This window comes from Rhodohalobacter sp. 8-1 (assembly GCF_038150125.1).
GTDB lineage: Bacteria > Bacteroidota > Rhodothermia > Balneolales > Balneolaceae > SW132.
Genome location: NZ_JBBVMF010000004.1, coordinates 230686 through 332559, shown reverse-complemented (window position 1 = coordinate 332559; position 101874 = coordinate 230686). Strand labels below are relative to the sequence as shown.

Sequence of the window (101874 nt, the reverse complement as noted above, 5' to 3'; positions counted from 1 at the left end):
CGAGTGGAGACGTTAGGCTCTCCCAAGTTCCCGTGGAAACCTCATGCATGTTTGCCCTGCTCTCAGACCCCGGTCGTTATGCAAGTAACTCACCTTATCGACGCCACTGCATTGCTGCTCCCACTTACCAAAACAGTGAAAGCTCCGACAACCATAAACATTTCGGGGCTCAATCACACAGCTTTCATACTCCCTGTCTACGCTTCGTGCCAGCCTCTCAGCTGACTACGCAAGACTCGGTTCCGGCTGCTGGTTAGGCTTTACCAGACAGGATTGGTTACCTGTAGGCTTCCTACGAAAGATTTCCTAGTTTCAAAGAACACTATTCCCACTTTCACGGGTTTAGCTTGGCGCAATTTGGTTCGTTTTGCATCAAGGCAAAATGAACAGGGAGTCCAATACGGATGATAAATCTATTTATTTATCCACATGATGTCAGGTCGGAATCAGAGAAATATTCTTTAAAGTTAGTGACATTATCTCGGATAGGGATTTTAGAGGCCTACAAAATCTATCATCTACAACTTAGAAATGAAGCCGGGCATCACTAAATCCCATCTCGAGAGGGGACAGACGCACAAAACGGCGCAAAGCGTCAGTTTCGGATGTCAGGGGGGCTGAACCTGACTTCGACGTCGACTCATGGCATATCTGCACGCTCATTGCTATATATAGCTAAAGCTAAAGTATCATACGAAAGTTTGTAATTCGTTCAGGTTTTGAAACCACGAGACATTCCATGTCTCTCTATCCCAATTTTTTCACTGAACTGACATTAAAGCGTATCCATTCTATTTTGTATATTCCATTGACCTTTTAAATTCTCGATAATCATACATTTACTTCATGAATCCAAAAGACATTTCCGAGCAGGCCAAAACCATCGAACATGAGCACCATCTGCCGATTTACCGGCGATATCCCATTACGCTTGAAAAAGGTAAAGGCGCCCTTGTCTGGGACTATGAAGGCAACGAATATCTCGACATGCTTGCAGGCATTGCCGTGAACAATACCGGCCATTGCCATCCAAATGTGGTGAAAGCGATTCAGGAACAGGCTGAAAAACTGATTCACCCCTCGAACTTTTTCTACACTAAACCACAAAGTGACCTGGCCAAACTACTAAGTGACTTATCAGGATTGGAACGTGTCTTTTTCTGCAACAGCGGCGTGGAGGCTCTGGAAGCCGCGCTGAAAATCGCGCGTAAATACGGAAACAATCATAACAAGAAAGGTGACATCATTGCAGTTGAGCGCGGATTTCACGGACGATCCCTGGCAGCTATAGCTCTTGGAAAACCTAAATATCAGAAAGGATTTGCACCTATTCCACCCGGTTTCAAAACAATTCCCTTCAACGACATTGAAGCGCTTGAAGCAGAAATAAATGATGAGACGATTGCATTTGCCTGCGAACCGATTCAGGGCGAAGGCGGCATTCATGAGGTTAGTGGTGACTATCTCCGACGAGCCCGCGAACTATGTGACAAACACAATGCACTTCTTTTCTTTGATGAAGTTCAGTGCGGAAACGGCAGGACCGGTAAATATTTCGGGTTTGAACATCACGGAGTCAAACCCGATATGATTGCCACGGCGAAAGGTCTTGGCGGCGGGTTTCCAATTGGTGCCGTGATGGCTAACGAAAAAGCCGCACAAGCGCTTGACTACGGTGATCATGGCACTACCTATGGCGGAAATCCACTGGCTTGTGCCGCCAGTTTAGCCGCGGTGAGAACCATCCTCGATGAGGATCTGATGACGCAGGCTACAGAGAAAGGTGCGTATCTCATCAAACAAGTGAAAGAGAAAACTAAAGGCACAGACTACATCAAAGAGATCCGGGGTAAAGGATTAATGATTGGCATTGAACTAAACTTTCCAGGAAAACCAGTAGTGATGGATATGCTTGATCTGTTTGTGATTGCAAATGTTACGATGGATACCACGATTCGCCTGGTGCCACCTCTGGTTATTACCTACAAGCAGATAGACAGGTTTGTAAATGTGTTTGTAGATGTGCTGGAGAAGCATGCTTAAAATGATTTCCTAACTTCAATCGAAAACTCACTCAATATTGTATATGAAACAAATTATACTCTTCCTGCTTCTAATGGTAACCATTATCAGCTGTAACTCTGGTACCGAAACAGATGACAGTTCGATGAACCAAAATACTGAATCAGAGATGGCGGAGCAACTTCGCCACATTGTCCTTTTCAAATTTACAGATTCGTCCACTTCTGAAGATATCCGGCAAATTGAAGAGGCGTTTGCGGCACTGCCCTCAAAAATTGATGTGATTAAAGATTTTGAGTGGGGAACCAACAACAGCCCGGAAGGTCTCGACAAAGGATTTACCCACTCTTTTCTCGTGACGTTTGATAGTGAAGAAGACCGGGATATATACCTTCCTCACCCTGCTCACCAAGAGTTTGTGGACCTTGTGGGGCCACATGTAAACGATGTACTGGTTATGGATTATTGGGCCAGGTGAGTTCATTAACGGCCTTATTTACAGTATTTTTGATAGTATAATGAGACTTGGAAGGACCTTCCTCGTCTGACGACTTTGGTAACAATCAAACCCAGGCCACACTACCCTCAGTCGTCTGACGAGTTTCGAGTTCTAAATCCTCAACTGGTTTCAAATCCTATCAACTCGACAGTCGAAAAATCCAATCAACAGTCGAGGGAATATCCTCGTCTGACGACTCCGGGAAAAACCGAATTCAGGCCACAAAACTCTCAGTCGTCTGACGAGTAGCCGGTTCCAATATCCAATCATTTTTGAGTCCCACAAACTCGACAGTCGAAAAAGGCAATCGACAGTCGAGGGATTATCGCTTCTTGCTCCCGGTCGCATTCATGGTGTACCGAAACACATGATCACTTCCGGTGATGTAGAGATCGCTTGCATCTTCTCCGCCCCATCCAACGTTTGTAATTTGCTCATCAAATTCTATCAAATGGAGCTGGTTGCCGTTTTCATCAAAAATAATTACACCTTGCGGACCAGTTGTATATACATTTCCAGCTTGATCGGTTTCCAAGCCGTCTGCAGCGCCCGCACCAGTGCCCATCGCACCTACATTGGCAAATTCCTGAGGTGAACTTGCGATACCACTCTCGTCAACATCAAATGCCATAATGGTTCCGGTACCTGAATCACTCACGTATAGTGTAGACTCATCAGCTGAAAAGTCAATTCCGTTAGGGTACTCAAACTCATCATATAAAACAGAGAGCTCACCATCGGGTGAAATCATATACACACCACTGAAATCGAGTTCGCGGTCCTCATCACTCACACCAAACGGCGGATCGGTAAAATAAATAGTTCCGTTGGAATGCACAGCCAGATCATTTGGGCTGTTGAGCCGCTGACCGTTATAGCTGTCCACGATAACTTCAAGGTCTCCGTCATTTGTCAACCGCGATACACGCCCAGCATGCTGAGCAAGCAGAATAGAACCGTCAACATCCGCCTCAATCCCATTTGAATTCCCACTAGGTTCAAGGTAAACATCTAAGCCTTCCATTTCCGACCACCGGTACACACGATTTGCGGGAATATCGCTGAAGAGCAAGTAGCCATCCGGGTGCCAGTATGGGCCTTCCGTAAATTCTAATGGCCCGGCTATTATTTCCGGTTCTTCACCTTCAATAAGAACGCTTCCTGAAGTTAAATCGGTTTGATCTTCTGTTTGTGTTTCAGAATCTGACTGGCATCCTGAAGAGAAAGAGATTACCATCAGTATGAGGATGGAGATATATAATAATCGCATAAGCTAAAAGGTTTGTTATCAATTATTTGGCTGATCCAATGTAGCGCGAAGAAAGGAGAGATGACAATGAAATTTAGATCGCACAATTGGCAAACAAAAAAAAGGTTCCCGGTTATAAACCGAAAACCTTATAAATGTTTTTACTGACTCTTTCCTCAGGCAAAGACATCCTTTATTTTAGAGAAAAATCCTTTCTCTCTATCCTGTGCACTCTCAGGATCAAAATGATCATTTCCCCTGAGGGCTTCAATATGACGGCGCTCACCATCAGACAGATCCTTAGGAACATACATATTTACTTTGATAAACTGATCGCCCCGGCCGCTGTTATTTAAGCCCTGGATGCCCCGGTCTTTCATGCGCAAAAGCTTTCCGGGCTGTGTACCGGGCTCAACTTTAACTTTGGCTTTACCCTTCAAAGTCGGAACCTCAACGTCAGTTCCCAGAACGGCATCCGGAATGCTTAGAAGCAGGTCGTAATATATATCGTTTCCGTCGCGATCGAAATGTTCGTGCTCTTTCTCTTCAATCAACACAATCAAATCGCCGGGTTCTCCGCCCCTGACTCCTGCATTTCCCTGTCGCCTGAGCGTGATGTAATTCCCGTTAGACACGCCGGAGGGAATATTCATTTTCACTTTCTCTTCACCCCGCTTACGGCCTTCGCCATGGCATGATGAACATTTGTTTTTAATGATGCGTCCTTCTCCCCTGCAGTTGGGACATGGCTGCACATTCACAAACTGACCAAACATGGTCTTGGATACCTGCCGTACTTCTCCCATGCCGTTACATGTGCTGCATGTTTCGAAATCCGATTCTGTTTCGGCGCCTGTACCATTACATTCGCCGCACTTACGATACTTCTTAACTTTAAGTGTTTTTTCAGTGCCTTCCGCAATCTCTTCAAGCGTAAGTTCCACGCTTAATTTCATGTCGGCGCCGGGCTGTCCGTTGCTGGAACGTCTGCGGCTGCGGCCGCGGCCACCTCCACCGAATGGATCACCGCCGCCAAAAATGTCGCCACCGAAGATGTCGCTGAACCGGCTGAAAATATCTTCGAAGTCGGCATTTCCGTAATCAGCACCGCCACCAAATCCGCCGCCATTCATTCCTGAGTGGCCAAATTGATCGTATCGCTGACGCTTCTGCGTATCCCTGAGTACTTCGTAAGCTTCTGAGGCTTCTTTAAACTTTTTTTCGGCTTCTTCATCCCCCTTATTTCTGTCGGGGTGGTACTTCATCGCCAGTTTTCGATAAGCTTTCTTTAGCTCATCATCTGAAGCACTTTTACTTACACCTAAAACTTCGTAATAATCGCGTTTTGACATGAATAAACTTTATTCGCTTACAATTACTTTTGCGTGACGGATTGTTTTGTCGCCTATTCTGTATCCGTTTTCCAGAATTTGAAGAACTGTTCCGCTTTCGATGGATTCATCCTCTGGTTTTTGACGCAGCATTGCATCATGCAAATCTACATCAAATGGAACTCCTTCTTCATCAATTCGCTCAACACCATATTTCTGGAGCACATCATCGAACTTCTTGGCGACCATCCTGATGCCATCAAGATATGTGGGCTCGGCATCAGCTTCTTCCATCGCTTTAAGCGTCCGAAGGAGATCATCATTCACCGGCAGGAACGATTCTACAGCAGCACGCCGGGCATTTTCAAATGTTTGTATACGTTCACGCTCAAGACGTTTTCGCATGTTTTCCATTTCTGCAGCCTTGCGGAGCTGAGCCTCTTTCACATTTTCAACTTCTTCTCGCAGGTTTTCTATCTCTTCTTCCTGCTTACGAATGAGCTGCATCTGTTCCTGGATGAGCTCGGTATCCTTTGTTTCATTTTTCTCTGCCGACAGTTCCTGTTCTTCTACTGTCTGGTTCTCATCATTCTTATTCATAAAAAAATCACGTTTAAAAATATTCTTCATTTATATAAGCTAGCAGGCAAATAACATGCCAGACACCAGTAAACGATCTAATGGTGACAATGTTTCTTTTGTGTCTGCTATTACTGATCGCCTTCAAAGAAAAATTCGATCATATTACCGTCAGGATCTGAAGCAAATACAAAGCGGCCTTTTTTGCGATTAGCCGGGCCACTCAAAATCGTTACTTCATTATCCCGCAGGTAACGGGCCATTTCATCCACTTTTTCTGGTGATTCCAGGTAAAACCCGATATGATCAACTCTGAAATCGCGTGAGTTTGGGTCGTAGCTTGTTTCCGCCTCTACAATGACAAGCGTATCTTCTTTTCCGATTTTATAGACTGCCATGCTTTGGCCCATTTTCCGAACTAGTTCAAATCCGAGAATGTCACCGTAAAATTCTTCAGACCGTTCTATTTCATTGACCCGGATGGTCATGTGGTTAATTCCTGAGGGATTGAAATCCATAGTAAAATTTATTTGTTGGTTTTCTGATTTTCAGATAATAAACTACGAGTTTTGAGATTATATTTTAGTAATTAATTTTTCAGCTCAAAAACACATGCAGTGTCCAAACTTTATATCGTAGCTACACCTATCGGTAACCTTGCTGATTTCTCTCCTCGTGCCGCCGAAACACTGAAATCAGTGGATCAAATCGGCTGCGAAGATACCCGAACCTCGACAGTTTTATTACAGAGATATGAAATAGATAAGCCGCTCTTTTCGTTTCATCAGCATAATGAGCATCACAAAGTAAAACATTTGATGAATCTACTTGATGGCGGATCTGATATTGCTCTTATCAGTGATGCCGGTATGCCTGGTATCTCTGATCCTGGATTTTTGGCTGTTAGGGCAGCGCATCAAAATGGCCATACCGTTTGCGCAATACCTGGCCCTGATGCCGCCACCACAGCGCTTGCTGCGAGCGGCCTGCCAAGTGACCGGTATGTTTACGAAGGATTTCTCCCGCCAAAAAAAGGCCGTGAAACACGAATCAAAGCTATCGCGGAGTCTGATACAACGTCTGTCATTTACGTAAGCCCTCATAAACTCGTGCGTTTTTTAAAGCGTCTGTCTTCATTTACAGAACCCGACCGGTGGATTTGCATAGCCCGTGAACTCACTAAAAAATTTGAAGAAGTACAACGCGGCCATATTTCCGATCTTCTCGACGACTGGCAAAACAGGCCGTCGGTGAAAGGAGAATTTGTCGTGATTGTTTCAGGCAAAACCTATTCAGAATAAATGAAACAGCCCGATTTCTGGAACTCCCCATGGTTACAATCTGTCATGGCGGCCAGTTTACTCTGGCTGTCGTTTCCGCCGTATAATCTCGGTATACTTCAAATACCGGCATTTATACTGCTGCTCAGACTTTCTGTCATTAGCGTGTCAGTTCGCCAGATGATTTATTACGCCTATCCTTCATTTGTTCTCTGGAACCTGCTAACCACCTACTGGCTGATGATGGCGAGCGTGTCGGCCGGAGCCGCCGCTATACTTGCCAATGCCGCACTCATGCTGATTCCTCTTGGGCTGATCCGGCGGCTTACCCTGAGTGAGATGAACCCAATTGGCTCATCATTTTTTGCGGCTAACGTATGGGTCAGCTACGAATTTCTGCATCATCAATGGGATCTCGCCTGGCCATGGCTTACACTGGGCAACGCATGGGCAAACCTGACAGGTGTGATTCAGTACATCTCGGTAACAGGTGTTTGGGGAGTAAGTTTCTGGATTGTATTTACAGCGGCGCTCTGCTACCACGCTATCGTAACTGCCTCGAAACCGGTTTTAAAAAGTGCCGCGCTTATATTTTTCGCTTTCCCGATATTCTCTGTTTTAGCAATGATTAACATTCACCAGCCAAGTGACCGGCCGTTTAATGTGACTGTTGTTCAGCCTAATTCAAACTCTTATGAAAACTATGGAGGCCACCCCTCGCTCGATCATCTGCTAACGCATCTGCTTGAGCTGTCCGATTCGGCCCGTACCGATTCCACACAGCTTCTTCTATGGCCCGAAAATGCTCTTGATGCGGCGCTCACGCTATCAAGCCCACAGGTCAGCCGGGTGCGCGACAGCCTCAGTGTATGGAATACAGAACTTATTACCGGCAGCGGCTATCTAAAATATTACAGCGACGAAGACGCCCCTGCCGTTACTCGTGGCATACATTCCGGACAAGCCTATAATTTTTTCAATGCAGCGTTTCATATACAACCCAACCAGCCCATTCAGATTTATGAAAAAGGGCGGCTTGTTCCAGTTGTAGAACGATTTCCATTTGTTGAATTTTTTAACAGGATTGATCTGTTCAACTTTGTTGACTGGGGTGCTATAAACAGTTACGGACTGGGACGAGAAGCAACCGTTTTCCAGGTTGATGGCAGCCATACCCCGGCACTAATCTGCTACGATTCCGTCTTTCCAGGATGGGTAAACCAGTTTGTAAATAACGATGCGGATTTTCTCACCATCATTACAAATGATGGTTGGTGGGGAGATTCTAACGGCCACGAGCAGCATTTCGCGTATGCCCGCCTCAGAGCTATCGAACAGCGTCGGTGGGTTGCCAGGTCTGCAAATAATGGAATTTCAGGTATTATTTCGCCCGATGGTAAGATTCAGCTTGAAACTGAATACTGGACAGAAGATGCGTTTCCTTACCAAATCTATCAAACGAATGAATTGACATTTTATGGGCGGTTTGGCGACTGGCTTCCGTGGTTATCCCTGATCTTTACCATCGGCGGAATTGGATTTACGATTGCCGGTAAACGAAGAAATTCAGGTGATTAACCGACGTTTTATTGCTCATCCGATTCTAAATCAGAATTTTCAGATTCCGGCAGCATAATTCCAAGCTTCTTCGCCCGTTCACGCCAGCGCTGGCGGGCTAGTTTTTGCATATCATCAATGGCATCAATTTCATCGACAATTTCCATTCCCAACAGAGTTTCAACCACATCTTCCATCGTAACCACACCTGAAAATCCGCCATATTCGTCAACCACAATTGCAATATGGTCCTGTGAATTCAGAAGCTTCTCAAAAAGATTTTTTATTGAACTCAATTCGGGAACGATCATTACATCCCGTTTAAGATCTTTAAGCTTCATGTCGCCATTGCCTTTAGACAGCTCAAGATACATATCGTTCTTCAGTACGTATCCGGTTATATCTTCCTCAGTTTTACCATAAACCGGTACCCTGGATACTCGAAGCTCGTCTTCCTTGTTTACAATGTCTTTAATGGTGACCTCTTCGGAGTACTTCACAACCACAATTCTGGGCGTCATAATATCTTCAACTTTCAGAGAACTGAACTGTATCAGGTTTCTCAGAATATTGGATTCCTCTTTTTCAAAAATTCCTTCTTCATGTCCCAGGTCTGCCATCGCGCCAATCTCTTCACGGCTGATAGACGGCTGCTTTTCTTCACTTGATATCAACTTTGTGATTCCTTTTGAAAGCAGGACAAAAGGATAGGTTACAACTATCAGTAATTTGGTGGTACGGGCTGCAAAGCCTGATAATCTTTTCCAATAGGTGGCCCCAAGCGTTTTTGGAATAATTTCAGAAAAAACGAGGATGAGCAGCGTCAGAATGATGGATGTAACTGTGACATACGCATTCCCAAATACGATTTGCGCCTGTGCCCCCACGCCGGCAGCACCGATTGTGTGCGCAATTGTATTCAGGCTCAGAATAGCTGCCAGTGGCTGGTCGATATCTTTTTTCAACGATTGCAGTAACTGTCCGGCTTTATCCCCATCGGACTCGAGCATGGCAATATAAGACGGTGTGATGGAAAGCAGGACCGCCTCAAGGATTGAACAGAGAAACGAAACTCCTATCGCGAGAATTAAATAAAGTATAAGTAAATTCATAAGCGCTAAAATACTATAATTTTGACAGGCGAATAAATCGAATCTTTCAAAATGCTTAAGATAACTGGTTTTGCGGACCAAACATCCTGATGCGGTTTAGTTCGACCGGATGTTTATCCTGATATTGAACCGGATATCGTGAGTGGTTCGCGAAAATGTCCGTGTTGATTTAGGATTTGTACTACTATAGGTATACTCAAAGTTGGACTGAAATGTATCAGAAAATCGATACCCTACTACAATGGACCCGTTAAAGCGGGATTGTCCTGAAATTCGCGGATCGGTAATTGTGTAAATCGACGGGTCTCGCACTATTTGGCCGCTGCCTGCCTGTAGTGCATTGGCAATATCTGTTTCAAGCAGAAACCGCTCTTCTTTATCATCTATAAAATTACCGTTCAGCGTAATATCAACATCATTGCTGAGCGTTCTGAAAAACGGCACTTTAAAATTCTGGATCGTGTAGGCAAACGAAAAGTTAATACCGCTTGAGCTGCGCTCTGTCACCTGCACATTCGACAGCGCCATACTGGTAATCAGGCTGGTCTCGTACCCGACTTGAGTCCGAAGGCCGTTCTCCCATGTAACGTTTAGCTGAAGCAGCGGGGCAAACCGTTTCTCAACGTTTAAGGCGTTCGGTTCGAACTCAGGCCTGAAACTGTTCACGCTGTAGCTGCCCACATTACGGGTAAGATCAGACCCCGGATCATTGTTCAGCTCCCACCCCATCCGGTAACGGCCGGTGTAGGAGTGCGTGATGGAGGCCCTCTGCATGTAATTTCCAATGAACGGGATAAACGATTCAAGTCCTGTCCAGTTCAGCCGCCAGTTAGGAAGCGGAAATGCCGTGAAATTTTTCTCTCCGGTTGAGCTGCTTCTTCCGAGATAGGCATCCCGAAAATCCTCTTGAAGGGTTACCCGGCTTAGAACCGTTCGACCGTCCCCGTTACCAATCGCATCACTAATCACATTTTCACCCGTCGCCATATCTTCAAAGGCCGTTTGCAGCTGCTTTTCAAAGAGTGTTCTATACCCGCTTCCAAACGCCCATACAGATGATGAAATGTTTCCGGATGAATTTCTCACCGATGATATATCGCTGTCCGGATCAAGCGCAATCGATTGCGAAAGTCTTTCATCCCACTGAGTTTGCCAGCTCAGATCAACCGACACATTATTGAATGGGTTGAAGCGTGTGTTTAAACTGATGTTATCATTATAAGTATTGTTGGCCGGCAGCTGGATTACAGACTGCCCCTCAACGTTATTAATGAGCTGGTTTGTGCTGATACGTTCATCAAATCCAAGACGGTACCTGAACCCGGGTGTGAGCTGATCATCGCCAAACACATCATAAAGCTGAGAGCCGCCATCATATCCGGCCTGTGATGAAGTTTTGGCATTGTTGTAACTCGCATCAATACTTTGAATACTAAAGACCGCCAGCAGAAGTTTCCGTCCGTAATATTTTACTTGTTCTCCCAGTCCGTACGGTTCTACATTCTCATCATCTCTGTTGCTTCTGGCTTCCCGTTCACGCCTTGCAACACGGTCATTCTCAAGTGCATCGGTATATAATGACGACCGTCTGAGCAAATTATTAATATCCAGCCGGAGTGTATGATCAAGCCGAAAGCTGTTGGAGACGGTTGCCCCGAGATTAGAGCCAAAAGCAGAATTTTGCCATCTGAATCCGCCACCATACCGAACATTGTAGGTCATCCACTGAAGCCCGCTTACCTGGTTCAGACGAGGCTGCCAGCTTGCAGTATAATCTTCATTATATGTGCTTCTGCGGGGGGAAAGAGTGTCCGATACAAGATCTTGAAACACCTCTAAAGTGGGGATAGGTTCAAAGGCCGTGCTGTCGGCTCCGGACAGACCGGCATCACGAATAGTAAACCGGCCCAGATCGTATGAATTTCTCGCTTGGAAGGTAGTGCTCACCGACCGGAGAATATTATAGCCAAGCCCAATATTGGTATCATAAGTAAAGTTATGATTCTGGCGAATTGGCACCTCATCCTGACCTTCTAATATTCGGCGCTTTCGTTCATCATACGTTCGGGAAGCACTGATTGATGTAGTTACATTATTTGGACTTTTACCAAAGCCAATGCCCGACATCAAGCCTACAATCGGTATGTTTTCGAGAATTGAGAACGGCCGCCAGAAGCCCACGTTTCTGAATTGATGTGAATATCGCAGAGAGGTATTGAAGCTCCAGTTGTTTTGAAAAATCTGCTGTGGATTGCGTCCGGAGCCTGTTGTGTAGTTATAGCTGAACGAAGTATTGTCTACCGTATAACGAACAAATGGATTTTGTGAATTCCGTTTCGAAACATTTGAAAGGTTCAGTGCATAGCTTTCAGTGAAGGTTTCTGCCTCGCGCCGCTGCTCGGTGATCAGGTTATCCTGCTGCTCTTCTGAAAGATTGTCGTTAGCCCTTACTGCGTTTTCAAAATCTTCAAGACGAATATCTCCCTGGTTTGGTAAAAACTTCGGTATAGACGACGATTGTCTCATCGACAGTCCAAGCGGTATGTTCCAGCCAAAACGCTCGGGAATAAACCGGTGGAGGTTAACGGTAGAGTTCAGATCATAGGATGTTTGATTGCTTATCCTGCGCTGACCAAGCCGTGAGTTTAGGGCACCGTACCCCTGTGTTTGCCGGGCAAGATTACCATTAAATGTAGCGAAATCAGCCATCTGGAACCGCATACTCGCATTTGCGGCCCACCCTTTCTCATTATCGTAGCCTGATACCCGAAGCTCGTTCAGCCACAGCTCGGCATTAATCGTTGGCGCCCCAGGACCATTGGGCTGATCCGGATTGTACGGATTACGAACGCCCATCCCGATTTCAGTGACCCTGCCAAGCGACGGATTCCCACGAATTGCGACAATTGCACCTGGTACCGCATTTTGCAAAATATCTCCCCGCTGATACAGTTCATCAATATTCTGACCCAAATCCTGATCCCGCAGCTGTTTTAGCTGGTTGAACGCCTCAAGAACGATATTCATACTGTTCTCATCATACAGCCAAATTTGATTGGCTTCCTCCTCTATCTGGCTGTTGTTTGATGGATCAAAATCCTGGAATGGAAAATTCTCATCAGATGGCGATACCGGCTGTCGATATTCATAGTAGTTGTTTTCAAGATCGTTACCCATCCGCATCACCAGTTCAACCTCATCCCGGTTATTGTAGCCCTCGCCGTGGACAAACATTCGCATATTGGAATAGTCAAGCAGGTTTAATCCGCCAGGATACACACGTTTCACCAGCTGAACAGATTGTGGGCCGAGACTTTCTGCCTGGAGTACAATCGACTGTTCATTTTGCAGGCTTTGAAGCTGACTGCTGCGATCCTGTGCACGAATAGCTCCCTCCGGCTGACGATACGGAAACGGACGGCGGTTCGAATTCTCTTCAATGTTGATGGTGCTGATTCGAATATTAGCGTTCGGATCACTTTCAGCGTTGATGTCTTCATCCTGGCGCCACTGGCTGCCCACAAATTCCATCGTTGCAAACCTCATGGTAAATGGTTTCTTGTAGCCCGACATCCAGAACCGCATATAGGTAATGTTTTGAAAGTCATTAATACTTCCAACCTGCCGCTCAAACTCTTCGATCGGTATTCTCACCTGGTACCATCGGTCTTGCTGCGGATCGCCGGGATTTCCCACCTGGTCAACGATGTACGTGCCGGGCTCCCCTATTTGAAGCCTGGATTCGTCAGCCGGGTTAAAATCTACCTCGTACTGAAAATAAGTATCTGTCAGATTTACGGCTGAGGCATTCACAAGTCCTTCAGAATCGGGACGATTGGTGATGGCCCGGTTATCACTTTGATCAATCGGTGTGTTCCCGTCAGGAAAACCGAGCAGGCGGTGGAAGCGCTCATGCAGGGGCAAACCGTCATTTTCTGATGCTCCATAAAACAGGTAATCATCGTTTGAAGGATCGTTCAGAATCTGCCGGTATTCTTCGCTATCTTCACCATACTGCAATGCCATCTCGGCGAGAAAATCACTGAATACTGTTTCTTCGTCAAAGTTGTTAAACCCGTCTCTGTTCGGGAATCCATCAAGCCCAACATCTTCAAGCTCCCTGTTTTCGTTTGAAAACTGACCTTCGGGCGGCGGCGGATTGGCGGGCAGTGCCGATCGGGGATTATCCAGATCATCCAGCACAAGGTTATCAGGATTGAGGGCGAGGCCATCTTCCGTATTGTTCTTTGAATTCGGCACTACATCTTCCGACACCAGGCCGATATCAATATAAATCTTCCCTTCGTAATCCATCGGCGTAGCATTGCCAGGAAGCTGGCCATTGGGCAGAACCGGCTGTACCCAAAATTCCAAAAACTCGATATTATTCTGGGTGAAATCTTCCTGGCCGGATGGAATTACGGCAGTCATTCCGCCCCATGTATTCTCCGGTGTTTCTTCCAGCAGATCTTTGATATTAAGGTTATAATTGTACTGGCCACGTTCACTGGGATTGTAGTGAATATCGAGCGTATTGATGATTTCATCCTGTGGATTACGTGTTTCGCGGCCCGGAAATACATCACGTACATTCACCGGGACCGATTCAGGCGTAAAATCAACCCCGCCTAAAATGGTTGATATGTTTCGTGGTATAGTGTAAAAACTGAACTTTGACCTCAAATCTGAGCGATCGCGCCGGGCCTGGCTGGTGGCTACAGGTGAGCCCGGAAAGTCATCTTCTACAAAAAATTGTTCATCTATGTCATAACCTGGAACAGCTGCGGGGGCTGCGGCAAGGCTCCACCGATTGGCATTGAGAAGACTCAGTTTAATGCTGGAGCCCTCAAAATCATCGATAAACGAGAGTCCCTCCTCTTCATCTGCAAACAGTTCATTATCCCGGATCGCACTTCGCACGGCACGAGTTTCCGCTACACCGGGCCGCAACTGTGCGAACTCACCGCTAAAGGAGATTTCCGAATCGGCCCGTGTCTGCAACAGAGGAATTGCATCCAGCGCCCGCGTGACAAATGGGGTGTCGAACCGGGCATTGGCATCAAAGCCAATAACAGAGTTGCTGATCGGCTCGTCACCTATTCTTATTTTGTCATCCAGCGGACGCTCATTAAACCGGAAGTAAGTACCGCCAAACAGAATATCGCTATTCACTTCATACTCCGCCCGAAACCCTGTAAAGGTTTTCTGCTCGATGGAGGTGAACGCCTGATTTTCATACTCAATGGTGATATCCTGCCCTGGAGCAGTGTAGCGATCATTCAGAATGGTGATGCTGCCAAAGGAATAATCCACTTGGTAATCCACATCTTCCTGGAGCTCAACGCCGTTTGCCCGAACTCTTACTGATCCTTCAACCAGCTCAAACCCAAGATTATAGTTGTCCTGAACGCCTCCTTTCGAGACGCCAGAAAACCGGTAAAACTCATTTTTCGAACTCTGCGCCGCATTTGTCTGTCGCTGCAGATAAAGCTCTCTGTAGGCCAGCTGCTGGATGTCTTCCGGAGTAGCGGGTGTATCTTCGAGCAGATCGATTACCCGGTTTCCAAACGGTTCGAGATACGGGAATATGATGCGCCCCTGCTGTGCATCTAATGTACCGGTGCCAAAGTCGATCTCGTTATCCGGATTGACGGCGCCCTGCGAGTCCACACGGTCGAGGCCCAGATCCTGCAATAAGGTGTTGGACCGGCCCGGCAGACGGTTTTGGGCAACGTTTCCTTCTGTAAATTCGAGCTCAATATCCAGGTTTTCACGGTTGATATTCGTCACGCCCAGCGAATACACATTCCGCATGGTCAAATCAAATAAATCGCTGTCGGTTGAGACGTTTTGAGGGCGAATCATCTTCAAATAAATCCTGTCACCGCCCCCCTGGTTTAATTCACCAACATCAACAATTTCACCGCCCTGGCCTCGGTAATTAAATGCAATGGCCAGCACTTCCCTAGATCCCAGTCCCTGTTGCAGTGAAATGTAGCCGGACACCTTATTAATTGTGTAATCCTGTCCTTCCCGGAGCGGCGTAAAGTATCCCTCTTCAAAATTTCTTGCATCATCTATTCCAAGATCACTGGCGGATACTCCCTCCTGCGGATCCCTAAATTGATCAAGCAAATCATCAGAAAAAATATCATTCCCGTTATTTGGGGGGAAATATCCTCCCTGTTGATTTTCGACCACCCCGAGATCGGCCAGCGCAACGGCCCGCCTTGCACCTTCATCAACCTGTGTTGTTTCCCTTAGTTTCCAGACTTCTACATCCGCAATCTGAAGTGTTTGTATGAGTTGCTGCGGATTCGACAGGCTGTTCTCAAACTCCTGTCGGGTGAAAAAATCCATGAAAAAATGCCGATCGTCGTCATAATCAGCCGGCCGTATGTTGATTTGCTGTTCCTGCGAGCCGCCACTGATTGTCTCAACATTGCTCTCCCCGTCCTGCTGCGAAAGAATGGACGTGATCCGAAGCGGGCCAAGTTCGGCAATGGACTTGATCCCAAACAGAGCCCCGCTGCCCTGGATCAGCGAATTACCTGTCTGCATCGACACGTTACCCATCTCGATGCGTTTTAATATTTCATTTTCATATCCCTCATAAACAATACTCAGCCGATTTTGAAACTCAAACTGACGTTCGGTATCCCAATCGGTTTGAATGGTAAGCTTGTCCCCAATGGTCCCTTGGATGTTCAGCTGAAGACTTTGGTCAAATGTTGGATCGATTCGGGTACGCTGATCTTCCGGCAAATTAATGTCATCTGGTGACTTCTGAACAGAAACTCCAATATTCATCGAAGCAACGCCATTAACCCTTAAATTAACCTCCGGCCGCCCAAAAATTGTGGTAAATGCTGACTGCTCCCCGCCGGGAATCTGCAGGCTAAAATCCAGGAGTCCTCGTCCCTGATCTTGTCGCTGGCGGGCTTCAAGCATAAGCTGAGCCCAGTTGTTAGTGAGTGCATTTTCAAAATTAAGATTGGAATACTGGTCGAATGTATAATAGCTCGCAGCCCCGCTGGGATAGCCCATGATAAACTTACGGGCAAAAAAGTTACCCTTCTCCGTTCGCTCAATTTGGACCTCTTCTGCGGGAAGTGTGATAAAGTAAAGTTTCGGAATCTGTTTAAAGAAAGGCCGGGTGACCTCACTCCCACTAATATCGCCAAACGATTTGCGCAATTGCTGCCGGATAGAATCCTGCCGGGCAGGCGACAGCGAGTCCGCCTCTGCAACATCCTGTGCATACACACTCGTCATTAATCCTGATACCAGAATGATAAGTGTGACTACTAACGCTAAAAATCGACGTATTTTACTCACAAGATTTATTTCAAATATCCAATATCTGACACACATTCCAATTCCACCAGGCCATACCTGTCAGATAACTTACTGCTTAATGGTTTACTTGTTTATTCACGTCGTAACGTTGGAGACTATAGGCGAATGGGTTTTTTAATCAGCAGAATTAGCAGCGATATTTTGGTTCTGATAATACTATTTCTTCAAATATGTTGAAAGTATGAATCATATAAAACAACTCACTTCGTTTTTAATATCTTTCAATTCAAGCAGTTGATCCCGTATATTTGCAATATGCTTAACAAAGTACAATTAAATCTACTAAAGCAGCACGTAGGCCCTTTTCTATTCTGCTTTTTCGTACTCATGTTTTTACTACTTATGCAGTTCTTAATGCTCCATGTTGATAAACTGGTGGGCAAAGGACTGCCCATACTCGTGGTCATCGAACTCATACTGAGCAACCTTGCCTATATGGTTGTCCTGGCCGTGCCAATGGCCATGCTCGTATCAACGCTTATTGCCTTCGGAAAATTTTCTGAATGGAATGAATTAAATGCCGTTCGTGCCGCTGGCATCAACCCGATCCGCCTTATTATGCCGGTGCTCACTATCTCAGCAATTCTATTTGTTGGAACCGCCTATTTTTCAAACTATATCCTCCCGGAGGCAAATCATAAAGCGCGCTCCCTCTTTATCGATATCAGAATGGCAAAACCCGGTTTCGACCTTGAGGAGAATACGTTTTACGAGGGTATTGATGGCTACACATTTTTAGTAAAAAATATTGATACCGATTCTGATACCCTGCGCGAAATCACAATTTTTCAGGAACCGGTGGAAGAACGCTACCGGGCTTTCATCCGGGCCGATAAAGGCGTGCTTCAAAGCGAAGGGGAACAGACGCTATCCCTTTATCTTAACAACGGGTCAATTTTGCGGTCTATTCCGGGAGAACGACGGTCGGAAGAAACTATGGAGCGAACCGACTTCACCCGGTACAGACTTAGCTTTGATCTGTCAGAACTGGCTTTTTCAAGAACCAACCCGGAAGATCGTAGCCGCACCGGGCGCACAATGACTGCGGAGGCGATGAAGGCGGTGACCGACTCGGTACGCCGGGAAGTTAATAATGAGTTTGAAAAATTTACTGAAAGGACAGAGCAACCTGAAACTATTCCATTTAAAGTAGACCGCTCATCGAGTGTGTATCGCCGCTCTGTTACATTTGAAAATGAAGAATTGCAGCCTTTTGACACGTCTTTCAAGGCAGCCAACCTGTTGGATCACCCACAAGAGCAAATTTCAGTCATAAACCTTGCCGTCAATAGTCTGAACCGGTATCGTGCCGATTATGAAAGTTACAAAACCAATATCAGCTGGAGAGAAACGAGGATCGACGAGTTTTGGGTAGAAATTCATAAGAAATTATCAATTCCTTTTGCCTGTATGCTATTTGTTTTAATTGGAGCTCCTATTGGTATACTAACCCGTAATGGAAACCTTGGGGTGGCGGCGCTCATCAGCGCGGTAATTCTTACCCTCTATTTTATGGCGATCATCCAGGGTGAAAAACTTGCTGACAAAGGCGTGATATCACCATTTGCCGGAATGTGGGCTATAAATTTTACTTACCTGGTAATAGGGTTCTTTCTTACCCTCCACGTATGTTCGTCTTTCCGAATTACCAACCTTTGGGGCAATAATGATTAAGTTTGACCGGCACATTTTTAAGCAGCTCCTGACCATTACAGCATTTGTCCTGTTTGTTCTAATATGCATTTTTATCCTCATCGATTTCTCCGAAAACAGTGATGAGTTTACCGAGAATGGTGCAAAAATGGCGGAAATATGGGATCAATACTATCTCAACTACGTGCCTGAAATGATTCGGCTTATGTCACCGCTGGCCATATTTGTTGCCTGCCTGATTGTAACCGGCCGGATGACTGAACGCCTTGAAATTATTGCACTGAAAGCCTCCGGCGTGAGTCTCTATCGTCTTGTAGCACCCTACCTTGTCTTTGGCTTGTTGCTCAGTATATCTGTCAGTTACCTGGATGCTTACATCATTCCAAATGCGAACGCAGAACGCATAGACTTTGAAAAACAATATCTGAGCAATTCAAACGAACGGATAGACCGTGGCAGAATATTCAGGCAAGAATCTGATAATACCATTATAAGCTTCAATTTTTTTGAAGCCAGTTCAGAAACAGGATATCAGGCATCCCTAGTTAAATTTGATGGGGACAGGATTGCACGTATTTCCAACATTAACCGCCTTCAGTGGATCGATTCTACCGAAACATGGAAGGCAGACCGACTGCGAGAGCGTATTTTTCACGGCGGAAGCTACGAAGAAACCGATACGATGGACGTTGCAATGGACCTGAACCTGTACCCGAGAGATTTAGCCAGGCATAGTTCCGATATTTACCAGTTAACATACCCGGATGCATTTCAATACATTAACTCCATCGAGCGTATTGGTGCCGGTGGAGTGGCCCGCCCACAAACACAGCTTTATAACCGTATTGCATATCCCGTATCTATTTTAGTTGTTTGCCTTATTGGATTTTCAATTGCATGTGTTCGCCGGAAAGGTGGCAGAGGATTTTACATCGCTGTTGGTCTGGCCATTAGTATTGTATACCAGGCGTTCATGAAAATCATCGAGCCATTTGGATACGTGGGTACGCTGTCACCCGAAACAGCAGCTTTTTTGCCTCACACCGTCTTTTTAGTGACCGGCATCATTATGCTCATTTTCACGAGGAAGTAGGCTTCTGGGTGCAGGGGGCAAGGTTCAGGGCGCAGGGTGTAAGGCTTCAGGATTCAAGGCTTCAAGCCCAGGACCTCCAAGCGTGCGAACGGAGAGAGCTCCTTGAAGCGTCCGGATTTAAGAGCAGGGTGCAGAATTTCTATTCATGAACCTGACTTGTATTTAAGGCCAAAGTAATGCTAAAAATCACGGACTTTATCCGCGATGATCAGAGAAAACTTTCTGCCCTTAACTAATTTAAAGATTAGAACTCAAGTTCTGATACAACCCTCTCTGACGCTCCGCCGGTTCGAGGGGAGACAGAGAGCGGCCGGGGTGAGTCGGGTTACGCTTCAGGCTTGGGCCCGCGGTAGTTAAACGGCATGTCAAATTTTTCCTTGGATTTAATCTGGCCGTGCTCACTCTCATATTTGCGCAAGTTTTCGTTAAGAGCATTAGCCAGCCGTTTTGCATGATCCGGCGTCAGGATCATCCGCTTTACCACCTTTGCTTTGGGCACGCCCGGCATCATGGAGATAAAATCGAAAATAAACTCCGACGGGGAATGTGTAATCATAACAAGATTTGAATAAGTGCCAGACGCCTCATCCTGGTTGAGTTCAATCTCTATCGGTTTGTTTTTTTTCTTATTCTTTGGTTTTTGTTCCATAATACATTTTTGATTTAAATATTAGTTTAAAAGGCTATGTAAAATCTGAATATGAAGCTAAATGAGTCCAGGAAGTGCGGTTGTAATGCAAATTCATTTCCAATATTGTCATACCGGACGTTGATCCGGCATCTCCTGCTTTTTTGGGGGACTGGAGATCCCGCGTCAGGAGCGGGATGACGCACGTTCCGCCTTTTTTACGTGCAATTCAGTAATGAGAACAATCGAACTCAGGTGATTAGCGCCATATGTTTCAGACCATCTGCCGATTTGATTAATCGACAAGCTTGTTCATCAGTGAGGTTCAGTCCAAAAATCCCTTCTCACGCATCCAGTCGTCATTATAAATCTTAGAGGTATAGCGTGTGCCGCTGTCGGGAAGTATCACAACCATCAGGTCGTCTTTGCCAAGCTGCTCCTCTTTAGCATATTCCAGTGCCCCGTAAACAGCCGCTCCGCATGATCCGCCAATAAACAAACCTTCTTTTTCGGCAAGATCCCGCGTCATAAGAAATGCATTTTTATCATTCACCTGTACGACGGCATCAATCACATCAAAATCAACATTTTCAGGGATAATGTCTTCCCCAATTCCTTCTGTGAGATACGGTTCAATTTCACTTTTGTCGAATTCGCCGGTCTCAAAATACTTTTTGTAGATCGACCCTACGCTGTCCACTCCCACTACCTTAATATCGGGATTTTTCTCTTTCAGAAAATGTCCCGTTCCGGTAATGGTTCCGCCCGTTCCCATCCCGGCAACGTAGTGAGTGATTTTCCCCTCAGTTTGCTCCCAGATTTCCGGACCGGTGGTTTTGTAATGGGCTTTGGTGTTGCTCAGGTTGTCGTACTGATTTGGATAGTAAGAGTTAGGAATTTCCCGGCTCAGACGTTTTGCCACAGAATAGTAGCTTTCCGGATCATCCGGCTCCACGTTTGTTGGGCATACCCGAACTTCAGCTCCAAGGGCCCGAAGTAGATCAATCTTTTCCTGGCTTTGTTTATCTGTTGTCGTGAATATGCATTTATACCCTTTTACTGCGGCGGTGAGAGCAAGCCCCATACCGGTATTTCCCGACGTGCCTTCAATTATAGTGCCGCCCGGCTTGATAAGACCCTCTTTTTCAGCATCCTCAATCATTTGAAGTGCAATACGGTCTTTAATACTTTGACCCGGATTTAGATATTCAACCTTTGCCGCTACAGTGAGTGGCAAATCACCAATGACTTTATGAAGTTTTACAAGGGGCGTATTTCCAATAGCCTCTAAAATTGAATTATGAATCATTGAATTGCTTCTGTCAGTTTTAATTTTCTTTGCTTAACTGCTTAAAGATATAAAAAATGCGGCGTCATATGGGTATACAATTCAGAGCAAAATGCGTACCTTTTTTCATGCTACAATTTTTGTCAACACAATACAGGCCCTCCGGCGTATTTCTGCCACTAATTACAGGTCTGATTTTCCTGCTACAGTTTTTCATTCAGAATGTCCCCTCCGGCGAAAGCCTTGACTTGAACAGAGCGGATTCTGTTCGCGTATCTCTTTACAATCTCAACCGCCCAGATTCGCTTCAACTACTAAACAATTCTGCCGGGCTTATACTCTATAAGGGCAGCATCAAAGACACATTGAACTCAAATTCAGTTAATGGCTCTCTGTATATTGAAGGAGGCCGGCTGACATTTCAGAACCAACAAACCGAAGTACGCGTTGATTCGCTAACCTTGATTTCGGACTCATCCTCTACTCGGCTGATAACGGACAACTTCGGTTATCGGCACTACAGTGGCCAGCTGCGGTTCAAGCCGGATGGAACTAACCGGGGCATTTTTATCGTCAATACTGTAGATCTCGAGACTTACATTGCCTCTGTGGTAGGAAGTGAAATGGATTTCGATGACCCGGAAGCATTGAAATCGCAGGCTGTGGTGTCGCGTACCTATGCACTTTGGTCCATCAAAAAGTCGCCATACAATGAATTTGATCTTTATGATCATGAATCGAGCCAGGTGTATGTGGGTGATATACCCGGCAAACCGCGATATTCTGAAGCGGCAGAATCTACCAGGAGCGAAGTTTTGACCTGGAGCAATCAGCTGATTCTTGCTGTTTTTTCAAGCACTTGTGGCGGTAGTACTGTCGATAATGCTGCCGTGTGGGGAGGCCAGAGTCATCCGTATTTGAGTAGTCAACAAGATGCTGACGCCTGCTCGCCTTCCCCTCATTTCAACTGGTCATACACAATGCTGGAATCTGACTTCCGGCAGCTTATCAAACAATATTATGGATTCGAGTTTGTTGACAAGCAAATTGAGAATGATCTATCAGGCAGAGTACAAAAAGTAATGCTAACCGGCCCGGCAGACGATACCCTCACTTTTACGGGCAACGAGTTCAGGCTTTTTATCAACCGGCAAGAAGATCCAATGGCTATTCGAAGCACCAAATACAGATGGACCAGGAGCAATGGTGCAATCATTTTTGAGGGCAAGGGTCTTGGTCACGGCGTTGGTCTTTGCCAGTGGGGATCGCTTGGGCTTGCAAAGGCCGGATGGAATTACAAAGATATCCTGACCTTTTACTTTAGTGGTACGAAAATCGTAAGTTTAGACAATATTGAATCAAACACCATCAGACTTTATAATTGACATATGTTTTTAGAACAGGGAAAACCCAAAGATTATGATTGCGGCTACAACATGGACCTGATGATTGCCGCCATCCCAAAAATTGATGACCACAGCGAGCGGCTCAAATATGCCAAACGGGTTGTGGGCCTCATCAAACAGAGCCACCCGAACTGGGTCGAAAAAAATGGCCAGAGCAAGCTTGCCTGGGACTATTTTTTCGAACTCGCGGAATATGATCCGACTGAATATGGAATTCAGAATCCGTTCGAGATCGGCCAGCCTGATGACGCAAAATAGTTGTTAGTCATCTCCATTACTCTCTTAAAGGGTTCCTTTTGCAGACTGCTATCCAATTGTTTATTCTGCGGGTAACTCATTATGAGGCATTAGATAAACGGTTCAATAATTGTATTAAATGTTTCGATTATTCTTTGGAATGATAAACTTTCAATTTATATTGAAAGTTATAAATATTTATGCAGTTAAAATTGAATGAATTCAGCAGACAGGTTCCCAGAAACTCCGACGAAATTTATCGAAACACTTGACAGTGAATCGTTTAAAGCATTTCTACATGCCCTGTCGCACAGCAGATACCAGGAGGGACAACTTCTATCGTTCACACTTCCTATCGCACCTATTGATCCTCTGGCGGCTCTTGAACTCCACGAGAAAAAAAGTGAGCGCTTTTTCTGGGATCACCCGGGAAATAACATCTCAATTTCAGCGGCGGGCAAGGTTAAGGAACTTAAAGCTACTGGTGCTGGCCGTTTTGATGAGATAAGCAAAAAAACACGCGAGCTAAAAAAGAAGATCTCTGCTTATACATCTATCACCCATTCCATGGCAGGGCCACTTTTTCTTGGTGGATATTCGTTCGGCGACCATAACATCAGCCCTATATGGAAAAAATTCGGGGCGGCACGTTTTATTCTCCCCGAATGGACACTCGTGAAAACAGGCAGCCGTTATCTGCTCACTCTCATTATTGAACGTGAAGAGAAAGCAATTCATGATATTTATACCGAAATAATTGAACGCGTAACGGACTTCCTCAATATTTCGGGAAAAGCAGGCAGCAGCTGTACCAGGCAAAATTCTGACGAGCAAAATATTCTTTGCAATTTTCAGCGTGTCAATGAAAAGAGCCGCTGGATCGATCGAGTTGAAAAAGCGAAGAAGCACATCTCAGAAAAGGATTTTGAAAAAATTGTGCTTGCACGAACGGTTGAGGTCAAGTCTAAGCATCCACTAAATCCTACTCTGCTAAGTTACCATTTGAGGCAAAGCTACCCGGAGTGTTACAATTTTATTGTTCAGATTGATGATGACACATCGTTTATTGGGGCGACACCGGAACGTCTCGCCTCATTTGAAAACGGCGTGTTTAAAACCGAAGGCCTTGCCGGAAGCGCATCACGCGGAAAAAGTGCCTCTGAAGATGCAGCCATTGCACAATCCTTGATGATGAGTGAGAAAGATCTTGAGGAGCACCAGTTTGTTGTTCGGGCCATTGACGACAGCCTGTCGCCCTACAGCTATAAGGTCGATCATCCAAACAGGCCGCAAATCAAAAAACTGAATAATGTTCAGCATCTTTTTACTCCCATTTCAGCTTCTATTAAAGAGGGTGTTCAGATTCATGATCTTCTGAAAAAACTTCATCCTACCCCTGCTGTCGGTGGATATCCAAAAACGGATTCTATTCCGCATATCCAGGAAATTGAACAAATTGAGCGAGGCTGGTATTCGGCACCGGTTGGCTGGTACAATCTCAATGGATGCGGTGAATTTGCCGTTGCCATCCGGAGTGCGCTTCTTCACAAAAATCACGCTCACCTTTATGCCGGGTGTGGTATTGTGAGTGATTCAGATCCTGAAAGTGAGTGGGACGAGACTCTTATGAAATTTGAGCCTATGACCAACGCTTTGAATGAACTCTGAGCCCCGGCTTCTTACACCTTTTTCAACGGCATCTCTTCTCGTTCGATCATTTTATAATATTGGACTACGTTATGTCATCCTCTCACCCGGCAGCCGGTCGACGCCGCTAACCATGGCATTTTCCTATCACAGTGGATTCAATAAACTGGTTGTTCTTGATGAGCGATCAGCCGCATTTATGGCACTTGGTATCGGTAAAGAATCAGGCAAACCGGCCATCCTGGTTTGCACCTCGGGCACGGCCGCTGCAAATTATCATCCTGCCATTGCGGAAGCACGGCAATCCGGCGTGCCCATGATTGTCTGCACCGCTGATCGCCCGCCATCACTACGGGGAGTTGGAAGTTCTCAGACACTGGATCAAATTAAACTCTATGGCGACAATGCGGCTTGGTTTCATGAGCTGGGAGAACCGGCCGACACAGAACATGACTGCCGAAGAATTGAGTACGCAGCTCGCCAGGCGATGGAAGAAGCGATTCAATCCGGGGGTGCATCACACCTAAATATTCCCTTTCGCAAACCGCTTGAACCGTCGAAAGAACAGATAACATCAGAGCAAAAGCTTTTTAAAGAACAACTCTCGGAAACCGACCCCTTTTCAAAAAACGCCTCTGTTTCCGAAGTTTCACTTTCAGATGAAATTATTGAACTCATCAACCGAAGCAAGCGGCCGCTTATCATTGCCGGGCCCGCCGATCCTTTCCGCCAGCAGCATCAATCCGTATTGTCAATTTCCAAACAGCTAAAAGCTCCGATACTCGCTGAACCCGGATCGGGAATTGCCGATCAAGGATCAAGGATCGACCGATTTGAACAGATTCTTCGATTGCCTGATAAAGCCGACGCTCTGGAACCCGATCTTATTTTAAGATTCGGAGATCAGCCATTCACAAAATCACTGCTCCAATCCATTCATCGGTGGCAGAATGTGCCGCTTATTCGGTTTGATGCACGACATTCATGGCAGGATCACGAGATGAACACCCGGCACACAATCAGCCTCGCGTCAGCTGACCGGCTAAACCTAAATGGCATCCATCAAAAAGATCAACCCAACTATATTGATGACTGGCGAATTGCTGAACAGCAGTCGCAATCCGAGCTAAAAAAATCTCTGGCTGCACAGAAAAACTTATGTGACGGCCATATTTTTCACCATCTCTCCGAGCATCTGCCAGACACCTGGAATACGGTATACTCGAATTCACTACCGGTCCGGGATGCGGCACTCTTTGGTTATCCGTCCGGACAACTATTTCTAAACCGTGGAGTTGCCGGTATTGATGGTATAACGTCAACGGCTATCGGCATCGCGCGATCATCCGGTTCCCCCACCTGCTGCGTGATTGGTGATCTCGCTTTTCTTCACGATTCAAATGCTCTGCTTTCACTTAAAAATCTCAGCGCGCCTTTTTTGATAGTGGTCATAAATAATAATGGGGGCAACATTTTTCGCATGCTGCCAATACATGATCACAAGGATGTTTACACAGATTATTTTGAGACGCCTCAAAATGCCAATATTCAGCATCTCACACTGGCTCATAACCTCGGGTACCGGCGAGTCGAGACGCTGGATGAGCTCAGGAATCTACGGTTTGATGACAGCGCCACGACTGAAAAACCAATCGTTATTGAGTGCATAACAAACCCGGATGAAAGCATGAAACTTAGACGCGGATTGTGGGGTGCATAAATGAAGCTCTATTGCCGCGACGCCGTTTACTATATGGAGATTCTTCAGCGGGATCCTTTTAAGCCTAACTTGTTACTTATGCATGGCTTTATGGGCTCATCAAAGGGATTTGCTCCACTGGCAGAACGTTTAAAATCAATCTGTAATCCCTGCACGATTGATCTTGCAGGCCATGGCCGTTCGAAAATGCCGGCCGATCCTGACCGCTTCTCAGCTGAATCTCAGGTAGCAGACTTTCAATCAATTCTCGACCGTCTTCAGCTGGACAATCTGTGGCTTTATGGCTACAGTATGGGCGGACGGCTGGCCCAAAATCTTTTCTCAGATTCCTCTGAACGCTTTACCGGTCTTATTCTCGAAAGTACGCATTGTGGGATCTCTGATGGAGTGAAGAGACAACAGCGACAGGCGATCGATGAAAAGCGGGCGAAAGCTATTGAATCAGATTTTGACAACTTTATTGAAAAATGGACAAAGCTGCCATTATTTGTGTCACCTGATAGTGCCCGTGAATTTGACTACGACTCTATTATCAAACAGCAAAATCCTGCATCTATGGCGGCATCGCTTCGGGGATTTGGAGCCGGAAGCACCCCGTATTTGTGCGATAAACTGGCGGCCTCTGATGTACCAATCGCTTTAATTGCAGGCGAATCAGACGAAAAATATGTTGATAAGATGCGTGAAATACATCACCTTTTCCCTGAATCTGAATTACTTGTTGCCAATAGTGCTGGTCACAGAGTTCATGCAGATCAACCCGAACAGATAATCACTTTTTTAACCAATTTTTTGAATCGATATGGCTGAGTGGAAAACCGTAAAAGAGTATAACGACATCACCTATAAAAAATCCGGCGGTGTGGCTCGAATTGCAATTAATCGTCCCAACGTCAGGAATGCATTTCGTCCCCAAACACTATATGAAATGGAAGAGGCCCTGATTGATTCACGGGAAGACACATCCATTGGTGTGATTTTACTTACAGGCGAAGGGCCTGCCGATGACGGTGTCTATTCATTTTGTTCAGGCGGTGATCAGAAAGTACGCGGCAAGCGCGGCTACGAGGGCGGTGACGGTGTCCAGCGGCTGAACGTACTCGATATTCAGCGTCTCATCCGCTTCATGAGTAAAGTAGTGATTTGCGTGGTGCCCGGCTGGGCGGTCGGTGGCGGACATAGTCTACATGTGGTGTGCGATCTGACCCTGGCCAGTAAAGAGCACGCTATTTTCAAGCAGACTGATGCCGATGTGGCCAGTTTTGATGGAGGGTTTGGATCTGCTCTTCTCGCTCGTCAGATAGGCCAGAAACGGGCTCGTGAAATCTTCTTCCTTGGCCGGAGCTACTCCGCACAGGAAGCGTATGAAGTGGGGATGGTCAATAAGGTGGTTCCTCACGACGAGCTGGAAGAGACGGCCTACCAGTGGGCACAGGAAATTTTGGAGAAAAGCCCAACGGCGATTCGCATGATCAAATTTGCCTTCAACATGGTGGATGACGGCATGGTGGGTCAGCAGGTATTTTCCGGCGAAGCCACCCGGCTTGCATACATGACGGATGAAGCTGAAGAAGGGCGAAATGCCTTTCTTGAAAAGCGAAAACCCGACTTTAGTAAATTTCCCTGGCTGTCGCTTTAAATTATTGTCATCCCGGCCCTGAGCCGGGGTCCCCCATCAAAATAAAGTATTAAACATTATCGGACTATAGAGACAGAGCATCGGAGCAATGCTCGATGATTTAAAAAGCAGACCAAAAATTTTTCCTAAAAACAGAAAATAGAAAAACAAATCTTATATTTTTGTTTCCAATTTAAACATCAATCTAATTCCAAAATCAATATGAGAGAACTAATCGCTTTTTTAATATTAATGATGTTATCACTGGCATTCGCAACCACAGCCGATGCGCAACTCTTTAACCGTCTTAAAGACCGGGCAAAAAAAGCAGCTGAAAACAAAGTGGAGGAAAAACTCAGCAACGAGGTTGAAAAAGCAGCCGAAAGAGCCGTTGAGAAAACATGGCAGTCGATATTTGGTGAGGAGTTCGGGGAGGAAGGCGATGGTATCAATGTCTCCTTTACAATGAACAGCGATGCTGTCACGGAAGAGTCCTACAGTTTTGATATGATAACCACCATGCAAGTCGAAACTGTTCGGGAGAACGGAAATTCCGATGGACCCATGATTATGAAAATGCATTTCAACAATACTGAATCTTATTCCGGCACTCAATTTTCCGGCGAGGAAATGGATGATTCTGAGGGTGAAATGTTCATGATCTACGACCTGAAAAATGAGTCGATGGTGATGCTGATGGAAAGTGATGATGGTAAATACTCATTCGCCTACGACTGGAAACAGGCGCAGCAGCTGGCAAAAGATTTTGATGAGATGGAGACGGATCAAGAGATGAATTCCGACACTGAAATGGAGACGAAAACTGATGCTGAATACACTGATAAGCCGCAGAATTTTGAAGAGATTGGAACCAAAACCATCGCCGGACTGGAATGCCGGGGATATAGATCTGAAACTGAAGAGAGCGTGATAGAATACTGGGTGACCGAAGATGAAGATGTAGGAATTTATAAAATGCTCCGTGTCAACGAACAAACGAAACATCTGAAAGGAAATGTCCCGAAAAACTATCCCACAGGAACGCTGATGGAGATGGTTCAGGAAGATCTGAATAGTGGAGAAAAAACCTCAATGAGGGTAACCGACATCAACAGAAATGCATCTGTTACTTATACGATGAGTGATTATCCGGCGATGTCTTTTGGTGGTGGCAGCCAGGATCAGCAGTAAATATTTAGGGATCTACAGTGGGAGCTGTGGATCCTTTAACTCTCAAATAAAAACCTACTTTTCCAACCTCGGAGTCCAAAAACTATAACCAGATGTGTCGAATTCATCTATTGAAGTGGCGGAAACAGAAAATATATAGATATGATGATTACCGACAGTCGGTTAGCCGGGGGTTCTCAGTAAGAAGTAAAGGGGTAATTTTTATCAACTTCATGTCTGCATGCTCAATGGAAGTTACCAAGAGATATTCGACTTCTGTGCGGCACCATAGAGATATCAGCACAGAGCCCAGAATATTTTGGATTGCCACATTCAAATATGATTTCTTCCTTTCTGCCCCGAATTGGGCTTAAAAATACCATCTTCTGATTAATATGATCTGAATTTTCCAATAAAATCCTTCCCCTTATACCGCAATTGGTTACAGACACAATGGAATGAATTTCGGCCAGATTAAATTGTTATAAGTGCAGTGAATCTACGTAAATCCAAAACCGGAGGTCAGCATGCCAGTAAGTAAATTGACAGAGTATCTTGATGAGAATAAAATTAAATATGTGACTGTACAGCACTCCAAGGCGTTTACAGCACAGGAAGTTGCCGCCTCGGCTCATATACCGGGCCGCCAAATGGCAAAGCCCGTTATGGTTAACATTGATGGGGATCTTAAAATGGTTGTCCTGCCTTCAACGCACGATATCGACTTTGATACTCTAAAAGATAAGCTAAATGCCTCTGAAGCTGCGCTGGCGTCTGAGGACGACTTCGAGGATCTATTCCCCGATTGCGAACTTGGCGCAATGCCACCTTTCGGTAACCTGTATGATATCGATACAATTGTATCCGAGTCACTAACCGGAGATACGGAGATTGCTTTTAATGCCGGTAGTCATAACGAAGTGATAAAAATGGATTACAGTGACTATGAAACACTCGTGGAGCCTGAGATTATGCCTGTAGGTGTAAAACAGGCCTGATCATCTGAATAGAAAAATAAGTCGCATAAAAAAAAGCCTGCCGGACCAACTCCGACAGGCTTACTTATTTATTGGAATTGGATAAATCTCAATCCAACTACCAACGCAACAAATTCACTTTTGTAATATCAACAGAGAGGTTATTACGGAATATTGCAATGATAATCGCAAGTCCCACAACGGCCTCGGCAGCTGCAACCGCAAGCGAGAAAAACACCAAAATCTGTCCTGAAATATCTCCGTGGTAGGCGCTAAACGTAAGCAGTGAAAGATTTACGGCGTTCAGCATCAGCTCCACACACATAAAAATTACAATTGCATTCCTCCGTATAAGTACGCCAATAATACCTATAGTAAACAGAATTGCACTTAATGCCAGATACCAGTCAATTCCTATCATTCGGTTCCCTCGCTGTTTTTAGCCTTATACTGAGCAACCATCAGCGCCCCGACAACCGCTGCGGTTAACAAAATGGCAGTTAGTTCAAATGCATATAAAAAGTCGGTATAAAGCACATCACCCACAGCTTCCACTGTTCCAACATAAAGCATTTCAGATGATATTTCCGGGAGCATGTCGGTAACTCCTCCAAGACTGTACAATATCTGCCCGAAAATAATTACGCCGAGCAGAAAGGCCAGCATATATTTTATTCTGAACGTATCCAGCAGACTCTCTTCTTCATCCACATTCAGCAGCATGATGACAAAGAGAAACAGTACCATGATGGCCCCCGCGTACACTAAAATCTGAATCAGAGCCAGAAATTGTGCCTGCAGAAGCAGGTAAATTCCTGCAATGGAGACCATGTTCACAACAAGTAAAAGTGCACTATTGATCGTATTCTTGTTAAGGATCATTCCCAGTGCACTTGCGATCGCTAAGACAGCAAGTAATACAAAAGCGTATATGTCCATTCAATTCTTTCTTTTTTGTTGAAGCCTTTAATGTAGACATATTTAAAAATGGCTTCAAGCAGATTGTATAGTTTTTGAGATTAGTAAAATGCGATTATTCCAATAATTCCTATAGTCCAACAGTAAAAAGCAAAATAATGGAATTTTTTGCGTTTCAGAAGCTTAATCAGGTATGTAAGTGCAAAGTAACCTGCAATAAATGATGTGAAATAACCGGCGACAAGACTGATTATAGGTATTTGGATTTCACCCAACCTGAGTAGATCAATTATTTCCAGAAGCATAGCCCCTGCGAGTACAGGCAGTACCATTAAAAATGAGAAGTTGGCGACTTTATCTCTGTCAATACCCATCAACAGACCGAGAGAAATTGTTGAGCCCGCCCGGCTGATGCCCGGCAAAATTGCAAATGCCTGGGCCACCCCCATCCAAAAGCCCCTGTTTGCATTGACATCTTTCTCAGGTGATTTTATAAATTTTGTTGAATAGAGTAGCGTGCCGGTCACAAGGAGCATTAATGATACAAAAAATGGATTCAAAAATGCTTCTTCGATCGGTTCTTTAAGAGTGAAACCAACAACCATAGCCGGAATCATACTCAAAACAATGATCATGCTGAGCTGGCTGTTTTCATCCGTGAAAAGCCTCCCTGACTTTAGTCCAGAAGGTGTGAGACTTTTAAACAGATCCGCTAATATCTCGCTAAGCAGCTTGCGATAGTAAACGACAATACTGCAAAACGATCCAAAATGGACGACGATTTCAAAGGTTATCCCTGTTTCAAGATCACGTGCAATAATGGCACGTGCAAGAGCTAAGTGACCTGAACTGCTGACCGGTAAAAACTCAGTAATTCCCTGTAAAAGGCCTAGCAGTATAGCTTCAATAATTCCCAAAAAGTTATTCCTCCAACATGAATGTAAAAATGCGCAACACTAAATTCCAAACACCAAAAATATACATTACCTTCCGTGTGATTTTTGTTGCGGAATAATTGGCTAGTTAGTTATCTATCCCGTTTATTTGCATACGAAAGTAATGAATTAAATTTAAAATCGACGAATAAAACTTTTACAGATGGAACAACCCGTTGATATGCAGGAGCTCAGTGAACGCATTGAGCAGAGCAGCGCCTTTATTGAAAAAATTTACAGCGAATTAAACAAAGTCATTGTCGGACAGCGCTATATGATCGACCGGCTGCTCATAGGCTTGCTGGCCGATGGCCACGTTCTGCTTGAAGGTGTTCCCGGCCTTGCAAAAACGCTGACTGTGTCGTCTTTATCTGCCGCCATTAATACAAAATTTCAGCGCATTCAGTTTACGCCTGATCTTTTACCGGCCGACCTTGTGGGAACGCTGATCTACAATCAGAAAGTGGGTGACTTTACGGTTAAGAAAGGCCCAATTTTTTCAAATATTGTTCTTGCTGATGAAATTAACCGATCGCCTGCCAAGGTTCAGAGTGCCCTGCTTGAAGCGATGCAGGAAAAGCAGGTAACTATCGGCGACACCACGTTCAAACTCGAGAAACCATTCCTTGTGCTTGCTACTCAAAATCCCGTGGAGCAGGAAGGAACCTATCCGCTTCCCGAAGCCCAGGTAGACCGGTTTATGCTGAAACTGAAGATCGGCTACCCATCTGAAACCGAAGAGCTGGAAATTATGCGCCGAATGGCCAAAACCGGCGATAAGCCTACCGTTGAACCCGTTATCGATTCCGATCTTATTTTGGAAGCACGCGCAGTTGTCAACGAAATTTATACCGATCAAAAAGTTGAGAAATATATCATCAGCCTTATTTTTGCCTCAAGAAACCCGGAGAACTACAACCTGGAAGATCTCAAAGACCTGATCAGTTTCGGGGCATCCCCCCGGGCCTCCATCAACCTGAATCTTGCCGCGCGTGCCCACGCATTTATGGAGCACCGCGCCTATGTTACACCCGAAGACGTGCGGTTTGTAGCGATGGATGTTTTACGACACCGTATAATTCCCACCTTTGAAGCCGAAGCGGAAGAAATCACCAGTGAAGACATCGTGCAAAAGATTCTGAACACAGTGCCTGTCCCGTAATTTTTAGTTTTGAGTTGTGAGTGCTTAGTTGCGAGATGTAGCAACCTTCAAGAGTGCGAACGCAGAAAGATCCTGAAAGAGTTGCGATTTTAAGTGATTAGTTTTGAGTGATGAGTTAACTCAAAACTAAAAACTAAACACTCATCATTCATCACTCCCCCTTATTTCCTCAAAAAGCTCGTCATAGGTCCGAATAACCCGGCTCCACTCCAGGTGTTTGTTGATGTTCTGAAGCGATGCTTTCGGCAAGGGCTTCATCTCTCCGGTCAGCAGTTTTTTTAAGATGTGGAAAAGGTCATCTTCCGTATCGTAAAGGACCGGAGCGTGCAGCAATGGTTCATGCAGGGTGTCCGGAATTAGCTCCGGGTAATGCAGCTTATTTGGTACCAGCGGATGACAGCCACAATAGATTGCCTCCATAATTGCAACGCAGAAAAATTCATGCGTTGCAGTTGAGACCACAATGTCTCCCGAGTGAAGCAGCCGACTGTAATTCTCTACATTTTCGACATACCCAAAATGTGTAATTTGATCCCCAAACCGTTTCCAGGCTCTCTCGAACTCCTCAGGCTTTTGATGCTTGGTATCACCGGCCAGGATCAGATCGAACTCGAGGTCGATATCATTTAGGCGGTTTAACACTTTAAAAAACATGCCGGGATTGCGATCAAACTGCCAGCGCTGATTCCACACAATCACCGGGCGTTGATTGTTCGACCGGGTGTCGGGCTGATCGTCAAACACGCTCAGATTCAGTCCCGGATACATCACCCTGCTTTTGCTCCGAATCTGATCGATAGTCTTGAAATGCTTATCATCTGGAAAATGATCCAGAAAATTGGGCAGCTCGGCCAGTAGATCATCCATATGAAACCGCGTGGTAAACAGAAGCTCATCGGCAGACAGCATGCTCAAGTAGTTGATGTAGCTATAGGTAATGTCTCTCTCTTCCCCTGCTGGAAGCGGCTGCGTAAGCTGATTTTCATGCATCATCATCACCTTCGGCGTATATGCAAACCGCGGATTAGTGAGTGCCAGGAATGCGGGCAGATTTGTCATGCTGCTCACAAGCAGCAGATCAATCTCCTCATCAACGTGGCTTGTCATCTCGGCAAGCTTCACCGAATCTCCGTGCATCCGCCATTTCCACCCCTTGTAGTTCAGCGTAATAGGGATAACATTATGGCTTGAATGCTCGCGCAGCCCGTTAAGAAAGGCTTTGTGCGATCCACTGAAAAATGGTTCAACCGCAAGTATATTCAAATGACCGCTGTTTATAGGTGAATAATATGAAGCCTGAATATAACGGTTGAATGCCAAGTGTAAAAGCGCGAGTTCATCCTCGTTTGACGACTTTAGGAAAGATTAAGTTCAGGCTCCGCAATCATCAGTCGTCTGAGGAGTTTCTTTCTTTCTAAGCAACCAAAAAACCAAAAGATCGTGACCCCAGAATCCCCGCTCGAGCGGGGACAGACACCTAAGCGTTCAGCGTCGTGGCAGGGGCGTGTTTTATAAGTTGCGAATACGGAAACGATTCAATCCACGCCTGTGAGCCTTCGGGACACACCCCTGCTTTCAGAAAGCATCGCATCGCGATCTCTCTGTTAGCTGTCCCCTCTCGGAGAGGGGATTCTTCCTCGTCTGACGACTTTGGGAAAGATAGAATTCTGGCTCCGTACCCACCAGTCGTCTGACGAGTTTCACTGGTTCGGGGCCACATAAACTCGACAGTCGAAAAATGCCACCAAGTAATTCCTTCGGGACAATTAAAAGTCGAGGAACGGGTTACCGAAACCGGTTCTGAATCTCGTCCATCGGCATATAGACGAGCGTCGGTTTTTGGAGCGGATCGTGGTAGGGTTCCTCGCAGGCAAACAGCTGATCAATCAGCATCTCCATCTCAACTTCGGAAAGAACTTTTCCGCGGGGGATCGCCGTGCGGGCAGCAAATGCGATTGCAATCTTCTTTCTCGCATCAAGCGACAGTTTTTGATCGAGGCTTCGGTATTTCTGGAGCATCGACCGCAACACTTCCTGCTCATCCCCGATATCAATATCGGCCGGTACGCCATTGATGATGGCCGTGTTTCCGCTAAGCAGTTCAATACTAAACCCCATACGCTGAATGATTTTATGGAGCTCTTTAAGAAGAGAATATTCCGTTGCCGACAGCTCAACCGCCTGGGCAAATAGCAGCTGCTGGGTGCCCGGCAATGATTCTTCGGTTGTGCTGAGTGTTTTTTCGTAAATGATGCGCTTATGGGCTGCATGCTGATCAATAACACACAATCCGGTGCGAGTTTGCGTAAGAATATACCGGTTGTGAAGCTGCCAGAACCCGCGATCTTTTTTCTGGGGAGATCCCTGATTCCCGGCACTCTGCCCGGATCTTTTTCCATTCTGATCATCGTCTGAATCTCCGGGCTGACCGTAAAGCTGATTGGCGCTGTCGGAGCCATCAGGCATCCCCTCTTTCCTGTTGATTCGTGACGGATAGCTGTGCTGCTCACCGCCGGTGCGTCCGCGGGCGTTAAACCCTTTTGGAAACGATTGGCCAGAACCTTCCCTGTTTTTAAAATGATCAAAGCTAACATCAAATCCCCCATCGGATGAGCTGCCTGACTCTCTATCCACATCAGGTACAACAAAATATTCGTTGATCGCTTTCTTGAGCACCGAGCGCGTCAGCTGAACGACGCTGCGATCATCCTCAAACTTCACCTCCATTTTTGCAGGGTGAACGTTTACATCCACCATGGATGGATCAATCTCTAAAAACACTGCATAGAACGGGTATTCGTTTTTCCGGGTCCAGGCATCAAATAGGCTCAAAATCACGTAGCTGAGGTAGCGGTGCTGAAACGGGCGTCCGTTCACGAAAAGAAACTGCTCACCCCGGCTTTTCTTGGCCAGCTTGGGGTCAGCAAGCACGCCGTGAATTTTCACATAGCTTGTTTCTTCTTCAAACGGAATCAGGCTTGCACGGTATCGCTTTCCAAATAGTTCAGCAATTCGCTGTTCTAAAGGCTGCGCCGGGAGCTGGTATATACGGTCGCCATCGGCATGCATCTCGAATGAAATGTCGGTATTTGCAAGTGCTGCATGATGAAATGCCCGAATGATGTGGCGAAGCTCCGTGGCGTCTGTTTTCAGGAATTGCCGCCGGGCCGGAACATTGTAGAAAAGATTTCTGACCGCAATAGACGTGCCGTTATCAGTAGCCACCGGTTCAAACTTTTTTTCTTCACCGCCCCAAATTTCCAGCAGTGTTCCGGCATCATCCCCGATGCGCTTTGTTTTCATCTCAACCTGGGAGACCGACGCAATAGAGGCCATCGCTTCTCCCCTGAAACCCATCGTTCGAATTTTGTAGAGATCGTCGATGGATTCAATCTTAGATGTGGCATGCCGCTCAAAACAGAGTTTTGCATCTTCCGGGCTCATACCACAGCCGTCGTCGACAACCTGAATGAGTGTCCGGCCGGCCTGCATTACAATAAGTTTGATGGAATCAGCACCTGCATCAATAGCATTATCCAGCAATTCTTTGGCAACAGATGCGGGGCGCTGAATGACCTCTCCGGCGGCGATTTTATTGGATAACTCGGGCGGCATCGACCGGATGATCGATTCGCTGGTTTCGTTGGAAGTACTCTTCAAATGATGATTCTTTGAGAATTTGACGTTATTTAAGCTACACTATTAGAGGCTTTTGTGCCAAGACGTTCCTTTAGAACAAGCCCCTCTACAGCATCGACATTACAAGAAGGACAAGAGTTAGCCCGGCCACGTAGAGAAATATTTTGGTGCCATAACGGTCTTTACGCCGCTGTGTTTTAATACGAATCCGGCGTTTTTTCTTTTCATCCACTTCCGGGTTATAATAGCGGAGTGGCATATTAAATTTTCTGGGTTTCGGCCTGTGGCCAAACATCGGTTTGATCATACTGTCTCCGGTTTATTAAGCCTAACGATACGAATTCAATATCATTGCAAATATACAAGAAGCAGGGAAGAATTTGCAGTCGTATTATCCATTATTTTATCTTGGCTCCATTCAGCAATAGGCTCAATTTTTCACTATTTTCATTTAAACTAACCTCAAACCTAAATCAACACAGATGAGTTTTGACAAATTAACGAAGCCGACTGAAGGAACAATCATTGAAAAGAAAGCTGATGGTTCCCTGAAAGTAGGTGATGACCCGATAATACCATTTATTGAAGGAGACGGCATTGGGATCGACATCTCCCCTGTCATGAAGCATGTAGTTGACAGCGCCGTTGAAAAAGCGTTCGACGGCAAAAAGAAAATTAACTGGTTTGAAGTATACGCCGGAGAAAAAGCCCTTGAAGTATATGATAAGGATACGTGGCTTCCTGAAGATACCCTTAAAGTATTTGAAGAGTATAAAGTTGGGATCAAGGGTCCATTAACCACACCCGTTGGCGGCGGTATTCGCTCACTAAATGTGGCTATCCGTCAGAAGCTGGATCTTTTTGCCTGTGTGAGACCCGTGAAGTACTACAAGGGAACACCTAGTCCTGTAAAACAGCCTGAGCTTACAGACATGGTTATTTTCCGGGAAAATACCGAAGACATTTATGCCGGTATAGAGTATCAGACTGGAACGCCCGAGAACGACAAGCTCAAAAAATTCCTGATGGAAGAATTGGGCACCAAAAATATCCGGTTTCCGAAAACATCGTCACTCGGCATCAAACCGATTTCAACTGAAGGAACCAAGCGCCTGGTTCGGTCCGCCATCGACTACGCCATTGAAGAAGGCCGCGACAACGTCACGCTGGTTCACAAAGGCAACATCATGAAATTTACGGAAGGAAGCTTCAAAAACTGGGGTTATGAAGTAGCTCGCGAAGAGTACGACGCTGAAGTGATTGGCGAAGGCCCATGGTGTAAACTACCCAACGGCATTGTGGTGAAAGATGTGATTGCTGACGCATTCCTGCAGCAGATACTCACTCGTCCCGATGAGTACGATGTAATTGCTACGATGAACCTGAATGGAGACTATATTTCTGATGCACTTGCCGCATGTGTAGGCGGTATCGGTATTGCACCGGGTGCCAATATCAACTATAACACCGGTATTGCCGTCTTTGAAGCCACCCACGGAACGGCTCCCAAGTACACCGGTCAGGATAAAGTCAATCCGGGATCCCTTATTCTCTCAGCCGTAATGATGCTGCGATATATGGGCTGGGGCAAAGCCGCCGACCTGATTGAGGGAGGCCTTGAAGCCGCCATCAGCAACAAGCGCGTGACTTATGATTTTGAACGTCAGATGGAAGGTGCAACCCTACTGAAATGTTCAGAATTTGGTGAAGAGATTATCAGTAATATGTAAAGCTGATTGTCCTTATTTGAATCAATATTGTTAAAAGCCTCATCATCTCTGGTGGGGCTTTTTTATTTTTCTGTACTTTTCAGCTAAACTACTGCAAAGCTTATCAAAATTACCCCCGCAAATGCTATTATATAAATGGATCGCCATCTCAACCCTTGCCCGAATGGGGTTTATTGCAAAAGGCATTATTTATTTCATGGTTGGCCTGCTTACACTTCAGACCACTATTGAAATGGGTGGACAAACATCGGATTCAAATACTGCCCTGCGGGAATTTATCTAACAGCCGTTTGGAACCGTCCTGCAGATTGCAATTATGAACGGCTTCTCGCACATGCCTCAGGTGGACTTTCTCGAGATCTACCCGCACTAAGGGAGAAACCTTTTGGCATCTGGACACTTGCTGTAACCTCGGCGAGAGTGATTACACATGGAATGTATCTTGTTGGGATTTATTGGTATCTCAAAATATTTAATTCATGATCCCAAGACTCCTTATATCTCACCCTAAGTACAATCAAGAATAGTCGTTCTGTCCATCTCATCGCATTACGCTGTCTTCGATGGATCAGAGCTAAAAAGGAGCGGCGTTAGACAAAATAAGTGCATTTTTAGAATAGAAATTTAATCCCTGCCATAGACCTTACTGAATATTACAGCAGCTGACAAAATATTCTGTTCAAATTGAATGATTTACCAGTCTGATTTCTTTACATTTATATCATTACGAATAGTTTATCTACCATAATAAAAATCATCTCCAACATGGCTTCCAACTCATTCAATATCGACGATGCCTACCTGTTTGAATCGGAACTTTCCGAAGACGACAAAATGATCATGGAATCTGCACGCGAGTATGCACAAACCAAGCTCGAACCGCGTGCACTTAAAGGAAACCAAGAGGAAATTTTTGATATCGAGATGGCCAAAGAGATGGGCGATCTCGGGCTGCTCGGGGCCACCATCGACCCGGAATATGGCGGCGTGGGCGCGAGCCAAACAGCGTATGGACTTATTGCCCGGGAAGTAGAACGGGTGGATTCGGGCTACCGGTCGTTTATGTCTGTACAATCGTCTTTGGTAATGTATCCGATTTCCATCTTCGGAACTGAAGATCAGAAACAAAAATTTCTGCCAAAACTTGCAAGCGGTGATATGATCGGCTGCTTTGGTCTGACCGAACCCAATCATGGGTCCGATCCCGGCTCGATGGAATCCACAGCCGTAAAAACCGATGGCGGCTGGATATTAAACGGGGCCAAAATGTGGATCACCAATTCTCCTATCGCCGATATTGCCGTTGTTTGGGCAAAAGCTAAAGAGAGCGTGGATGATGAACCCGTTATTCGCGGGTTTCTTGTTGAAAAAGGGATGGAAGGATTTTCAGCCCCGGCTACCAAACATAAGATGAGCCTGCGTGCATCATCAACCGGTGAGCTTGTGTTTGAAGATGTGTTTATTCCCGATGAGAACGTCTTTCCCGACATACGTGGATTGAAAGGCCCGTTCATGTGCCTGAACAGTGCCCGATACGGCATCGCCTGGGGAGCAGTGGGAGCCGCTGAATTTTGCTATCAAAAAGCACGCCAGTATACGCTCGACCGAAAACAATTCGGTAAACCAATCGCCGCGAACCAACTTCCTCAAACCAAACTGGCCGACATGCTCACCGAAATCACTTCCATGCAGATGCTAGCGTGGCGGCTGGGTAAACTTAAAGATGAGGGACGGCTTCATCCGTCGATGGTCTCCCTGGCCAAGCGAAACAATGTTGGCAAAGCTCTGAACATCGCAAGGGTCGCACGCGATATGCACGGCGGCAACGGAATTTCTGGCGAATACCGCGTAATCCATCACATGGTCAATCTTGAATCAGTGAACACTTACGAAGGAACGTACGATATTCATGGGTTGATACTCGGTCGCGAAATTACCGGAATACAGGCGTTTGAGCCCAAAGGATAACGATTTTTCTTACTGGCTTTCACAATTTTGTTTTGATGTAAATAAAAAGGCGCGTTGAATAACAGAATGTTCTGACAATGAATTATTGAATACATTCTCAATTATTTCTTTATTCAACACGCCCAAATCTCGATTTACAAAAAAAGCTTTTCATCATTTATTTGATAAGCGATAGCTGACGCGACATCATTTGCCCGCCTGCATTCAGCCTGTACAGGTAGATTCCCGATGCAAGATTGCCCGCATCAAAGCTGACAGTATGGTGCCCTGCCGCTTTTGATTCATTATTTACAAGCGTAGCGACCTTCTGTCCCAGCATATTGTACACCTCAAGAGTAACCTTACTGCGCACAGGTACTTCATAGGATATATTCGTCGTGGGGTTAAACGGATTCGGATAATTCTGCCCGAGTTTAATATCCGAAGGAAGTGTCTGAACTACATGTTCATCAATTGAGGTAGCGATCCCACCCCCATTATTTGTTGTAACAAAGTACCCATTTTCACCAGCCATCCAGCCCTTTTGACTGTCCAGCATGTCGATGCTATAAATATCCTCGTTTGTTTCTTGCCCATATATTTCTGTAGTGAAGCTGTTGCCGCCATCAGTGGTCGTCAAAAATATACCTCCGCGTCCCGCAACAAAACCACTGTCAGCAGTAACAAATTCAAGATCCGCAAGGTCATAATAAATTCCAGTCGATAGATTATTCCAGGTCGTACCTCCGTCATCTGTTTTCATCATGTCGCCCCGGTCCATTGCAGCATAGCCGGTGGATGCATCAAAGAAGTGGAGTTCATTGATTTCATTGCTCTGGCTATCCTGCTCATATTGGATGGTCCAGCTGGCTCCCCCATCTGTTGTAGCCGCTATCTCATCATTCCCAACCAGCCAGCCACTATTTTCATCAATAAATTGAAACGTATGAAAATCGTTGTTGGAATAATCACCTGTGACCTCAAGCTCGAACCAGGATCCGCCACCATTGGTTGTCTTTAAAAATTTCTCTCCCGCTTTGATATATCCTGTTTGAGAATTTAGGAATTGAACGTTCTGTATGTCATCCTGTTGCTCCCAAACCGGAAAGTCCAACTCTAAATTAACCCACGAATCACCGCCATCGGGCGAGTAATAAATCAGCCATACAGAATCACCGGTCCAGTGGTCTGTGCCAACGGCCCAAACGTTGTTTTCATCAGCAAAACTAACTGAACTAAAATCCTTACGGCCGTCCAGGGTAAGCGCACGGTTCCAGGTTTCTCCTCCATCTTTTGTGACGATTAGGCTTCCCTGAACTTTGCCTCCTGTTGCAATTACCCCCAGGTTTTCATCATAAAACTCAACATCAGTTATATCTAATCCTGTTATTATCGATTCTTCAAGTGCATTACTTGCCGGGGTAAATAGCGTTATTGCGCCGGTATATCCAACGGCGATCCATTGATCCCCAACCCGGTCCACAGCGCTCCACTGAAGGGGGCCGCCGGCATCTGAGATCACGCTCCAGGTGTCTCCCGCATCTTCTGAAATATAAATAGCATTGGATTCTGTTTCACCATATTGTTCTTTACCACCAGCTAAAATAATCTCTCCGTTTTCGCCAATATCAATATCCCGGACCACATATTCGAAACTATGTGTCGTCACCCGGGTCCAGTTATCACCGCCATCTGTCGTTTTCAGCACAAACGCGATATCGCCGTCATCATAGGTCTGCCCAACTGCAAAACCTACATTCTCATTCAAGAATTCAACACCATAAAAGCTATCAGAATACCTGGTGAGGCCAAGCGTATCAATATCAACAGCCAGGTTCCATGTATCTCCCGAATCCACTGAACTATACAAACTTCCGTATTCCCCGGCTACCCAGTAAGTGCTGTCATTTTGAACATGGAAGTCGAACAGGTTTTCTGATCCGGCACTGCGTGAGATCCAGCTGTCTCCTCCGTCTGTGGTATGCAATATATTCCCGTCAGCAGAAGCGACCCACCCGGTTTGAGAGTCCAAAAACTCCATGTCGTTGAAGTCATCAAAATCAAATGAAGACAACACCTCCCAGTTTGCACCACCATCGGTCGTTTTTGCAAGCATCTCGGAACTGCCGCCCCCGCCTGTATTAAAAGGGCCGCCAACATAGCCGGTATTTTCATCGAAAAAATGAAGACTTAAAAAATTCCGTGATTCACCAAATGATATATCACTCCAGGTTTCACCACCGTCGGTACTTTTGATGACGGTGCCTGAATTGCCTGTTGCATAAACGATTTGGTCGGTTACAAACTGAACGTCATTAAGTGAGCTTACAGTTACTGACCCGTGAGCGGGTTTCCAGTCTTGTGCATGAAGTGTAGTTATTAAAAGGGCAAAGTAGATAAGTGTACAAAAGAGAATCTGTAAATGTTTTTGCATATTACTTACGCTTATAGAATTAGTTTTTAGATGATATTTTGAATTGCAGCTATAGAGCTGTTGGGCCGGTTCAGTGACCGCAATTTCATATGCTGCAATGACTTTCTCGTTCTAATAGCGACGTAATTCACTCATAAGTGTCAAAAAATGTGATATTCTAATACCGTAAAACAAGACACGTGATAATCCGGGTTTAATTTTTCTGTCGAGAAACCGGTATATCTGGATGTGGCATCTTTTGGTTGATCTTAAGAATGTACTTTGAAGCAAATGAGAGTACTTTTAATTGTGTTTTGCCAGTGTTGAAATGTGGTTTAGTCATCGAATGAATCAACCACAAATTTGTATGACTTTTATTGAAACGAAATATTATAAGCTGCTACAACCTCAAACCCGGCAGAATTTTTCTCGATGGTATAAGCAGTTCCGTTTTTTACCAAACGTATCGGTTTATCAACCGGCCACATAAAGCGGGCAATCAGCTCCTGGCTGCGGTCATCAATCACAAACCACTCCGACATCTCTCTGTCTTCAACCACTGTTGATACCCAAATCCGTTTCTCATCATCCAGAAGCATATGATAAAGCGCCGGCCAGAATTTTGGATACTCAGCACTTTCGCGAACCATTAATAGCTGCCGATTATATGTATAGGATGGAAATATATCGTCATCAGGATTTAGCTCGAGGCGCTCATAAGGATAAGCGTATGTTCTGAGCAAACCTCCCTCCTGCGAATATACCCTCACATAAAAATCAGACGAATTTGCAGCGTAAAGTAGTCCGTTCGGCTTAAAATCGATAAAAGGCTGCTCATTGATGGAGAGAGTAAAAGCGGCTGGGCGTCCAGCATAGTCACCCACCATATACCGTTGTGCCATCCCTTTGAAGAGACGCGTTATCTCTGGCTGACCGTTTTCATTTAGAGTGAGAGATGTATATTGAATTTGCCATTCAGGCTGATAGGCCGGATTACGTTTACCTGACTCTATCAATAGTATACGACTCCCATCAAGCAGGCCCACGGGGGTGATGTCAGTTTGTGCAAGATCTGCAGCAAAATCGCTTCGGGTGTACAGAGTATCGATATCAACAGCTTCCATAAAATCCCCGGTCGATGGATCAAATTTACTTATTCGACGCAATTCCGGGTCCGACACCCACAGTGCAGAGTCTGACACCTGCAATCGATCGGCTTCTTGGAAAGACCCCGGTGTATTGCCAAGCTGCCCAATGTGTCCGGCATAGTCTCCATCAGCTAAAAAGCGGTGAATGCGCATGTGATTCCACTTTTCGCCTGACAAAAACACGATTCCATTGCGATCTACGGCAATATCGTGAATGTTATCGAGGTAGAGGCTGTCCATAAAAACAACCTGTTTATCAAATACTATTCCAGGGAGAACAGAGTCATCTTCAAAAATAATCTGCCTGGTATTTGCCGGTTCGTTATTCCGGCTTGAATCGTGGCCGAAACATCCTGTCATTAACGTCAGAAGCCCGACTAAAATGAGCTGGTAAACTGATAGTTTCATTAATAGGTAAGTACTTTCACTTTTTGTACATCTTGAAGAATAATAATATATACTTTAATAATAGCGTTTCTCTGTGGATAATTTAAGGTAACTAAATCAGCTGTGCTAAAAATCAGAACGTTCTGCAACCCGAAATTTTCATCTCCCTTTTAAAAAAACCTCAGTTCTGCATACCTTTTATCGATTCTTTAAACCAACTAAATTACATGACTGACAAAATTATAGATCAGCAGCAAGAGCTCAATTCTATTTATCAGAACCTTAAAGTACAAGACAGAATTGCCATCGACCTTGAGTTCGATAAGAACTATTATCGCTATGGATTCAACCTCTGCCTGTTGCAGATTTATGACGGAACGAGCTGCTACCTGATTGATCCGCTGAGCAGTGACCTCAATATTGAAACAATTTTCCCGGTTCTGGAAAGTGACACTATCGAGAAGGTTGCTTTTGCGTTTGGTGAAGACCTTCGCCTTCTGCACTCAATTGGCTGTTTTCCCAAAAACGTTTACGATCTGGACAACGCCATCAGCCTCCTGAACTACTCACCCGCATCACTCACCAACCACCTCAAAAATATCCTCGATATTGAGACCGGGAAATCGTCACAAATGAGTAACTGGTACGACCGGCCACTATCGAAGCAACAGGTTCAATATGCGTCGGAGGATGTAGTGTACCTCTTCCAGCTACATGATTACCTGAGAAAAGAGGCTGCTCAGAAAAAAATTGCAGACTGGATTGATCAGGAAAACCAAGCTGCGCTTCTGGAAGATTATTCAGCGATCGAGAGTAACGGTGTTGTTAAATATAAGAACAAAAGAAATTTCTCAGAACGCGAATGGCATCTTTATATTCGGTTGATGGAAACCCGGGAACAGCTATCTGAAAGCCTGAATCGGCCATCATTCAAAGTCATAAAAAAAGAGATTATGATGGAGATTGCGCGGAATACTAATGAGTTGGATAACTGGACAAATACCCGCGGGATTCATCGCAGGCTAAGAAACGAAAAAATAAAAGAGAAGCTTCAAATTGTTCTTGATCAAGCCGAACAAGAAGCAGATGAGCTGGGACTATCTGATTCAGAATCAGCAGATACCCCGCCCTCGCCTGAAGAACGTATGGACCAACGCCGTCAGCGCGAGAAAGTAAATCTTGCCAAAAATGAGTTCTTTAATCCCATCAAAGAGAAAATTGAGGCAGATTATGGAAAAGAGGTGAGTACCTTTTTATTCAGCAATCGAATTATTGGTGAGATCGTTGCGGATGAAAATCCAAATCTTTTAGCCTACAAACAAAACCTGTTGAAAGAATACGCTACCAGCCTTGATCTTGATATTAGCAAGTTTCTTAATATTTGAAGGGGGGCTTGGAAGTACCTGATTGTTATTCATTTATAACTCAATAACAGGAAAGCTACACGCTGCTATTCTTTAGTTGGTGATACATACAGCTCTCAAGTTTTGTTATTCCAATCAATATATTTTCTTAAAGCACTTTCGGCTCTATGTTGATAGGTGTGGGTAAAAATAAATATCCTTTTATTCTTGAAAAATACAATTCCAATCTACACTGGTATTTTGAAGTCAACAATACGACCCTGCCCCGGGACAGGGTCTGGTTCAAAAGCTAATATCAGGAGTATCTTTCCCATTTAAACCCTTACAAAATAATTGACAAGAATATAACCGTCAAAAATATCTCTAAATAATATTCCACCCCATACCCACACCGATCAACAAGAACCGTACTTTCTAACTATCGTATAGCTACGTTTTCCCTTCTATTTAAATTTCCTAATTTCAAGTTTTCTGAACCCCACCTATTTTAAGTGATAACATTAGACCTGGTTACAGGTTTAGCTTTCGGGTAAACACTATTAAGAAAACAGAAAACATTATGACTGCCAATCATCTGCTGCGGCGGGCCCTGCCTCTTCTTTTTATCATGGCTGCGGGCTTAATGGCTTGTGAATCATCAAACAGCGCAGATTGACTTGAAGACTCACTGGCTGATATCCCCGATCTAAATCTTATTGAGAGAGCAGAACAGATTGTTGCAACCGTCAATAAAAACCGTAAAACATCCAATTTCACCATCAGTATTGAAGGTATGGAAGAGATATCAGGAATTGTAGCGGGTGAACATGCCGCGTTTTGTGCACTTGGGATACGCCCATAAATTCATCAAACGGTTCCTATGGAAACGTCAGACTTCACGACATTAAAAGCGAAGCATATTGGCAGGGAGTCAATTACCTGGTTAATAATGTAGATCGCTATTCCGAGAAAAATGATGACCTGACCGGGCTGGAGGTACAAATTGCACTCTGGTCTATTATGGATCATAAGAAATTTGATATGAATGAGATTCCTCTTAATCAGCTTCTAAGCTATGTGCGTGATGGCGGTTTTGACCAGGATCTGATCGATACTATTATGAATGATGTGAAAGATAACAAATCGTCTTTAGATCCATCTCAACCAGGCAACCAGGCTTACTATGCTCAGATTGATGATGCACAGCACCAGATTATCATTATACCCGGCCAAGGTTATAAAAAGGAAGAATTTGATGTCCGCTTCAGAAATCTAACCTCATCGGCCGCTCAGCATGAAATTTATCTTGGTGTGGGCGACCTTGGCGTAGAAGCAAACCGAGAACAGAAAGATGCCACGTTTACACAAAACAGAACCACCCCTATTGATTTTGCCTACAACGCCCGAGCCAACGAATTAAGCGCATCGGTCGGAGGAGACTATGTAATCTATGAGAATCTTTCAGACAACATGCCCGCAAACTGCTCCATTGGAGATGTCGACCATGCAGAACTCTGGGTAGCAGCCCGTGATGCCGGTACCACGGTAACTCTATCGGGATCAGCTATGGCTCAGCCGTTTTCTGTATCAGCTGATGGTAACGGAATTAAGAACCGATTCTAAACCTTCCAGAACCTTGATGTGTCTGGTGGGTTTACATTAATCGCGGACATCACCATGGCCGGGACCTTTACTGATAGTGAGAATAGTAAGGTTGAACTTATACTTGGCTGCCCATTAAATTAGGGTCCTTTTTAAACACATTTATTTTAAATTTTTCCTAAGAGGAGCTTCGGCTCCCTTTTTACCCCTCCCCTGAGTAGATAGCTTTGGTCCAATCCCTTCAGATAAGATGTAAGAAATTCCCCCACATGGTCTACTCTTATTTAGCTATACCAAATATTGATATAAAAACGTATATATAAATAGATCGATTAGAGGGAATATGTCAAAACTAGTTCCCAATATAAATCTGCAACTTTAAAAACAAAAACATGGAGGCAGTTATGTATTCCGATCATATATATTCAGACCAACCGGATTATCTGGAAAAAGAACGAATAAACCTGCTTCTGAAGCACGGCTATTATGGATATAAAGTCAAAAACATTGAATTTGATGACCATCGCGGACAACTTATTGCTGTAGCTCAGAATATAAATGGGAACACTTTGTCAGCTTATGGGGAAACAAAAGAAGACGCCTGTATACAGTTAATTGATTTAATAGGTATTACGCTAGACACGTTATAGTTTTCCCGGCACTGCAGGTATAAATTTAATTCCGGACACAATGGCTACTATCGACCGCATACTCGTGCCGACTGACTACTCAGACTATTCTGAAAACGCCTGCCAGTTTGCTGAAAATCTGGCAGCAGCTACTGGTGGTGTTGTTGATTTGCTGCACGTGATTCCCAATAGCATTCTGATGAACGAACAGTTAAGAGAAACAGCAAAAGACAATGAGGAGGTGGATAATGATATTTATCCTCTCATATTTAACGAGGCGGAGCTGAAATTAAACTCACTTGCCAGAACCCATTTTCAACACAAAAACCGGGGCGACATTTTCGTAAAAGTCGACCGGTCCCCGGCGGCTCTTATTACGGATCAAGCCTGGCAGGGCAACTACTCCCTTGTAGTCATGAGCGCCAAAGGTAAAGATGAATCCGATATGTTCAGGGGAAGCACTACAGAGCGGGTCCTGAGAACATCACAAGTTCCGGTACTAAGCGTGTATAACCATCCCGACACACTTAAGTCAGGGCGTATCATTGTGCCTGTAGACGGATCGATACTGTCGATGGCTGCAGTGCCGGCGGCGGCACTTATCGCATCTCTTTATAATGCTTCAATCACTTTCCTTTATGTCCATGAACGAATGGAGATATTCAACAGAAAAGTTCCAGATAAGGCGGATGATGTACAGAGCGGCCGGTTTTCTGAATATCTGATGGAGCGGCTGATGGATTTTATTGACACAATGAAACCTCAGGGACTACATGTGATCGATTCCGGGGAGCTCGGACTTACTGGACTTGTGTACAACAACGAAGAAATAGGCATCTCTTTTGAGGCTCTAACAGGATATTCAGCACATCATGAAATTACTACTTACGCCAACAAATTTGCCGATATGGTTGTGATGACAACACACGGCCGCAGCGGGCTGGCTCATATGCTATTGGGGTCACACGCCGAAAAAGTAGCATTGAATACAGAAAAGACGGTGTTAACCATTCGGCCAGACTCAAAACTTTTCGATAAACAAAAACAATAAATCCCGGACCTATGAAACAGGCTATAACTCATATTCTGGTTCCTACTGATTTTTCAGCATTTTCAAACCGTGCTTTTCGGTTTGCAACGCATCTCGCCAAAAAATCAAACGCTAAAATGACGCTTTTCCATGTTGTTGAGCCTCCCTACAATTTTGCTACCGCCGTTGAAGGAATGCTCGATATGATGGAAAAAAATGCCTTAAGCCGCATGAAAAATCTGATTGCCGAGTTTGGTACTGATATTGATATCACCAGTCAGATCAGACATGGCCGCACGTCTGTAGAAATTCTTAACTGTATTGACAGAGAAGGAGCTGACATGGTTGTGATGGGGAGTCGCGGCCAAAGTAAATTGTCGCGAACCGTACTGGGAAGTGTAAGTGAGACCATCGCACACGACCTGACTGTACCGCTTTTTTTAATTCCTGCAGCAGATGAAGACCCGGTGATCTCGTCCCTGATTTTTACAACAGATTTCAGAATCAACGATCCGGCACATTTTAAATTTACATCATCAATGGCCAGCCTTATTGATGCATCCGTAGATTTGATTCACATATCAGAAGAGTTCGATTTTGATGAAAGAATTCGACATTTAGGATTTACGGAAATTCTGCGTGATGAAGCCGGAGATGATTCTCTGATGATAGAAATTATAAATGGTGATAGTCTTCTGCATGGTATCGCTGAATACGTTGACCGCCAAAAGAATGCAGCCCTCGTATTTAATCGATATAAAAGGACAGTTTTACAGAAGCTCTTCAAGAAAAATCACACCGACGAAATAGTGGTTTACTCCGACTTACCACTCCTTATTATACCCTCTGGATCTATCTGACTATTGGGAATGTATGACCGACTCAGAGATGCGAGATACGTTTTTTAATTTGGGATAGTGCCTTTTGCCACTCGCTTTTAGTTTCTTCCGGCATCGGCGGTATGGATACATTTGTTTCTTGTCTGATCTTTAATACCTGCTTCTTATTGGCTATTCTCTCCAGCGTCTGGCGGCCGGCGCCGTAATTATATCTTAAAAATTCAACAGCTTCGTCAGACAGGTCCACATGATACTGCCAAACAAGAGTTTCTGCCAGACGAATAGCCGCAATTCCGAGACCGCTATCTGCTTCCTTCGCCATTTTTTCGCCCAATTCCTGTTTTTGAACAGAGCTAAGATCCGGAGAAAGACCCCCCAAATAAATCGCTTTGGTAGCGTTTATATTTCGCTGAATTTCCGGTTTTGAAAGATGAATGTGAGGCTCTAGTGCTACCGCGATTTCAACCGCAAGCCGCCTCGCCGACATTGCCCCCCTATTGCTGAAAGAGGAAAAAAGTGAATGACTTTTCGTTTTTATATCCTCTTTCTCAAAATACCAGGACAAATGCCTGCAAACGTCGAGCCGTGCTTCTTCTGTAAGCACAATAAGGCTCTCTTTAATTCGAATACCTTTGCTTCTTTTTCCTTTGGAAAAGAGCCCTGATTCGAGTGACTCATCTGTTGTCAGTTTTTTCCACTTGGCCATCGCCTCCATCAATTCTTTATGCCGTTTCCTCGAATCGCGATAACCATCGTGGGCCATTTGATACAGTTCCAGACCGTTTGTCATTATGTCGGTAAGCCTCATTAACTCTTTCTTTGTAGATGAACCATTCCGGCTAGCCTTTCTAAGATGGAGCGCGAGCCTGTCCATGATTTTTGTTACTTTCTGAACAAGCTCATTAATATCTATGCCCTCCGGCAACTCCACTGTGCTTGCAATATTTGTTTCCACAAGGTAGGATGCAAGAGCACGAATCCGGTTACCGCCCCGCGCCTGTGCTACACGGTAGCGGCTCCTTTTTTTCTCAAGATCATCCAGTCTGCTGGCATATTTCCATCGGCCCGAATAGGAAAAGATAAGCATAGGTATCTCCCTGCCGCTTATCAATTCAAAAGCCAGTATCATCATCTCCTCCACGTCTCTGAAGGTCATGATATATGGATTGTTATTCTCAATGGCCGACATTACCCGCTGAATAAAGTATTTTTCCCGGGGTACGCCGTATTTTAGCTGGCCTGATGTATTTCCCGTAAACCATTGCTTTAATTCACGTGCAGCTTCCGGTGATGTTTCTTCAAGCGACTTTGCAATCTTGTCTATTTTCTGCCGGTAGGCTGCATAGAGTTCCCGCACTTTTGTTTGCAGTCCAATTCGGCGATATGCATGAATCTGCCCCATAATTTCACCAATTTCCCGGTCTCCCGTCAGATCCGAAAATGCTATTGTCACACCGTACGGCGTAAGATCTACTCGCCGCAATAGCTGTAGCGCTGCCTCCCGCTGGCGTGCTTCTCCCTCATATCCCTGAACAACTTTGTCTCTTGCTATAAGTATAAGGTCAGCGAGTTTGCCGGTCACCCGCTGAATGTCTTTTTCGGCCTGTTCCTCAAGGTGCCCTTGCGTGCCATCATATACGACCTTGGCTGCGAGGCCAATCAACCCGGAAAAAACCGTAAAGCTGACGAAATAGATTAAGAGCTGAAGCGACGGCATCGTCCCGTACCCGATGTAGTATCCGCCAATGAGGCCAAGTGTGGTTACAGGGCCGGCCGTCCAGAAAATCTGCATCAGCGCGTGCGACCACTTTACTTTGTTAAGGCTTTGCTTAAGACGGCGGGTATGCTCGTTTTTCTCCCGGTCGAGCGTTACCCATTTTTTATTATTCTTTGACAAATATTGAGATGTTATGAATTGATTTTTCCATGTGCAGACAAATATAAGGCAGATTTAATAGATTACTGAATTTAAGTGGAGATCGAAATTTCGTCTGACGATTGTCCTTTTCTTATGACGAGTTATGTAGACTTGTAATCAATAGTCCCCCGGCTCGCAGCCACTCCTTGCTAAACGCTCGCGAGAGATTCCAATCTTTTCATTATATTTGACTCAATTAACGATTTCCAGCCACAAAACATTATTGCCACTATGCCCCACGTCGAAAAAAAACTTCACGATTTTGTCAGCCTCATCGATCCGTCCGAGAACCAGATTTTTAATATGACTACTGAAGAAGCCGAAGAGCGTATTGCCTCCGGTGATCCAGCAAAAGTACGGGAGATTGAAGGTTCATTTGCCATTGTTCACAAATCAGGACAGCAAGTCTATCTCGCACGTTCCATTGGGCGTCCAATGCGCTATTTTATGGCTAAACAGGTATCAGGACCGCTTTTAATTGTGGCTGAACGGATTGATGAAATTCATAACTATCTCAAAAAGCTTGGTTTTGGAGATCAATTCAGACCGGATTATACGCGAATGGTACCTGCCCACTATCTTGTGCGGCTTGATGTTATAGGATGCCCTGACCCTAACCCTCAGTTTAATCGCTTTTTTGAACCCGAGCGAAACGTTCTTGATGCAGATTTAGATGCAATCGGAGAACGGTATATTAGCGCTCTCAATAAAGAATGCCGCAAATGGCTGCAAACTTTACCGGATAATGAACCCATCGGCGTGATGTTTTCCGGCGGCATCGACAGCGGGTCTGTCTTTCTGTCTCTCTACCATCAAATGCTTGAACTTGGGATGAATCCATCACGTCTGAAAGCGTTCACGTTAAAAGTGGGTGACGCAGCCGATGCCGACCAGGCGTTTGAATTTCTCGACAAGTTGGATCTCTCCATCTTCCTTGAAGTCATTGAAGCAGATAAATCCGAGCTGGATTACAAAGAAACTATTCGGGTGATCGAAGACTACAAACAGCGCGATGTGGAAGCGGCAACAATGGGGCTGACACTCATCAAAAAAATTCGTGAAAAATACCCGAACTGGCTTTGGCTGGTTGATGGTGACGGAGGCGATGAAAACATGAAATCCTATCCAATCGAGGATAATCCGGAACTGACCATTCGAAGCGTTCTTGGAAATCCGCTGCTCTATCACGAAGGCTGGGGCGTGGATAAAATCAAGCATTCCCTCACCTACTCCGGCGGTCAAAGCAGAGGTCACATCAGAACATATGCGCCGGCTAAAAAATACGGGTTCAAAGGATTCAGCCCCTACACGCTGCCGAACGTGATTGAGGTATCGGAAGGCATCCCGTTCATAAAACTGACTGACTGGAAGCACGAGGAACTTTATGCACTAAAAGGTGATGTGGTTCAGCGGGGCATAAAAGCTGTTACCGGATTTGATATGCCGGTGTTTCCAAAACGGCGGTTTCAGCACGGGGCTATCAACGATGAAGGGTTCAATGAGCTGTTCCCTGAAAGTGAAATGACCTACCGAAATTATTTTCGGTCACTTTATGCCGAATAACGGCTCAGCATTTAACCGGTTTTACCATTGATGGGAAGAAAACCTTAAAACTTTCCAAATCAAGGCCAATTTTTTATACATTAAATCATGGAACCAGTAAAAATAGACATACTAAATCCCAAAGCCAGGCAACTGCTGAGAGACTTAGCGGACTTAGATTTAATTACTATTCGAGAAACTACCAACAATGGTTGCTGAAGTATTAAAAAAATTAAGATCCAAATCAGATAATGTTCCGAGCTCTGAAGAGATTGCTGGCGAGGTGGAAACCGTCCGATCCAGACGAACTAATAAGTAAGAATGCGCCTCATTCTCGATACTAATCTATGGATCAGTTTTTTAATAAGCAGTAAATACGAGAGACTTGATGAATTGCTGTTTAGCAAAGAGTGCAAACTTCTTTTTAGTCAGGAACTTCTTGAAGAATTTGTAGCTGTTGCCAGACGCCCAAAGCTCAGAAAATATATCTCATGAGATGAATTGGAAGATATTTTAGAGACGATAGATGAAGTTGCAGAAATTGTAACTGTAACTTCAGATATATCAGCATGCCGGGATCCCAAAGATAACTTTTTGCTGTCTCTTGCAGTAGATGGTAAAGCTGATTACCTACTGACCGTAGACAAAGATCTTTTGATACTGAAAAAAATTGGTGTGGCAGAAATCAGAATCTTATCAGAATTCTTCGATGAAATTTACTCCTAAAGACTCCTCGAGATCAGAAACCTGCGATGAAAACTAACAAAGAGATCATTGACCTGAGGCCACAAAAGAAACAGGTAAATTCCCGGCGCCCTTACAATTGGTTGCATGAACAGGAACCTGATGCTGAAGGCACAATCAGACGGGTGAACACACTGTTTCTGACCAACAAGGAGTGCTCGTTTAAATGTGTGATGTGCGATCTCTGGAAAGACACGCTTGATGAGCCCACACCGGCGGGTGCCATTCCGGAACAGATCCGTTTGGGGCTTGAAAAACTCCCGGCGGCGGACATGATCAAGCTGTATAACAACGGTAACTTTTTTGATAAAAAGGCGATTCCCCCGGAAGATCATGCAGAGATTGCGCAGCTAATGGATTCTTATGAAACAGTACTGGTTGAAAATCATCCGAAGCTTTGCAATTCATCCGTCACAGAATTTCAGCAGATGATAGAAGGAGATCTTGAAGTGGCGATGGGGCTTGAATCAATTCATCCGGATGTTCTTCCACAACTCAACAAGCAGATCACAACTGACGTTTTTAAGCAGGCGGCCGCTTTTCTCAAATCGAACGGCATTAAAACGCGGGCATTTATTCTGCTGAATCCTCCGTTTTTGACGGATCCACGAGAAAATATCGAATGGTCGCTCAAGGCCGTCGATTTCGCATTTGACTGCGGAATCGATACCTGCTCCATTATACCGACACGCCCGGGTAATGGCATTATGGATCGATTGCTTGAAGACGGATTATTTGTTCCTCCCACCCTTCACGCCCTGGAAGAGACCTTTGATCGAGCGCTTGCCCTTAACCGTGGCCGTGTGTTTGCCGACACCTGGGATCTTTATCGTTTTTCTGATTGTGATAGTTGCCTGCCATCACGCAAAAACCGGCTCGAAAAAATGAATCTTACACAGAAAATTCTGCCGCTTGTTAGATGTGATGCTGGGTGTGGCAACTTATAAATTTTCTCTTGCCCCGAATCCCTTGGGGAAGAGGGGACAGATTGGAGCAAAGACGCAGCGCGTCATTTGTGAAATCAGGGGTGTGTTTGCGGGTCAACAGACCTGGAATGTTCACATCTTTCAACCAACGCTACGTTACACATCCCTCGTTGATCTCATCCGGCGCCGCCGGTTCGTTCATGCTTTTCCCCATTACTTCAAAAGTTAAAAAAATAACTGTGTAACGAACCAAACTTATCCCGCTTTTTGTTAGGTTAGCCTGCAATATTTTCAAGAAATTCACTTTATGCCTCATCCCCCAAAAACCTACGATTATCTTATTGCCGGCAGTGGCTTCACCGGGTCAATTACGGCGTTGTGCCTGAACAGCGCCGGTTTTGATGTCTGTCTGGTCGAAAAAGATGAACATCCCAGGTTTGCCATCGGGGAATCCTCTACACCGATTGCAGATATGATTCTGCGCGATCTGGCCGACACGTACAATCTGCCGCAACTCAGAAAGCTTTCACGTTATGGATCATGGCAAACACATTATCCAAATGTGACATGCGGACTCAAACGCGGTTTCAGCTACTACAAACATTCAAAGCATCAGCGGTTTCAATCCGATTCCGATCACAGCATGGAATTGCTGGTTGCCGCCAGCGTTGATGATAATAATTCAGACACTCAGTGGTATCGTCCCGACACAGATGCCCTGTTCGTGCAAATGGTGAAAGACGCCGGCATCAATTACTTCGATCACACTGAGATTGCTTCCGTTGATAGAACAGAGATCGGAACGTGGTCAGTCCGGGCAAACCAGGATCGAAATTCCATTATACTTGAGGCTGGTTTTATTATCGACGCTACCGGCTCGCCGCAGTTTTCAGGTCAGTTTTTCGGCACGACTTCCTCGGCTGATGAATTCCACACAAGTTCGCGAGCTATTTATTCTCATTTTGAGAATATACCTGAGTGGCAACCTTACCTGGAAAACCTTGGAGCCAAAACAGCCGATTATCCCTACAACCCCGACCACTCTGCGCTGCACCACCTCATTGAACCTGGTTGGCTCTGGATGCTTCGGTTTAACAATGGTTTGCTGAGCGCAGGCTTTGTTATAGACGGAAGTGAACCAAATAGCAAACCTGCTGCCGATGAGTGGCAGCGTATACTTTCAGATTACCCATCACTGGAAAATCTCTTTAATAGTGGAAAAATTGCTGACATGCCCGGCAAACTCGTCAAAACTGGACGCCTCCAGCGTAAACTAAATACCATGTATGGCAACGGTTGGGCCGCACTTCATCACACTGCCGGATTTGTTGATCCGCTGCACAGCACGGGCATTGCGCATTCCCTGTCCGGCGTTGAAAAATTGGTCTCTATTTTAACGGAGACTCATGATCATTCAGACAAACGAAACAACAGGCTAAGCGATTACGAGGATGCATTTTTCAGAGAACTGAAGCTCATTGACCTGTTGGTTGCAGGCTGTTATAAAAGCCGACGAAACTTCGATCTATTTACTGCTTTTACAATGCTCTATTTCATCTGTTCTATTAACTATGAGCAGAGCAGGCTTGCCGGACATGTGCCGGATCACTTTTTGAGTGCTGGTAATCCCGAGCTCAATTCTGTCATGCGACGATGTTTTGCAGAACTCACATCCCTTCTTGAACAGAGCCCTTTACCTAACCGTGATAAGGTAGAGCGGTTCAAAGATTTTGTCATCCAACAGATTAAACCATTTAATAGTGTTGGTTTGATGGATCCATCAAAGAAAAACATGTATGAGCATACTGCAGCGGTGTTATAATAACTCCAGGGTTTAGATCTGACTTTTCAATCGATTAATAAAGTTTTCGTTCTTGTCTCAGCTCCTTTTTTGTTAATTTAATTGTTCAGGCGAATCCCATTCATTGATGAGCCCAATTACAAAAAAAAAGTAGCCTCTAAGCTCATTTATTCAACGTTTCTATCAGTATGGCAGATCAGCGAGATTCTAATTTCCAGAACAATAACGGTAATTCAAAGTCGATGGATGGCGGTCGAATTCCGCCTCAGGCAGTTGAGGTTGAAGAAGCTGTGCTTGGAGCCATGCTCATTGAACATGAATCGGCCACCATCGCACTGCAGCAGCTGCAGTCAGAAGACTTCTATAAACCTGCCCATCGCCACATTTTTGAAACGCTTCAAAGCCTCTATGAGCGCGACAACCCTCTTGATCTACTAACGGTTGAAAATGAACTTCGCGACAACGACCTGCTCGATAAAATCGGGGGTGGCGGCTACCTGGCCGATCTAACGCGATCGGTAAGTTCGGCGGCCAATGTAAGCTACCATGCCCAGATCATAACTGAAAAAGCAATCAAGCGAAAACTGATTGTTCAGTGCAATGAGATCATCAAAAATGCATACGATTCAACGTCCGATGCATTCGAATCCCTTGATGCGGCGGAACAGCGGATTTTTGAAATTGCTAATACAAAATCGCGCGCCAGCTCGCAGGTTATTGGCGATATCTTGAAGGATACGCTCCAGTATCTTGAAGACCTTCGCGGCAAACCCTCAGGAATTACCGGCGTTCCGGCCGGGCTTGATGTGGACAAATATACATCAGGGTGGCAGGATGGAGATCTGATTATTATCGCGGCGCGTCCGTCGATGGGAAAAACTGCTTTTACACTGACCTGTGCACGGAATGCCGTTCTCTACCCGGATGAATCGATGCGGAAGAATGTAGCTATTTTCAGCCTTGAGATGTCATCGCAGCAGCTTGTGCAGCGTTTCCTTACGATGGAGGCACGAATTGACGCCCAGCAGGCCCGAACCGGTCAGTTAAAGGATGAAGACTTTAAGCGACTGATTGACGCGGCCAGCCGCCTGTTTACGGCCAAAATTTTTATTGACGATACGCCCGGCCTCAGCCTGATGGAGCTCCGGACCAAATGCCGCCGTCTTAAAAGCGAGCACGATATCGGCCTGATTGTGGTGGATTACCTACAGCTGATGACAGCCAATTCGAAAGATATAGGCAGCCGTGAGCAGGAAATTGCTACCATTTCAAGAGGACTCAAAGGACTTGCCAAGGAGTTAAGCGTTCCTGTTATCGCCCTGTCGCAGCTCAGCCGGGCGGTTGAACAGCGTGGCGGCGATAAACGACCCCAGCTAAGTGATCTGCGTGAATCTGGTTCGATTGAACAGGATGCCGATGTGGTTTGCTTTCTTTACCGGCCTGAATATTATGGAATTACATCCACTGCTGAAGGTCAATCCACAAATGGCCTTGCCGAACTCATTATCGGGAAGCAGCGTAACGGACCTGTTGGCACATCAAGTATGTATTTTGTTAAGCAGTACGCCCGGTTCGAGAAACTGACGCAAACCGATGACCCCATGACGGATGGATCAGGCAAGGGTGACTCACAATTTTTGCCCGATCAGACGCCGCCACAGACACCGCCTCCAACGCATAATCCCGGCGGCGATGACGCTCCTTTTTAATTCTCTATGGGATTTTATTGTTGATTAATGTTGTGTTCGTCATGACGCACCCCGATGCGGCATCTCCCAATTTCTCTAACATCAAGATGTAATCGCGGGCTGAGATCCGCGATCTTACACATCCTTACAACGGTAAAGAACTTGCCAATGCAGGGTAATAACCTCAGTTCGATTTATAAATTTTTAAATAGATAAGAGTTAAAGTCTCCCCTAAAAAGGGGAGATTTAGAGGGGTGTCCATCTGATTTCTAAAGAATCTGATAAACATCCCCCTGTTTCCCCCTTTTCTAAGGGGGACTATTTACTTTATGATTTAATAATCGAACTCAGGGGTAATATGATCAGGCAAGAATGGAAAATCCCGGCTCGAGGCAGGGATGACTTTATATACGGCTACAAGTGGTTCAGCTAAAATTTGGACGAAAAAATAGTGCATTGTCAACTCAAAACCTGTCAGGTTTGAAGTATATTAGACTTGCTCCAAATTCAAAATTCAAAAAACCTGACAGGTTTCTTATGTCAGTATCGAGTCCGAAATAAAATCAGGAATGATACCGCTCGAATTTATTTTCATCTCCACGCTTTCAGGACGGGTATTACCGGATAGTACAAGAAGTGTTTTCAGCCCAAATTTATTGCCGCCCAGAATATCGGTGTGAAGTGTATCTCCTACCATCAGTATATCACTTTTCGTAAAAAGCCCGGTTTTGTTGATATCATCAAATGCATACATAAACATTTGGGAATCCGGCTTTCCAAATCGGATGAATTTCTGGCTCAGCACGGACTCAATCAGCCTGCTTATTCCACCGATAGCTACTGCCACGTCATTTTTTGAGATAGGATAATATTTGTCGGAATTGGCCACGATAATCGGAAGGTTCTTTCGTCTAAGAAAATTCACGGTCTTGTTTATGCCCTCCTCCCAGTTAAACCCTTCATCGTCAAGGAAAACAAAAGCTTCAATTTCATCTACATTGTCGAGGTCTATATCAGCTACAGGTATTGGTTCGAGGCCATACTGCAGAAAATATCCGGCAGAGTTCGGCGTGCCTAAGTAGGCAATTTTTCCAGTTTTTACTTTCAATTCCAGAAAGTGACGGGCCAGCATGCCCGAGGTGATAATCTCCTCATCCTTCAGGCCGCTCAATCCCAGCGATGTAAACATTTCAACCTGTTGCTCCTGGCTGCGTGATGCATCATTTGTGAGAACCCTGATTGTTTTCTTCTCGTCTCTAAGCTGGTCAATAACGGGCTGTACACCCTCAATTAAACCATTGTGATTCTTTAAAACTCCGTAAGAGTCTACAAAGATAGCTTTATACTGTTTAGCGATTTCTTTAAAAGAAACTCTGTCCATAGGATTGATTAATCAAATAGTGCGTCGAGCAACGGCTCTGCACTGAATTTTTTTTCGATTGAAGGTAAGTGTTGAGTGCATGCTTCCATCTGGAGCCGGTTCGAAAAGACTTCGTGGAAAAAATATCGCCCGTATTTTATAACATAGTTCAGCAGAAAAAACCGATAGGTTTCAGGCAGGTACCTGATCTCTTTTTCCGTAAGCGGGGACTCCTCATGATACGCTTTCAGAAAGATTATAAATCTGTCCTCCATAAACCGATCTATATCGTAACTAAAAATCGTCTGATCTCCTACATCAGACACGATACGGCTAAAGAAATAAAAATCCATCATTCGCGAGCTCACCCTGAACCAGTCGTAGTCCCAGCGGGAATAGAGCATCATATTTTTTGTCACAGAAAAGTTTCCAATATTCCAGTCCACAAAAACCGGGATCACATCAAGTTCGTCTGCTCCAAGTTTATCTGAATTATCAAGGAAAAGATGGCACTGCTCTTTGATCAGATCGAGATGCATCCGGTGATCATGCTGTCCAAGACTGGTTTGCAGAATGCGCAGCAGATGCTCAATATCTATCTTCATTGTTTTTGATGACTGGGGCAGCGTGTTTCTGACGCTGTAGCACGCCTGATGGAACTGTGCGAAGGTTTTCGCTAGCTTTTTTATCTGCTCCTCGCTGAGTCGCTTTGGTAACTTTTGGCGTACTCTCATCGGGCGATAAAATACGATCCAGGCATCTATTAAACTATCTGTATAGCGGTGAACAAAAAGGGAATTTCCTTTAATAAGAGACCGGGCAAGCACATTTTCAAACGGTGCAGGCAAGTTGTTCGACAGGGAATTAATGACGCTGTGATCTTCCACAAAATGTTCAAATTTGCCGAAATACGAAAGTTTGGCAATGATGAAGTTATTGTCGGAAAATTTAATTCGATAGACGTGATTGGTCGATACTTTAGCACTTATGTCATCAATTCGTACGATGCGTTTTGAAGAGTCGAAATGCTTTACCGCTTCCCTAACGATTCCAATAAAATCGATTTGAGTCATATTACCGCTTTAGATGATTTCAAAATATCTTTTAAGCTCCCAATCCGTCACGCGTTTCGAAAACTGCTCCCACTCCCATTCCCGCGTGTAAACAAAATGCTCAACAAATGCATCACCAAACAGCTCTTTTGCCAGTTCAGATAATTTCATGCGAGATGCAGCGTCTTTCAAATTTGCCGGCAGAGATTGGCTTTTTGGATTTTGATATTCGTTTCCCTGCGTTTCAAAAATGTCCAAAGTAAGTTTATTTTCGATCCCGTACAATCCCGACGCCAGTGACGCCGCCATTGAAAGATATGGGTTGGCATCCGCCCCCGGCACACGCGTCTCCAGCCTGGCCGACTCCTCTCCGCCGGGAATCACACGCAATGCCGTCGTCCGGTTCGACCTCCCCCAGCTAACCGAGGTAGACGCCCACGACCCGGACACAAAGCGCTTGTAACTGTTAACCGTTGGGGCATACATCGGTAAAATATCGGGCAGGCAGTGAAGCTGACCGGCAATGTAATGCTCAAGTATCGGGGGTAGATCGTTGCCTGGGCCGGAGCTGAAAAAAAGATTGTCGCTCTCATCACTGTTCCACAAACTTTGGTGGACATGACCGCCGCATCCGGGGAGATCATCACTCCATTTAGCCATAAAACTGGCAACAATATCATGTTGAAACGCAATTTCTTTCACACCGCTCTTGAACAACATACTGCGATCAGCTGCTTCGATCAGGTCACTATATTCGATACAGGCTTCATATACGCCATCGCCTGTTTCGGTATGAATGCCCTCTACAGGCACGCCGAAACTTTCAAGCTGACCGGCAATTCCGCTCATGAAGTCATGATACTGGGAAGATCGCAGCAGCGAGTACCCAAACATTCCGGGCGTTAAAGGCTCGGGATCAACCATCCCTTTTTGTTTCAATGACTGCGGTGTTTCACGAAAGTTGAACCATTCATATTCGCTTGCAAACTTCGGGATGTAACCGGCATTTCTGCAACGGTCTCCAATACGTTTCAGCAAACTTCGCGGGCAAACGACAGAGAGGTCATCCGACTGATGAAAATCAGCCAGAAACAACGGAATGTTATCATTCCATGGAATGGTGCGATACGTGGACAAATCAATGGCAGCAGATGAATCGGGAAAGCCGGTATGCCATCCGGTCACTTTGGAATCGTCATATACCTGGTCGTTCACATCCCATCCAAAAATAACATTACAAAACCCGATATCTTTGTCGACGGACTTTAGGAACTTCTTTTTTGAGATCATCTTACCCCGTAACACGCCATCAATATCAATCACACCAAATTTAATGTGTGACCCGGTATATTTTTCAATGGTTTTGATTATTTCAAGTGTGTCCATTCTGGTAAAAAATCTCTTTGTTTATGTGGTCTCTGCCAACTCAGATTTCCCATTTCATCCTCAGCAATGTAAAGTGTTTGATTGTGATATAAAACCGATTCCAGGTTCTTCTCAGGATGTGTGCCAAGTTGTCAATTTGAGCCGTAGTATGATGCAGTACAAATATTGAAGCTCAAAAAAAAGCCCTGACTTAAATTAAGACAGGGCTTTTTGATCATATTCGAAATGTACTTTATACGTTATTACCGATTAGGGTTTTACGTTACGCACAGTCTTTATAATTCTGGATGCTACCTCGTAAGGACAGGCATTTGATGCCGGCCGGCGATCTTCCAGGCGTCCTTTCCAGCCTTCTTCAATTGTAGAAATAGGGATACGAATTGATGCACCCCGATCTGATACGCCGTAGCTAAATTTGTCGATTGCCTGTGTTTCATGCTTACCTGTCAGGCGCTTATCGTTATCTGCGCCGTAAACAGCAATGTGTTCGGCAATATGCTTACCAAATTCATCACAAATTTTCTTCATGTTCTCTTCACCGCCGGTATCTCGCATAAAGCCATTTGAGAAATTGGCGTGCATTCCTGATCCGTTCCAATCTGTATCGCCGAGTGGTTTAGGATGGAAATCAACAGCAATACCATACTTGCGCGCTGTACGTTCAATAAGATAGCGTCCAACCCAGATTTCATCACCGGCCTGGGCTGCACCTTTTGCGAAAATCTGAAATTCCCATTGCCCTGCGGCAACCTCACCATTCGTTCCCTCAACATTTAGCCCTGCTTCAAGGCAAATGTCCAGATGCTCATCGATAATTTCACGGCCAAAGACATTACGGGCTCCTACGCCACAATAATAGAGACCCTGTGGTTCAGGATAGCCGTTAATCGGAAAGCCGAGAGGCATGTTGGTTTCAGGATCCACAAGAAAATATTCCTGCTCGAACCCGAACCAGAAATCTTTGTCATCTTCATCGATTGCAGCACGAGAATTTGTTGAATGCGGTTCTCCGTCAGCGTTCAGAACTTCGGTCATCACGAGATAACCGTTTTTTACATCCGGATCAGGAAAAATGGCAACTGGTTTTAACAAACAATCCGAAGAACTCCCCTCCGCTTGTTTTGTAGAGCTGCCATCGAAGGCCCAGATGGGTGCATCTTCAAGCTTTCCGCTGAAATCATGAGCAACACGTGTTTTGCTCCTTAAATGCTGAGTTGGTTCGTAACCATCAAGCCAAATATATTCAAGTTTAGAGTATGCCATGCGATCGTAAGTAATTAAGTTTAGAGTTGGTTGAAGTGCTTTGAAACTCTAGCAGGATTGTGGCACTTTATTAAAAAAAGTGTTTATAAAAGTTACAGTACCCACTCCGGGCACAGAGCCTATTACCGATAGCTTCAAAACAAATACTAAGATATTGAGTGGGCGACCATTAACAAAATTTTTTTAATTCACATCTTTCGATATACTTACAAAAAAACGAGAAAATCTATATTGTATTAATTATATAAATTAGAAGCGCTTCTAAACAAAGAAACTAAAGCTATGTCATTTTCAACCCCGGTGATTCCTGAACTTTTTTAGGAGAAGCGATAATCGTTATCTTCTTTGTCTTTAATTATCCACACTGTAAATACATATTTTTCTTTTGAATACACTCAAATTAAAACTCTGGCTGAGCGCAGCACGCCCTAAAACTCTTGCCGCAGCGGTTGTTCCCGTACTTGTCGGCTCCTCCATCGCGTGGTACCACCAGTTATTCCGGTTGGATACTACCGCCGTTGCCCTGTTCTGCGCGTTTGCCATCCAGATTGGCACCAACTTTGCCAACGACTACTTCGATTTCATCAAAGGGGCTGATACAGACGAACGCCTTGGCTTTGAGCGCGCCACGGCAGCGGGACTCATCAAGCCGGAGACCATGAAATTGGCCACGATTCTGACTATGCTTATCGCGTTTATCGCCGGGCTATACCTTGTTTGGATCGGCGGATGGATTGTTCTGGCCATAGGTCTGTCGTCACTTCTTTTTGGTGTGCTCTACACCGGTGGCCCCTACCCGCTTGGCTATAATGGCCTCGGAGATATTTTTGTCTTCATATTTTTCGGGTTTGTTGCTGTGATGGGAACTTACTACGTTAATACGCTGGGTTGGTCTACATTGTCAGTTTGGGCATCAATTCCGGTGGGTGCTCTCTGTGTGAACATATTAGTAGTCAACAATCTCCGGGATATTGATCAGGATCGTATCGCCAACAAACGTACTCTTGGCGTTCTGTTTGGCGAGGAGGCACTGCGGATTGAATACATCTCAATGCTGATTATTTCCTATCTCTCACTGGTGATCATTTATTTTTTTTACCCGGTTTCCTACTGGATTTTTCTTCCGCTACTCTCTCTGCCTGAGGCCGTCAGATTGAATAGCCTAATCCGTAATAACAAAGACAAACGAACCCTTAATAAGACTCTTGGACATACCGCCCGCTATATGTTCATATTCGGTATACTATTTTCAGCCGGTTTTATAATTTCCGCTTATGCTTGATCTGTACAGATACCAACTCCCATTCAAAAAGCCGTTCACCACCGGTGTGGGTACATTTAAATATCGCGAGGGACTGATCCTTCGATATCATTCTTCAGACATTGATTTGGTTTCTGAGGTGGCGCCACTACCCGATTTTTCGAAAGAATCTCTCCAGCAAGCTGAAACAAATCTGATATCAAATAAGCAACAGATTGACAATTTCTTAACCCGTAAATTCACACCTGCTGAACTCTCTTCCTGGATAAGCGATCAGTCAAAATATCCCTCCGTCGATTTTGGGTTAAGCAGTCTTGGACTTTCAATAATATCAGTAAGGGAGCAAAAGCCGCTGCACTCCATCTTAAAATTAATACCGAGTTCATCCTTAAAAGTGAATGCAGTACTTGGGAAGTCAAATCAAGAGTCATTTTTATCGCATGCGCGGGCGCTCATCACTCAGGGATTTAAAGTGCTTAAATGCAAAGTCACTGCAAACCCCGGCCATCTTCCGAACTCCCTGAAGACACTGGCAAAAGATCATCTTGATATCTCGTTTCGGCTTGATGCAAACCGAAGCTGGCCTGCAGCTGATATCTCTGAATTGTCATCTCATTTCCGTAACCTGCCGGTAGAATATATTGAAGAACCCTGTCCGACAGAATCCATCGAACAGTTTGATTCTGTAGCGAGTAATTGCATCTTTCCGGTGGCTGCCGATGAAATATTAGCTGAGCTTGGATTACAAAGAGTGATTAACCACTTTAAATCTGATCCTTATTTGATCATCAAGCCAGCCCTTCACGGAAATTTAATGGATCTGTTTGCAACATTGCGCAGCCGAGATCATCTTGAAGACAAAGTGATCTTTACAACTGCGCTCGAATCGGCTATAGGAACCCGGATGATTGCAACAGCGGCGTCCATGACAGGCAGCAAAATAAATGCACACGGTCTCAATACGCGTTCACTGTTTCATCAAAATCTTGCCGATGAAAACGCGCTGAATGACTGTATATTTATGTTACAGCCAGATTATGTGAGCTGGTATTCATTTCAGTCAATAAATCAATCATTTTTAAGGCCGGTTCGGTAACTCATGAATAAGAGTGACTACAAATATCCCACGTTTCCACTGCCCGATGCGTCGCTCAGTTTTCTGGCTTCCGAACACACGATCTACGACTATGCCCACTTGTATGGATTTTGCTCCCGGTTTCGGACACTTACCTCGGAATACAATATCTCAGATTCCAGGCCGCTTGCACTTCTAAGTAAAAGCAGTGATGAACTCACATTTGTTGTGGCCGCCTGCTACCTGTTGAAAATTCCTTTTGTGCCACTAAATCCTGCAGTGACAGATTCCGAATTACAGAACTACATTAAAAAGATCAACCCGGCGGTTTTTTATACGGATGATGAAAATAGTAATCGCACAGGACGTTTCCCTTCCCTATCCATTCCTCGCCAATCGATGAATATTGTGGCGACCGGTAATGAAATCACATCTCCCTCATCCGATCCTGATAATCGATTTGGATATTTTTTTACATCGGGGTCATCAGGACGACCAAAAGTTGTTCCGCTAAAGCGCCGACAAATAATGTTTGCAACGCATGCCTCCGCAGTTAACTTTAAGCCCGATGCAAATCGTTACTGGCTACTCTGCCTGCCGCTTAATCATATCGGGGGCATATCAATAATTTTGAGATCCATTTTATATGGATCTGCTATTTTTCGAATGGATCGGTTTGACGAGCATCAGATCCGGGTATTTTTAAGTGAAAATCGCCTCTTTCAAATTGCATCGCTTGTTCCAACAATGTTAATGAGGCTGCTTGATGATAACCTCTTTCAGCTTCATCTCGATTTCAAAGCTTTATTGCTTGGCGGCGGTCCCATCTCCCAGGAGCTGATTGAAAGGTCGCTCGAACGCGGAATTCCCATTGTCTCCAGCTATGGTATGACAGAAACGTGCGCCCAGATTGCAGCAAACCCGATGCTTCAGCCAAGAGGCTTTTACACGCCAAAGAAGAGTGTGGGAACTGTTTTCAAACCGAATGAAGTGCAAATCAGGGATCCCGAAACCGGTTCTGTAATGCCGGCAAATGAGCATGGAGAAATCTGGCTGAGAGGTCCGCAGGTGATCGATGAATATGAAGATTCTGAGCTGACAGCGCGTTCGTTTGACGCCGATGGCTGGTTTAAGACCGGGGACGTTGGTCATGTGAATCGGCAAGGCCAGCTTTTTCTAAAAAACAGACGCACTGACCGAATTATTTCGGGTGGCGAAAATATAGATCCGGTTGAAGTTGAATCTGCTCTTAAGCAGATTGAAGGTATCTCAGAAGCAGCAGTTACAGGAATTCCTGATAGTGAATGGGGCCAAAAAGTAGTAGCACTCGTCGTGCGACATTCCGGCGATTCTGTTCCGAATGAAATGGATATTTCATCCTCTCTTAAGAAGAAATTGTCAGGTTTTAAAATTCCAAAAGAGTTTCGCTTTGTTCAGCAAATACCAAAAACATCACTGGGCAAGATACGCCGGGGTGAGCTGATAAAGCTTTTTGAGGGGTGATTAAGCCAGAACCCTTAGGGTATATCTTGTATATCAGCTCAAAAATAGTGTTGCCCGATTTAGGAGAAAATTAGGGTCTACCAGTGAAAGATTCTGAACATAATCATGTAAGGAGCTTTCCCCTCTCGAGGGGGTGTGAAAGAACTACCAATTAAATCCTTAGGTTTGTCATTTTAGCCATAAAGCTACAAGGTCACGAAGACAAACTAAGTTTAATATTTTCAAAAATTAACACTTCGTGAGCCTTGCTGTCCCCGGGACTTCGTGGCTACATCACGTAATTTAATTTACGGTTGATACATTATTTTCTCACAGCCTCTCGGGATGGGATTTGTCAAGGCTCAACTTTAAATCTAAGTTGCTGAGGAAAGATTTTGCGTGGCCACTAAAACCCCCTCTCCGAGAGGGGAAATAGATCTGAAAACGGCGGTACGCAGATTTTCAGACCGAGGGGTGTGTTGATGGGGCGAGGTCCGTAGTTCAATATCGCCATTCATTCAAAGTCCGGGACTTGAACTGTCTCCTACTGATCCTGGCTCTCTTTCAGCCGATCGTACAAAGCCTGAACTGTTTCAAATGGCACATCATGGGTAATGCTCATCATTTCAAGGTCCGGTTTTTTACCGGCGTTGACAAGGGGTACCATCCCGGATAACAACGTATTAATTTTATCCAAATGTCGGTTATCCTCTTCTGGTGGCTCACTTGTAAACAAGAAGCTGTACGGATTCATATTAATCTCTTTTTTCAGCAGATCGTTAGTTAGTTGTACCATTCCTGTATTTACCCGAAAATCCGACTGGAAGGAAAGATCATATCCACAGGAATTGAGCTCCTTCACCAGATAACGGAAACCCCGGTCAGTCATCGAATAAAGAAACAGCAGTTCTTCTTTTTCATTATAGTACGCCGCTGTGAAATGCGGAAACATGTTCCACCCCTCTTGCGAGAGTTTATATACGCCCATGCTGTATTCAACTTTAAAACGATCTTTGAATAATTCTGCATCAAAAGAGTCATCCAGGTATTCCGCCGTAACATGAACGATCTGGTCATCAATGTGAAATGCACGGGGAGCTATTGCTCCTGCAAATAAGTGCATAAATGGCACCGGGTTCGATTCCACATACTCCATAAGTTCCCGGTCGTTCTCAAACCAGTTACCGCGGTTTACCTGCGTGGCGAAAAACCGGATGTCGGACGGTTCAAAACCGTTGTAAGCACTAATCGGACCATAAGTTTCCCAGCACTCCCCGTTATAGCTTACTAGGTTAAAGCAGAGACTAATATTTTGTGAAGCTAAAATATCTGACAAGCCGGGTGAGAAAAGCAGGTAGGTATCATCAGTGAACACATCCTTCATCTCAAAAAAATCTTCGGCCGGCTGCCCTGCTATCTCTGCAAAACTAAATCGCCAGGGATTCTCTGCCTGAAACTCCAGGAAAGCCATCTCCTCATCTAACAGGTGGTCCAGACCGGAATGATTGATATAGCGGTTAATCAACCCATCCTGCTTAAAAATTACATGGCCAATAAACTGTGTCATCACCATATTCGTCCACTCCTCAGGCAGATCCCTTGATACGTGACTGTAACGCGCCAACTTCTTTTTCGCCTTTCGGTTTAGATTATCCTGACGGGCACCGTAGTAGATTAAAAAATCATCAATCACCGTATGCGTCAGGCGTTGACTTTCCAGGCAGAGAGTTCGGAGGTCTGAGAAGTTTGGCATAGATAATATATGATATAGTGCGGGTGACTATGGAAAAAGAGATACCCAGCAATTTAAAATTTATGCCTAAACAATGTTAGCATATTAAAGAAAGATGTTGAATCCTGACAACAAGAATAGACAGTGGCACATGATCAAACCTTCAACAAACAAAAAACCCCGGCAAATTCCGGGGCTTTTATTTAGTCATGATCTAACCCTCTTAAGGGTTCTCAACCCTTGGAGGGTTTTTCTAATCTTCTTACAACATCATCGCCAGCGGATTCTCAAGCATTTGTCGCAGCGTGTTCAAAAATGCCGCGGCTTTCGCTCCGTCTACGATCCGGTGATCGCTGCTCATCGTCAATTTCATACGCTTACCGGGAACCACCTCGCCGTCTTTCACAACAGGAACGTCGCGGATGGCACCAACTGCAAGAATACATGCGTTCGGCGGATTGATGATCGCTGTAAACTCTTCAATGCCAAACATACCCAGATTCGAAATAGTAAACGTACTTCCTTCCATCTCTTCAGGCTGTAGTTTTCGATCGCGTGCTTTTCCAGCCAGATCTTTTGTTTCTGCGGAAATTTGACGCAGGTTCTTTTTATCGGAGTGATTAATAACCGGTGTCATTAATCCCTCGTCAATCGCAACGGCTACGGCTACATTCACATCGCCGTGTTTACGGATTTTATCTCCCAGCCAGGATGAGTTCACATCAGGATGTCTTCGGAGCGCTGCAGAAGCCGCTTTTACAACAATATCGTTGAAACTAATTTTCACCTCACTTACCTCGTTCAGCTTCTTGCGCGCTTCAATGGCAAATTCCATGTCCACATCAATCGTCTCGTAGAAATGCGGATTGCTGAATTTACTTTCAGACAGACGCCGGGCAATGGCTTTTCGCATCTGCGACACTTTAATATCCTCAGACTCAGCTTCTTCAAAGGACGGAACTTCAACTGACGCAGCCGGTTTTTCTTCGGATGGTTCGTACTCTTCAATGTCCCGTTTAATGACGCGTCCTTCAGGACCGGATCCTTTTACGTCTGCAAGGTCGATGCCTTTATCTTTTGCCATATTTCGTGCAAGAGGAGATGCTTTTACACGTCCGTCATCATCAGAAGAAGCCTCAGCTGTCTCTTTTTCTTTCTCCTTGCCCGATTCTTTCTTTTTATCCAGGTCGCCAAGAATGGGATCAAATGATTGTTTCTTGCCTTCCCCGTTTTCAGAAGCTGCCTTTTCTTTCTTTGATTCCGATTTAGATTCTTCAGCTTTTTCTTCTTTTTCAGCTGGTTCTTCCTTCTCAGCAGATTCACTTTCATCGCCCAGCAGATCGCTGATGTCTTCGCCCTCTTCACCAATGATGGCCATTGTGCCGCCCAAAGGAACAGCGTCACCTTCCTGCACCATGATCTTCAGTATTGTGCCGGCATCAAACACCTCCACTTCCATGGTGGCTTTATCGGTTTCAACTTCGGCAATTACATCACCCGATTCTACCTTATCACCTTCCTTCACGTTCCAGGAAGCAATAACGCCCTCTTCCATGGTATCACTAAGCTTGGGCATTTCAATTTTTTCGGCCATAATCGTCTTTCCTAAATTTTAGATGGATAAATGAAATGAATTGGTTGATCCCATTTTTTCAAAGGTTAGCAAGTGAATCAGCAAAACGCAAAAGTAAAATCGGAGACCAACAGTATACGTTCCGCCGATTCATTTTCTGCAGCTGATGCCACCTGCATTATAATTACTTACGGTATGTTACCGTGTTCACGGCTTCCACAACATTTTTAGCATCGGGCAGCCACAGGTCAAACAGCGGTTTTGAAAATGGTGCGTTTACATCGGGCAGCGTCACTCGCTGAACGGGTGCGTCCAGGTAATCAAACGCCTCGCGCTGGATCAGAAATCCAACTTCAGAGGCAAGTCCGCCAAATGGATGCGATTCATCAACAACCACGCAGCGATTCGTTTTTTTGATAGATTCTATGATCATTTCAATATCGAGTGGCTTGATGGTTCTCGGATCGATTATCTCGCATTCAACACCATCTTTTGCCAGCTCTTTCGCTGCATTTTGCGCGATGTGATACATCTTACCGGTGGCAACCACCGTTACGTCATCACCCTCACGCTTTATCTTTCCCTTACCGATCGGAATTGTAAAATCCTCCTCCTCGGTTACCTCGCCTTTCAGCCCGTACATCTGCTCTGATTCCATAAACAGGACGGGATCGTCATCCCGAATAGCAGATTTCAAAAGTCCTTTGGCATCTTCAGGCTCTGATGTGTAGATCACCTTCAGCCCGGGGAACATCGCGTACATTGAATCGTAAGCCACAGAGTGCGTTGCACCGAGCTGCCCTGCAGATGCATTCGCCCCGCGGAATACAATCGGTGTACTCACCTGGCCGCCGAGCATATAGCGAGCTTTTGATGCATGATTTATAATTTGGTCAGCTGCCAGTACGGCAAAGTTAAAGGTCATAAACTCCACAATGGGGCGCAATCCGTTCATTGCCGCACCCACACCAATACCGGCAAATCCAAGTTCAGAAATGGGAGTGTCGATTACTCGTCGGAATCCGTATTTATCTAACAGACCTTCCGTTACCTTGTAAGCCCCGTTATATTCGGCAACCTCCTCACCCATGATGAAGACATTTTCGTCAGACTCCATCTCCTCGTCAATTGCCTGTTTAATTGCTTCTCTAAATTGTAATTCAGCCATCTCAGCTTATTAGTTAGTTATAAATTTGGTTGAGTAACGTGTCATCATTAATTAATGGTGGAAATAAGGCTCCCCGGCAAACATATCTTCATAGAGCGCGTCATCCTCAGGAAACGGTGAATCCTCCGCAAAATCTACGGCTTCAAGTACGGTATCCTCAATTTTTTCCTGTATCTCATCGAGCTCCTCTTCCTTCGCAATCTCTTTTTCAAGGATGTACGTTTTCAACCGCTCTATAGGATCCACTTTTTGATACTCTTCAAGTTCATCTTTCGACCGGTACTTCTGAGGGTCAGACATGGAGTGACCGCGGTAGCGATACGTTCTGATTTCGACAAACCACGGCTCGCTGTTTTTGCGAACGTCTTTGGCTATTTTTTGCATCTCCTCATAGACGGTAAATACATCCATCCCGTTAAGCACCTTGCTCTTCATACCGTATCCTTTGGCCCGATCAACGATTTCGTTGACGGTGTGCCTCCGGGCCGCCGTTCCCATTGAGTAGCCGTTGTTTTCCACCACAAAAATTGCCGGCAGCTTCCACAGCTGAGCTATATTCATTGTTTCGTGAAGGGCGCCCTGGTCTACAGCACCATCACCGAGAAAGCAGGCCATCACGCGGTCGTTATCCTTATATTTATTGGCAAACGCGATTCCGCCGCCAAGAGGAATATGTCCGCCTACGATTCCGTAACCGCCCCAATAGTGATTTTCAACTTTGGCAAAGTGCATGGAGCCGCCTTTCCCTTTCGAGCAGCCGGTGGCTTTACCATAAAGCTCAGCCATGCCTTCATTTGGCGTCACGCCACGTACAATGCCCCATCCGTGATCGCGATAGGCTGTGATGATGTCGTCATCATCGTTAAAAGCAAATACGGTGCCTGTAGAAATGGCTTCCTGGCCAATGTAAAGGTGAAGAAATCCGCCAAATTTTCCTTTCTGATACATCTGCATAGCGCGCTCTTCAAACCGACGCTGCAGGTACATCATTTCGAACATATCCAGTACCTGGTCGTTCTTCAGCTTTAGCTGTTTGTGCGTCTTTTTGGTGGGATCGGGCAGGTCAACAGCTTTATCAATTTTGCTGTCGCCATCCTTTGTGATTCCCACCGGTGCAAAAATTCCTTCGTCCTTATTCTTGGCCATCGTTCAATAATTAAATTATGTTTAATCCAAATTTTAAACAGACTTAAAGTATACCTAAATTTTCAGATATTTTCAGCCGTTCATGTTAACTGCTCGCGAATCCATCCGGCCGCGGCATCAAATACCTCATCAATTTTTTCGGGTAAGCGGCCTCCTGCTGTGGCGAGATCGGGTTGACCGCCGCCGCCGCCGCCAACAATGCGTCCGAGAACAGACACCAGTTTACCTGCCTGTAAGCCTTGTTTATTAAGGTCAGGCGTGATGGCTGCCATCAGCACTACTTTCCCTTCGTTAGTTTGAGAGGCGAGTACTACAACTGCTTCGGAATCCATTTTTTGAAGTGCCCTGTACCCCATCTCTTTCAGAAGGTCCATATCCGCACCCGGCACCTTGCCGGTATAAAGTGTGACTGACTTTACTTCCGTTCCCGATTCCAGTATCGTATCAAGCTCACCGGATGCCTGCTTTTTCTGAACCTTGTCAAGCTCACGGTTAAGTTCCTTATTCTGTGTGATTAGTTTATGAATCTCATCCACAATGTTGGCAGAACTTCCAAGAGCGGCAGACACCTGCTGCAGGTTTTTCTTTTCTTCACGTAAGAGCTGATCTGCTTTTTTGCCCGCTACCGCTTCAACCCGGCGCACACCGGCTGCGGCTGATGATTCACTCAGAAACCGGAAATACCCTATCTCTCCCGTCGCGTCTACATGCGTTCCGCCGCATAGCTCCATTGAATATTCGGGGTCAAATGTCACAACCCGAACAACATCGCCATACTTTTCACCAAACAGCATCATCGCGCCTTTTTCACGCGCCTCATCTATCGGCATTTCTTCAATTTGAGAAGAGATATTTTCCTGAATTTTCTCGTTGACTCGCTTTTCAATCTCATCAAGCTGATCAGTTGAAACAGCTTCATAGTGAGAGAAATCAAACCGCAGTCGATCCGGTTCTACAAGCGAGCCTTTTTGTCCCACGTGATCCCCAAGTGTTTCACGCAAAGCGGCATGCATTAAATGCGTGACCGTGTGATGTTTTTGAATCTCTGATCGCTTGTCGTGATCAACTTCAGCAGTCCAGACACCGCCGGGATCTTCCGGAAGCCAGTCCACGAAATGCTCAAACCCGCGACTGGTTTTCTGAACATCGGTGACCTGAATCACGTCTTCATCACGGGTAAGTGTGCCGGTATCGGCCACCTGGCCGCCGGATTCTGCATAAAATGGCGACCGGTCCAGCCAAAGTGATGGATTCTTTTTATCGCGGTTCACAGCCGTAATCTTCACATCAGCTTTTTGCTGGTCATACCCGACAAACTGAAACTCGTCGGTGTCCCCAACCTCTTCCACGTTTCGAGCGCTCTCGCCTGAGGCAAACTTTCCTTCCGCCCTGGCCCGCTCTTTCTGCTCTTGCATAAGCTTATTGAAAGTCTCCAGGTCTACATCCATTCCTTTTTCGCGCGCCATCAGCTGCGTGAGGTCAATCGGGAAACCATAGGTGTCGTGAAGTTTAAAAGCGACGTCACCCGACACGCTGTCTTCTCCTTCCGTCATCTGCTCAAAGAGCTCAATTCCCTGCCCCAGCGTTTTCAAAAAGCTGCTCTCTTCCGCTTTGATGACGTTCTGAACATAGCTGATTTGTCCATTCAGCTCCGGGAAGACATCTTTAAACTGATCGGCCAGCACAGGAACCAGCTGGAACATAAACGGTTTCTTGAAGCCGAGCCGGTCCCATCCATACCGAACCGCCCGCCGGAGAATTCTACGTACTACAAATCCGCGTCCTTCATTCGAAGGAGATGCCCCGTCGGCGATTGAAAAACTAACCGCCCGGATGTGATCGGCAATTACACGCATGGCGATATCCGTTTTCTGATCACTTCCATAGGGTTTGCCGCTCATTTCAGAAATAGCGTCAAGCAGTGGTGTGAAGATATCAGCGTCGTAATTAGATTTCTTTCCTTGAAGTACGGCACAGATTCGTTCGAAGCCCATACCGGTATCCACATGCTGATCAGGCAGATTGGTGAGCCTACTGTTTTCATCACGGTTAAATTGAATAAATACGAGGTTCCAGATCTCCATCACACGGGGATCATCCATATTGACAAGCTCTGCCCCCGGTTTCTTTTTACGGTCAGTCTCAGGTCGCAAATCAATATGAACCTCCGAACAGGGGCCGCACGGACCGGTGGCTCCCATCTCCCAAAAATTATCTTTCTTGCCAAATTTCAGGATGTGATCCGGATTGATATCTGTTTTCTTTTTCCAGAGCTCAATTGCCTCTTCATCCACCGGCAGCCCGTCTTCATCATCGCCGCCAAACACCGTAGCATAAAGCCGATCCGATTCAAGCCCCCATCGATCTACAAGAAGCTCCCACGCCCACTCAATAGCCTCTTCCTTAAAATAGTCGCCAAACGACCAGTTGCCCAGCATCTCAAAAAGCGTGTGGTGATAGGTATCGTGGCCAACCTCATCCAGGTCGTTGTGCTTCCCGCTCACGCGTATACAGCGCTGTGTGTTAGCAGCGCGCTTCCAAATTTTACCGTCTTCTTTTACCCCAGGCTCTTCACCCAAAAATATGGGCTTGAATGGGTTCATTCCGGCATTGGTAAACAGGAGCGTAGGGTCATTTTTTGGAACAACGGGTGCACTGTCGACTATGAGATGGTCTTTCTCCTTAAAAAAATCAAAAAAGTCTTGTCTGATCTCTTTCGAGGTCTTTACGGGCATATTATGGTCGTTGATGGTTTATCAGAATATCATTGCTTGAATTCGATTATATCTTAAAATAATAATACTTGAAGAACTTGCGCATCAGCAGGCGCCTTCAATCCCTAAAAAAGCAGGAGATTCCGGCTTTCGCGGCGGAATGACTGTCTCTGCTATTTAGGTTTTATGGTATTATAGAAAAACCGAATTAAAGTTCTAAGCCTCATAAAATAGAAAAAAAAGAGTTCAACCTCACCTGTTCATAATAACTCTTCTCTTCGAATCACGGTCAAAAAAGCTATCTTTAGGGCGAACTCAAAATTTAGACGCCTCTTATGAGAACCATTGCAAACTATTTTCTTTATGGACTGATCTTTATTTTTCCACTTTTTGCGACGTTTTATGTCGTTGTTTTCTTGGTGAACTGGGTAGATGACACCCTCTACAGTATTCTTTTTGGGTGGGTTCCCTTTGATCTGCCGGGCCTCGGTATTGTCACAGCATTTTTTATCATTATCATTACTGGTTTCTTTGTCACCCGGGCATTTACCACTCCTATTTTCAACTATTTTGAACGGCTGGTGGAACGAACTCCATTTGTAAAAATAATTTATACCTCGTTTAAAGACCTCACCGAATCACTCCTCGGAGATAAAAAAAGGTTCAACAGACCGGCTCGGGTTAAACTTACCGACGGCGTTGATCGCATCGGGTTTATCACGGAAGATAATCTTTCAACCTTTGGGATTGATGATCGGGTGGCCGTTTACTTTCCTCATTCCTACAATTTCTCGGGCAATCTCTTTTTGATTGACCCTGAATTCGTTACGCCCCTGAATATTGACCCGGCCGACGCCCTTAAATTTGCAATTTCCGCCGGCGTTACGCACGTATCAAAAGTGAAGAAAAAAACTGAATCCTAATGTCATCACCTTTTTCCGATATTGAATTAACTGAGATTCGCGCTTTATTTCCCATCACGCGGAGCAGACATGTGTATATGAATCATGCGGCCATCAGTCCGCTCCCAACACCCACGTTTGAAGCAACAAAAAAGTGGCTTGATGTTCGTAACAGCGGTTCCGTAGAGAATTTTGAGGAAGGAATGGAAACTGTTGAAACAGCCCGAAAACGGGTGGCTTCCTACATTAATGCGCCGGATTCGGAGCACATCTCATTTCTTGGAAATACGTCAGATGCCATATCCGCCATTTCAGAAGGCCTGCAGTGGAATGAGAGTGACGAAATTATTCTGAACACCCTTGAATTCCCCACCAATGTACAGCCGTTTCGCAGGCTTGAACAACTGGGCGTCACTATCCTATACGTCGAGGCGGAAAACCATCGTGTTCATCCGTCTGATATTGAGGCGCTTATCACACCTAAAACAAAACTGATATCCATAAGCGCCGTGCAGTATCTCAGCGGATTTCGGGCCGATCTAAAAGCCATTGGAGATCTCTGTTCCAAACATGATATACTTTTTGTTGTTGATGGCATCCAGGCGTTGGGTGCGTCGCCTATCGACGTCATGGAATGTAAGATTGACGCCCTCGCTACAGGCGCTCACAAATGGCTGATGTCTCCGATGGGAATCGGATTTCTGTACCTCTCAGAAAAAATGCAGGCTGTGCTTGAACCGTATAAAACCGGCTGGCTGTCCGTAGAAGACCCCTGGGCACTATCGGAATTTGAAAAAGCGTGGCTGCCTGTCAGTCAGCACCTGGAAACCGGAACACCAAACATCATTGCAATTGCCGGGCTTGGTGCATCGTTGAAACTATTTGAAGGCATTGGTACCGAATTAGTCAGGAACCATATTTTGCACCTGAGCGGATACATGTTAGAGGCGTTACAATCCCGGAGTCATGTTGATGTAATAACTCCTAACGACGACACAGAGCGTTTGGGTATCGTCACATTTTCAGTAGAATCTTCTCTCGAGGCGGATCTGGATTCGGTACTCGGCACACTCAAAGAAAAAGATATTTCTATTTCAGCAAGAGAAGGATTTTTCCGGGTAAGTCCGCATATGTATAACACTGAAGAAGAGATCGACAGAGTTATGGACGAGTTATTTAAGCAACTATAAATTATGAAGCTACCACCTTTACGTTTGTATTACGACCGCACGAAAAAAATTCTGGGAAAAACCATCTCTAAAGCGATAGAAGATGATTTTATGACGCAGGGGGCAGCAATTGCATTCTATACGGTGTTCTCGATTGCCCCGCTCTTTATTCTGATCATTTTCGTATCCGACCTTTTCCTGAGTGAAGAGTACATCAGGTCGCAAGTGGAAGCTCAGCTTAATAACCTGGTTGGCCCTGATATTTCATCTGCCCTCCTTCAGTATATCGGGGATGTATCGTTTCGTACATCCGGCATTTTTACCACCATTATTGCTGCGTTTACACTCATTTTTGGTGCTACAACCGTCATCACTCAGTTAAAAAACACTCTGAATATTATCTGGAATGTAAAGACGGTAGAGATTAATTCGATCTGGAATTTCCTGCTGAACCGGCTGCTCTCTTTTGGTATCATTATTCTTGCAACTCTATTGCTTGTAGCATCGCTGCTCGCAGAAGTCGTAATTGGGGTAGTATCGGAATTCTTTACTCAAGCGATTCCAAATCTGAACCTTGATTTATACATGGTCATTTCAGAATTGACGACCATCGCGTTCGCAGTCGCTTTTTTCGCCCTTATCTTCAAAATCCTGCCTGATGTAAATGCCCCCTGGCGCGATATTTTGGTTGGCGCGATTGTAACAACCGCGCTGTTTATGCTGGGGAAATATTTAATCGGCCTGTACCTCACCTCTTCCGGTATCAGTGCTGCATACCGTGCCGCGGGTTCGCTCATCATCTTCATCGTGTGGGTCTACTACAATATACAGACGATCTTGCTGGGAGCTACATTCACACAGGTTTATACCGAGATGTATGGCGGCAAGATAGTACCTTACAAATATGTGAAACTGAGTAATAAAGAGTGACGCCCACCGCCATTTTTATCACGACTGTTCTTTGGGGAAACTAGCGAACGAAGAGAGTGCACGGAGCTCATCTTTTCCCCGCGCCAGCGAAATCTACTTGTTATCGGCAGGAGCTCTGAGGGGGTATTTTTCAAGATGGATCCCAGCACAGGTAGATGTCTCCACTCCACAACGGCGCCGAAGGCATCCCGTTGGGAAAAAACACCGGTGCTCCGCTACCAGTGACAGATTGTAAAAAGTGATGTTGTTGGGCTTTAATCAATGCTTATTGCCTTTACGAACACACCCCTAAATCCCCTCTCGAGAGGGGACTATAATCCTGTCACCTTTGAAATAGTGTTGCCCGCTTTTGTGCAAGATTAGTTGCTACCAGTGACAGATTTTAAAAGTGCTTTTTTCAGGCTAAAATCGACTTATACTAATTTATTATACATGCCTTATCTCCAAGTCCATGTAAAACTGGTTACGCGCCTGCGCGTCACAAAAGTCCCGACAGGGACGGCAGCTTAGTAGCCCTACACAAGCGCCGTGTTGTCGACGGCGAGCAGTGTGAGGTTAGGTAGTGCAGATAATCCAAGAGCCCCAAGGCGGGTGATTATACAGAAGAAATGAATTCAGTCGACGGGGTTATGAAAGATCTAATCCATGTATTCCTCAGGGTCTGGGAACGTACTTTTGAAATTAAAAATTACCCGGTACGCCGAACACTTTTCCATACACGATATACGTCCAATGGAAACCTAATCCTGACATTTTCTAAGTGGTGTTGCCTTTTTTTTTGGGGAAAATTAGTTGCTACCAGTGACAGATTGTAAACATGACGTTTACTCCCCATACTTTTGAACCGTCAAAAGTATGCATGCCGAAGGCATCACTATGTGGAAAACTCCCGGCTGTGATGGCTTCCGGGCACGGTTTGCCCCGCACGGTTACACTATGAGAATGCTCACAAGATGAGCGCTCATAGCGATTTCTCCCGTGCCGTGGTGCAACCCATGCAATCCCTCCACCCATCAAGGCCGGACACCTTTCTCCTAAAGAATATTTAGAGAGCAGGAACTTGGATTTCTCCTGTCACCTCTGAAATGGTGTTGCCCGGTTTTTGGGCAAATTTAGTTGCTCGACATGACAGTTGCGCCCATAGAAAGAAGCGCGGCGCATAAGTTTCGCGAGTAGACAAAGGCATCCGGCAGCTCCGCGAGGAGTAACCATCTGCCATGCGGCGTAAGATTGGGTTTTGCATGATTGGTATAATGAAACGCTGCGTTTATTCACCCCAGCGCCTTGTCATCTCGACCGCAGGGCATTTTTTTTCCCCGGAGTGGAGAGATCTCCCTGTTATCGACAGGAGTTCTGAGGGGGTATTTTTCAAGATGGATCCCAGCACAGGTAGATGTCTCCACTCCACACCGGCGCCGAAGGCATCCCGTTGGGAAAAAACACCGGTGCTCCGCTCTTGACATGACAGTTGCGCACATAGAAAGAAGCGCGGCGCATAAGCTTCACGAGTAGATCAAGGCATCAGGCAGCTCCTCGAGGAGTAACCATCTGCCATGCGGCGTATGATCGGGTTTTGCATGATTGGGATAATGAAACGCCGCACTTATTCACCCCCAGCTTCTTGTCATCTCGACCGCAGGGCATTTTTTTTGCCCGGAGTGGAGAGATCTCCCTGTTATCGGCAGGAGCTCTGACAAACAGTGGAATTACATCAATAAACCTCTTCAAACGTCCGGTCAGACGGTTTGATGTAGCGTTTGAATTTATCTGAGGGAATATCATCAAGAGAGTCTGGAAGTTCTTTGCGTATCTGAACATATTCAAGCAGATCAAGACGGACCAGCTGTTTGTAAATGCCGATCTCCATGCCCTTCATGCCGCAGATATAGATCAGCGTATTCTCTTTTTGCAAAATGGGCAGCAGCAGATCTTCTTCATCCTCGAGCTGGGTCTGTACGTAAAATTTTGAACCGTCTTTACGCCGCTCCTCTCTTGAAATCGATTTCAGATAGTGAAAATTTTCACGCGTCTGATCCATCTCTTCAAAGTAATCGGCATAAAGAAGATCCGTTCTGTAGGAACAGCCAAAAATAAGCGCGCAGTCGTTATCGTACGTTCTCTCAAACAGCTCCTTAATCATGCCGCGATATGGCGCAATGCCGGTACCTGTGGCAAAAAACAGGTAGTTAAAATCCCTTGCATTTTCCGGAAGCAAAAACCGTTTGCCGCTTGGGCCTGTCATTAAAACTTTATCGCCCGGCTGCAGATCTGCAAGATAATTCGACGCCACTCCCAGGTAGAGTTTGTTTTCGAGCTCTTCAATCGTCCGTTTAACTGTTGTGGACACGAGGTGCTGCTTGCCGTGCTCACCAATCGTTGGCGACGACACAGAATAGAGCCTGAGCTTATGCGGACGGCCTCTATCGTCTTCACCGGGAGGCAGAATTCCCACCGACTGCCCTACGCGAATCCTGTTTTCAAGATCGGTTCCCGACACATCAAACGTGATGTGGCGCACAATGTTAGGGCTCGATTCCTTTGTGACAATATAATTTTCAACTACTTCTACTTCTACGGGATCTTTCGGAGAGTAGATGTTCATTTCTACTTCAGGAAGAATAAACTCGGCCATGATAAAATTTTCGTTCAGTTTGTTTGTTTGGTTGAACCGCCTGGGTTGGCGGAATGAATATAGCCCGGCATCTTAATGCTATGTGTTAGGCCTCAAAGATATCAAATCAATTGATTTTTACGTGCATTTAAACGCTATTATAATGAATTCCTTGTCCGTCGATATTTATGAAAGCGGGAACTCGAGAACACGGTCCACAAAATCAGCCTCTACATCCGCTGTATGTGACGCCATCAAGGTTAATGTTCCGCCTGATTTTGCATCAACGAGCATATCTGCAACTTCATCACGTGTAGAACTGTCAAGCCCTCGCAGGGGTTCATCTAAGATTAATACATTCGGTTTTACAATAAACGCTGCGGCCACCTGTGTTTTTTTCCTCATGCCGGTTGAATACGTGCCGATCTGCTCGTTGCGGTCATCCTTAAGCGACAGTCTGTCGAACATATTGTTAATTTGTTTCGGGGATTCATCACTCCAGAGTTTTCGGCTTCTCAGCACCCACTCCAGTAGCTCAACGGCTGACAAATGAACGGGCAAACTCTCCTGGTCGTGCACGAGGCCTACGTCTTTAAGGTATTCCTGGGGATTTTCGTGAATGTTCATGTTTTTATATGTGATGCGGCCGGATGTCGGAAATGAATTGACCGACAACAGTCGCAGGAAGGTTGTTTTACCTGATCCGTTCGGCCCGGTCAGGCCAATGAATTCTCCTTTCTTAAAAGTGTCATTCACCTCTGAAAATATCGGTTTGCCGGCTTTAAACTGTTTGGTAATATTTTTCAGTTCAATCATGACTTTGTCAGGTTGTAGCTTTTTGATAGGTGTTCGCACAGAGTGAAATGAAAGCGGCAGATAGTAAATAGAAGGTGATAATTCCACCCTGCACCGCGTATGACACGTGGCCAAAAATGAGCGAGTTTACCCACATACTCACCGCAAGGATCAGCACCCACCTGAGCTGAATCCACATCCGCACCAGAATCCACTGAGTCATGGAACCAATCCACTGCCGGAACCATGCCGGAGCATACTCTTCCGATAAAGAAATAATGATAATGGCGTGATGAAACAGGGCAAACAGCAGCCAGGCGGAAATCAAGGTTTGCTCTGCCGGACGCTGGTATGCCAGCAGCCAGATCAGCAGATGCCCGACAAGCAGTACGCGTCCGGCCGGAAACTTCCTGTCGAGCTGGAGCAGCAGTGCCCACACGTGGCTTTTGATTGCCGACGGGACCCACCAGAGTTGTTTAACCTGTATTTTTGATTCCGCCTCTTTTCCGGCAATTGTTTCGCCAAAGAACTCATTAAAGAAGGCGTTGGTTGCGTAGAAGTTTCTAACCGACTGACTATGGAGACGGCTGAGTGAAAAGCCGCCAAAAAGCATCAGACCGAGGGCTGGTATCATTTCGAATGCCGGGCCATACCCTCCGTAAAATGCCGCGCCGATCGACACACCGATCATACCGAGTCCGCCCACGAGAACTGTATTGATAAAACTTGGAATCGAACCGGGATCAATCGGGTATTTAAAGTACTCACCCATTTTGGAGCGCAGTTCACGCCCCCTGTCTGATTCTTTCCAAAACCGGGATTTATCACCCGACCGGGCATACCGGCTGATTGAGATCCCCATCAACCCGCTAAAAAATAGTGTGCCGGTTCCAAAATATAGTGCTTTGATGCCAAGGTTTGTAAACGGGCTGTTCAGATCACCAAAACAGACAACTCCAATCGTAACGATCGCGCCGGACCATACGGCATCGGTTCGTTTCAGCAAGTGCCGGGATATTCCGCCTGACCCCGTGTTTCCCAACTGAAACAATACTGCATAAGGGTCCGGAAAGAGTAAATACGGGGTGATAAATGCAATAAGTGCCGAACTGAAAAACAGCAGCATTCGCAGGGAAATCACCCGGTCGGTCAGCGAACTTGTTCCGGTCCACATCAGGGCAACAACAGCAAGCAGTACGTAGAGAGCAATGCGGGCGGAAATCGAAAAAGATTGTACGGGTGAGCGTGCGATGGCTGGCTTGGTTATTTAGTGAATTTATTGATTGGTTAATTGTGGAAGCATCAAACAGTAAGTTATTTAGATATCTTTACACTTTTAATAGCGGCTAAATTTGCATCGTCATAGAAAGCGCTTAAAATAAGGCAGAACTTGCACAATTCCCTATTCAAGATTCTTATCCAACCCGGATATGACACCAAGAAATTTTATTCTCGGCGGGGCGAAGGTAAAATGGCGGCGTAACCTTTGTGGGTTGAGGCAAAATTTCTGAACGATTTTTTTGTCATTTTAAATGTCTTCGCAAATTGAATCTGTAAAAGCAACACGTCTTCCACTACGAAACAACTCCAATTACTGGCTTAACCGGCTGAATGACTCATTATATTGATAGATTCAATAGGGAGAACTGTACATACGCTATTATGATATTTAGTTCTACCGGAAGTTTATGGGTTGATGGCAATATATGTGAATAATCGCTTAGAACATGTAGCCACAGAGTTTCCGGTAGACCTGATATTTACTCACAAAGATATCAGTACCATGGATTTAATAAAGTTGCAAATATTTAAATTATACCTCTCCTGAGATATTCGGAAAAATCTAATAAGATCAGGTTCAACTTTTGTGGTGTGATTTTTTTATATTAGAGCCTATAAAAAAGCGGTTCCAATCAACAATTGAAATCAACAGTTTGTATGAAATTTTACGTTTGTATTAAGCAGGTCCCCGATGTAAATGCGCCCCTTCAAATTAAAGATGGTGAACTTATCCAGGATGCCGACAGAAGCATCCTTAATGCGTATGACGCATCGGCTGTGGAAGAAGCTCTTGTTCTGAAAGAAGCGCACGGAGCTGAGGTTGAAGTGGTACTTGCCGGCCCGGAAAAAGCGAAGGAAACGATACGAAAAGCACTTGCAATGGGCGCTGATAAAGGCACACATATTATCACAGACGAAAATTCCGATCACGACTCATTTACTTACGCCAATATTCTTGCGGCATTTTTTAAGGATAAAGAATTCGATTATATCTCCTGCGGAAAGCAATCTCAGGATACCGATTCAGGCCTGACCGGCAGCATGCTTGCACAGTTGCTGGATCTCCCCTACGTCACGAATGCGGTGGCACTTTCTTACGAGGATGGTACACTGCGTATAAAACGCCAGGGTGATACAGGCCAGGAAATACTCGACCTGCCGTCGCCCGGTCTCGTCACGTGCTCCAACGATATGAACGATCCGAGAATACCGAGCCTGAAAGGTATCATGCAGTCAAAACGCAAGCCTGTGGATACTATTAGCGTCGATGATCTTGACGTGGGTGATGATCTCTCCCCTAAAACAAAAATACTGGGATTTGAAGAAAAAGCCGGTCGTGAACCCGGCCAGAAGTTTGAGGGCGAGCCCGATGAAGTTGCAAAAAAAGTTGCTCAGCTTCTCGATTCGGAAGAAAACCTTATCTGAACCATGCGTGGATGTCAGAGGCAGTATTTGTATTTACCCATTTTTTGAAACATTACCAGAATTTTAGAAACCTATGAGTACACTCTTAACTTACATCAGTGTAAAAGACGGAAAGATTAAACGGTCTTCACTCGAAGTTCTCTCCCGGTGTGTAGAGCTTGCGCGCGAAAACGACCATGATGCTGCAGCAATAGTCGTTGATGCAAATGCATCAGATTATACAGACGAGCTGAAAAAATATGGCGCAGACACCATTTATCTGATTGAAGATCCAATCTTCAAGAATCACCTGAACACTCCGCTGATTCGCGCACTCTCGCTGGCGATGGAAAAGATTGATCCCGCGATTGTGGCCATGGCGTCTACCGAGGGTTCCAAAGATATTTTAGGCGCACTCGCTGCCAACCAAAAAGCAGCTTCATTGGCCGATATGTCAGAATTTGAACTGACCAATAACGGCGTAAAAGGTAAACGTCCTGTGATGGCGGCAAAAATTGTAGCTTCTGTGAAAGCAGAAACATATCCAATTATCCTCACGGTCCGGGCCGGTTCTTACGATGTGAATGAAGCTGAAGCCGATACCTCCGTTGAGACAATCGACTTTTCATTTTCAGACGATGATCTTAAGGTAACACTTAAAGAAATTCTGTCGGCTTCCGGCGATAAAATTGATCTTTCTGAAGCAGATGTTGTTGTGTCTGCCGGCCGCGGTGTGAAGGATGAAGAAGCCCGGAATATGGTCTCTGAACTTGCATCATTATTAAGCGCTGGCATCGGTGCCTCACGCGCACTCACAGAGGCCGGAGACTATGATCCCAGCCTTCAAATCGGCCAGACAGGGAAAGTAGTTGCTCCCCAGCTATATATCGCGATTGGTATTTCTGGAGCCATTCAGCATGTGGCGGGAATGGCCAACTCCAAAGTGATTGTGGCCATCAACAAAGATCCCGACGCTCCTATTTTCGACATTGCTGATTACGGGATCGTAGGTGATCTCTACAAAGTGCTGCCCCCGTTCATCGAAGAAATAAAAAAACTTAAAGGATAGATTTGAGTCCAGAGTCGTGAGTCATGAGTATTAAATGACGAGATTTCGGATAACTCAATATTCTCACGACTCATGACTTTGGACTCACGACTCACTTCTCAAGACTCTACTGCATATGGATGAAAAATTTGACTGTATAATTGTTGGAGCAGGTGTGGCAGGACTGGCAGCAGCTATGACGCTTGCCCGCAACAACATGAAGTTTCTGCTGATCGAAAAAGGTGAATTCCCCGGCTCCAAGAACGTGTCCGGCGGAGTGCTATGGGGTAGTGACCTTGCCCGACTTGTGCCCGACTACTGGGAGGAAGATGGAGGCTGGGACCGTTTTATAAATCATCGGCGGCTGACATTCATGGATGAACAGTCCACGTTTTCAGTCGATTTTAAATCTTCGCATTTCAATGAACCACCCTATGCAGGTGTGGTAGTCTTGCGTTCGAAATTCGACCGCTGGCTGGCTGACAAAGTCCAGGAAGCGATTGACGAGAGCGACTACGCCATGGATTCTTTTATCGCGCCGAATATTCTTGTGGAAGAGATTTTGCAGGAGGATGGCAAAGTAGTGGGAATCAGAACCGGCGATGAGAAGTTTTACGCTGATTCTGTTATTCTTGCCGAGGGTGTGAATAATCTGCTTACGCGACAAGTTGGGCTGCAGGACTCATATGTGCCTGCTGATCATATGCTTACCGGAATTAAGGAGATCATCCGGTTTGATCAGGATGTGCTTGAAAACCGATTTCAGCTGAATGGCAAAAGCGGCATGAGCAATGAGTACGTCGGATTTGCGACGGATGGAGTGGAAGGCGGAGGTTTTCTCTACACGAATAAGGATACCATCTCTCTTGGTCTCGTTCTGGGAATTAAAGACATGCGTGAGAAAGGCAAAAAGCCCCATGATATATTGAACACATTTAAAAAGCACCCGGTCATCGCAGATACCATTCGCGGCGGAGAAGTGGTCGAGTATTCTGCCCATGTTGTGTCATCGGGTGATAAGCGTGTGGCTCCCGAAAAACTTTACAAACCGGGACTTTTGGTATGTGGCGAAGCAGCCAACTTACTCATGAACGCGGGTAAAGCGATCCAGGGAATGGATTATGCCATGCGGTCGGGAATAATTGCTGCAGATAGCATTACGGAAGCGAAGAAAAATGACGATTTTGGCGAAGCGTCTATGAAAAAGTACCAGGATACGCTGAATGATAGCTATGTGATGCAGGATATAAATAATTTCCAGGATGCCGTTCACCTGCTGCACGATCCGGTTATGACGCAAAAAATGCCCAACCTGATTTGTGACTTCGGCCGGAATTTTTTCAGCATCAAAAATGAGCCGACAAAAAAAGCACGCGAAATTCTGCGCGACTCCGTTAAGAAACATGCCTCCTATTGGGACCTGATAAAAGTTGGGGCAAAAGGAGCGAAGGCGTTGTAATAGATGATAGATAGGAGATGACAGATTACAGACATTTTTGAAAATTTCTGCCTTCTGCCTGCCTTTTCACTTTTGAACTCTCACTTTTCCAACAAAGACATTAAGCATTTTTAAATACTAATTTATCCATCACAACTATGAAACTCTTAACGCTGCAGGAACGACTCGGACTTGTATCCTACCGTAATCAGTCAAAATCCGATATCAAACCACATATTAAGGTTAATACGGATATTTGTAATTCAACCTGTCCGCATCACTGCACAACGTATGTGTGTCCGGCTAACTGCTACACGAAGGACGAAAATGGTAAAGTCCATTTCCAGGTTGAAGACTGTATAGAATGTGGAACTTGCATGTATGCGTGCGACCAGGGAGCGGTAAGCTGGAATTTCCCAGATCCGGAAATCGGTAGAGGCGTTACGTGGAATTATGGCTAAAAGTCGAATACTAGACTGAAATAATATAAAAAAGCTCTCACCTTCCGATGAGAGCTTTTTTTGTGTTTATAACAAAATGTTCTGTTAATTCACAAACAGTTCTATTCTTGAGCCGTTCATGTTTATTTCAACTGTTGCAGTGGTTGAACCCATATTAGAGTCTACCATAACGTCTTGCGAGCCTGTAGGTGCACCAATAATGGTAAAAACACCGTTCTCGTTGGTAGTAGCGGTTAATTCCCCATCTTCCATTGATACGGTTGCGTCTGCAACTCGTTCGTAAGTATCCTCAACAAGTACAACACCGGTTACTGCTGTTCGGTCTTCTGCTCCCATTGGGCCCGATGGTCCGCAAGCAACGCCAACAAACATGATAAAAATTGCGGCTATTGAAAGTAATTTTAATTTAAACATGATATTTTCTTTTGAGTTAAAGGTTGATATAGTATACATATATGAAAATATCGACGAGAATGTTCCATTGTTGTCCATATTTTTAATCTAACCCTAAATTGTTGGCGTCGTGTGAGTTCAGGGACTCCATAAATACCATTTTTTCAAGTAAGCCATCCGTGCCGGGGTTTCATATCTACGCTACTATCAAATCATGTTCTCGATGAATTTTTAACAAAAGATTAAAATGAAAACTCCATGATAATCGTTATTTTATGGAAGCGTTTCCAACTTAGAATTTAACAGATGTATTATGAGTTTAGATGTACTTGAACAAATATCCCAACTATCTTTCGAATTGTCCGAGGATCAATCTATGATCCGTGACAGCGTTCGTGATTTTGCCGAGCGTCATATTGCCCCGGATGTCATTAAAAGAGATACCAATAAAGAATTCCCACACGACATTATAAAAATGCTGGCCGACCAGGGCCTTCTTGGCATTTATCATGATGAAGAGTACGGAGGCGCCGGATTTGATACGGTCAGCTTCTGCCTGGCCATCGAAGAAATTGCCCGCTGGGACGCCTCACTGGCGCTCACCGTCGCCTCTCATACATCGCTCGGAAGCGGCCATATTGCACTGGCCGGCACACACGAGCAGAAGCTAAAGCACCTCACCCCTCTTGCAAAAGGTGAAAAGCTTGCGGCATGGTGCCTTACCGAACCCGGTTCCGGCAGCGATGCCTCAGGCATGAAAACAATGGCAGTTAAAGATGGTGATGACTGGATTATTAACGGTTCAAAAATCTTTATCACCCAGGGAACCGTCGGTGACACATATGTTGTGCTGGCCAAAACAGACCCCAACCTTGGCACGAAAGGAATAAGTGCATTTATTGTTGAACGAAGCAGAGATGGGGTAAAACCCGGGGAGCCAATGCATAAGCTGGGCATGAACTCATCGGATACCTCCGAAGTTGTTTTTGAGGATGTTCGCGTGCCGGGTGAAAACCTTCTCGGGGAGCTGGGAAAAGGCTTCGTGGATACAATGAAAGTTCTCGACGGCGGACGAATCGGCATCGGCGCACTCTCCGTAGGTATTGCAAGAGGCGCACTTGAAGAGTCTATGAAATATGCCAAAGAGCGTAAGCAGTTCGGCAGCTCCATCGGCGATTTCCAGGCTATTGAGCATAAAATGGTGAATATGGCAACTGAAATTGATGCAGCCCGCCTGCTTGTCCATCGCGCTGCCTGGGCTAAAGACAACGGCAAATCGTTTACCAAAGAAGCCTCAATGGCAAAGCTGTTTGCCTCAGAAATGGCTGAACGCGCCACACTTGAAGCCGTCCAGATTCATGGCGGGTACGGCTACACGAAAGAGTATCACGTGGAGCGATTTATGCGCGACGTAAAATTGATGACGATTGGTGAAGGAACTTCTGAAATCCAGCGGCTCATCCTGGCTCGGCAGCTCAAAGACGAGATGGGATATAACTCCTGATTTTCATTCATAAGAAATAAAACAGATAAAGGCCTGCCGGATTTACCCGACAGGCCTTTTTTTTTCTCCTTAGTTTTGATGATGACGCATATGTTCACCTACATCAACCATCAATAAACAACCTCTGGGCAAAGCCAGCGAGATATCAAATTATAACCCCTAACGGGGATGAGCTGCCACTTCCCAACCCGACAATGAATTGTCGGGCTACCAAGCGGTCGTCTCTTCAAGAATTGGGTTCATTTTCAAAACTTAATCGGACAATTGAGAAAGATTATTTATTCTAAAAATGAACGGTGCATCATTTTAACACATCAAATCCATGCAACATACAAATTCAGAATCCCGCGAGGGATGGCCGCTTAGTAGCACGGACTCAATGAACCGCAAAAGTCTGTGAAACGGACGGTACCTCGGCAGTATTTCAAAGGCCGATTTCCTAAGTTGGCTCATGAAAAAAAAGTGCACCCTTACCCCTGAACCTCAATCTTCAGCTTTCCTTCAGAAATTCAATTTATATTCATACTAATATGAAATTGCTTATAGTTGAAGATAACCTCGATTTACTGGAAAATATGACGACCTACCTGAAACGGGAAGGTCATATCTGCGAAACAGCCAAAGATTACCGGCAGGGATTTGACAAGATTATGTCGCACAGCTACGAGGTGGTGCTGATTGACATTATGATTCCCCACGGCAACGGTCTTGAACTTTTACGTGAATTGAAATCTGTAAGGCCGCAAACAGGTACAATCATCATTTCTGCAAAAAATTCACTGGATGACAAGGTAAACGGCCTGGAACTGGGGGCAGACGATTATCTTACCAAACCGTTTCAGCTTCCGGAATTACAGGCACGAATTAAAGCGGTAACAAGGCGGAATCAGCATGAAGGAAATCAAACCATCGACGTTCATGAAATTTCTATTCATACCAATACCCGCGAAGTTGAAATTAATGGTGAAACAGTTGATTTGACGCCAAAGGAGTATGACCTGCTTCTCTATTTTGCTTCAAATAAAAACTTCGTTCTCTCCAAGCAAACCATTGCCGAACACCTTTGGGGTGATTATGTTGACCACCTCGATAATCTCGATTTTGTATACCAGCATATCAAAAATCTGCGAAAAAAGCTGGTAGCCGCCGGGGCTAAAGACTATATCGAAAGCGTCTACAGTATCGGGTACAAGTTTAAAGTTTGAGTGAGTATTTCCCTATGAAACTGATTACAAAATTTATCCTTATCTACCTCAGCGTCACGGTTTTTGTGCTGGGAATAGGCGGGGTAATCTCGTATTACATCATTAAAGGCGAAGTTGATAAAGAACTCAAATTTGAGTTTATGGAGCGCATCGACAGGGTGACGTACCTCCTGGAACAAGGCCGTACGTTTTATCCGCGCAGAGAAATTGAGGGCGATCAAAATCTTGTGGTGAGAGAACTCGATTACCCTGTTGCCAATCGGGTGGAAGTCACCGACACCTTAATTTGGCACGACCGGCTTGAGCAGGACGAACAGAATGTGAAAGTGTCAGCTTATCGTAATATTAATGGATCTCCCTACTATATCTCTACATACGGTGCAATGATTGAATCTAATGACATCACCGAGGCCGTTATCAAGACTCTGCTTTGGATCATTGGATTGCAGATTCTCGGTGCGGCAGGAATCGGGTTCTTTGTCTCCGGCAGACTGTTCAAACCGTTTCGGAAAACCCTTGACCGCATTCGTAATTTCGATCTCCATCAAAAAGAGATCCTTTATGCTGAAGAGACAAACGTGAAGGAATTTACGGACCTCAACAATTTTGTGGAGCAGATGACCCGAAAAGCCGTCTCTGATTATAAAAATCTTAAAGAATTTTCAGAGAATGCATCTCATGAACTGCAAACACCTCTTGCCATTGCCAAAGGCAAACTTGAGCTCCTCACAGAAAGTGATTTATCCGAAGAGCAGTACCAATATGTTGAATCACTCGAACGGTCCATCAAAAAACTTACCCGGCTGAGTGAGTCTCTGTCCCTTCTCACAAAAATTGAAAATCATGAGTTCAGCAACAATCAAAAGGTCAATCTGAGTCATCTTATTTCGGAAAGCATTGAGGAGTTCAGGGAGTTTGTAATTTTTAACAAGCTGAAAATCGAGACCCGAATTGAGGAGGATGTAACTATACAAATGCATCCTGCTCTTGCCGAAATTTTGTGGACAAATTTGTTCCAGAATGCCATCAAACACAATATTGAAAACGGAATAATTTGGGTTGAACTGACCCGAGATAAGCTTACTATAGCAAACACCGGTAAACCGCTGTCAGTTGATCCCGCCCAGCTATTTGAACGCTTCCGAAAAGACGAACAAAGCTCTTCTTCGATCGGACTTGGTTTATCTATAATTGAACGAATTGCCGAGCAGAGTAAATTGGATATCGATTACAGAAATGAAAATGACCGGCATATCGTAGAAATAAATTTAAATCATGTAAAAACAACATGATCTTCAATTTTGCTTCAGAGTTCGTTCAACTTTGACACAGGTTGTTTTGTTAATCTTGCGACATAGATGTTTAACCCCAATGTCATATAGATTACAACCCCGTGAAAAAATTTTTAATACCACTACTATTCATCTCAATCTTATTTCCGCTTACAATCCAATCGTTGTCTGCTCAGTCAATGGCAGAGATAGAGGGATCTGTTTCTAACGAAGAGGGCGAACCTGTGCCGAACGTAAGTGTAGCCCTGACTAATCCTGATGATGCCTCCATTATCAAGGGAACAGTGACTAACGACTCAGGTGCATTTACTCTCTCAGCCGATCCGGGCTCTTACATACTGTTGGTATCATACATCTCGTACAGGAATCATACAGTGGAGATCTCGTTAAACGCCGGCGAAAATCTTGACCTGGGGAATATTGAGCTCATACCTGAAGATGCCCGGCTTGATGAGGTGATTGTTGAAGGAGAGCGATCCTATATGGAAATGAATTTCGACAGCCGAAGTTTTAACGTTGGTAAAGATATTACAAGCCTTGGGGGAAATGCACTCGACGTTCTCGACAATGTGCCATCCATAACAACAGATTTTGAGGGAAATGTAAGCCTTAGAGGAAACGAAGGAGTTCAGATACTGATCAATGGCCGTCCGTCCAATCTTGTGCGGGGCGGAACCGACGGTTTAGGGAGTATACCAGCCAGCATGATTAATGAAATTAAAATTATCACAAATCCCTCGGCACGTTACGAAGCCCAGGGCACCGGCGGTATCATCAACATTAAACTGGTTGATAATGCACAACTGGGCTTCAACGGCAGTATCCAGTCGAATGTGGGATACCCACAGGATCACGGTGCAGGAATTAATCTGAACTATAACAACAATAATATTAACTGGTTTCTAAATTTGGATTTTGAGTACGAAAGCGAGCCGGAAACAGGAAGCTCCTTTCAAAGCTTTAGCGAAGATACAACCTATGTTTACAGGGAGACTAATGATGTGACTGAGAGAGAATCCGAGGGGGACATCGACTTTGGTGCCGATTTTTACCTCCCCCGTGAGCAGGTGTTAACCATATCGTCGCGCATTAGTGTTGAAGAAGGCGAGGAAGACGGTGATCTGCTGTATACGGATTACCTTCCAAACAGTCCCGGGGTTTACAGAAATACATTTGAGGACTGGGACATTTTGCGCCAGGCTAACCGAAGCAATCTCGAAGAGAGCCGGGAGACCGATTACGATGTACGACTATCCTATGAGGTTAAGTTTGATGGATCTGATCACCGGCTGACTGCTGAAGCGGATTACGAATTTGGATCCGAAGGCGAGGATGTCCTGCTTTCCGAAGATATAGAACAAGGTGCTTCTGACTTCAGAAATCAACGAACCTTTTCTGATGAAGAATATAGTGAGTTGCGAATCGATTCCGATTATGAGCGACCGCTGGGGGATAACGGAAGGTTTGAAGCCGGTTTCAGAATTAATTTAGACTGGCTGGATAATAATTACAGGGCTCAAGAACTTATAAATGGCAACTGGACCACTCCCGTGGAGGGCATGGGCCTAAGTGAAAACTTCACTTTTTTTGAAAACGTGAATGCACTCTACTCTATTTATTCCGGGGAGTCCGGTGATTTTACATACAATATGGGGCTCCGTCTCGAAAACACACGAATCAAAACGGAGCTGGATCAAACCGGGGAAGGCAGTGATCAAAATTATCTGAACCTTTTTCCAAGTGCATTTTTATCATACACCATCAGCTCGCAAAACTCTCTTCAGTTTAGCTATAGTCGTAGAATCTCCCGGCCATGGTCACGATTTTTGCTTCCGTTTACCGAAATTAACGACTCCAGAAACCGATCGGTTGGTAACCCCAATTTAAGCCCGGAATTCGGGAATTCGTTCGAGCTTGGATACCTCCGGCGATGGGAAAGCGGCTCTGTCTTGTCAAGTGTATATTACCGTTACAGGACCGGCGTAATAGATCGAATATCAACTATTGACGGAAACGGTATCACAACGCGGCGCCCGATTAACCTGGCAACCGAAAACTCATGGGGGATTGAGTTTTCCGCCGACCAGGATCTGTTTGAAACCCTGTCGCTGTCAGGCAGTTTTAATCTCTACCAATCGAACAGAGATGGAGATTATGAAGGAATAAACTATAACAGTGAATCAGAATCTTTTACCAGCCGCCTGCGCATTAGATGGAGATTTTTAGAGTCATGGAACTTTCAATCCAACATTTTCTATCGCGGCGCCCAGCAAACAACACAGGGGCAGGAATCCGGTGATGCCTACGTCGGATCAGGATTATCAAAAGAGCTACTTGATGGCCGGGCAACTATTTCGCTAAATGTTCGCGACCTGTTAAATACACGCCAGAGCGACCGTGAGATTATCAATCCTAACTCTTATACAAACAAGCAGTATAGCTGGTCTTCACGCTCGTTCCGGCTGAATTTTCGATACAATTTTAGTTCCGGGCAGTAAGAAGTTGTTTACTTCAGGTTCTTGCCAGAATTGGTAAATAACTGCTATAAAAGGAGCAAGCGACTTGCAGGATCTGATTATTTACTTCTTTAGCTTGTGAATGATTCAACTACAGCGACTGTTTGACATCATAGAAGGCATTAACCCGCCATGCCTGCACTATGCTATCAGCCTAGAGAAGCAGGATGGGATCATTTCGATTTGCAGTACTGATGAAGAAGTTGACCAAAAAAGAAGCTATTCAACTGTTGCCGTTGATTGTAGATAATGAAGCATCTGAGGAAGACAAGATAGCTTTTTTCAAATACATTCAGACGGATCCAAAGGTAAAGAAGAAGTATGAGAGCCTTTTGTTTGTAAAGCAACTTCTTAAAACCAAATATTCCCGAGAAAGTGCACCTGATCGTCTTAAAAAGAAGATATCCGGTATTATTGAAGATATGGAATGGGAAAAGGAGCAAGAATCTAAAGTTGACAACTCAACGACTAATTTAGGTAATTCCGGTTCTTTTAATGCCAATAAGTTTGAAAATCAGTCAAAGGACTCCTCATCTCCCCTCCTCAAACTCCTGAAACCTGCCCGTTACCTGGCAGCTGCTTCTGTTATATTTATTTTTTCATTACTCACGATCGAATTGCTTGAAAAAATGTCGGGCGAGCGACTGTATAATCAACAGAGTGTTGAACGTGTTGCACTCAATCATTTTACAACAGGATCTCACATTGAAGCGTCGCTGGCTTCTTATCAGCCGGCATCACTTGATCACGCATCTCAGCTGCTTCAAGAACGGATGGCCTACTCTCCAAGACTCCCAAAAATAAAGGGGGCAAGCTTGCGGTCTATCGTTCAAACTACTTTTTTTGATGGTCACACTATCCCGGTATTTGAATTTTATCAGTCCGGAATCGACGAAACAATCCATATTTTCGCTTTTAAGATGGGGGAATTTGATGATCCGGGAATGGTTGTTCGTGATCCGGAAGCCGTAAAAAGCTGCAAGGGGTATGACGACTTTCACATTAAAGAAATTAACGGAAAGCATGTTGTATCCTGGAAATGGGGCGACTACTGGTATACTGCTGTTTCTAATCACAATGGAACCGATCTGATTGCTCTTGTGGAACCAACGCTTTCAGAAGACGAACAAAAAACTAGAAATTCAAGCTGGTAATAAATTAGCCGTTGCTATCTTTACTTGATAGTAAAAGATTTAATCCTTTCTATTTTTGATGCTCCCCCTCTTTATTGTCAATGAAAAGTTGCTAAGCTGCTCATTGATTTCTTCGTTATCAACGGCACTTTAGCCTCGTCTGACGGGTAGCCGGTCACCAGCAACAGAAATGGCCGCTCATAAGACGGACGATTCAGAATATCATTAAGGAAACCCATCGGGCTGGGTGTATGAGTGAGGGTGGCAAGACCCGCATTATGCAAAGCCGATATAAGAAAGCCACACGCAATTCCAACAGATTCCTTTACATAGTAATGTTTCTGCTTCTTTCCATGCTTGTCTACTCCATAGCTCTGAGCGAAGACGGCAATTAGATACGGTGCCGTTTCAAGAAACGGTTTATGCTCATCAGTGCCCAGCGGTGCAAGCTTATCCAGCCACTCATCAGGCGCACGATCGTTATAAAATGCTTTCTCCTCCTCTTCCGCAGCCTCGCGAATTCTCTTTTTTATATCAGCGCTTTGTACCACGGCAAAATGCCACGGCTGTAAATTGGCCCCGTTGGGAGCGGTTCCGGCAGTTCTAATGGCATGTTTAATAATTTCAACAGGAACAGGCCTTTTTGAAAAATCCCGAACTGAACGACGGCGCTTCATTAGCTCATAGTACTCCTTTGATCGCTGTTTCATCTCCTCCGTCTCCAGTTCAGTATAAAACTCAGACAATGATATAAATCCTTCTTTCCCCTGAGATGATTGTTCTGGTTTTTGTTTGGAATCAGTGCCATTAGAATGTTCGTTTTTCATAGTTCTAATGTATTACTTATCAATGAAATGGGAAAAATGAAAAACGATTTATACCTGTCGATCCATGACCTGAAACTTGCAGAGTATCATGCGTTATCATTGTCTTCGGAACAGACAGCAAGCTCATTTCCACCTGGTTCAATGAAATGGAAACGGCGCCCGCCCGGGTATGAAAATATATCTTTGCTGATGATGCACCCAGCATTCTTAACCCGTCCTAGCGTGGTTTCAAGATCTTCACTATAGAGAACAATCAGTGCAGCAGACGGCGGCCGGGTGGGCTGACTGCCGGCTGAGAAGAATCCTCCATCCACTCCCGCCTCTGAAAATGAAGTGTAGTCATCGCCGTAATCCGTAAAATACCAGCCAAAAATCTCTGTGAAAAATTCTTTTGTGTCGCTGATACGGACTGTTGAAAACTCGATGTAGCTGATGGTGTGATGGATGCTCATTTGATATGTGTTTACATTGAAAGTGATGGACGCCTGAATATCTGCTCCGGATATATCAGCAGTGTATGATATTTAAATGATTCAGACAATAGGTTTACAATGACCCGTTATCACCACAAATAAGTCCCGAACGGGAAAGGGAAAGCCGATTCGTAGCCCCACGTTTCGCCGAAGGTACCATTGGGCATTGTGAGAGGTGCCATCCGCTTCGCGGATTATGTCAGGGTGAACCCGCGATCAAAACCCGGCAATGAATTGCCGGGCTACCAAGCGGCCGTCTCTTTGAGACTTGAGGGCCGAATTGAAAATGCATTAAGTACCAATTCAATGCCCGCTGAATCTTTCATTAACCGGTAAATTATTTCAATAAATCAAAACCCATCCACACCACAAACCCCAAGTCCCAAATGGGACGACCGCTTCGTAGCCCCACGTTTCAACGTGGGGTAAACGGCGATCGAGTCAAAACAGGAGTCCGTGAAACGGACGGCACCCACATAATCTTCATCAAATATTTGGCCATTTTATCATAACCGTACCCAATTCTGTAATTTGAGAAATGATGTTAAATCTTTATCCAAACCGGGATGTGCCATCCGCTTCGCGGATTATGTCAGGGTGAATCCGCGAACCAAACCCGGCAATCAATTGCCGGGCTACCAAGCGGGCGTCTTCGAGACTTGATCTTCGTATTGAAAGGCAATTCAATCCCATAACAATGTCCCACAGAATCTATCATTCATCGGAGAACTTATTCAAATGCATCAACACCCATCCACACCACAAACCCCAAGTCCCAAATGGGACGACCGCTTGGTAGCCCCACGTTTCGCCGTAGGCACCCGGTGGGCAACGTGGGGTAAAAGGCGACTGAGCCAAAACAGGAGTCCGTGAAACGGACGGCACTCCTGAATTCCGATCAATTATGTAACCAATTTATCGTAACCATACCCAATGCTGGATATAGACAATTGATATGGGATCTTCATCCAAACCAGGATGTGCCATCCGCTTCGCGGATTATGTCAGGGTGAACCCGCGAACCAAACCCGGCAATCAATTGCCGGGCTACCAAGCGGGCGTCTCTTCGAGACTTGATCTTCGTATTGAAAGGCAATTCAATCCCATAACAATGTCCCAAGAATCTATCATTCATCGGAGAACTTATTCAAATGCATCAACACCCATCCACACCACAAACCCCAAGTCCCAAATGGGACGACCGCTTGGTAGCCCCACGTTTCAACGTGGGGTAAACGGCGATCGAGTCAAAACAGGAGTCCGTGAAGCGGACGGCACTCCAATTTGAAACCATAACCCAGTATCAAATTTTCAATCCCAAATATATCTCTCATCATATTCGACTTCGTGTGTTTTCAAAAACCACAAAAACTCCTCTTTAAAAGTTATTTTCTCATGATGCTTTTTCTGGTTGTGAATATACCTCACTACATTGTCTAAGCGTGGTTTACTTACACAAAATGCACCATACCCCGATTGCCACCGAAACTCTCTGGAGGAAGTGTAAAAGGTATCATTCATCCATTTTGATGAACACCCTTTTAACTCCTTTATCACGTTTGAAACCGTCATTGTCGTGGGTAATGAAAGAAGAATATGCAAATGATCGCTCATTCCACCTACGGTATATACTGTGATTTCTTTATTGTCTCCAATCCCGATAATATAAGCCCACAATCGCTTTTCATGTTCTGGTAAGATCTGTCGGTACCTATGTTTTGTACTAAAAATATAATGCACAGGAAGTTGCTGATACGTTCCGGCCATGGTTCCCTCTGATTGATTTTGTTGATTTTTAGTTTAGCAAGGTTTTTCCTCCCTCTGTTTATATGAACCAAAATTTGGGGATGCCTTACAGAAATTTATCAACTAATCCTTTGTGCCATCCGCTTTGCGGATTTTATCCTGGCTGGGACCAATGTCCCAAACCCGGCAATGAATTGCCGGGCTACCAAGCGGCCGTCTCTTTGAGACTTGAGGGGCGAATTGAAAATGCATTAAGTACCAATTCAATGCCCGCTGAATCTTTCATTAACCGGTATATTATTTCAATGAATCAAAACCCATCCACACCTCCGACCCAGAGCCCAAACGGAACGACCGCTTGGTAGCGAGGTTGTCCAAAAAGGGTGTTAAATAAAGAACTATACAATCAAAAAGTCATACTGGACCCCGATCCGGTATCTCCTGCCCATATCAAAGATTGGAGATCCCGTATCCCCCGTATAAGGGATCCCATTGGGAAAGTACGGGATGACACCCTTTTTGGACAGCCTCGTGATTAGCAATCGAATCAAACCAGGAGTCCGTGAAACGGACGGCACATCGGTTCCGACTCGGATCTGTCCAAATCCTTCATTGAATCATATCCAGCGCAAGGAGATCCCTCAGTTCCGTTCTCCGCCTTCCGGCGGTTCTCTCCATTCGGGATGACAGTGGTTTTGGTTAAAATACCGCGGCGTATAACTCTTCCGATTTAAACCGTAGCCATTGCCACGCCGCGCAAACAAATCACAACGACTCAGGCGGCGCAACTCTATATCTTGCAAATATCCAACACCCTGCGCCGCCCTTTCATACACCCCGCCACTGTCATTCCGACCGAAATGATCCGCCATCGGCGGAGAATGAAGAAAAGCTCATCTTTTGAACGCGCCAGCTCTCCGAGCGAAGCGATTCCCATGTAATGAAATCTCCCGGTTCCGTGGCAAAACTGTCCATCAAAATAGATTAATCCTCTGGGTTGTCAAGTTCCACTTAATGCGGGGTAAGGCCCACTACTATTTTGGTTCATCTGGTAAAAGACGGACTCCATGAATTACACTAAGTATTTCTATTCTCTCATCTTTCATCAAATAGATGATACGATAGGGATGATGAAACACTTCTCGAATATCATCTCTTTCATATTCCGGAACTCTGGGGCCTTTTCGGGGATCAAAGGGAAATGCTTTCAGCTTCTTCAATAATTTTACCGACTGTGCGATGGGCCTATAAAGATAGGTGGGAAGCGATGTATTCAAAAATTTGGTCAAGTTGTTTTTCTGCCTTCTCTGTCCGGATGATTGTCATTCAGGTTACTGGTATTTCTTCTTGATATCTACATGGGACACAGTTCGCCGGGCTTCTGAATCTTTAAGACCCTGCTCAATAGATTGCCGAACATAAATTTTATCAATAAATCGTTCCAGTTTGCATCATCGGGAAGATCATTTAGCATATTTTCGACTTCCTTTTTTAAAACTGTTTTCTCCATGACTGTATGGAATTAGGTTAAACTCTGTCTGTAGTAACGTTACCAGAGGACAGAAATACTACGATTAGTTGAGGTGATAATTCCAGCGTAGATCTGCGGGTGATTAACGGTTTGATGTTTCTGTGGCCGGGCTACCAATTTGACATTGAAAGTAAGGCAGAAACCCTGAACCAGTCGGCACGAAGCGCTTATTATGCCAATAAATCAATGTCTAACGTGATTTTAAGATATCTATGTGAAGAAATTGTTCTTCCCTGATCACATGAATGATATAAACGATATCATCTGCTATTCGATAAAAAATTCTGCAGGGTGGTAGTACAATTTCCCGATAAACGGATACTTCAAACTCTTCTACATGTTTACCGCTCTTCGGATGACGAACTAAATGATCTACCCGTTTGAAAGCCTCACGTACCAGTCCTTTAGCAGCGTTTGGATTATCTAATGAAATATAATCTGCAATTTCATCAAGCTCCTGAAGAGCAGGTTCGGTCCAGATTATTCGAGCCATCGGGCCATGCGCTTTTTGGCATCGGCATGAGAAACAACCCGATCTTCAAGAATGGCTTTTTCCCCCCTGGCTAAACCTTCCAGCAGTTTTAATTTCTTCTGAATATGTTCAAAATGGTCTACGTCAACCAGGTAAGCGGACGGTTTTCCGTGCTCCGTGATCAATACCGGCTCTTTTTCCTCTCTGAGTTCCTTTAAGAGTTTCGTAGCCTGACGTTTAAGTGTTGTAACAAGTTCTGTTTTCATAGTGATACTAAAGTACTACTTTCCTTGATTTTTGACAACTCACTATAGACCTTTGGGAGAACGGCGCGGGGATTATGAGTTAATAAACGTTTAAAATTTTAAAACAAACAACTCCGGAAACCATCGCCGCGTCCACAGTTAACGCGCTTGATATAGAAAAATTTATTTTTCGTCTAGCAATTTGAGCCCCTTCTTTAAATCATGAATAATCACTGGGCCAACCGCATACAGGGTATTTATATCTGAAGCGAAGACTTTAAGATTATTCTCAGAATTTTGTAGTTGTACTGCTCCATTTGTGGCAGGTAGTTTTGGAATTATTGCTGATATTCTAGAAATATTCATTTCTATATCTAAACTTGGAATCACAATAACGAATCGGAATGAATCGACACACACGACGAATGTGTGAACATTATCAACGTTAAAACCAGGAATATCTATAGGTCCAGCTGTCATGTAGATAGGTAAAATATCTGTGTCATTTTCTTTATAAGGA

Annotated in this window: 79 protein-coding genes and 2 pseudogenes (1 of these 81 only partly in view); 43 read left to right on the top strand and 38 right to left on the bottom strand. The window is 45.0% G+C overall.

Annotated features, from left to right (window positions below; translation table 11 throughout):
* The first annotated feature begins 846 nt into the window (after positions 1 to 846).
* The gene (locus tag AABW11_RS05990; RefSeq protein ID WP_340103883.1) at positions 847 to 2043 is read left to right on the top strand and encodes an aspartate aminotransferase family protein; all 1197 of its coding nucleotides are present in this window, start codon (positions 847 to 849) and stop codon (positions 2041 to 2043) included.
* A 43-nt stretch (positions 2044 to 2086) separates the two neighbouring features.
* Positions 2087 to 2500 carry a Dabb family protein gene (locus AABW11_RS05985; protein WP_340103882.1) on the top strand — a complete coding sequence of 138 codons (414 nt, stop codon included), beginning with the start codon at positions 2087 to 2089 and terminating at the stop codon, positions 2498 to 2500.
* A 343-nt stretch (positions 2501 to 2843) separates the two neighbouring features.
* On the opposite strand, the gene AABW11_RS05980 is transcribed toward AABW11_RS05985, so the two are convergent.
* The 4 genes from AABW11_RS05980 to AABW11_RS05965 all read right to left on the bottom strand — a co-directional run bounded on the left by AABW11_RS05980 (position 2844) and on the right by AABW11_RS05965 (position 6198).
* On the bottom strand, positions 2844 to 3791 hold the full coding sequence (locus AABW11_RS05980; RefSeq protein ID WP_340103881.1) for an SMP-30/gluconolactonase/LRE family protein: 948 nt from the start codon (positions 3789 to 3791) through the stop codon (positions 2844 to 2846).
* A 155-nt stretch (positions 3792 to 3946) separates the two neighbouring features.
* On the bottom strand, positions 3947 to 5122 hold the full coding sequence (gene dnaJ / locus AABW11_RS05975) for a molecular chaperone DnaJ (protein ID WP_340103880.1): 1176 nt from the start codon (positions 5120 to 5122) through the stop codon (positions 3947 to 3949).
* A 9-nt stretch (positions 5123 to 5131) separates the two neighbouring features.
* Positions 5132 to 5701, bottom strand: coding sequence for a nucleotide exchange factor GrpE (locus tag AABW11_RS05970; protein ID WP_340103879.1), 570 nt, complete (start codon positions 5699 to 5701; stop codon positions 5132 to 5134).
* Between the two features lie 110 nt (positions 5702 to 5811).
* A complete protein-coding gene (locus AABW11_RS05965; RefSeq protein ID WP_340103878.1) occupies positions 5812 to 6198 on the bottom strand; it encodes a VOC family protein in 387 nt (128 codons plus the stop codon).
* Positions 6199 to 6297: 99 nt separating this feature from the next.
* Between AABW11_RS05965 and rsmI the strand changes: the two genes are divergently transcribed.
* Both rsmI and lnt read left to right on the top strand, forming a co-directional pair.
* Complete coding sequence (rsmI, locus tag AABW11_RS05960; RefSeq protein WP_340103877.1) at positions 6298 to 6981, top strand: 16S rRNA (cytidine(1402)-2'-O)-methyltransferase; 684 nt, start codon at positions 6298 to 6300, stop codon at positions 6979 to 6981.
* Positions 6982 to 8538 (top strand): apolipoprotein N-acyltransferase, encoded by a 1557-nt coding sequence (gene lnt, locus AABW11_RS05955; protein WP_340103876.1) that lies wholly within the window; start codon positions 6982 to 6984, stop codon positions 8536 to 8538. It begins immediately after the preceding gene.
* A gap of 8 nt (positions 8539 to 8546) precedes the next feature.
* Here the strand turns inward: lnt and AABW11_RS05950 are convergent, their stop codons facing one another.
* Positions 8547 to 9629, bottom strand: a complete 1083-nt coding sequence (locus tag AABW11_RS05950; RefSeq protein ID WP_340103875.1) for a hemolysin family protein — start codon at positions 9627 to 9629, stop codon at positions 8547 to 8549.
* 96 nt (positions 9630 to 9725) lie between these two features.
* Positions 9726 to 16967: a T9SS outer membrane translocon Sov/SprA gene (gene sov / locus AABW11_RS05945; protein ID WP_340103874.1), complete on the bottom strand. Its 7242-nt coding sequence runs from the start codon at positions 16965 to 16967 to the stop codon at positions 9726 to 9728.
* Positions 16968 to 17243: 276 nt separating this feature from the next.
* Between sov and AABW11_RS05940 the strand changes: the two genes are divergently transcribed.
* Together AABW11_RS05940 and AABW11_RS05935 are read left to right on the top strand one after the other, a co-directional pair.
* Complete coding sequence (locus AABW11_RS05940) at positions 17244 to 18662, top strand: LptF/LptG family permease (RefSeq protein WP_340103873.1); 1419 nt, start codon at positions 17244 to 17246, stop codon at positions 18660 to 18662.
* Positions 18655 to 19734, top strand: coding sequence for an LptF/LptG family permease (locus AABW11_RS05935; RefSeq protein WP_340103872.1), 1080 nt, complete (start codon positions 18655 to 18657; stop codon positions 19732 to 19734). Before AABW11_RS05940 ends, AABW11_RS05935 begins: the two co-directional genes overlap by 8 nt.
* Positions 19735 to 20059: 325 nt before the next feature.
* Here the strand turns inward: AABW11_RS05935 and AABW11_RS05930 are convergent, their stop codons facing one another.
* Together AABW11_RS05930 and AABW11_RS05925 are read right to left on the bottom strand one after the other, a co-directional pair.
* Positions 20060 to 20383, bottom strand: a complete 324-nt coding sequence (locus AABW11_RS05930; RefSeq protein ID WP_340103871.1) for a DUF3467 domain-containing protein — start codon at positions 20381 to 20383, stop codon at positions 20060 to 20062.
* Between the two features lie 307 nt (positions 20384 to 20690).
* Positions 20691 to 21671: pseudogene (locus AABW11_RS05925) on the bottom strand (PLP-dependent cysteine synthase family protein); the annotation flags it as partial.
* Positions 21672 to 21778: 107 nt separating this feature from the next.
* Between AABW11_RS05925 and AABW11_RS05920 the strand changes: the two are divergent.
* From AABW11_RS05920 to AABW11_RS05885, 8 genes are all read left to right on the top strand, one after another.
* The gene (locus AABW11_RS05920) at positions 21779 to 23035 is read left to right on the top strand and encodes a SpoIID/LytB domain-containing protein (RefSeq protein ID WP_340103869.1); all 1257 of its coding nucleotides are present in this window, start codon (positions 21779 to 21781) and stop codon (positions 23033 to 23035) included.
* 3 nt (positions 23036 to 23038) lie between these two features.
* Entirely contained in the window at positions 23039 to 23314 is a 276-nt protein-coding gene (locus AABW11_RS05915; RefSeq protein ID WP_340103868.1) for a DUF4290 domain-containing protein, read from the top strand.
* Between the two features lie 195 nt (positions 23315 to 23509).
* Complete coding sequence (locus AABW11_RS05910; protein WP_340103867.1) at positions 23510 to 24961, top strand: isochorismate synthase; 1452 nt, start codon at positions 23510 to 23512, stop codon at positions 24959 to 24961.
* A complete protein-coding gene (gene menD / locus AABW11_RS05905) occupies positions 24951 to 26660 on the top strand; it encodes a 2-succinyl-5-enolpyruvyl-6-hydroxy-3-cyclohexene-1-carboxylic-acid synthase (RefSeq protein ID WP_340103866.1) in 1710 nt (569 codons plus the stop codon). Before AABW11_RS05910 ends, menD begins: the two co-directional genes overlap by 11 nt.
* Complete coding sequence (locus tag AABW11_RS05900; RefSeq protein ID WP_340103865.1) at positions 26661 to 27470, top strand: alpha/beta fold hydrolase; 810 nt, start codon at positions 26661 to 26663, stop codon at positions 27468 to 27470.
* Positions 27463 to 28299 carry a 1,4-dihydroxy-2-naphthoyl-CoA synthase gene (locus tag AABW11_RS05895; RefSeq protein ID WP_340103864.1) on the top strand — a complete coding sequence of 279 codons (837 nt, stop codon included), beginning with the start codon at positions 27463 to 27465 and terminating at the stop codon, positions 28297 to 28299. The genes AABW11_RS05900 and AABW11_RS05895 overlap by 8 nt, the downstream gene beginning before the upstream one ends.
* A 201-nt stretch (positions 28300 to 28500) precedes the next feature.
* On the top strand, positions 28501 to 29469 hold the full coding sequence (locus AABW11_RS05890; RefSeq protein ID WP_340103863.1) for a DUF4412 domain-containing protein: 969 nt from the start codon (positions 28501 to 28503) through the stop codon (positions 29467 to 29469).
* Positions 29470 to 29975: 506 nt separating this feature from the next.
* Positions 29976 to 30446 (top strand): aminoacyl-tRNA deacylase, encoded by a 471-nt coding sequence (locus AABW11_RS05885; protein WP_340103862.1) that lies wholly within the window; start codon positions 29976 to 29978, stop codon positions 30444 to 30446.
* Positions 30447 to 30543: 97 nt separating this feature from the next.
* Here AABW11_RS05885 and nuoK read toward each other — a convergent pair whose 3' ends face one another.
* The 3 genes from nuoK to AABW11_RS05870 form a co-directional block, all read right to left on the bottom strand.
* Complete coding sequence (gene nuoK / locus AABW11_RS05880) at positions 30544 to 30846, bottom strand: NADH-quinone oxidoreductase subunit NuoK (protein ID WP_340103861.1); 303 nt, start codon at positions 30844 to 30846, stop codon at positions 30544 to 30546.
* Positions 30843 to 31364, bottom strand: coding sequence for an NADH-quinone oxidoreductase subunit J family protein (locus tag AABW11_RS05875; RefSeq protein WP_340103860.1), 522 nt, complete (start codon positions 31362 to 31364; stop codon positions 30843 to 30845). The genes nuoK and AABW11_RS05875 overlap by 4 nt, the downstream gene beginning before the upstream one ends.
* A gap of 80 nt (positions 31365 to 31444) precedes the next feature.
* Positions 31445 to 32260: an undecaprenyl-diphosphate phosphatase gene (locus tag AABW11_RS05870; RefSeq protein WP_340103859.1), complete on the bottom strand. Its 816-nt coding sequence runs from the start codon at positions 32258 to 32260 to the stop codon at positions 31445 to 31447.
* A 181-nt stretch (positions 32261 to 32441) separates the two neighbouring features.
* Here AABW11_RS05870 and AABW11_RS05865 point away from each other — a divergent pair, with 181 nt between their 5' ends.
* Positions 32442 to 33440, top strand: a complete 999-nt coding sequence (locus AABW11_RS05865; RefSeq protein WP_340103858.1) for an AAA family ATPase — start codon at positions 32442 to 32444, stop codon at positions 33438 to 33440.
* Between the two features lie 144 nt (positions 33441 to 33584).
* Here the strand turns inward: AABW11_RS05865 and AABW11_RS05860 are convergent, their stop codons facing one another.
* From AABW11_RS05860 to AABW11_RS05850, 3 genes are all read right to left on the bottom strand, one after another.
* Positions 33585 to 34703: a tRNA-queuosine alpha-mannosyltransferase domain-containing protein gene (locus AABW11_RS05860; RefSeq protein ID WP_340103857.1), complete on the bottom strand. Its 1119-nt coding sequence runs from the start codon at positions 34701 to 34703 to the stop codon at positions 33585 to 33587.
* Between the two features lie 522 nt (positions 34704 to 35225).
* On the bottom strand, positions 35226 to 37100 hold the full coding sequence (gene mutL, locus AABW11_RS05855; RefSeq protein ID WP_340103856.1) for a DNA mismatch repair endonuclease MutL: 1875 nt from the start codon (positions 37098 to 37100) through the stop codon (positions 35226 to 35228).
* Between the two features lie 85 nt (positions 37101 to 37185).
* Complete coding sequence (locus tag AABW11_RS05850) at positions 37186 to 37338, bottom strand: hypothetical protein (protein WP_340103855.1); 153 nt, start codon at positions 37336 to 37338, stop codon at positions 37186 to 37188.
* 223 nt (positions 37339 to 37561) lie between these two features.
* Between AABW11_RS05850 and icd the strand changes: the two genes are divergently transcribed.
* From icd to AABW11_RS05835, 3 genes are all read left to right on the top strand, one after another.
* Positions 37562 to 38809, top strand: a complete 1248-nt coding sequence (icd, locus tag AABW11_RS05845; protein WP_340103854.1) for an NADP-dependent isocitrate dehydrogenase — start codon at positions 37562 to 37564, stop codon at positions 38807 to 38809.
* A 121-nt stretch (positions 38810 to 38930) separates the two neighbouring features.
* Entirely contained in the window at positions 38931 to 39092 is a 162-nt protein-coding gene (locus AABW11_RS05840) for a DUF1206 domain-containing protein (protein WP_340103853.1), read from the top strand.
* 482 nt (positions 39093 to 39574) lie between these two features.
* On the top strand, positions 39575 to 40777 hold the full coding sequence (locus AABW11_RS05835; RefSeq protein WP_340103852.1) for an acyl-CoA dehydrogenase: 1203 nt from the start codon (positions 39575 to 39577) through the stop codon (positions 40775 to 40777).
* A gap of 157 nt (positions 40778 to 40934) precedes the next feature.
* On the opposite strand, the gene AABW11_RS05830 is transcribed toward AABW11_RS05835, so the two are convergent.
* Both AABW11_RS05830 and AABW11_RS05825 read right to left on the bottom strand, forming a co-directional pair.
* Positions 40935 to 43190, bottom strand: coding sequence for a T9SS type A sorting domain-containing protein (locus AABW11_RS05830; protein WP_340103851.1), 2256 nt, complete (start codon positions 43188 to 43190; stop codon positions 40935 to 40937).
* Between the two features lie 353 nt (positions 43191 to 43543).
* Positions 43544 to 44725, bottom strand: a complete 1182-nt coding sequence (locus tag AABW11_RS05825; protein WP_340103850.1) for a hypothetical protein — start codon at positions 44723 to 44725, stop codon at positions 43544 to 43546.
* A 206-nt stretch (positions 44726 to 44931) separates the two neighbouring features.
* Here AABW11_RS05825 and AABW11_RS05820 point away from each other — a divergent pair, with 206 nt between their 5' ends.
* From AABW11_RS05820 to AABW11_RS05800, 5 genes are all read left to right on the top strand, one after another.
* Positions 44932 to 46089 (top strand): hypothetical protein, encoded by a 1158-nt coding sequence (locus tag AABW11_RS05820; protein ID WP_340103849.1) that lies wholly within the window; start codon positions 44932 to 44934, stop codon positions 46087 to 46089.
* Positions 46090 to 46884: 795 nt separating this feature from the next.
* Entirely contained in the window at positions 46885 to 47670 is a 786-nt protein-coding gene (locus AABW11_RS05815; protein ID WP_340103848.1) for a hypothetical protein, read from the top strand.
* 383 nt (positions 47671 to 48053) lie between these two features.
* Positions 48054 to 48299 carry a hypothetical protein gene (locus AABW11_RS05810; RefSeq protein WP_340103847.1) on the top strand — a complete coding sequence of 82 codons (246 nt, stop codon included), beginning with the start codon at positions 48054 to 48056 and terminating at the stop codon, positions 48297 to 48299.
* A gap of 40 nt (positions 48300 to 48339) precedes the next feature.
* Positions 48340 to 49329, top strand: coding sequence for a universal stress protein (locus AABW11_RS05805; RefSeq protein WP_340103846.1), 990 nt, complete (start codon positions 48340 to 48342; stop codon positions 49327 to 49329).
* Between the two features lie 11 nt (positions 49330 to 49340).
* A complete protein-coding gene (locus AABW11_RS05800) occupies positions 49341 to 50168 on the top strand; it encodes a universal stress protein (RefSeq protein WP_340103845.1) in 828 nt (275 codons plus the stop codon).
* A gap of 22 nt (positions 50169 to 50190) precedes the next feature.
* Here the strand turns inward: AABW11_RS05800 and AABW11_RS05795 are convergent, their stop codons facing one another.
* Positions 50191 to 52044: a hypothetical protein gene (locus AABW11_RS05795; RefSeq protein WP_340103844.1), complete on the bottom strand. Its 1854-nt coding sequence runs from the start codon at positions 52042 to 52044 to the stop codon at positions 50191 to 50193.
* Positions 52045 to 52296: 252 nt separating this feature from the next.
* On the opposite strand from AABW11_RS05795, the gene AABW11_RS05790 reads away from it, so the two are divergent.
* The 5 genes and pseudogenes from AABW11_RS05790 to dnaB all read left to right on the top strand — a co-directional run bounded on the left by AABW11_RS05790 (position 52297) and on the right by dnaB (position 58787).
* On the top strand, positions 52297 to 53628 hold the full coding sequence (locus AABW11_RS05790) for an asparagine synthase-related protein (RefSeq protein WP_340103843.1): 1332 nt from the start codon (positions 52297 to 52299) through the stop codon (positions 53626 to 53628).
* A gap of 300 nt (positions 53629 to 53928) precedes the next feature.
* Positions 53929 to 54333 (top strand): annotated as a pseudogene (locus AABW11_RS05785) (putative toxin-antitoxin system toxin component, PIN family).
* 26 nt (positions 54334 to 54359) lie between these two features.
* A complete protein-coding gene (locus AABW11_RS05780) occupies positions 54360 to 55298 on the top strand; it encodes a radical SAM protein (protein WP_340103842.1) in 939 nt (312 codons plus the stop codon).
* 286 nt (positions 55299 to 55584) lie between these two features.
* The gene (locus AABW11_RS05775) at positions 55585 to 57099 is read left to right on the top strand and encodes an NAD(P)/FAD-dependent oxidoreductase (RefSeq protein WP_340103841.1); all 1515 of its coding nucleotides are present in this window, start codon (positions 55585 to 55587) and stop codon (positions 57097 to 57099) included.
* Positions 57100 to 57266: 167 nt separating this feature from the next.
* Positions 57267 to 58787 (top strand): replicative DNA helicase, encoded by a 1521-nt coding sequence (gene dnaB / locus AABW11_RS05770; RefSeq protein ID WP_340103840.1) that lies wholly within the window; start codon positions 57267 to 57269, stop codon positions 58785 to 58787.
* Positions 58788 to 59301: 514 nt separating this feature from the next.
* Here the strand turns inward: dnaB and AABW11_RS05765 are convergent.
* The 4 genes from AABW11_RS05765 to AABW11_RS05750 all read right to left on the bottom strand — a co-directional run bounded on the left by AABW11_RS05765 (position 59302) and on the right by AABW11_RS05750 (position 63827).
* Entirely contained in the window at positions 59302 to 60147 is an 846-nt protein-coding gene (locus AABW11_RS05765; protein WP_340103839.1) for an HAD-IIA family hydrolase, read from the bottom strand.
* A gap of 8 nt (positions 60148 to 60155) precedes the next feature.
* Positions 60156 to 61199 carry a hypothetical protein gene (locus tag AABW11_RS05760; protein ID WP_340103838.1) on the bottom strand — a complete coding sequence of 348 codons (1044 nt, stop codon included), beginning with the start codon at positions 61197 to 61199 and terminating at the stop codon, positions 60156 to 60158.
* Positions 61200 to 61208: 9 nt separating this feature from the next.
* Positions 61209 to 62564 (bottom strand): glutamine synthetase family protein, encoded by a 1356-nt coding sequence (locus AABW11_RS05755; RefSeq protein WP_340103837.1) that lies wholly within the window; start codon positions 62562 to 62564, stop codon positions 61209 to 61211.
* A 249-nt stretch (positions 62565 to 62813) separates the two neighbouring features.
* Positions 62814 to 63827 (bottom strand): glutamine synthetase beta-grasp domain-containing protein, encoded by a 1014-nt coding sequence (locus AABW11_RS05750; RefSeq protein WP_340103836.1) that lies wholly within the window; start codon positions 63825 to 63827, stop codon positions 62814 to 62816.
* Positions 63828 to 64212: 385 nt separating this feature from the next.
* Here AABW11_RS05750 and AABW11_RS05745 point away from each other — a divergent pair, with 385 nt between their 5' ends.
* Genes AABW11_RS05745 through menE form a run of 3 tightly spaced genes read left to right on the top strand, consistent with a single transcriptional unit; the run spans position 64213 to position 67666 of the window.
* Positions 64213 to 65109 carry a 1,4-dihydroxy-2-naphthoate polyprenyltransferase gene (locus tag AABW11_RS05745; protein WP_340103835.1) on the top strand — a complete coding sequence of 299 codons (897 nt, stop codon included), beginning with the start codon at positions 64213 to 64215 and terminating at the stop codon, positions 65107 to 65109.
* Entirely contained in the window at positions 65102 to 66184 is a 1083-nt protein-coding gene (locus tag AABW11_RS05740) for an enolase C-terminal domain-like protein (RefSeq protein WP_340103834.1), read from the top strand. The genes AABW11_RS05745 and AABW11_RS05740 overlap by 8 nt, the downstream gene beginning before the upstream one ends.
* 3 nt (positions 66185 to 66187) lie before the next feature.
* Positions 66188 to 67666, top strand: a complete 1479-nt coding sequence (gene menE, locus AABW11_RS05735) for an o-succinylbenzoate--CoA ligase (RefSeq protein ID WP_340103833.1) — start codon at positions 66188 to 66190, stop codon at positions 67664 to 67666.
* Between the two features lie 523 nt (positions 67667 to 68189).
* Here menE and AABW11_RS05730 read toward each other — a convergent pair.
* From AABW11_RS05730 to alaS, 5 genes are all read right to left on the bottom strand, one after another.
* Positions 68190 to 69398 (bottom strand): hypothetical protein, encoded by a 1209-nt coding sequence (locus AABW11_RS05730; RefSeq protein WP_340103832.1) that lies wholly within the window; start codon positions 69396 to 69398, stop codon positions 68190 to 68192.
* Between the two features lie 241 nt (positions 69399 to 69639).
* Complete coding sequence (locus AABW11_RS05725) at positions 69640 to 70971, bottom strand: pyruvate dehydrogenase complex dihydrolipoamide acetyltransferase (protein ID WP_340103831.1); 1332 nt, start codon at positions 70969 to 70971, stop codon at positions 69640 to 69642.
* Between the two features lie 163 nt (positions 70972 to 71134).
* Positions 71135 to 72118, bottom strand: a complete 984-nt coding sequence (locus AABW11_RS05720) for a pyruvate dehydrogenase complex E1 component subunit beta (RefSeq protein WP_340103830.1) — start codon at positions 72116 to 72118, stop codon at positions 71135 to 71137.
* Between the two features lie 51 nt (positions 72119 to 72169).
* Positions 72170 to 73264 carry a pyruvate dehydrogenase (acetyl-transferring) E1 component subunit alpha gene (gene pdhA / locus AABW11_RS05715; protein ID WP_340103829.1) on the bottom strand — a complete coding sequence of 365 codons (1095 nt, stop codon included), beginning with the start codon at positions 73262 to 73264 and terminating at the stop codon, positions 72170 to 72172.
* An 80-nt stretch (positions 73265 to 73344) separates the two neighbouring features.
* Positions 73345 to 75999, bottom strand: coding sequence for an alanine--tRNA ligase (gene alaS / locus AABW11_RS05710; protein ID WP_340103828.1), 2655 nt, complete (start codon positions 75997 to 75999; stop codon positions 73345 to 73347).
* A 314-nt stretch (positions 76000 to 76313) separates the two neighbouring features.
* On the opposite strand from alaS, the gene AABW11_RS05705 reads away from it, so the two are divergent.
* From AABW11_RS05705 to AABW11_RS05695, 3 genes are read left to right on the top strand one after another with little or no spacing between them, the layout of a single operon-like run.
* Positions 76314 to 76901: a DUF502 domain-containing protein gene (locus tag AABW11_RS05705; RefSeq protein ID WP_340103827.1), complete on the top strand. Its 588-nt coding sequence runs from the start codon at positions 76314 to 76316 to the stop codon at positions 76899 to 76901.
* Positions 76901 to 78070, top strand: a complete 1170-nt coding sequence (locus AABW11_RS05700; protein WP_340103826.1) for an aminotransferase class V-fold PLP-dependent enzyme — start codon at positions 76901 to 76903, stop codon at positions 78068 to 78070. Before AABW11_RS05705 ends, AABW11_RS05700 begins: the two co-directional genes overlap by 1 nt.
* Positions 78071 to 78073: 3 nt before the next feature.
* The gene (locus tag AABW11_RS05695) at positions 78074 to 78979 is read left to right on the top strand and encodes a YihY/virulence factor BrkB family protein (protein WP_340103825.1); all 906 of its coding nucleotides are present in this window, start codon (positions 78074 to 78076) and stop codon (positions 78977 to 78979) included.
* A gap of 1711 nt (positions 78980 to 80690) precedes the next feature.
* Here the strand turns inward: AABW11_RS05695 and AABW11_RS05690 are convergent.
* The 3 genes from AABW11_RS05690 to AABW11_RS05680 form a co-directional block, all read right to left on the bottom strand.
* On the bottom strand, positions 80691 to 81611 hold the full coding sequence (locus tag AABW11_RS05690) for a hypothetical protein (RefSeq protein WP_340103824.1): 921 nt from the start codon (positions 81609 to 81611) through the stop codon (positions 80691 to 80693).
* 165 nt (positions 81612 to 81776) lie between these two features.
* Positions 81777 to 82406, bottom strand: coding sequence for an ABC transporter ATP-binding protein (locus tag AABW11_RS05685; RefSeq protein WP_340103823.1), 630 nt, complete (start codon positions 82404 to 82406; stop codon positions 81777 to 81779).
* A gap of 7 nt (positions 82407 to 82413) precedes the next feature.
* Positions 82414 to 83559 (bottom strand): hypothetical protein, encoded by a 1146-nt coding sequence (locus AABW11_RS05680; protein ID WP_340103822.1) that lies wholly within the window; start codon positions 83557 to 83559, stop codon positions 82414 to 82416.
* A 764-nt stretch (positions 83560 to 84323) separates the two neighbouring features.
* Between AABW11_RS05680 and AABW11_RS05675 the strand changes: the two genes are divergently transcribed.
* The 4 genes from AABW11_RS05675 (at position 84324) to AABW11_RS05660 (ending at position 88017) form a co-directional block, all read left to right on the top strand.
* Complete coding sequence (locus AABW11_RS05675; protein WP_340103821.1) at positions 84324 to 85091, top strand: electron transfer flavoprotein subunit beta/FixA family protein; 768 nt, start codon at positions 84324 to 84326, stop codon at positions 85089 to 85091.
* Between the two features lie 73 nt (positions 85092 to 85164).
* Positions 85165 to 86139 carry an electron transfer flavoprotein subunit alpha/FixB family protein gene (locus AABW11_RS05670; protein WP_340103820.1) on the top strand — a complete coding sequence of 325 codons (975 nt, stop codon included), beginning with the start codon at positions 85165 to 85167 and terminating at the stop codon, positions 86137 to 86139.
* Between the two features lie 115 nt (positions 86140 to 86254).
* The gene (locus AABW11_RS05665) at positions 86255 to 87577 is read left to right on the top strand and encodes an FAD-dependent oxidoreductase (protein WP_340103819.1); all 1323 of its coding nucleotides are present in this window, start codon (positions 86255 to 86257) and stop codon (positions 87575 to 87577) included.
* A 137-nt stretch (positions 87578 to 87714) separates the two neighbouring features.
* Positions 87715 to 88017 carry a ferredoxin family protein gene (locus AABW11_RS05660; protein WP_340103818.1) on the top strand — a complete coding sequence of 101 codons (303 nt, stop codon included), beginning with the start codon at positions 87715 to 87717 and terminating at the stop codon, positions 88015 to 88017.
* An 84-nt stretch (positions 88018 to 88101) separates the two neighbouring features.
* Here the strand turns inward: AABW11_RS05660 and AABW11_RS05655 are convergent, their stop codons facing one another.
* Positions 88102 to 88431 (bottom strand): carboxypeptidase-like regulatory domain-containing protein, encoded by a 330-nt coding sequence (locus tag AABW11_RS05655; RefSeq protein WP_340103817.1) that lies wholly within the window; start codon positions 88429 to 88431, stop codon positions 88102 to 88104.
* Positions 88432 to 88723: 292 nt separating this feature from the next.
* Here AABW11_RS05655 and AABW11_RS05650 point away from each other — a divergent pair, with 292 nt between their 5' ends.
* From AABW11_RS05650 to AABW11_RS05630, 5 genes are all read left to right on the top strand, one after another.
* On the top strand, positions 88724 to 89914 hold the full coding sequence (locus AABW11_RS05650) for an acyl-CoA dehydrogenase family protein (RefSeq protein WP_340103816.1): 1191 nt from the start codon (positions 88724 to 88726) through the stop codon (positions 89912 to 89914).
* Positions 89915 to 90444: 530 nt separating this feature from the next.
* Positions 90445 to 91119 carry a response regulator transcription factor gene (locus AABW11_RS05645; RefSeq protein ID WP_340103815.1) on the top strand — a complete coding sequence of 225 codons (675 nt, stop codon included), beginning with the start codon at positions 90445 to 90447 and terminating at the stop codon, positions 91117 to 91119.
* 14 nt (positions 91120 to 91133) lie between these two features.
* Entirely contained in the window at positions 91134 to 92411 is a 1278-nt protein-coding gene (locus AABW11_RS05640; protein WP_340103814.1) for a sensor histidine kinase, read from the top strand.
* Between the two features lie 179 nt (positions 92412 to 92590).
* On the top strand, positions 92591 to 94909 hold the full coding sequence (locus tag AABW11_RS05635) for an outer membrane beta-barrel family protein (RefSeq protein ID WP_340103813.1): 2319 nt from the start codon (positions 92591 to 92593) through the stop codon (positions 94907 to 94909).
* A 212-nt stretch (positions 94910 to 95121) separates the two neighbouring features.
* On the top strand, positions 95122 to 96081 hold the full coding sequence (locus AABW11_RS05630) for a hypothetical protein (protein ID WP_340103812.1): 960 nt from the start codon (positions 95122 to 95124) through the stop codon (positions 96079 to 96081).
* Between the two features lie 77 nt (positions 96082 to 96158).
* On the opposite strand, the gene AABW11_RS05625 is transcribed toward AABW11_RS05630, so the two are convergent.
* The 8 genes from AABW11_RS05625 to AABW11_RS05590 form a co-directional block, all read right to left on the bottom strand.
* Positions 96159 to 96770 (bottom strand): nitroreductase family protein, encoded by a 612-nt coding sequence (locus AABW11_RS05625; protein ID WP_445263743.1) that lies wholly within the window; start codon positions 96768 to 96770, stop codon positions 96159 to 96161.
* A 203-nt stretch (positions 96771 to 96973) separates the two neighbouring features.
* Entirely contained in the window at positions 96974 to 97339 is a 366-nt protein-coding gene (locus AABW11_RS05620; protein WP_340103810.1) for a VOC family protein, read from the bottom strand.
* Positions 97340 to 98671: 1332 nt separating this feature from the next.
* Positions 98672 to 99127 (bottom strand): IS200/IS605 family transposase, encoded by a 456-nt coding sequence (gene tnpA / locus AABW11_RS05615; protein WP_340103809.1) that lies wholly within the window; start codon positions 99125 to 99127, stop codon positions 98672 to 98674.
* A gap of 825 nt (positions 99128 to 99952) precedes the next feature.
* Positions 99953 to 100081: a hypothetical protein gene (locus tag AABW11_RS05610; protein WP_340103808.1), complete on the bottom strand. Its 129-nt coding sequence runs from the start codon at positions 100079 to 100081 to the stop codon at positions 99953 to 99955.
* Between the two features lie 59 nt (positions 100082 to 100140).
* Positions 100141 to 100383 (bottom strand): type II toxin-antitoxin system RelE/ParE family toxin, encoded by a 243-nt coding sequence (locus AABW11_RS05605; RefSeq protein ID WP_340103807.1) that lies wholly within the window; start codon positions 100381 to 100383, stop codon positions 100141 to 100143.
* A 444-nt stretch (positions 100384 to 100827) separates the two neighbouring features.
* Complete coding sequence (locus tag AABW11_RS05600) at positions 100828 to 101130, bottom strand: type II toxin-antitoxin system RelE/ParE family toxin (protein WP_340103806.1); 303 nt, start codon at positions 101128 to 101130, stop codon at positions 100828 to 100830.
* Positions 101118 to 101375, bottom strand: a complete 258-nt coding sequence (locus AABW11_RS05595; RefSeq protein WP_340103805.1) for a type II toxin-antitoxin system Phd/YefM family antitoxin — start codon at positions 101373 to 101375, stop codon at positions 101118 to 101120. Before AABW11_RS05595 ends, AABW11_RS05600 begins: the two co-directional genes overlap by 13 nt.
* 162 nt (positions 101376 to 101537) lie before the next feature.
* Positions 101538 to 101874 carry the final stretch of a hypothetical protein gene (locus tag AABW11_RS05590; protein WP_340103804.1) on the bottom strand. The gene runs 437 nt beyond the window's last position, so 337 of the gene's 774 nt are visible here — the last part of the coding sequence; its start codon lies beyond the right edge, outside the window; the stop codon is at positions 101538 to 101540.

Excerpts from the sequence above, each read along its gene's own strand:
- AABW11_RS05990 (WP_340103883.1), top strand. The coding sequence starts at position 847 with ATGAATCCAAAAGACATTTCCGAGCAGGCCAAAACCATCGAACATGAG.
- AABW11_RS05985 (WP_340103882.1), top strand. The coding sequence starts at position 2,087 with ATGAAACAAATTATACTCTTCCTGCTTCTAATGGTAACCATTATCAGC.
- AABW11_RS05980 (WP_340103881.1), bottom strand. The coding sequence starts at position 3,791 with ATGCGATTATTATATATCTCCATCCTCATACTGATGGTAATCTCTTTC.
- dnaJ (WP_340103880.1), bottom strand. The coding sequence starts at position 5,122 with ATGTCAAAACGCGATTATTACGAAGTTTTAGGTGTAAGTAAAAGTGCT.
- AABW11_RS05970 (WP_340103879.1), bottom strand. The coding sequence starts at position 5,701 with ATGAATAAGAATGATGAGAACCAGACAGTAGAAGAACAGGAACTGTCG.
- AABW11_RS05965 (WP_340103878.1), bottom strand. The coding sequence starts at position 6,198 with ATGGATTTCAATCCCTCAGGAATTAACCACATGACCATCCGGGTCAAT.
- lnt (WP_340103876.1), top strand. The coding sequence starts at position 6,982 with ATGAAACAGCCCGATTTCTGGAACTCCCCATGGTTACAATCTGTCATG.
- AABW11_RS05950 (WP_340103875.1), bottom strand. The coding sequence starts at position 9,629 with ATGAATTTACTTATACTTTATTTAATTCTCGCGATAGGAGTTTCGTTT.
- AABW11_RS05940 (WP_340103873.1), top strand. The coding sequence starts at position 17,244 with ATGCTTAACAAAGTACAATTAAATCTACTAAAGCAGCACGTAGGCCCT.
- AABW11_RS05935 (WP_340103872.1), top strand. The coding sequence starts at position 18,655 with ATGATTAAGTTTGACCGGCACATTTTTAAGCAGCTCCTGACCATTACA.
- AABW11_RS05930 (WP_340103871.1), bottom strand. The coding sequence starts at position 20,383 with ATGGAACAAAAACCAAAGAATAAGAAAAAAAACAAACCGATAGAGATT.
- AABW11_RS05920 (WP_340103869.1), top strand. The coding sequence starts at position 21,779 with ATGCTACAATTTTTGTCAACACAATACAGGCCCTCCGGCGTATTTCTG.
- AABW11_RS05915 (WP_340103868.1), top strand. The coding sequence starts at position 23,039 with ATGTTTTTAGAACAGGGAAAACCCAAAGATTATGATTGCGGCTACAAC.
- AABW11_RS05910 (WP_340103867.1), top strand. The coding sequence starts at position 23,510 with ATGAATTCAGCAGACAGGTTCCCAGAAACTCCGACGAAATTTATCGAA.
- menD (WP_340103866.1), top strand. The coding sequence starts at position 24,951 with ATGAACTCTGAGCCCCGGCTTCTTACACCTTTTTCAACGGCATCTCTT.
- AABW11_RS05900 (WP_340103865.1), top strand. The coding sequence starts at position 26,661 with ATGAAGCTCTATTGCCGCGACGCCGTTTACTATATGGAGATTCTTCAG.
- AABW11_RS05895 (WP_340103864.1), top strand. The coding sequence starts at position 27,463 with ATGGCTGAGTGGAAAACCGTAAAAGAGTATAACGACATCACCTATAAA.
- AABW11_RS05890 (WP_340103863.1), top strand. The coding sequence starts at position 28,501 with ATGAGAGAACTAATCGCTTTTTTAATATTAATGATGTTATCACTGGCA.
- AABW11_RS05885 (WP_340103862.1), top strand. The coding sequence starts at position 29,976 with ATGCCAGTAAGTAAATTGACAGAGTATCTTGATGAGAATAAAATTAAA.
- nuoK (WP_340103861.1), bottom strand. The coding sequence starts at position 30,846 with ATGATAGGAATTGACTGGTATCTGGCATTAAGTGCAATTCTGTTTACT.
- AABW11_RS05875 (WP_340103860.1), bottom strand. The coding sequence starts at position 31,364 with ATGGACATATACGCTTTTGTATTACTTGCTGTCTTAGCGATCGCAAGT.
- AABW11_RS05865 (WP_340103858.1), top strand. The coding sequence starts at position 32,442 with ATGGAACAACCCGTTGATATGCAGGAGCTCAGTGAACGCATTGAGCAG.
- AABW11_RS05850 (WP_340103855.1), bottom strand. The coding sequence starts at position 37,338 with ATGCCACTCCGCTATTATAACCCGGAAGTGGATGAAAAGAAAAAACGC.
- icd (WP_340103854.1), top strand. The coding sequence starts at position 37,562 with ATGAGTTTTGACAAATTAACGAAGCCGACTGAAGGAACAATCATTGAA.
- AABW11_RS05840 (WP_340103853.1), top strand. The coding sequence starts at position 38,931 with ATGCTATTATATAAATGGATCGCCATCTCAACCCTTGCCCGAATGGGG.
- AABW11_RS05835 (WP_340103852.1), top strand. The coding sequence starts at position 39,575 with ATGGCTTCCAACTCATTCAATATCGACGATGCCTACCTGTTTGAATCG.
- AABW11_RS05830 (WP_340103851.1), bottom strand. The coding sequence starts at position 43,190 with ATGCAAAAACATTTACAGATTCTCTTTTGTACACTTATCTACTTTGCC.
- AABW11_RS05825 (WP_340103850.1), bottom strand. The coding sequence starts at position 44,725 with ATGAAACTATCAGTTTACCAGCTCATTTTAGTCGGGCTTCTGACGTTA.
- AABW11_RS05820 (WP_340103849.1), top strand. The coding sequence starts at position 44,932 with ATGACTGACAAAATTATAGATCAGCAGCAAGAGCTCAATTCTATTTAT.
- AABW11_RS05810 (WP_340103847.1), top strand. The coding sequence starts at position 48,054 with ATGTATTCCGATCATATATATTCAGACCAACCGGATTATCTGGAAAAA.
- AABW11_RS05805 (WP_340103846.1), top strand. The coding sequence starts at position 48,340 with ATGGCTACTATCGACCGCATACTCGTGCCGACTGACTACTCAGACTAT.
- AABW11_RS05800 (WP_340103845.1), top strand. The coding sequence starts at position 49,341 with ATGAAACAGGCTATAACTCATATTCTGGTTCCTACTGATTTTTCAGCA.
- AABW11_RS05790 (WP_340103843.1), top strand. The coding sequence starts at position 52,297 with ATGCCCCACGTCGAAAAAAAACTTCACGATTTTGTCAGCCTCATCGAT.
- AABW11_RS05780 (WP_340103842.1), top strand. The coding sequence starts at position 54,360 with ATGAAAACTAACAAAGAGATCATTGACCTGAGGCCACAAAAGAAACAG.
- AABW11_RS05775 (WP_340103841.1), top strand. The coding sequence starts at position 55,585 with ATGCCTCATCCCCCAAAAACCTACGATTATCTTATTGCCGGCAGTGGC.
- dnaB (WP_340103840.1), top strand. The coding sequence starts at position 57,267 with ATGGCAGATCAGCGAGATTCTAATTTCCAGAACAATAACGGTAATTCA.
- AABW11_RS05765 (WP_340103839.1), bottom strand. The coding sequence starts at position 60,147 with ATGGACAGAGTTTCTTTTAAAGAAATCGCTAAACAGTATAAAGCTATC.
- AABW11_RS05760 (WP_340103838.1), bottom strand. The coding sequence starts at position 61,199 with ATGACTCAAATCGATTTTATTGGAATCGTTAGGGAAGCGGTAAAGCAT.
- AABW11_RS05755 (WP_340103837.1), bottom strand. The coding sequence starts at position 62,564 with ATGGACACACTTGAAATAATCAAAACCATTGAAAAATATACCGGGTCA.
- AABW11_RS05750 (WP_340103836.1), bottom strand. The coding sequence starts at position 63,827 with ATGGCATACTCTAAACTTGAATATATTTGGCTTGATGGTTACGAACCA.
- AABW11_RS05740 (WP_340103834.1), top strand. The coding sequence starts at position 65,102 with ATGCTTGATCTGTACAGATACCAACTCCCATTCAAAAAGCCGTTCACC.
- menE (WP_340103833.1), top strand. The coding sequence starts at position 66,188 with ATGAATAAGAGTGACTACAAATATCCCACGTTTCCACTGCCCGATGCG.
- AABW11_RS05730 (WP_340103832.1), bottom strand. The coding sequence starts at position 69,398 with ATGCCAAACTTCTCAGACCTCCGAACTCTCTGCCTGGAAAGTCAACGC.
- AABW11_RS05725 (WP_340103831.1), bottom strand. The coding sequence starts at position 70,971 with ATGGCCGAAAAAATTGAAATGCCCAAGCTTAGTGATACCATGGAAGAG.
- AABW11_RS05720 (WP_340103830.1), bottom strand. The coding sequence starts at position 72,118 with ATGGCTGAATTACAATTTAGAGAAGCAATTAAACAGGCAATTGACGAG.
- pdhA (WP_340103829.1), bottom strand. The coding sequence starts at position 73,264 with ATGGCCAAGAATAAGGACGAAGGAATTTTTGCACCGGTGGGAATCACA.
- alaS (WP_340103828.1), bottom strand. The coding sequence starts at position 75,999 with ATGCCCGTAAAGACCTCGAAAGAGATCAGACAAGACTTTTTTGATTTT.
- AABW11_RS05705 (WP_340103827.1), top strand. The coding sequence starts at position 76,314 with ATGAGAACCATTGCAAACTATTTTCTTTATGGACTGATCTTTATTTTT.
- AABW11_RS05700 (WP_340103826.1), top strand. The coding sequence starts at position 76,901 with ATGTCATCACCTTTTTCCGATATTGAATTAACTGAGATTCGCGCTTTA.
- AABW11_RS05695 (WP_340103825.1), top strand. The coding sequence starts at position 78,074 with ATGAAGCTACCACCTTTACGTTTGTATTACGACCGCACGAAAAAAATT.
- AABW11_RS05690 (WP_340103824.1), bottom strand. The coding sequence starts at position 81,611 with ATGGCCGAGTTTATTCTTCCTGAAGTAGAAATGAACATCTACTCTCCG.
- AABW11_RS05685 (WP_340103823.1), bottom strand. The coding sequence starts at position 82,406 with ATGATTGAACTGAAAAATATTACCAAACAGTTTAAAGCCGGCAAACCG.
- AABW11_RS05680 (WP_340103822.1), bottom strand. The coding sequence starts at position 83,559 with ATGTGGACCGGAACAAGTTCGCTGACCGACCGGGTGATTTCCCTGCGA.
- AABW11_RS05675 (WP_340103821.1), top strand. The coding sequence starts at position 84,324 with ATGAAATTTTACGTTTGTATTAAGCAGGTCCCCGATGTAAATGCGCCC.
- AABW11_RS05670 (WP_340103820.1), top strand. The coding sequence starts at position 85,165 with ATGAGTACACTCTTAACTTACATCAGTGTAAAAGACGGAAAGATTAAA.
- AABW11_RS05665 (WP_340103819.1), top strand. The coding sequence starts at position 86,255 with ATGGATGAAAAATTTGACTGTATAATTGTTGGAGCAGGTGTGGCAGGA.
- AABW11_RS05660 (WP_340103818.1), top strand. The coding sequence starts at position 87,715 with ATGAAACTCTTAACGCTGCAGGAACGACTCGGACTTGTATCCTACCGT.
- AABW11_RS05655 (WP_340103817.1), bottom strand. The coding sequence starts at position 88,431 with ATGTTTAAATTAAAATTACTTTCAATAGCCGCAATTTTTATCATGTTT.
- AABW11_RS05650 (WP_340103816.1), top strand. The coding sequence starts at position 88,724 with ATGAGTTTAGATGTACTTGAACAAATATCCCAACTATCTTTCGAATTG.
- AABW11_RS05645 (WP_340103815.1), top strand. The coding sequence starts at position 90,445 with ATGAAATTGCTTATAGTTGAAGATAACCTCGATTTACTGGAAAATATG.
- AABW11_RS05640 (WP_340103814.1), top strand. The coding sequence starts at position 91,134 with ATGAAACTGATTACAAAATTTATCCTTATCTACCTCAGCGTCACGGTT.
- AABW11_RS05635 (WP_340103813.1), top strand. The coding sequence starts at position 92,591 with ATGGCAGAGATAGAGGGATCTGTTTCTAACGAAGAGGGCGAACCTGTG.
- AABW11_RS05630 (WP_340103812.1), top strand. The coding sequence starts at position 95,122 with ATGAAGAAGTTGACCAAAAAAGAAGCTATTCAACTGTTGCCGTTGATT.
- AABW11_RS05625 (WP_445263743.1), bottom strand. The coding sequence starts at position 96,770 with ATGAAACAGCGATCAAAGGAGTACTATGAGCTAATGAAGCGCCGTCGT.
- AABW11_RS05620 (WP_340103810.1), bottom strand. The coding sequence starts at position 97,339 with ATGAGCATCCATCACACCATCAGCTACATCGAGTTTTCAACAGTCCGT.
- tnpA (WP_340103809.1), bottom strand. The coding sequence starts at position 99,127 with ATGGCCGGAACGTATCAGCAACTTCCTGTGCATTATATTTTTAGTACA.
- AABW11_RS05610 (WP_340103808.1), bottom strand. The coding sequence starts at position 100,081 with ATGGACAGTTTTGCCACGGAACCGGGAGATTTCATTACATGGGAATCG.
- AABW11_RS05600 (WP_340103806.1), bottom strand. The coding sequence starts at position 101,130 with ATGGCTCGAATAATCTGGACCGAACCTGCTCTTCAGGAGCTTGATGAA.
- AABW11_RS05595 (WP_340103805.1), bottom strand. The coding sequence starts at position 101,375 with ATGAAAACAGAACTTGTTACAACACTTAAACGTCAGGCTACGAAACTC.